Here is a 115,343-nt window from a genome sequence, read left to right as displayed (position 1 = left end):
ATGGACGCCGGATTCGGCGCCGACAGCGGTCCGCACAGCCACCGCGCGCGGGACGTAGGCGCGCAGATTGCGTTCCAGGCAGCGGAAAGTCGCCGGCACGGGCTCGATCGCGAGCACCCGGGCGCCGGGACATACATCGGCGAACAGCATCGCGCTGAGTCCGATGTTCGCGCCGATATCGAGGACGATATCCCCGGGCCGCAGCCGGGCGGCGGCCTGCCGGTAGAAACCGGCCGCCGAGGTGATCTCACTCCAGAGAAACCTCGCCTCCGCCGGACTCGGGCAGTCGACCACTCTGCCATCGTCGAGTTTCAGCTTCTGTTGCGTGTTCAGCATTGCGCTACGGCCCTTTCTATTACCGCACCGACCACGGTCAGTGCCGCGGGATGGCTCAGCTCGAGGTGCCGGACATCGACCACCCGGTTGTGGATCTCCCCGGTCACATAGCGTCGCCACGAACGGGCCAGCGCCTCGTGATCGGTGTGGTCCTTTCCGGCGGTGAAGAAGTACAGGTCACCGTCGAAGACCCCCGGCCGGTACCCGTCGGCGATCGCGGCGGCGGTCTCGAAACTCGTCATCACCCGGTCCACCTGCTCGGGGGTGAACATCGCGGTGCCGAGTACCTGTTCCCGGACGACTGCCCAGGCCTGCTCGTGTGTGTCGGCGCGGACATCGTCGCCGAGGTCGAACAGCTCCCGCCAGCCGCCGAGCAGATCCGCCATCAACCGGCCCGGCGGCCGATCGCCGGCGGCCTCCGGCGCGGCGGCGTCCCCGGACAGATCCACCGCACTGTCCAGCAGCACCAGCAGCGCCACTTCCGCGCCCGCGCGCCGGAGCCGGACCGCCACGGCGTGCGCGATCTGCCCGCCGAGCGACCAGCCGAGCAGGTGGTACGGCCCGTCCGGCTGGACCCGCCGGATCTCGTTCACATAGCGCTCGGCCAGCCCGTCCACCGATTCCGCCGGAGGTTCACCGGCCACCACATGTGGATCCTGCAGACCATAGATCGGACGCTGCGCGTGCACATGTTCGACGAGACCGCCGTAGAACCAGGCCAGCCCACCCGCCGGATGCACACAGAACAGCGGTGGCTTCGACCCGCTCGCCCGCAGCGGCAGCAACACCTGCAGGCCCGACTCACCCTCGGCCTCGTCGGCCCGGCGGGCGAGCGCCTCCGGCGTGGCGTCGTCGAACATCCACGGCAGCGCGATCGTCACTCCTCGCCCCTTCAGTTCGCGCACCACCGCGGTCGCCAGCAGCGAGTTGCCACCCAGATCGAAGAAACCGTCCGAGATCCCGACACGCCCCACACCCAGCACTTCGGCGTACACCTCGCTGATCGCCTTCTCCGTGCCCGTTCGAGGAGCGACGAATTCGTTGGTGGTGTTGCCGAGATCCGGTGCGGGCAGGGCTGCGCGGTCGAGTTTGCCGTTCACCGTCAACGGCAGGTCGGGCAGCACCGTGACCGCCGCGGGCACCATATAGCCGGTCAGCACCTCGGCGGCTGTTGCCCGGACCGCGGCGGAATCGAGCTGCCCGCCCTCGGCGGCCACCACATAACCGATCAGCTGATCGATTCCGTGTTCGGGCCGGTGGACCGCGGCGGCGGCGCGCACCACACCGGGATGCCGGAGCAGCGCCGATTCGACCTCGCCCAGCTCGATACGGTAGCCGCGCAGCTGGATCTGGGCATCGGCGCGACCGAGATAGCGCAGTTCCAGTCCCTCCTCGCCCTCCTGCCATCTGCCGACGTCGCCGGACCGGTAGAGCCTGGTTCCGGCCGCCCCGTACGGGTTGGCCACGAACCGGCCCGCCGTCATCGCGGGGGCGCCCAGGTAGCCCCGGGCGAGTTGCCCACCGGCGACATAGATCTCGCCGGCGACCCCGATGGGCACCGGGCGCATACGCTCATCGAGCACGTAGACCCGCATACCCGGCAACGGCGCACCGATCCCCGCGGTGTCGGGTCCGGTGACCTCACCGAATGTCACGTGCACGGTGGTCTCGGTGATCCCGTACATGTTGATCAGCCGGGGTGACCCGGGCTCGTATGCGGCGAACCATCCGGCCAACCGCGCCGCGTCCAGCGCCTCACCGCCGAACACGACATACCGCAGCGCGAGTTCGGGCTCGTTACGACCGGCGGCCCGGCGCTCCCGGACGGCCTCGGCGAATCCGTAGAACGCCGAGGGCGTCTGACTCAGGACCGTCACTCCCTCGCGAGCCACCAGATCGGCGAAGGCCTCCGGCGAACGGGACACCTCGTAGTCGACCACCACCAGGCGACCACCGGTCAGCAGGGCACCCCACATCTCCCACACCGCGAAGTCGAAAGCGTAGGAGTGGAACATCGTCCACACATCACCGGGCCCGAGATCGAAACGCCCACGCATCTCGGTGAACAGGGTGACCGCTTCGCGATGGCTCACTGTCACGCCCTTGGGGCGGCCCGTGGAGCCCGACGTGTAGATCACGTAAGCGGTATTGCCCGGCCGCGCGTGGGGCGGCGCCGGATCCGGACCCGCGGCCGCTGTTGTCACGCAGTCCTCTACGAGCAGCACCGGAGCCGGGAACTCGGGTACCGCCGCCACCGTCTGCGCCGCGGCGAGCACCGCGACCGGGCGGGCATCGTCGAGCACGAACCGCAACCGCTGCTCCGGATAGGCCACATCCAGCGGCAGATAGCCGGCGCCCGTTCGCACCACGGCCAGTAGTGCGGCGACCAGGTCGACCGAACGGGACAGGGCCACGGCCACCAGCGTTTCCGGACCCGCACCGGCCTCGGCCAGCCGGGCCGCGATCAGACCCGCGCGCCGATCCAGCTCCGCGTAGGTCAGCGTCGCGCGGCCGTCGGTCACGGCGACGGACGCGGGCCGATCCGCGACCCGCGCGGCGAAAAGCTGCGCGAGGGTCGTCTCGGCGACCGCGGTCCCGGTGTGTCCGGCAGCGTCGAGCAGCGCGCGCCGTTGGACGGCGTCGACGAGGTCGATATCGCCGACGACGACCTCCTGATCCGCCGTCACCTCCTCGAGGATCCGTATATAGGCACGCGCAAACCTGTGCATCGTCTCCTCGACGAACAGATCCGTCGCGAAGGTCAACCGGCCCAGGAGTCCGCCCGGGCGGCCGGCTTCGTCGAACCGCTCGGTGAGCTTCACGTTCAGATCCGCCTGGGCCTGTTCGAAGCCGTCCTCGACCGGCTCGACGGTGAGGCCGGGCAGGCGCACCGTGGCCCCGCTCAGGTTCTGCACGTCCAACGTCACCTGGTAGAGCGGCAGGTGCGCCGTCGAGCGCGGCGGGTTGAGCGCCTCCACGACCTGTTCGAACGGTACGTCGGCGTGCGCCAGCGCGGCCAGATCGGTTTCCCGGATATCGGCGAGCAATTCGGCGAATGTCTGCCGCGCGTTTACTCTCGCCCGCAGGACCAGCGTATTGACGAACATACCGATCAGATCGTCGAGTTCGCGCACCCCGCGACCGGCGACCGGGGTACCGATCGCGATATCGCCGACCCCGGACAGCCGCGCCAGCAGTACCGACAGTGCGGCGTGCAGCACCATGAATACCGTCGCGTTCCCGGCGCCGGCCGCCGCGCCGATCCGGGCGTGCAGCTCGGCGGAGACCTCGAACTCGACGACGTGCCCCCGCAGCGACGCCACTGGCGGCCGGGGCAGATCGGTCGGCAACTCGAGCAGTTCGGGAAGCCCGCCGAGCGTCTGCTTCCAGAATCGCAGTTGCCGCGACGCCAGGGAGTCCGGATCGTGCTCGTCACCCAGGATCTCGTGCTGCCACAGGGCGTAGTCGGCGTACTGGACCGGCAGCGCCGGCCAACCCGGAGCGGTGCCCTGTCTGCTCGCCTCGTACGCCACCGCCACATCGCGGGCGAGCGGCAGCATCGACTGGCCGTCTGCGCAGATGTGGTGCACGGTGATCATCAGTACGTGATCGGCCTCGCCCAGTTCGAACAGCTCCATGCGCAACGGCGGCGCCTGGGTCACGTCGAACCCGGTGGTGACCGCCGCGACGGCCCGCCGCATCAGCTGATCTTCGGCCATCGGAACCGGCCGCAGCTCCGGCACGACCGCGCCGGCGGGTACCACCAGTTGATAGGGGGCCCCCTCGGCCACGGGGAACGCGGTCCGCAGTGATTCGTGGCGTTCGACCACCAGGGCGCAGGCCCGGTGCAGCGCGTCGATATCGAGCTCGCCGGTCAGCCTGATCACCAGTGGAATGTTGTAGGCGCCCCCCGAGGTGTCGAACTGGTTGAGGAACCACATCCGCTGCTGGGCCGGGGACAGCGGCACCCGCGCCGGGCGGGTCCGCGCCTGCAGGGGTATCCGGTGCTCGCGGCCGAGACCGGCCAGCCGCGCGGCCAGCTCGGCAACCGTCGGCGCCTCGAACAGTTCCCGGACACCGACCCGGGCGCCGGTCGCGGCGCTCAACTGCGCCGCCACCCGGGTGGCCGACAGCGAGTTACCGCCCAGGTCGAAGAAACTGTCGGTGGCGCCGACCTGGTCGAGATCCAGGACGCGTGCGAAGACCTCCGCCACCGCCCGCTCGGCGCCGGTATCCGGAGCGACCCACGCACGGCGGGCGCCGAATTCGGGCGCCGGGAGAGCCAGCCGGTCGAGTTTGCCGCTCGTGGTGAGCGGCAGCGCGGGCAACACTGTCAGGGCCTCGGGCACCATATGCGCCGGCAACCGGTCGCGGACCGACGCCCGCACCGCCTCGAGGTCCAGCGACGCGGCGCCGGCGAGGTACCCGGCGAGCCGTTTGCGGCCCCGCGCGTCGGGCCGCAGGACGACAACCGCCCGATCGACACCGGGGCAGCCGGCGAGGACGGCTTCGATCTCACCGAGCTCGATGCGCTGTCCGCGGATCTTCACCTGGAAATCCCGGCGCCCGAGGTACTCCAGGGTGCGCTCGTGGGTCCAGCGCACGAGGTCACCGGTGCGGTACATGCGCGTTCCCGCCGCACCGAACGGATTGGCCACGAATGCTCCCGCCGTGGTCACCGGCCGGCCCAGGTAGCCGCGCGCCAGTTGTACGCCCGCGAGATACAGCTCTCCCGCCACACCGGGTGGCACCGGCCGCAGCCAGGCGTCCAGCACTACCGCTTCCACTCCGCGCAGCGGCTCGCCGATCGTCACCGCGACACCGGGACGCAGCGGTCCGCTCATACACGCCAGAATGGTGGTCTCCGTGGGTCCGTACCCGTTCAGCAGGCACCGGCCCGGCGACCAGGCGGCCACCGTCTCCGGCGTCACCGCCTCCCCGCCGGCCACCAGCACGCGCAGCGAATCCAGGCCCTCCGGGGACATCGTCGCCAGCACACTGGGGGTCAGGAAGGCGTGCGATATCCGCTGTGCGCGAATCAATTCGGCCAGCTCGGTGCCCGCATACACCTCCGACGGCGGCAGGACCAGCACCGCTCCGTTGCTGTGCGCCAGCAGTATCTCGAGGAGCAGCGCGTCGAACCCCGGCGCCGAACCCTGCAGCACCCGCGCACCGCTGTCGGCGGCGAAACGTCTCCGCTGCTCGGCGGCGAAATTCGCCAGACTCTCGTGCGTCACCGTCACACCTTTGGGCAACCCGGTCGATCCCGAGGTGTAGAGCACATAGGCCGTGTCCCGCAGATGCAGAGTGCGCACGCGGTCCGTGTCCGGTATCCGGCCCGACGCGTACGCCGCGATGGACGCCCGTGTCTCCGGGTCGTCGAGAACTATCGGCCGCACCGAATCCGGCAGCAACCCGCGCGCGGATCGGTTCGTCAGCGCGACCCGGATACCGGCGTGTTCGACCATGAGCGCAACCCTCTCCGCCGGGTTGCGGGAATCGACCGGTACCAGCGCGGCACCCGTTTTGGTGACCGCCCACAGGCCGACCACGAACTCCACCGACCGGGGCAGCGCCAGCGCCACCCGGTCGCCCGGGCCGACGCCCCAGTCGATCAACATGCGCGCCAAACGGTCGGAGCGGGCATCCAGTTCGGCGTAGGAAACCGTCTGTTCGCCGGAGACAAGGGCCGCGGCCGCTGGATCGCGGTCCGCTCCCGCCGCGAGCAGTTCCGCCAGCGAGCACGGTGCCTCCGCGCTGCCGCCCGAGGCCGGTACCAGTTCCGTCCGTTCGTCCGTCGACAGTAGATCGATCGCCCCGAGCGGTCTGTCCGCAGCGACGGTGATCGCACGCAGCACCCGGGTCAGCCGGGCAGCGAGATCGGCCGCCGTCCGATCGTCGACCCGGGCACGCTGGTAGCGGACCCGGACGTGCAGTTCATCGGTCTGGTGTGCCTGGACCAGCAGCGGGTAGTGCGCAGCGTCGCGCCCCTCGGCCGAGAGCACCCGCATCCCGTCGATATCGGTATCGCCCAGCCCGCTGCTGTCGACCGGATAGGACTCGAAGACCACCAGGGTGTCGAACAGGTGCGCGGTGTCCGCGGTGGCGGTGATCTCGGACAGTTCGAGATAGTGGTGGTCGAGCAGCCGGGTGCTGTCGGCCTGCAGACGAGCGAGTAGTTCGGCGACGGTGCGCGTGCGGCTCACGTCGGCCGCTACCGGGATGGTATTGATGAACAGCCCGATCATCGACTCCACACCGGGCAGGTCGGCGGGCCGGCCGGAGACGGTGCTACCGAAGATCACTCGTTCGGTACCCAGGAGGTTGCCCAGCACCACCGCCCAGGAGAACTGGACGATGGTGGCCATCGTGACCGCGCGCTCCCGGGCGAACTCGGCCAGCCGCCCGGTGGTGTCGCGGTCGAGGACCACCGGCAGGTCGACCGGGATCTCGGCGACGGTCGCCGTATGCGGGTCCGCGATCAGTGTGGGTTCGACCGACTCCCCCAGAGCCTCGCGCCACACCTGCACGCCGGCCGCGTGATCGCGTCCGTCCAGCCACACCAGATAGTCGTGGTAGGACGCCGCGGCCGGCAGCAGATCGATACGGTCGCCCACCGCGTAGAGTCCGATCAGCTCCCGGCACAGCAGCGGCAGCGACCAGCCGTCCAGCAGCAGATGGTGCGCCGTCAGCACCAGCCGGACCTCCCTCGGCCCCACCTGCACCGCGAGGAAACGCAGCAGCGGCGGATCGGCGGGGTCGAACACCACGGCCCGTTCGGCTTCGATCAACCGGTCGAGTTCGTCGGTGTCCCCACCGGTCTCGGCGCGGTACCAGCGCAGCGCCGCGGCGGCGGGAACGACCTGCGCGGCCACGCCGTCGGCGGTCCGGGTGAAGGCCGCGCGCAGGTTCGGATGCCGGTCGAGAAGCGCTCGCGCGGCCCGTTCGAGCCGGTCCTCGTCGACCGTGCCCGCCAGGGTCAGCACGGATTGGGCGGTGTAGACATCCAGTCCGCCCGCGGCAAGTTCGGCGTGGAAGAGCAGGCCGGCCTGCAACGGCGCCAGCGACCACACATCGGTGAGCGGACCGTAGCGGTCGGTGAAGACATCCAGATCGGACTGGCCGACCGCGACGAGCGGAACATCGGCGGGGCACAGGCCCCAGTCGTCGTCGCTGACTGCCGCGGCGGCGATCTCGCCGACGGCACCGATCCAGTCGCCGGCGAGTTCGGCGACTTCCGCGTGGTCCAGCAACCGCGCGGCGTAGCCGATCTGCGCCGACAGCACCGGGCCCGCCGCCGATTCGATGGTGTGCACATCGATCGTGATCACCGCCGCCGCGGGCATATCCGGGTCGAAAGCGCCGCGCTGGTCGAATTCCTCACCGGTCGGAACCCAGGCCAGTTCCGACAGCGCGGCGAGATCGACACCGGCCCGCCCGAGATTGTTGAAGGCGATCTGCGGCTCCGGTGCCTCCGCCAGCCGCTGTCCGGCGGCTGGATCGAGATAGCGCAGGAGACCGTAGCCGATCCCCTTGTCCGGAATCGCCCGCAACTGACCCTTGACCGCTTTCACCGCCGCCCGCATATCGCCGGAGTCGACCCCGGCCAGATCGAGCGCGACGGGGTAGGCACTGGTGAACCAGCCGACGGTGCGCGAGAGGTCCGCGCCCGGGACGAGCTGCTCTTCCCTGCCGTGGCCCTCGAGCAGGATCTTCGCGCCCCGATGGGTACTACCGCGCCGTGCGCGCCAGCGCCCCAGGGCGACCGTGAGTCCCGCGAGCAGCGCGTCGTCCACCGTGGCGCGGGCAGTGTCGGGCACCACTTCCAGCAGAGCCCTCGTGATCTCGGGCGGCAGGGAGACCTTCAGCTGCCGGACCGTCGCCTGGGTGTCCACGCGCGGATCGAGTGCCGCCCGCCCCAGCAGGGGGTCGGGTGCTGTGCTCATCCGCTGCCACAGGTCGAGTTCACCGGTTCGATCCGCCGCCGCGTCGGTCAGGGCGTGCGCCCAGCGGCGCATAGAGGTCCCCGGGGCGGGCAGGTCCACGACCCGGCCCGCGCCGATCTGCTGCCAGGCGGTCGCGAGATCGGGCAGCAGGATGCGCCACGAGACGCCGTCCACGGCCAGGTGGTGGATCACGACGAGGGCCCGGCCCTCTGCCGCGACCCCGGCCGCCGGCAACAGACAGACGATCTGCACCACCCGGCCCGCGGCCGGATCGAGCCGTGCGGTGGCCGTCGCCAGTGCGGCCTCGGCGACCGCGGTGAAACCATCGCTGCCCGGCGCCTCACCGGCCCGGAAAGTCTGCACGAGAACAGTTTCCGTCGCATCGATCGAACCGGCCGGCAGCACCCGCAGACAGCCGTCGCGCAGCTGGGAGCGGAGCATATCGTGCCGGTCCAGCAGAGCCTGCACCGTCGCGGTCACCTCGGCGACGGCGGCGTCCCCGGGCAGCCGCACCAGCATCGACTGGGCGAATCCGCGGGCCGCGCCGAGTCGTTCACCGAACCAGGTCACGATCGGGGTACTCGGAATATCCCCGACCCCGCCGCCGGGCAGTTCCGCCGCCGTCACCCGGCTCGCGGTCTCGGCGACCTGTGCCAGGGCCCGGACGGTACGGCGTTCGAAGATATCGCGGGCCCGGACGACCACCCCGGCGGCCTGCAGCCGCGCGGCGAGCTGGATCGACATGATGGAGTCGCCGCCCAGCGCGAAGAACGAGGTGGTCGCTCCCACCGAGGGCACCCCGAGGACCTCCGCGAACGCGGCCGCGACGGTACGTTCGGTATCGGTGGCCGGTGCGACCGCGTCCGTCTCCCGCACCTCGAAGACGGGTTCCGGCAGTGCCCTTCGGTCCACCTTGCCGGTCGAGGCGAGCGGCATCCGGTCCAGGACGGTGATCGTCGCGGGCAGCATATGGGCCGGCAGCACACCCGCGAGCCGGTCCAGCAGCACGGTTTCGTCGAGCTGCGTGCCCGGCTCACCCACGAGATACGCCGCGAGCAGTGGCCGGCCGTCCGGACCGGGACGTGCGACCGTGACCGCCGACGCGACACCGGACTGCGCCACCAGCGCGGCATCGATCTCACCGAGTTCGATGCGCTGGCCACGAATCTTGATCTGGAAATCACTGCGACCGACGTATTCCAGCGTGTGGCCGATGGTCCAGCGCACGATATCGCCGGTCCGGTACATCCGCGATCCCGCCCCACCGTAGGGATTCGCCACGAACGCGCCCGCGGTCGGCGCCGGTCGGTTCAGATATCCCCGCGCGAGCCCGGGGCCCGCCAGGTACAACTCACCCGGCACACCGACCGGTACCGGCCGCAACCGGGCGTCCAGGACGACGGCCTGCGCGCCATGGATCGGCCTACCGATATCGATCGGGTCACCGGCACGCACCGGTGCACTCATCGTGCTCACAATGGTCGTCTCGGTCGGACCGTAGATATTGTGCAGCCGGCGCCCCGGCGCCCAGGTGGCGACCAGCTCGGCCGGCAGCCTCTCACCGCCGACCGCCAGCACCCGCACCGATTCCAGGTCCGCGGGCGATACCGTCGCCAGCACACTCGGGGTCAGGAAGGCATGCGATACCCGGTGGTTGCGGATGAGCCGGGCCAGTTCCGCGCCACCGAAGACGTCCGGCGGCGAGATCACCAGCGCGGCACCCGCCGCACAGGCCATCAAGGCCTCGAGCAGTACCGCGTCGAAAGCCGGTGCCGCTACATGCAGCACCCGTGCGGTCCGGTCCACCCGATAGCGCACCCGCTGGGCGGTGGCGAAGTTCGCGAGCCCCTCGTGGGTGACCACCACACCTTTCGGATTGCCGGTGGAACCGGAGGTGTAGATAAGGTACGCCGTATCCTCGATCCGAGCACGCCGCGGCGCCGACGCACTCGCGGAAAGACCGGGCTGCCGGGCTATTTCGGTGGCAGTGGCCGGATCGTCGAGTACCGACCACCCGACCCCGTCCGGTAACGCGGCCACCGCGGCCGCGACCGTGAGGCCGAAGGCGACGCCGGCGTCGGTGATCATATGGGCCACCCGCGCCCGCGGATACCGCAGATCCACCGGGACGAAGGCGGCGCCGGTCCGGGAGATCGCCCACATGGCGATCTGGTAGTCCACCGAGCGAGGTATCGCCAGCGCGATATGGACGCCGGGGCCCGCGCCACGCGACCTCAGATAGCCGGCCAGCAGGTCGGTGCGCCGGTGGAGTTCGGCGTAGGTCAGTGTTTCGGTCTCCCCGATCAACGCGACCCGCGCGGGGTGCGCGGCGACCGCCGCGGCCAGCAGATCCGGCAGCAGGCCCGGGGTTTCGGCCTCGTCGCCGATCGCCGGCACCAGGTCTTCGGCTTCGGTCGCGGTGAGCAGATCGATACCACCGACCGCCCGGGCCGGGTCGGTGGTGACCGACTCGAGAATGCGCACGAACCGGTCGGCGAGCGCGTGCGCGGTCCGGTGGGCGAAAAGATCGGTGGCGTAGACGATCTCGCCGTCGATACCCGCGGACCGCTCGCCGCCGGCCCGCTCGTTCAACAGCACGGTGAGATCGGTTTTGGCCTGTGCGATCCCGGGGTCGAGCAGGGTGACGTCCACTCCGGGCAGGTCGAACCGCGCCGGCCCGGTGTTCTGCAGCCCGAACATGACCTGGTAAAGCGGTGTGTACGCGGTCGACCGGGGACGATCGAGCACATCGACGAGCCGTTCATAGGCGATATCGGCGTGCGCGAGGGCGGCCACGTCCACATCGCGTACCTCCGCGAGCAGTGCGCGGAACGACCGGTCCTCGTCGATGCGGGTACGCAACACCACGGTGTTGACGAACATTCCGACCAGATCGTCGAGCGCCTCGTGGCCCCGGCCCGCGACCGGGGTCCCGACCGAGACATCGTCGGTGTGCGCCGTCCGGGCGAGCAGGATCGCCAGGGCCGCGTGCAGCACCACGAAGGTCGTCACGCCCTCCTCCTGCGCCAGCCGCACGATCGCGTCGTGCAGTCGCGGCGGGATAGCGAAGCGCACACTGCCACCGGCCGAGGTGACGGTGGCCGGGCGCGGGTGGTCGGTCGGCAGATCCAATAGTTGCGGGCTGTCGCCGAGTACGTCTGTCCAGTAGGCGATCTGCCGGGAGATCAGCGATCGGGGATCGTCCTCGACGCCGAGGCGCTCCTGCTGCCACAGTGCGTAGTCGCCGTACTGGACCGCCATCGGTTCCCACCGCGGCGATTGCCGGCGCGTACGCGCCGTATAGGCGGTGAACACATCACGGGCCAGCACCGGCATCGAGGCGCCGTCGGCGGCGATATGGTGTACCACCACGACCAGTGCGTGTTCCCCGCCCCCGGTACGGTACAGCCCGGCCCGGACCGGCACCGAGACCGCGACGTCGAAGCCGGTTTCGGCGACCCGCCGGATCCGGTCGGCCAGTTCGGCCTCGTCGGCGACCGGTTCGGCCTCCGGCAGCAGATCGGACCCGGCGGCCGGGGCGTCCAGGACGACCTGGCAGGGCTCGCCGTCCACCGTGGGGTAGATCGTCCGCAACGGCTCGTGCCGGACGATCACGTCCCGGAAAGCGGCGCGCAGCGCCGCGAGATCCAGCGCGCCGCTGAGCCGGGCCGCGAAGCAGATGTTGTATGCGGCGGATCCGGTGTCGTACTGGTTGAGGAACCACATCCGGCGCTGCGCCGCCGCCAGCGGGACGGCCGCCGGACGCTCGCGCGCGGTGAGTGGGAGGGCGGCGCCGCCGGTGCGGGTGGCGAGCCGGTGCGCCAGGCCGGCGATCGTCGGCTCGTCGAAGATATCGCGGATGCCGACCTCGACACCCAGCGCCGCCTCGGCGCGGGCGGCGATCCGCGCGGCCGACAGCGAGTCGACACCGATCTCGAACAGATCGGCGGTCACGCTCACCTGCTCGTTTCCGATCAAGCCGGCGACGATGCGCGCCAGCACCGTTTCCCGCTCGGTGCGCGGAGCCACGTGTTCGGCCCGGTCCTCGAACACCGGCCGGGGCAGCGCCGCGCGGTCCACTTTGCCGTTGGCGGTGAGCGGGATCGCCGCCAGTACCTGAACGGCGGCCGGCACGAGATAGGCCGGGAGCGTACGCGCGATCCGGTCACGCAGCTCGCGGCCCGTGGCCTCGGCACCGGGGACGAGCGTCACGTAACCGGTGATCCGTTCCGTCGTCGCGACGACGACGGCACGGGCGACCTCCGGCAGCGCGCACAGCGCGGCTTCGATCTCACCGGGCTCCACCCGCTGCCCGCGCACCTTGACCTGGAAATCGCCGCGCCCCGTGAACTCCAGATCGCCGGACTTCGTCCAGCGGACCAGGTCGCCGGTGCGGTACAGCCGCTCCCCCGGTACGCCGAAGGGGTGCGCGACGAACGTGGCACAGGTGAGGTCGGGGCGGCCGTGGTAACCGCGGGCCGTCTGCACACCCGAGACGTAGAGTTCGCCGGTCACGCCGAACGGAACGGGTCGCAGCCGGGAGTCCAGGACATGGACGCGCATGCCGGCGACCGGCCGCCCGATCGGCACGGTCGCCCGTGAGCCCTCCCCCGGCAGGCACCGGTGGCTGGTGACGACCTCGGCCTCGGCCGGCCCGTACCAGTTCACGACCTCGGCGTTCGGGAAAATCCGCGCAGACGTGTCGACGGTGCGCTGGGCCAGCGCTTCACCGGCGACGAACACCCGGCGGACCGACGGCAACGGCGCAGCGGTGGTGTCGAGCAGTACATCGAGCATCGACGGGACGAAATGCACTGTGGTGATCCGGTGTTCGGCGACGGTTTTCGCCAGGTAGGCCGGGTCACGGTGGCCCCCCGGAGCGGCGACCACGAGCTGCGCGCCGGTCTGTAACGGCCAGAACAGTTCCCACACCGCGATATCGAAGGTGACGGGGGTCTTGTACAGCACCACATCGGACCCGTCGTGCGGCCACTGCCGCTGCGCCCAGGCCAGCTGCGCCGTGGTCGCGGCATGGGTCAGCGCGACCCCCTTCGGAAGGCCGGTGGAACCAGAGGTGAACAGCACATAGGCCGCGTTGTCCGGACGCAGCGGCGCCCGGCGGTCCGCATCGGTGATCGGGACATCGCTGTAGTCGCTCAGGTCGGCCTGATCGATCGCCTCGATGGGGTACGCCGCCGGCAGATCCCCTTCGTCCGCGGATGTGGTCAGCACCAGCACGGGCCGGGCCGCCCCGAGCACCCGGCCGATACGCGCGGCCGGATGGTCCGGGTCGATGGGAAGGAACGCAGCCCCGGTCTTGACCACGGCATACAGCGCGGTGACGAGGTCGACGGAACGCCGGATCGATACGGCCACAAGGTTTTCCGGTCCGGCACCGCGGTCGGTCAGCCAGCGGGCGAGACGGTTCACACGGCGGTCGAAATCCCGGTAGGTCAGCACATCCCCGGTCTCCCCGCGCAGCGCCGGCGCGGCCGGGGTGCGGGCGACCTGGTCGTCGAACAGGTCGACCAGGGTTCTGCCGGTTACGACGGGGCCGCCGGTGGCGTTCCACCGGTGCAGGAGCGTTGTCCGGTCGGCCGCGTCGAGCAGGTCGATATCGCCGGCCGCCGCATTCGAATCGGCCGCCGCGGCCTCGAGTACGCGGACGAACTGCGCGGCAAACCGCGCGGCGGTGTCCTCGTCGAACAGGTCGGTGGCGTAGGTGAGGCGCAGCGTCATACCGACCGGCTCGTTGTGGGCGCCGTGCCCTTCCGAGATCATCAGCAGCAGGTCGTAGATCGCGGCATCGTCGCCGGGGTCGATATCGTCCACGGTCAGTTCCGGCAGCTCGACGTGGGCCCGGTCCATGTTCTGGTAGGCGAGCATCACCTGGAACAGCGGCGTATACGCGGCCGAACGCACCGGATTCAACACTTCCACCAGCTGTTCGAACGGAACGGTGGCGTGGTCGTAGGCTTCGATATCGGCCCGCCGGACCTGTTCCAGGAGTTCCCGGAAGGTCTGATGCGGCGCGACCCGGGTCCGCATCACCAGTGTGTTGACGAACATGCCCACCAGACCGTCGAGCGAGCGGTGCCCGCGGCCCGCGTGCGGCACGCCGATGGTGATGTCGTCACCACCGCAGAGCCGGGCCAGCAACACCGCAAGCGCCGTATGCGCCACCATGAACGTGGTGGCGCCGCCGCGGCGCGCCAACGTCTGCACTCTCCGGTGCAGGTCACCGGAAATCGCTACCTGGACGAATGCGCCGCGCTGGGTGCGCCGCAAGGGTCGCGGCCGATCGGACGGCAGATCCAGGACATCGGGGATTCCCGCGAGCCGCGCACGCCAGTAGGCGATCTCGCGCGCACTGCGCGACCGTGGATCGTCCGGCGCCCCGAGCACCTCACGCTGCCAGAGCGCGAAATCGGCGAACTGGACCGGCAGCGGCGCCCACCCCGGCCGGCCGCCCAGGGAACGCGCCCGGTAAGCGGTCATCAGATCGGCGGCCAGCGGTGCCACCGAGAAACCGTCACAGCTGATGTGATGCGCGGCCAGCGCGAGCACCCACACCGATTCGGAGAGCTGGAAGAGCCCGACCCGCACGGGCACGCCCTGGGCCACATCGAAGGTGCCGCCGAAGAACGTCGCCAGCCGCCGGGGCAGTTCGCACTCGGCGATCGGTTCCCCGACGAGATCTCCGTGCGCGGCGACCTCCTCGACCGGGAGCACCACCTGGGCCGGAACACCGTCCACGGCCGGGTACACGGTACGCAGACTCTCGTGCCGCTCGACCACATCGCCGACAGCGGCCGTGAGCGCGCCGATATCGAGTACGCCGTCGAGCCGGATCGCCAGCGGAACGACATATCCGGCGGCCGCCGGATCGAACTGGTTGAGGAACCACATCCGGGTCTGCGCCGGCGAGAGCGGTACCCGCTGCGGGCGCGGGCGGGGCGCGGGTGCGGGAAGGCTCGGTACCTCCCGCAACCGGGTGATGCGCTCGGCGAGGTCGGCGACGGTGGGTGCCTCGAAGATCACCCGCACCGCGACGGTGACCTCGAGGATATCGCCGATACGGCTCAGCGCCCGCGTCGCGAGCAGCGAATTACCCCCCAGCTCGAAGAAATCGTCCCCGGCCCCGATGCGCGGCAGTGCGAGCAACTCGCCGAAGACACCCGCCACCGTCTGCTCGACCAGACCCCGCGGCTCCCGGAACTCGGCCGTGCGCAGGGCCGGGTCCGGCGCCGGCAGCGCCCGATGATCGACCTTGCCGTTCGCGGTGAGCGGAATCGAATCGATCCGGATCACCGTGGCCGGAATCATGTAGGCGGGCAGCAGTTCCCGCAGCGACGCGCGGATCTCCTGGGTGTCGCACGACGACGGCGCGACCACATGGGCGACCAGACGCTGTTCGCCGTGATCGGTGCGCACCTGTACCACCGCGGCGTCCACGGTGGCGTGGGCCACCAGCGCGGCCTCGATATCGCCGGGTTCGATCCGGAGACCGCGCAGCTTCACCTGGGTGTCGGCTCGGCCCACGTAGTGCAGGTTGCCGCTGGAGTCCCAGCGCACCAGGTCACCGGTGCGGTACATCCGGGCACCGGTGCCCGACGGGTCGGCGACGAAGAAGGCCGAGGTCGGCGCCGGGCGTTCGTGATATCCGCGGGCCAACTGCACCCCGCCCAGGTACAGCTCGCCCGTGACACCGTCCGGGACCGGATGCAGCCGGGCGTCCAGCACCCGGACCACCACATTCGCCTCGGGTACGCCGATCGGCACAGCGGTGCCGGAGACGTCCTCGACACGGTGGGAGGTGACGCTGACCGCGGCCTCGGTCGGCCCGTACAGATTGTCGATACGCGCGGTGCCGAACTCGGTGAAGCGCCGGACCGTCTCGGCCGGAAGCGCTTCGCCGATGCACAGGACACGCCGCAGGTCCGGGAGCCCGCGATCCTGGGCGGTCGCCAGGAACGCGGCGAGCAACGACGGTACGAAATCGACTGTTGTCACCCGAAATTCGGCCAGCAGCCGGGCCAGCACCCTGGGGTCACGGTGGGCATCGGCGTCCGCGACCACCAGTGCCGCACCACATACGGCAGCGGAGAACAGTTCCCATACCGACAGGTCGAAGGTCACCGGCGTACGCCAGATCATCACATCGGAATCGCCGAGCTCGTAGTGGTCGCGCATCCAGCACAGCTGGTTCGCCACCGCCCGGTGGGGGACGGAAACACCTTTGGGGACGCCGGTCGAACCGGAGGTGTAGATGACGTAGGCCAGATCGTCGGGATGCAGTGGCCTGATCCGCTCGGCATCGGTGACCGGCGACGGGTCGCCCCCGGCCGCCGACAACTCGGAGATCGGCCACCGCGGCACATCGGGCGGCAGATCCATGTCGTCACCCCGGGTGAGCACTGCGACCGGCCGGGCGGTCGCGCAGACCGAGCGGATCCGGTCGGCCGGATGTTCCGGATCCAGGGGCAGGTACGCGGCACCGGCGGCGTGGATCGCGTACAGGCCGGTGAGCAGGTCGACGCAGCGGTGCATGGCGACCGCCACCACGGTCCCCGGCCCCGCACCCCGGTCGATGAGCGCGCGCGCCAGCCGGTTCACTCGCTGCCCGAAGTTCCCGTAGTCCAGTCGTTCGCCGGTCGCGGCGTCTATGACAGCCGTATTCCGCGGGGTGGCAGTGACCTGTGCCGCGAACAGGTCCGCCACGGTCGCCGGACCGGCGACGGTGCGCGCGCCGGCCGACCGCTCGGCCAGTGCCCGCCGCTCGGCCCCGGTCAGCAGATCGATATCGCCGACGGGTGCGGCGGGATCGGCGAGGACCGCGCGCAACAGCACCTGGTAGCGGTCGAAGATCGAGCGAATCGACGATTCGTCGAACAGGTCGGTGGCATAACCGAATTCGACTGCCATCCCCCCGGCTCCGCCCTCGGCGGACAAGGTGTCGACCAGATTGAGGTGCAGATCGTATTTGGCCACGGCCGGATCGATCATCCGGGCCGTGACCGTCAGGCCGTCGATCCGTACGGCCGGGATCTCGATGTTCTGGAACGAGAACCCCACCTGGGTCAGCGGCGCGTGCGCCGTCGACCGGGGCGGATTGAGCACTTCGACCAGCCGCTCGAACGGGATATCGGCATTTTCGAAGGCGGCCAGATCCGCGGCGCGGACCTGGTCGAGGACCGCGGCGAACGACGCATCGGGCGTGACCCGGGTCCGCAGCACCAGCGTGTTGACGAACATACCGACCAGGCCGTCGAGGCCCGGTTCGCCGCGGCCGGCGATCGGGGTTCCGACGGCGATGTCACCGGTGCCGGACAAGCGCGCCAGCAGCGCGGCGTAGACGGCGTGCATCACCATGAACACGGTCGTGTCGTGGCGGCGGGCCAGGGCGATCACGTCGCGGTGGAGATCCGCCGGCAGCGTGGTGGAATACGTCGCGCCCCGGAAGCTCTGCCGGGCCGGGCGGGGTCGGTCGGTGGGCAGGTCGAGCACCTCGGGCAGCTCGGCGAGAGCCGTGCGCCAGTACTCGGTCTGCGCGACCGTGGGGCTGTGCGGATCGTCGTCGGTTCCGAGCAGTTCCCGTTGCCACAGCGTGTAATCGGCGTATTGCACCGGCAGCGGCGCCCACTGCGGCTCGTGGCCGCGGTGCCGGGCGCGGTAAGCGGCCATCAGATCCGCGGCGAGGGGGGCCAGCGACGAGCCGTCGAAGCTGATGTGGTGGACGACCAGGACCAGCGTGTGGTCTCCGGGGGCACTGCGCAGCAGGGTGACCCGGAACGGGACCTCGCGCGTGACGTCGAACCCGGCCGTGGTCGCCGCGACGATCCGGGACTCGACGGCGTCGGCCGCCACCGGTACCGGTTCCGGCGGCACCCAGGCGTCCGCCACCGGCACAATCACCTGGTGTGGTCCGCCGTCGCTGTCCGGGTAGCGAGTGCGCAGCGCTTCGTGCCGGCCGAGCACATCGGCGAGGGCGGCCTGTACGGCCGCCACATCGAGATCGCCCGACAGTCGCAACACCAGCGGGATGTTGTACAGCGGCGAGGCCGTATCGAATTGATTGAGGAACCACATCCGCGTCTGCGCCGGTGACAGCGGGATCCGCTCCGGCCGGTGCTGCGGCACGAGTGGTTGCCGGCCGGCCGGTGCGCTGGTGCGCAGCCGATCGGCCAGGGCCGCGACCGTCGGTGCGTCGAACACCGTGCGCAGTGCGATATCCACACCGAATTCGGCACTCAACCGACCGGCCACCCGGGTGGCCGACAGCGAGTTGCCGCCCAGGTCGAAGAAGCTGTCGAAGGCGCCGACTCGCTCGACACCGAGTACCTGCGCGCACACCCGCGCCACGGTCTGTTCCACGCTGTCGCGCGGCGCGACGAATTCCGCGGTGGCCGCACCGAACACCGGCTCGGGCAGCGCGGCGCGATCGATCTTGCCGACCGAGGAGAGGGGCAATCTGTCGAGCACCAGCACGGCCTCGGGGACCATATGCGCCGGCAGGCGCTGGGCGGTGTACGCCAGCAACTCCGCGGTATCCACCCCGGCGGCCGCGGGCACCACGTAGGCGGCCAAGCGCGCGCCGTGCTCGCCGGCGACACCCACCACATGCGCGACCGCCACCGCCGGATGCGCGGCGAGCGCGGTCTCGATCTCGCCCAGCTCGATGCGCTGGCCGCGGATCTTGACCTGGAAGTCGGTGCGACCGACGTATTCCAGCGTCCCGTCCGCGGTCCAGCGCGCCAGGTCGCCGGTGCGGTACATCCGGGTGCCGGGCGGACCGAAGGGCGCGGCCACGAACGCGGCCGCCGTGGCCGCGGGCCGCCGCAGATAGCCGCGGGCCAATTGCACACCGGAGACGAAGAGGTGCCCCGTCACCCCGACCGGCACCGGCCGCAACCCCGCGTCGAGGACCACGGCTTCAATACCGCGGATCGGGCCGCCGATCGTCACCCGGTCGCCCACCGACAAGGGATCGCTGATCGCGACCATGATGGTGGTCTCGGTCGGACCGTATCCGTTGAACAATTCCCGGCCGGGCGCCCATGTCGCCACCGTCTCGGCCGGGACCGCCTCGCCGCCGGCCACGAGCACCCGCAGGCAGTCCAGGCCCGCCGGGGACATGGTCGCCAGCACACTCGGCGTCACGAACGCGTGGGAGACCCGCCGGGCGCGGATGAGTTCCGCCAGTTCCGCGCCGGCGAAGACATCCGGCGGCGAGACGACGAGCGCGGCACCGTTCGCATGCGCCATCAGCAGTTCCAGGACGACCGCGTCGAATCCGGGTGCGGCCAGCTGCAATACCCGAGACGACGGCTCCACCCGATAGCGCTCACGCTGTTCGGCGGCGAAGTTCGCCAGACCCTCGTGTGTGACCGCGACGCCCTTGGGCGTGCCGGTCGAGCCCGAGGTGTACAGCAGGTACGCCGTATCGAGAACACGGCAGGGCCGGATCCGTTCCCGATCGGTCACCGGCGCCGCCGATCCGGCAGCGAGCGCGGCCACGGTGGCCGGATCGTCGAGTACCAGCTGCGTGATCGACTCGGGCAGCAGTGCCCGCGTGGATTCCACCGTCACCGCGATCCGGACCTCGGCGTCCTCGAGCATCAGCGCGATCCGTTCGGCCGGATTCCGCGGGTCCACCGGGACGAAGGCCGCGCCGGTCACCGCCACCGCCCGCATACCGGCCACCAATTCGACCGAACGGCCCATCACCAGCGCGACGTGGTCGCCCGGGCCCACCCCTCGCCCGATGAGCTCGCGGGCTATCCGGTTCGACCACCCGTCCAGTTCGCCGTAGGTGACCGACCGGTCGCCCGCCATCACAGCTACCGCGTCACTGTCCGGTACCGCCAGGACCTCGGCCAGGAGCCGCGGCGTCTCGGCCGGGGCTCCCACGGCCGGGACGAGTCCGGCCCGTTCGGCTTCGGAGAGAACATCCACCGCGTCGACCCGGATGTCCGGCTCGGTCACGACAGCGTCGAGCACCCGGTTCAACCGAGCCGCGAATTCCGCGACCGTGCGCCGGTCGAACAGGTCGGTCGCATACTCGACGTGCAGCGCGACATCGCCACCGTCGGAAGCGTTCTCCGCGACGGTGACGACCAGATCCACCTTCGCCGTTCCCGCCCCCGGGTCCAGCACCTCCACGGTGAGGCCGGGCAGTTCCAGGCGGGGCCGTTCCATGTTCTCGAAGGCCAGGTACACCTGGCACAGCGGGGCGTGCGCGGCCGACCACCGGGGGTCGACCTCCTCCACGACCCGTTCATAGGGCAGGTCGCTGTTGGCGAAGCCGTCCACATCGACAGCGCGCACCCGCGCCAGGAAGCCGGTGAAGGATTCGCCCGGGCGGACCTCGGTACGCAACGCCACCGTATTGACGAACATCCCCACGAGCGGCTCCAGCGCGTGCTCCCCACGGCCGGCCACAGCAGTGCCCACGGTGATGTCGTCGGAGCCCGACAGCCGGGCGAGCAGCACGGCGAGCGCGGCGTGCACGACCATGAAGGTGGTGACGTTCGCCGACCGGGCCAGCGCCTCGATCCCGCGGAAGACCTCGGCCGGGATCACGGTCTCGGTGCGGTCGCCGCGCAGCGACCGCTGGGCCGGCCGGGCCCGATCGGTGGGCAATTCCAGCACCGGCGGCTTACCGGCCAATCGACTCGCCCAGTACTTCAGCTGACGGGCTGCCGGCGAATCCGGGTCCGTTTCGTCACCGAGCAGATCGCGATGCCAGACGCTGTAATCGGCGTACTGCACCCGCAACGGCTGCCAGTCCGGCGTTTTGCCCTGCACCCTGGCCTCGTAGGCGGTCGCGAGATCGGCCGACAGCGGCCGCAGCGACGATCCGTCACAGCAGATGTGATGCAGGATGACGGCCAGGATGTGCCGGCGCCGGTCGGCCGACGCGAACAGGGCGCCGCGCAGTGGCGGCCGGACGCTCACATCGAAACCCTGCGCGGCGAGGTCGGTGATCCGATTCTCGACATCCGCGCCGTCCGCGATCTCGGGAATCAGATCCAGACCGGCGACCACCGCCTCGGCCGGCAATACGACCTGGGAACCCGCCCCCTCGACGGCAGGGAAAACAGTGCGCAGCGCTTCGTGCCGATCCAGGACGTCGACGAGCGCGGTCCGCAGGGCCGCCACATCGAGGTGGCCGGTCAGCTGCACCACCAGCGGGATGTTGTACGCCGCCGAGTCCGGGTCCAGCTGGTTGATCAGCCACATCCGGTTCTGGGCCGGGGCCGGCGGGATCGGGTCCACCCGCGGCAGGGCGCGCAGGGCGGGACGGGCGGAGCGGTGTCCGGCCGCGATATGCGCCGCGAGGCCGGCCACAGTCGGCGCCCCGAACAGATCGCGCACCGAGACATCGCAGCGGGTCAGCTCGCCGATCCGGACGGCGGCGCTGGTCGCGGTGAGCGAATTGCCACCCAGGTCGAAGAAATCGTCCAACACGCCGACCCGTTCGAGGCCGAGGAGCTCGGCGAACACGTCGGCGATCGTCTCCTCGACCACAGTGCTCGGCGCGACGTAGGCGGCGGCCGAATCGAACACCGGCTCGGGCAGGGCCCGGTGATCGATCTTGCCGTTGACGGTCAACGGCAGTTCGGGTATCACCACGACACTCGCCGGCACCATGTACTCCGGCAGGATCGCGGCCACCCGGTCGCGCAGGGTGTCGACGAGGCCGGTGGCCGGACCGCCGGCCGGCACCACATAGGCGACCAGCCGCGCCGCCTCCGTACCGGGGCGATGGACGACCACGACCGCAGTCGCCACCGCGCTGTCGGCCAGCAGCACATTACGGACCTCGTCGAGTTCGATCCGGAACCCGCGCAACTGGACCTGCTGATCGGCCCGGCCGCGATATTCCAGTTCGCCCCGGTGGTTCCAGCGGGCGATATCCCCACTGCGATAGAGGCGCGCCCCCGGTGCGCCGAAGGGGTCGGCGACGAAACGGGCCGCGCTCAGCGCGCGTCGCCCGAGATATCCCCGCGACAGCTGTGCCCCCGAAACGTAGATCTCACCCCAGGCCCCCAGCGGTGCCGGTCGTAACCGCCCGTCCAGCACATAGGTGCGCAGTCCCGGAAGAGCCGTGCCGATCGCGCTCGCGGCCCCCGGCACCGCCGACTTCGGGGTCAGCGGCAGATAGGTGACGAAAACAGTGGTCTCGGTGATCCCATAGCTGTTGGCCACGACCGGCACTCGCGGAGTGTGTTCGTACCAGGCGGCCAGTCCCGCCGGATCCAGGCGCTCTCCCGACAGGATCACCGACCGCAACGCCAACGGCCCCTCGGCCTCCCCGCCGGCCGCGTATCGTTCCCGGGCGGCGGCGAACTGCTGAAACGCCGAGGGCGTCTGGTTGAAAACAGTCACCTTTTCGCGTGCCACCAGAAGTACGACATCGTCGGGCGACCGGGTGGTCGCCGTGTCCATCACCACGACGCGGCCCCCGGAAACCAACGGCCCGAAGATCTCCCACACCGAGTAGTCGAACGCGAAGGAGTGGAACAGCGTCCACACGTCGCCGGCCCGGACCCCGATCTCGGCGCAGGCATTGATCAGGTACGACGCCACCGCGCGATGGCAGATCGGCACGCCTTTCGGGCGACCGGTCGAGCCGGATGTGTAGATGACGTAGGCGATATTGTCCGGTCGCAACGGGCGGGACCGTTCGACATCGGTGACCGGCGTACTGTCGCCGTCGGATCCGATGCGATCGTCCAATACGACGATGCGGTCGGGATCGCCCGGGACGCTCCGGCGTAGTGCGGGCTTCGTGACCACCAGCACCGGCCCGGCATCGGCGAGCACGTATTCGAGCCGGTCGGCGGGGTGGGCGATATCCAGGGGCAGATATCCCGCCCCCGATTTCAGCACGGCCAAGGTGGCGACGATCAGGTCCGCGTCCCGTGGCATCGCGACGGCCACCAGGGCTTCCGGCCCGGCGCCGCGCGCGAGGAGGGTGCGGGCGAACCGATTCGACCGCTCGTCCAGCTCCCGGTAGGTCAGGGAGGTCGAGCCGCAGGTCACGGCGACCGCGTCGGGGGTTGCCGCGGCCTGCTCGGTGAGCAGGCCGACCAACGTCGTTTCCGCGACCACACCGTCGCGGCCCGCGAGTTCGCCGACAACGCGCTGCTCTTCCGCTGGATCGACGAGGTGGAGATCGACGACGGGAGTGTCCAGGGGCGATTCCAGCAGACGCCGCAGGAATTCGACGAACCGCGTGGTGTGCAGTTCGAGTTCGTCCTGGCTGTACAGATTCGGGTTGCCGTGCAGTTCGAGGTACAGGGGGCCGTCCGCGCCGGGCCGGTAGAGGTTCAGCTGCAGATCGTCGAGCGCGCCGGAAGTAAGAGCGCGATAACGCCCGACGGCGGATCCCAGGCGGATCTCGCTGTCGAAGAACAGGATGTTCACGACCGGGCCGAACGAATTGGCCGCTGTATCGGCGAATTTCGTATCACGGCGCATATCCTCGAATCGGTAGAGCTGATGCCGGATCGCCGCGACGAGTTCGGATACCGCGGCGCCGACCAGTTCCTCGACCGTGGTCCGCGGCGTCACCTCGAATCGGATCGGCACCATATTCGCCAGCATGGCGGCGGCGTGCCGCAGCCGCCGGGTCACCCGGCCGCTCACCGGCATCGACAGCACCACGTCGTCGGAATCGGTCATCCTGGCCAGGAAGGCGGCGAACGCCGCGATGACCACCTGGGCGGACGAGGCCCGCTGCTTCTCCGCGAACTGCTCCAACAACTCCGACAGCCGGCCAGGCAGCTGTCGGACCGCCAGATGATCGTTGTCACTCCAGCGCGCGGCTCGCCCCGAAAGACTCACCGGTGCGGGGAGCCCGGATACCTTCTCGCGCCAGTACGCCCGGTCGGATTCGAAGCGCGGACTCGCGTGGTACGCGCGATCTGCTTCGGCGATGGTCCGGAGGTCCGCCGCCACCAGCGGCGGCGGCTGTCTATTCTCCAGGATCGCGTTGTAGTGCTCGCTGACCCGGCCGATGAAATTGAATGCGCCGTATCCGTCGATGATCAGATGATGTGCGCGTCCGTACCACAGGTACCGCTGCTCGCCGATCTTGATGAGTTTGGTGACGGAGAGCCGGTCACGACCGAGATCGACGGCCTTGGTGCTGTAGTCGCGGCGCATCCACTCCATTGCCGCGGCGTAGGGGTCGTCGGCATCGGACAGGTCCAGCAGGGCGTCGGAACAGATTATGCTGCGGTCCACGAATTGATAGGGTCGACCTTCGTATTCGACCACCCGCACGACGAGCGATTCGGTCTCCCGGACAGCGATATTGGTTGCCTCGGTGAACAGGTCGACATCGACCTCGCCCTCGATATCGACGTAGTGTGCGATATTGACGTTCGGCCGGCCTGGAAGATTATCGGCCAGCCACATGCTGTACTGCGCCCGCGACAACGGAATGAGATCACGATCGTGGACGACAGCTGTGGCCGATCTCGAATTCATCTTCCAACCTCTCGCTCGGACTCGGAGGCACTGGAGCGCAGCAGAAAACACCCCCTGCCGCGCTCGGAGCCTGGGTACGACTTCGTGGGACGAAGCGGTGTCCACGCCCCTGCACGTGAACACCTTTAAGAGCAAACAGCTATCAGACGTGCGCCGGACAATTTATGCACACTGCCCACGTGCCGTGCAACCGGGTCCGGCGTTTTGCCCATGGACGCGCCGACCACCCGTACACGCGATCCTTTGGGCCCCGGTTCGGCATCCGCGCGACATGGTCCGGCCCTGACCACAAGGGAACCGGGGGCGGCGAAGGACTTCAGCGATGTGGTCGCGGATCCGGCGCGCGGGCCGACCTCACCGAATCTGCCCCAGCCAGGAGGACGGCGAGCGAATCACCCAGCCAGATGAGTATCCAGTTGTGCCCAACCGGCTCTGTACGAAGGGGCCAGATATGGGAAAGCTCGTGCTGTGATCCTACGTCTCACCGCACTGTTCACAGGGCTCTGTCTGTACGGCTTATCGATGGCCGTGATGATCCGCGCAGCAATAGGTTTGGACCCATGGGATGTCTTTCACCAGGGGGTCACCCGGCAGGTGCCGATGAGCTTCGGAACGGTGACCGTGCTGACCGGCGCGGTGGTACTACTGGCCTGGATTCCGCTGCGCCAGTGGCCCGGCGTGGGAACGGTGAGCAATGTGGTGCTCGTCGGTGTTTCGGTCGACGCGGGTCTCTGGCTGCTCCCGTACTGGGAATTGATGCCGGTCCGGGTGGCGGTGATGGTGTTCGCGGTCGTGCTCAACGCACTGGCCAGTGTGCTGTACATCGGCGCGGGGCTGGGACCGGGCCCGCGCGACGGTCTGATGACGGGGCTCGCCCGCCGGACCGGATGGCCCATCCGCCGGGTCCGGACAATTCTCGAGTTGTCGGTGTTGAGCACCGGCTGGCTGCTCGGCGGCAGCGTCGGTCTCGGCACCGTGGTGTACGCGGTCGCCATCGGACCGCTGATCCAGCTCATGATCCCGCTGGTCGCCGGCCGGTTACCGGGATTCGACGCCCCACCGCCCCGGCGATCGACGGAGCCGGAGGCGGTCCGCGGACCCGCCGGCAGTGATGACGGGCCGGTCCCCTCCGGCGCGTGACCCCGGATGATCCGCCACCGGGTCCGCGGTGAGTGTGGCGAAGGAGGCGACCACGGTGCTCTGCACCGGGGCGCGCCGGATCCGCGGCTGCGAGCAGGTCCGGACACCGAACGGGCGACGCCGATGTCCCGGCGTCGCCCGTTCGCAGGTTCGATCAGTCGCGGAAGGCGTCCTTCACCTTCTCACCCGCATCCTTCAGGTTGGACTTGGTCTGGTCGGCCTTGCCCTCGTTCTTCGTCTCCTCGTCGCCGGTGGCCTTTCCGAGCTTTTCCTTGGCCTGACCGGCGAGATCCTCGGCTTTGTTGTCGAGCTTGTCCTTCGCACTCATCGCCTGTCCCCTCTCGTCGGATGCGATCGGCAGGCGGTCCGGCCGATCGTCGGGCGAATAACCACCGCGCGCCCTCTCAAACACCCCTCCGAGCCATTTCTCGGGACACCGCGGCGCCTGTGTATCCCGCCGGGACCTGCATACACCGAACGAATCGCCGGGTTCCCGGCTCCGGGCGGTGTCCTACTCGCCCGTAGCGCCGCGCCTGCCTATTCTGCTCCGACGACAACGGAGTCGGGACCCGTACTTCCCACCACCCGAGCAGATCGGCAGGCCCGTGAACGCCACAACCATCGACCCCCTCCCGACCCCCGCCGCGTCCGGTAGACGGTCCGAGGCGATCCACCGCTTCCTCGTCAAACCCGCCGACGCGGGTATCGCGGGCGCGGTGGACGGCGGCAAGCTCCTCGAATGGATCGACAAGGTCGCCTATGCGGCGGCGGCCCAGTGGAGCGGCCGCTACTGTGTCACCGCCTACGTGGGCAATATCCACCTCGATCGGCCGATCGCGGTCGGGGAACTGGTCGAGCTGCATGCGAACCTCGTGTACACCGGCCGGACGAGCATGCACATTCTGGTCAGCGTCTACTCGACCGACCCCACCCGGCAGAGACCGGTCCAGATGGCGCAGTGCCTCACGATCTTCGTCGCCGTCGACGAGGCGCGGCGCACGGTCGCGGTGCCCCAGTGGGAACCGGCCACGATTCTCGAACTGCGGCGCCATCGGCAGGCCCGGGCGCGGATATCGGTCCGCAAGCGTATCGAGGAGGCCATGGCCGCGCAGCGCTACACCGCCGCCGGCACCGCGCCGAGCGCGACGCTGCGGTTCCTGGCGGCGCCCTCGGATATCAACTGGGGCGGCAAGGTGCACGGCGGGCGCACGATGGGGTGGATCGACGAAGCCGCCTATGTCTGCGGGGCCGACTGGGCCGGCCAGCATGTGATCACCTCCTATTTCGGCGGTATCCGCTTCTACCGGCCGATCGTCATCGGCCATATCGTGGAGGTCACCGCGCGGCTGATCCATACCGGCCCGCGCAGTATGCACATCAGCGCGCACGTGACCGCGACCGATCCGCATTCCGACGAGCCGGCCCTCGCCGCGCACGGCCTGGCCGTGGTCGTGGCGGTGGACGCCGCGGGCAAAGCGCGGCCCATCCAGCAGTGGACGCCGGTCTCCGACGAGGACCGGTCCCTGGCGGCCCATGCCCGTCACCTCGTGGACCTGCGCGCCGAGGTCGAACCGTTCGCCACCGCCGCCGATCTGCCGGCCGACGCCGAACCCAGCCATTTCCGCGCGCCGCTTCCGGGCTGAGTCCGGCCGGGCCCGCGTTACGGAGCCGGATGGGAGGATGTGCCCTTACCGGCGACGCGCCGGGAGACGGCGATCCGCCGGCAGCGCGGGTCCGCGGCCACCCGTCAGGTGGCCGGGCCGGCTCCCATGGCTCGCCGCCACGCGGCGCCGCGCAGCAGGCGCAGGCCGTTGAGACCCACGATGATCGTGGAGCCCTCGTGTCCCGCCACGCCGAGCGGTAGCGGCAGGGTGCCCACCAGATCCCACACCACCAGCACCGCGATGAAGGATGCGGCGATCGCCAGATTGGCGATCACGATGCGCCGGGCCCGCCGGGCCAGCGCGAGCACCGCGGGGATGGCGGTGAGATCGTCGCGGACCACCACGGCATCGGCAGTTCTCAGCGTCAGATCCGAACCCGCGCCGCCCATGGCGATACCGGCGTGCGCGGCCGCGAGGGCGGGCGCGTCGTTGACCCCGTCGCCCACCACGGTCACCGCTGCGCCGCCGGCCCGCAGCTGCCGGACGGCGGCGACCTTGTCCGCGGGCAGCAACTCGGCCCAGATATCGGTGATGCCGACCCGGGTGGCCAGCCGCTCGGCGGCCACCCGGTTGTCACCGGTCAGCAGCACCGGGTTCGTCCCGGTCAGCTGCCGCGATGCCATGACCGCGGCGGCGGCCTCCGGGCGCATCTCGTCGGCGAGGGCGAGGACGCCGATCGGCCGGTGGTCGCAGGTCACCACGACCGCGGTGCAACCACGCGCCTGTAAGGCCGCCGCGGCGGCCGCGGCCGTCTCGGTATCCGCGCCGGGCGCGGGCGCCGCCACCAGCACCGCCGGTGATCCGACCTCGACGCGGTGGTCACCGACACGTGCGCTGACTCCGCGACCGGGTTCGGCGGCGAAATCACCGACCACGGGCACGTCGAGCCCGCGCTCGCGAGCGGCCCGGACGATGGACGCGGCGAGCGGGTGTTCGCTGGGCCGTTCCACTGCCGCCGCGAGCCGCAGGACCGCGTCGGCGTCGAACGAGTCGGTCGTGCACCGTATCTCGACTAGTTCGGGAACACCGCGGGTCAGGGTTCCGGTCTTGTCGAACGCGAGCAGGTCGGTGGTCCCGAGGCGCTCCATCACGACGGCGGACTTGACGAGTACTCCGTGCCGCCCGGCGGTCGCGACGGCGGCCAGCAGCGGGGGCATGGTCGCCAGCACCACCGCGCACGGGGAGGCCACGATCATGAAGGTCATCGCGCGCAGCAGCGCCCGCTGCAGCGACTCACCGAACAGCAGCGGCACCACGAATATCGCCAGGGTGGCGACCACCATCGCCACCGAGTAGCGCTGCTCGATCTTCTCGATGAACAGCTGGGTGCGGGCCTTGGTGCGGCTCGCCTGCTCGACCAGAGCCGCGATCCGGGCGACGACCGAATCCTGCGCCAGGCGGTCGACGCGGATCCACAGGGCGCCGGTGCCGTTGAGGGTGCCGGCGAAGACCTCGTCGCCGGCGGATCTGTCCACCGGCAGCGGCTCCCCGGTAATGGTGGCCTGATCGACCTCGCTTCCACCGGCTATCACGGTGGCGTCGGCGGCGATCCGTTCACCGGGGCGTACCACGACCGTATCGCCGATCTCGAGGTCGGTGACCGGGACCGTCTCCTCCTCGTCGTTCGCGGTGATCCGCGTCGCGGTATCCGGCGCCAGATCCAGCAGACCGCGCACCGAATCCTCGGTCCGCGCGCTCGCGAAGGCCTCCAGCGCGCCCGAGGTCGCGAAGATGACGATCAGTAGCGCACCGTCTGCCACCTGCCCGATCGCCGCCGCGCCCAGCGCGGCGGCCACCATCAGCAGATCCACGTCCAGCGTTCGCTCCCACAGCGCGCGCAGTCCGGCCACGGCGGGTTCCCACCCGCCCGCGGCGTAGCAGGCCAGGTACAGCGCCCACCACGACCAGGACGGGCCACCGGCCAGCTGCGTCGCGACTCCGGCCGCGAAGAGCATCACCGCTGTTGCGGCCCAACGGGTTTCGGGCAGCTCGAACAGTTTCGTCCGGCGCCCGGCCACGGCGGCGGGCACGCGCGTCGAATCGGTGGGCGTACGCGTCGGAACGGCCACAGGTCACCTCCACAGCGGGAACGAACGATCCACCGACCATAACAGAACACATGAAGACGTCTTCATTTATGCTGGTTGATATGCTGTCTGCTTATGGGACACGGGGTCGAAGGCCGGGACCGCCCGATCGCGCGGTTGGACGGGGACGCGGCGGCCCGCGTCGCGACCACTCTGCAGGCACTGGCCACGCCGAGCCGGCTGCTCATCCTGAGCGAATTGCGCCAGGGCCCCCTCCCGGTGACCGAACTGGCGACGGCGGTGGGGATGGAACAGTCGGCCGTCTCCCACCAGCTACGACTTCTACGCAACCTCGGCCTGGTCACCGGCGCCCGCAGCGGACGCAGCATCGTCTACAGCCTCTACGACAGCCATGTCGCCCAGCTGCTCGACGAGGCGATCTATCACAGCGAACACCTCCGCCTGGGGCTCGCCGACCGCCCCGAAGCGGCCGGCTGAACCGCCCGGCCGATGCACCGCCGCCGGTGCGCGTCGGACCTCAGTCGTGGTCCGGTATGCCGCGCACCCGGTGTTCGGCGGCGTTCAAGGTTTCGACCAGGAGACGGCGCACGTGGCCACCGCGGGTGCGGTAGAGCATGCGCCGGCCGGCCCGCCGCCGGACCACCAGTCCGGCCAGTTCGAGCTTGGCCAGATGCTGCGAGACCGCCGGCCGGGCCAGCGATACCCGGGCCGCCAGCGAACCCACATCCAGTTCGTCGTCGCCGCTCAGTAGCCACAGCAGCCGCAGCCGAGTGGGATCGGACAGCATGCGCAGTGCCGTCGAGGCCGCGTCCACGAGATCCGGGGGCGGGAGCTCGGACCAATGACTACTAGAATCGTGTGCGTACACGAGCACGTATTCTTCCCGCTCGGCACGGATCGAGGAGTCCAGGGTTGTCACTGTTCGCCCATCGCGCCTACCGGCGCCTGTTCGCGGCGCAGGTATCGGCCCTGTGCGGCACCGGTCTGGCCACCGTGGCGCTGGGACTGCTCGCCTATCAATTGGCCGGGAAGGACGCGGGCCTCGTCCTCGGCACCGCGCTGACGATCAAGATGGCCGTGTACGTCACCGTCGCACCCGTGGCGGCGGCCTACGCCGATCGGTTGCCGCGACGCGGGTTGCTGGTGGCACTGGATCTCGTGCGCGTCGCCGCGACACTGACCCTGCCATTCGTGCAGGAGGTATGGCAGGTCTATTTGTCGATCGCGGTGCTGCAGACGGCGTCGGCCGTGTTCACCCCGGCCTTCCAGGCCACGCTGCCCGATATCCTGCCCGACGAACGCGAATACACTCGGGCGCTGTCCGCGTCACAACTCGCCGCGACGATGGAGAGCCTGCTCAGCCCGGTGCTGGCGGCGTTGTTGCTCACCGTGCTGGATTTCCACCGGCTGTTCGCCGGTACGGCCCTGGGCTTTCTCGTCTCCGCGATACTGGTCGCCGGCACGGCGATTCCGAACCCGGTCCGCCGCGCGGCGACCGGGATATGGCACCGGACCGCCGCCGGTCTGCGGATCTTCGCCGCGACCCCGCGGCTACGCGGGCTGCTCGGGGTGAACCTCGTGGTGGCCGCGGTGGGGTCGGTGGTGATGGTCAATACCGTCAACTACGTGCGCGATGTGCTGGGCGGCTCGCCCGCCGATGTCGCGGTGCTGCTGGCGGCGAACGGATTCGGCACGATGCTCGCGGCCCTGGCGCTGCCCCGGGTGCTGGACCGGGTCGGTGAGCGCCCGATCGTGCTCGCCGGGGCGGCGACTCTCGTTCTCGCCATCGCGATCGCGATCGCGATGGCGCGGTATGTGCCCGACAGCCGGACCGCCGCCCTCGCGGTCTGGGCACTCATCGGCGCCGGTACCGGGCTGGCGATCACTCCCGCCGGGCGGGTGCTGCGGCGCTCCGCACACCCGAAGGACCGGCCCGCCCTCTTCGCCGCCCAGTTCTCGCTGTCGCATCTGTGCTGGCTGATCACCTACCCGCTCGCGGGCCGGCTGGCCACCTCGACGGGGTTCGCCACCACCTGGATCGTACTGGCCCTTGTCGCCGGCGCCGGTCTGGCCGCGGCGGTGCGGTACTGGCCCCGGTACGATCCCGCCGCACTCGGCCACGTCCACGACGGACGGACCGATCCCGGGCATGTCCACGACGCGATACCGGTGGGCGCGAACAGCTACCGGCACACCCACACCTTCGTCATCGACGACGATCATCGGCGGTGGCCCACGCCGGTCGGCTGATCCGCCAGTCTCCGGTTGGTGACCCGCAGCTGCCGAGCGGTCGTCACGGCGAGCGTGCGTGCCTGTACCGGAGTCAGGAGGCCACACAGCCGGTCCCAGTGCAGGGCGACCAGCTGCCCCGGCGCCGCCTCGGGCACGGCGGAGTACCCGTCCTCCCACACGGGCACCGACAGCGCCGCCGGCGCGCTCAGCAGCAACCGGCCCGCGTCGAAGCGCAGCCGGCGGCGCCGCACCGTCAGTTCGTCGCCGTGCCTGGCCGTCACTGTGGCCCAGCTGATCCGGCAGCAGTCGAGTACGCGAATAGGCTGTTCCCCGCCGCGACCGAGCAACCGGGTCCAGGGGTAGATGCCGAAGACGTGGAAGCAGTGATTGGCCGCCGCCTCACCGGCCAGCGATTCGTCGGCGAGGTACTGCCAATAGTGCCCGGCGGCCGGGCCGATCACGGCGAGTAGCTCGGTGACGAAGGCCTCCGGATCCAGTCCCGCGCCGACGCCGCCGCCGATCCAGTACGACTCGACGAGCCGATGATCCAGCGGATCGGCGATACCGGTCATACGCGACATCACGCGCAGGTAGGGCCAGGCCCCGGTGAAATGGCGCGCCGCGGCCCGCACCCGGTCCGCGGTGCCGCCGCGCAGGGCCGACGTCTCGGCCGGGCCGCAATAGCCGAGCCGGTTGGGCGCGTAGGCGTACCGGGCGAACATCTCGGTTCCCCGGGCGGCGGCGGGCGTGCTCACGGGTCCACCGGCACTTCGCGCCGCCACCGCTGTTCGACATCACCGAACCGCCAGACGGCCGCGGCGGCAGCCCAGGTCAGCACGAAGAGCCCGACGATGATGAATCCCATCGCGCCGAGATCGAGCGCACCGATCCAGGCGAGCGGACCGGTGGTGAGGTCGAGCTTCTCGGTCAGGATCGAAATGATCTCCTGCGCCCCGATCAACAGGGCCACCGCGACCGACAGGCCCGTAACCACGAAGTTGTAGTAGATCTTGCGGACCGGGCCCGCGAACGCCCAGCCGTAGGCGAAGTTCATGAATGTCCCGTCCAGGGCGTCGAACAGCGACATACCCGCCGAGAACAGCACGGGCAGTACGAGAATCGCGTACCAGGGCAGGTCGGTGGCCGCCGCGCCACCGGCGATCACGAGCAGACCCACCTCGGTGACGGTGTCGAAACCGAGTCCGAACAGCAACCCGACCGGATACATCTGCCAGGGCCGGCGCACCGCGCGCATGAGTGGACCGAAGACGCGGTTCAGTGCGCCGCGGTCATCGAGCCGGCGTTCGAGTTCGGCTTCGTCGTAGGCACCGCCGCGCATCCCGCGGAACACCCGCCAGATCCCGATCAGCGACACCAGGTTCAGCAGCCCGATCAGGATGAGGAAGGTACCCGACACACCCGTACCGAAGACGCCCGTCCACTGCTGCAACCGCGAATTGTCGTCCTGCAGATTGACCGCGAGCGCCTTCACGCCGGCCGCCAACAGGGCGACCAGCACGAACACGATGGTGGAATGCCCGAGGGAGAACCAGAAACCGACCGACAGCGGTAGCTGGTTCTCGGCCACCAGTTTGCGGGTCGTATTGTCGATCGCGGCGATATGGTCGGCGTCGAACGCGTGCCGCATACCCAAGGTGTAGGCAGTGATTCCGAGACCGGCGCCGAAGACGGCGCCGTCCACGAGATAGCCACCCGGGACCACCAGGAACAGCAGTGTCGCGAAGCCGATGAGGTGCAAGGCGACGATCGTGAGGATCATCCCGGCCACGCCGCGGCGCTGCGCGGAGTCCAGATCCGCCCATCCCGCTCGCAGGGCCGCCACCGATTTCCGCACCGTCGGTGTACCTCGTTCCTTCCGGGCGGCGGTCCCCGCGGACCCGCCGTGTCAACAGATCCGTGGCAACTGCTCACCGGCGGGCAGGTCGACCACCCGCGTACCGCCGAGCGCGGTGCGCGCCACCACCATTCCCGGATGCTCTTCGACACAGCGGCCGATCACCGCCGCATGCGCACCGAGCGGATGGGCGCGCATCACCGCCAGTACCCGCTCCGCGTCCGCGGGCGGTACGAAAGCGACCAATTTGCCCTCGTTGGCGACATACATCGGGTCCAGGCCGAGCAGCCCGCAGGCATCTCGTACCGCGGCCGGTACCGGTAGTGCCGTCTCGTCCAGCGAGATCCCCGTCCCGGCGGCACGGGCGATCTCGTTCAGCGTCGCGGCCACTCCGCCGCGGGTCGGGTCGCGCAGTACGTGCAGATCGGCTCCCGTTTCCAGCATCGCGGCCACCAGGCCGCCCAGCGGGGCGGTATCGCTGAGCACCGTCGTCCCGAACTCCAGGCCTTCGCGGCAACTCATCACCGCGATACCGTGCACCCCGATCTCACCGCTGACCATGACGATATCGCCGGGGGCCGCGCGCTCGGGCCGGATATCGACGCTGTCGGCGAGGACACCGATACCGGCGGTGTTGACGAAGATGCCGTCGCCGTGCCCGGCGTCCACGACCTTGGTGTCGCCGGTCACCAGCGAGACACCGGCCGCCGACGCCGCGGTGCCGAGCGCCTCGGCCACCTGGGCGATCTCGGACAGCGCGGTGCCCTCTTCGAGAATGAACGCGGTGGACAGCACCAGCGGCCGCGCACCGGCCATGGCCAGATCGTTGACGGTGCCGTTCACCGCGAGCTCGCCGATCGAACCACCCGGGAACACCAGCGGTTTCACGACGAAGGAATCGGTGGAGAAGGCCAGTCGGGTGCCGCCGACCGTGACGACCGCGGAATCCCCCAGGCCGGCGTCGGCGGCGGCACCGAAGGCGGGAAGGAAGAGGTGCTCGATCAGCTCACCCGACATGGCCCCGCCACCGCCGTGACCCATCACGATGTTCGGTGCGTCGCGCAGCGGCATCGGGCAGACCCACGCATCGGCATCGATCGTCACCGCCGGGGTCCTCGGATCCTCACGCATGGGCCACCTCCGCGGGCTGGTCCAGCCGGCGGTACAGGTAGTAGGCGGCACACGCGCCCTCCGAGGAGACCATGGTGGCGCCCAGCGGGTTGCGCGGTGTGCACTGCGTGCCGAACGCGGCGCATTCGGTGGGTTTGATCAGACCCTGCAGCACCTCCCCGGACCGGCAGATCGCCGATTCGGCCGCGTGCAGATCGTCTACCGCGAACCGGTGTTCGGCGTCGTAGTCGCGGTAGCGCGGCGACAGCCGCCACCCACTGTCCGGGATCACGCCGATGCCCCGCCAGGCCCGGTCGGTGACCTCGAAGACATCGTCGAGCATGGCCTTGGCCGCCGGATTCCCGGCCTCCGATACCGCGCGCGGATAGGCGTTCTCCACCTCGTGCCGGCCCGCCTCGAGCTGCGCCACCGTGCGACGGATGCCCTCGAGGATATCCAGCGGTTCGAAACCGGTGACCACCATGGGGGCCCGATAGCGCTGGGCCAGCGGGGGATACTCCCGGGTACCCATCACCGTGCACACATGCCCGGCCAACAGGAACGCCTGCACCCGGCACTGCGGCGATTCCATGATGGCGGCGATCGCCGGCGGCACCAGCACATGCGACACCAGCAGGGAGAAGTTCTCGATACCGAGGCGCTGGGCCTGGTAGACGGTCATCGCGTTGGCCGGGGCGGTGGTCTCGAAGCCGATCCCGAAGAAGACCACCTGACGGTCCGGGTTCGCCTTGGCCAGCTCGAGCGCGTCCAGCGGCGAGTAGACCACGCGGACGTCGCCGCCTTCGCTCTTGACGTGGAAGAGGTCCTTCTCGCTGCCCGGAACCCGCAACATATCGCCGAAGGAGCAGAAGATCACCCCGGGCCGGGCGGCGATCTCGAGGGCTTTGTCGATGACCTCCAGCGGGGTGACACACACCGGGCAGCCGGGGCCGTGGATCATCTCGATCCGGTCCGGCAGCAACTGGTCGATTCCGTGCCGGATGATCGAATGTGTCTGCCCGCCACATACTTCCATGATCGCCCACCGGCGGTCGGTGGTGGCTCGGATCCGGTCGAGAAGTTTCTTCGCCAAGTGCGGGTCACTGAATTCGTCGAGATATTTCACGGCTCCTCCTCGGGGTCTCGCTGCCGCGGCGCTTCCGGGTTCTCCACTCCCGCCTGCGCGGCCGCGACGGCGAATCCGTCGGCGAACTCCTCGTTCAGCACACCGAGGTGTTCGAATTCGGCCAGGGTCGCCAGTGCCGATTCCTCGTCCAGCCGGTTGATGGCGAATCCCACATGTACGACGACGTAATCGCCGATCGCGGCATCCGGGATGTACTGCAGGCATACGTCCTTGTGCACGCCGCCGAAATCGACGACCGACATCAGCGTGCCGTCGCGCTCCTCGAGGCTGAGTACCTTTCCGGGAACTGCCAGGCACATGATCGTCCTCCTTCTCCACTCAGCCCGCGGCCACCGCGAGCACCTGACCGAACGCGAGACCGCCGTCGTTGGGGGGCAGCCGGTGGTGGGTGAGCACGGTGAAACCGTGTGCCCGCAGCAGCCGCCGGGTGGCCGACAACAGCAGCGCGTTCTGGAACACACCGCCCGAGAGGGCGACGGTCGTGGCCGGTCCCGGGTGGGCCAGCGCCGTCTCCAGCACCAGCCGCGCGAGCGCGGCGTGGAACCGGGCACCGATCACCGCGGCCGGTACCGCGTTCGCGGTATCGGCGATCACCGCCGCGAGCACCGGGGCGGGATCGATCGACACCGGGTCGCGGCCGGTCTCGATCGCGAACCGGTACTCGACACCGCCGGTATCGCCGCGCCGGGACACACCTTCGAGCTCGATGGCCGCCTGCGCCTCGTAGTCCACGGTGTGGCGGACTCCGGCCAGCGAGGCCACCGCGTCGAACAACCGGCCCATACTCGAGGTCGGCACACATCCCAGGCCGGTCTCGAATTGGTGGGCGAGCACCGCACGTTCGGCCGCCGGGCAGGCGCGGACCGAGGCGATCGCGGGCCGCCATTCGATACCCGCCGCCCACAGATGCGCCAGCGCCATCCGGTACGGCCGGTGCACGCTGGTATCGCCACCGGCCAGCGGCACGTATTTCAGATGCGCCAGCCGGCGGTAGCCCTTGTACCCGGCGGCCAGGAACTCACCGCCCCAGACCGCTCCATCGGGGCCGAACCCGGTGCCGTCGAACGCGACTCCCAGCACGGTGTCGGACGGCCCGAGGCCGTGCTCCCCCATCACCGCGGCGATATGCGCGTGGTGGTGCTGCACCGTGCGCACCGGCCGGTCGCCGGCGGCGCGACGCGCCCACTCCGTGGATCGGTAGGCCGGGTGGGTATCGGCCGCGAGCTGGGTGGGGCACACACCGGTCAGTTCCCGCAGGTGCCGTTCGGTGGCGTCGAAGGCCCGCAGCGTCGCCAGATCGTCCATATCGCCGACGTGCTGGCTCAACCAGGCGTATCGGCCGTCGGCCACCGCGCAGACGTTCTTCAGATCGGCCCCCACCGCGAGCGTCGGTGCCACCGGCACGGGCAACGCCAGCGGCAGCGGCGCGTATCCACGCGACCGGCGCACCGGTGTTTCGGCACCGTCGACGACGCGCACCACCGAATCGTCGCAGGGCACCAGGATCCGGCGGTCGTGCCACAGCCATCCGTCGGCCAGCCCGGCGAGGCGATCCCGGGCGTCCGCGTCGTGATAGCAGATCGGTTCGCTGCTGCGGTTGCCGGAGGTCATCACCAGCACATCGGGACCGGCCGGATCGCCGGGGAGCCCGAAGAGCAGGATGTGCAGCGGGGTGTAGGCCAGCAGCACACCGAGATCCGGGTTACCCGGCGCGACGGATCCGGCGACCTGCCGGGCCCCGCGCGGAAGCAGCACAATAGGGCGCTGCGGCCCGGTCAGCAGTCCCGCGGAGACGTCGTCGAGCCCGGCTATCCCACGGGCGACCGCGAGATCCGGCGCCATCACCGCGAAAGGTTTGGCGCCGCGGCGTTTCCGGCGGCGCAACTCGGCCACGGCGGTCTCGTTCGTCGCATCGCAGGCCAGGTGATATCCGCCGACGCCCTTCACCGCGAGAATACCGCCCGCGCGCAGCAGCGCCCGGGCGGCGGTGAGCGGTTCGCCACCGATCGGCCCGGCGTAGTGCAGGCGAGGGCCGCAATCCGGGCAGGCGATGGGCTGGGCGTGGAAACGACGATCGGCGGGATCGTCGTATTCCCGGGCACAACGCTCACACATCGGGAAATCGGCCATCGAGGTCCGCGCCCGGTCGTAGGGCAGGGACGCGATGATGGTGAATCGCGGACCGCAATTCGTGCAGTTGACGAAGGGGTGCCGATAGCGGCGGTCGCCGGGATCACGCAGTTCCGCGGCACAGGCCGCGCAGATCGCGATATCGGGTGAAGCGAGCGTACGCCCGCCGCCGGCGGTGGTGCCGGCGATGCGGAATCCGGTACCGCCGCGGACCGGCAGCTCCCGGCACTCGATCGATTCCACCACGGCCAGCGGCGGCGGAGCGGTTCGTAGCCGACGTTCGAACTCCGCGAGGTCGGCGGGGTTCCCCTCGGTCTCGATGAACACTCCGCTGCTGTCGTTGGACACCCGGCCGCTCAGCGACAGCTCCGCCGCGGTGGTGTAGACGAACGGCCGGAACCCGACGCCCTGCACCACGCCGCGCACCACGAATCGGCGCCGCGCCCGGTCGGCCGTCACGGCTGCTCACCCCGGCCGAGCAGGCGCAACCCCGCCATCGCCTCGGCCGCGCCGGCCGCATCGGTCTTCTCGACCGCGAAGCCCATATGGATGACCACCCAGTCACCCGGGCGCGCCGGATCGTCGGTAAGCAAACCGATGTTCACCCGCCGCTGTTCACCGGATACATCCACCACGGCGATCTGGCGGTGATAGCCGTCGGGTACCGCCACGACCCGGCCGGGAATACCGAGGCACATGGTCACACCTCCTGATGTGGGCGGAGCAGGTCGGCGACAACGCGACCCACGGTCGCGACGGCCGCCTCCACCGCGTGACCGACCGGGGCGGACAGCCCGAGGCCCTCGTCCACCGATTCGACCTGGCACCCGACGACCACGGTCGGGGGCATGGTGCCACCCAGCGCCCGGACACCGGCGAACACCGCCGCCGGATCCATCGCGTGGGCATCCAGTGCGGCGGTCCCGGCGTGACCGGGCTCGGCCCGTACGACTTCGATCCGTCCGGGCGCTCCGCGATCGGGCACGGCGTCGACCAGCACCAGCGCCTCCCACGGGTCGAGCAGGTCATAGGCCAGGTGCATACCGCGGATGCCGTAGTCCACCACCCGCACACCGGCTGCCGGGTGCTCCGGCAGCCGCCGCACCACCTCGGGTCCGAAACCGTCGTCGCCGAGGAAGATATTGCCGATCCCGGCGACCAGCACGGTATCCGTCGGCTCAGCCCTTTCCGTCGGTCGGCGTCGTCGCCCCGCCGACATCCTGGTCGTCGACCGTCCCGGTCGCCGTCTCCTCCGGTTCGTTGGCCGTCGGTTTGCGCTCCTCGTAGGGCGGAACGGCCGGTTCGCCACCGGCGGGCGGCTCCGTGGTGAACTCGGCCTCCCGCTCGGCATCCTGGCCGTGCGCGGAGGTCATCTCCTCGTGACCGATATCGCCCGGTTCGCGTTCGGTGGGTCCGCCGGCCACGGTGTCCGCACCGGTATCGCGCGAGCCCGGCTCGCCGCGTACCTGCTGTGGTTCTTCTCTCGGGTCCTGCATCGTGTCTCCTTCCGATCCGCCGCTACATATGCCGGATCTTCAGATATCTCCGGAGGTCCGGTACCGACCGCAGGCCGAGGTAGACACCTGCTGCCGCCAATACCGCCACCACCGCTGTCGAGACAACTCCCACCGTCTGCATCACGCACTTCCTTTCACTTCTCGGGGCCGTCGAGCGGCTCCAGTTCGTCGGGCGCGAAATAGAGGTACCGGCCGAACCATTCGTGCAGTTCGGCCGCGGGGTCGTCGTCCAGTACGACCCCGACATGCGACTCCCCGTCCACGTCCTGGTGCACCGAGACGACACGCGCGGGCGCCCCGTCGACGAACAGGTCCTGGGCGTCGGCTCGCCGGGAGGGGTGCAGCCGGACCCGGCTGCCCCGGCGCACCAGCACACCCGCCACCGGTACCGCGTCGCGGTCCGGACGGACGGCCCGGTCGGCCATCGGATCCCACCAATTCATCCCGTCCGGGACCTCGGGGACCGGACGGGGCCGTTCGGTCCGTGCCGCCCGCCCCGACGCCTGCTCGCGGCCGCCGTCGTGACCTCGGCCGGCGGCTCGGTGATCCGGTGCCGGACCCGGTTGCCGTAAGACGCCGTGCAGCTGCCGCATCTCTTCCGGCGACAGGGCATCGCAACGGTCGATGATCTCGGCTGCGCGCGGGTCGGTCGCCCGTGCCTGCGCCTTCTCCTCGTCGGTCATCGTCATCACCCGCAGGGTGAGGATCTCGTCGATCTCGGTGGAATCGAACAGCTCCCCCGCGCTCTGCGCGGCGATCTCGGGATGGTCGTAGAGGATGATCGGCGAGATCAGCAGCAGGCTGTGATCGCCGGGCGGGCCGGCGAGCACCGGGAAGCACCGGTGCGACGCGCAGCGTCGGACCGCCGGCGCGGCCGCCGCCGGTGGATCCAGTGCGGAGATGAACTGCCCTCCGCGCAGCTGCCCGATGACGTGCGCGCCGATCAGCGAACGCGCGAGGGCGTCCTGGCTGCCGGTCGCGGGGGCGCCCACATTGCGGACCTCCGCCGTGAGCCGCAGGAACCCGCCGGCGCGCTCGACGGCGACCGCGAATTCACCGGCGAGCGATTGCCGGGTCCGCACCAGGGTCCCGGCCACCCGCCCCGCATCGTCGGCGATCTCCTCGGTATCGAAGCCCGCGGGGACGGCCAGCGGGCGAACGAGGGATTCCGCGTCCGCCGGGCCGACCACGATTTCCTGGGTGACGGCTTCATCCCAAGAAAGCCACAAGCGCGCACCGGCGGACAGTTCCGCGCACGGCCGGCCGTCACCGCCGAGCACCTGCCGCCGCTGCAGCTGGAGGAACCGGACAGTCCACGTCAGCACCGGGTCCGTAGCGGGGTCCAGCAGGAACTCGGCCGACAGTGACGACTCCTCGCCGAATCCCGCCGCGGCCGCCCCCGGCGGTCCCAGCACGCCGAACTGCCAGCGCGCCATGTTCTTGCGCGTGGTCGCCCGGTAGGGATAGAGCAGATAGCCCTCGTAGAGCACCGCGTCGGCGACGGCGCGGGCCCGGGCCAGCGGTTCGGCGGTCACGGCCGCTCCTCGGCGAGCGCCAGCAGCCGGGTCACCGCATCGTCGAATCCGAGCAGACCGTGGCCGGATTTGTAGGCGGCCAGCTCGTCGAGGGTGTCCCGGTGCAGGCGGACCCAGCCGGCGTTGGGGTAGTGCGCGGCCATGAGCTCCTGCCACACCGACACCGGCATGTCGAAGGTGTCCTCGCGGTCCCACGGGATCTGCTGGATCGCGAACCCACCGCTGCCCTTGATGAACACCGTGCCGCTGAACAGGAAGAGCAACGGCACCGAGCCCTCACGCAGGGCGTGCAGGTATTTCGATCCGGTCACTTCGAAGTCGTAGGTGCACGGCATCGGCATATCCACTTCGGCGCCGCCGGAGAACCCGGGCACCATGGTGGCGCAGTGCATCCACAGGAAGGACCGCTGGGTATCCCGCCAGCGGTCGCGGGTACCGAACAGGTCGGTCAGCCCGGCGCCTTCTTCGTCGGAGTACCGCCGGCGCGACGGCTGGATGCGGACCTGCGCACGCAGGGCGATCGCGTGGACGGGATCGTCGGCCAGCGACGCGATGCCGACCCGGGCGGACAGAATCGGCGCGGCGGAGTAGGGCTGCGGCGCGATCTCCAGCACCGCGAACGTCGTCGAGTGCACGGGGCTCATAGCGCGGCCCGGGCCCGGGCCGAGGCGGCCGCGAAGAATTCGTCCAGGTATTCACGCACATCCTGCCCGCCGTCGAAACCGCGCCACAGCAGGCGCATCCGGCCGACGAATTCGTAGCACGCGTCGATCGGCAGGAGCAGGCAGGCAGCCCGGTCGATATCGTTGTCGGGAACGCGGATCAGCAGGGCCTCGACATCGGCGGCGAGCACATCCAGCTCCGGGTGCCGCCGCAGGATCGCGTTCCACCGGTCCAACGGCAGTTCCGATTCCGTCGCGCCCGCCGGGCCGGGATAGAACGCCACGGTCCGGTCTTCCGCGGAGTTGTGGAAGAAGAAGGCCAGCCCCACCGGTATCTCCAATGCGTCCCACTCCGCCGGACCGATCGTGAACCCGGGAAAGGCGAGATAGCGTTCGGGCACGGCCCGGTACCGCAGGGCCGCCTGCTGGTCCACGAACAGCAGATAGCACCCGCGGCAGACACACATCAGCTGCCGGCCCTCGATATCCACGACGTGCTGGTGTTCGGCGGCGATGGGCTCCGCGCACATCTCGCAGCGCTCGCCCACCCGCGGGGCGGGCGGGCGTTCGGCGGTGATCCGCCGGAGTACCCGCGACGGCGTGTTCACCCGCCCACCCCCACCGGCACGGCCACCGACAGTTCACCGGACCGTACGAGGACCGGGAGCGGTTCGAGGTGACCGTCGCCGTCGAGACGCGCACCGGCCCGTACGACATCGAAATGCGCGCGACAGGTCGGACACCGCAGGACCGCGTCACCGACCGGGTACCCGGCTCGCCGGTGCAGCGCGGCCCCCGCGAGCGAATGCCCGCAGGCCGGGCAGTGATCCCGGTAGGCGAACAGCTGCTCACCCACCCGGCAGGCCAGCACCGGATGGCCGGCGACGGCGAATCCACCCACTTCGCCGGCTACGAGTTCGGCCAGTTCGGGAACCGCCACCCAGCTGCCCACCGCACGGTCGTCGGCGCGCACCCGGGAGAACAGCGAGTCGGTGGAGATCAAGCCCGCCGGTTCCGGTTGCGCGGCCACGACTTCGATGGCCTCGATCTCCGGCGCGGCGGTGCGGATCGCGTCCTCCACGGCCAGTTCCAAGGTCACCGACGAAGACGGGCAGCTGCGGCAACTGCCGGTCAGCTCCAGCCGGACCACCCCGTCGACGAGGCCGACCAGGGTGACATCACCGCCGTGCGAACCGAGATACGGCCGCACACTGTCGAGTGCGGTCCGCACCCTGGCTTCGACATCGTGCGGGTGCAGGCCGTGCACGAGCAGCAGGCTCGCGACCAGATCATCGCGCGCCAGGAGTTCGACCGATGCCGGGTCCAGCAGTTCGACCACACGGGCCAACCCCGCGCCGTACAACCCGGCCACCTCGCGGACCAGTTCCTCGGCCCGTTCCCGGGCGACAGCGCCGCCCGCCGAACTGGCCTCCAGCAGCGTGTCGATCCGGTCGCCCGCCGCGCGCCAGCGCTGCCCGTCAGGTGCTGTGTCGCCCGGTTCGTGCGGGGCCGCGTTCACCTCACTCTCCCGTCGCCGGTACCGGATTCACTCCGGTGTGGCCGTCTGCGTCGGCGAATGCAGTTTCCGCAGGCTCTGCCCCTTGCCGAGGTACATGTGCACACCGCACGGCAGGCAGGGATCGAAACTGCGGACGGTGCGCATGATGTCGATGCCCTTGAAGTGCTCGCGGTCGTTCTCCTCGAAGATCGGCTGGCCCTGCACCGCGTCCTCGTACGGACCCGGGGTGCCGTAGCTGTCGCGCGGACTGGCGTTCCACGGGGTGGGCGGATACGGGTGGTAATTCGCGATCTTCCCGTCCCGGATCACCATGTGGTGGGAGAGCACACCGCGCACCGCCTCGGTGAAGCCGCAACCGATGCCCTCGTCGGGCACCTGGAACTCCTCCCAGGTCTTGGTGTGCCCGGCCCGTATCTCCGCGAGCGCCTTCTCCGCGAAGTGCAGCGCGCAGGCCGCGGCGTAGGCCTGGAAGTAGGTCCGGGCGCGGTCACGTTCGATGGTGTTGCTGCCGTGCGCGGGGATCTTCCATTCCAGGGTGACCGGGCCCGCGAGCGCGGTCTTGGGCAGGTTGATCTGCACGCTGTGGCCGGTGGACTTCACGTATCCGATATCGACCAGCTCGGCCAGCGCTGTCGACCACAGCCGTGCCAGCGGCCCGCCGCCGGTGTCCAGGGCCAGGTGGTCGCTGCCGTCGAACCAGCGCGGCGACATGACCCAGCTGTACTTGTCCTCCAGGTCGCGTTTCTGCGGCCGGGGATTGGTGTGCTGGTTCCAGGGGTGCCGCCGGTCCACCGGGTTTCCCAGCGGGTCGGTGGCCACGAACGTCTCCTGGTCGGTCCAGTCCTCGTAGTACGAACTGCCCAGCAGGATCCGCAGGCCCAGATTGATATCCACCAGGGAGGTCGTGAGCAGCTTGCCGTCGACCACCACGCCCGGGGTGACGAACATCTTGCGACCCCAGTCCTCCATATCCGCGTAGGAGAAGTTGCAGAACTCGGGATCCTGGAACGAGCCCCAGCAGCCCAGCAGTGTGCGCCGCAGACCCACCTTGTCGTAGCCGGGTATCGCGTCGTAGAAGAAGTCGAACAGATCGTCGTGCATCGGCACGACCTTCTTCATGAACTCGACGTAGCGCATCAGCCTGGTCATGTAGTCGGTCATCAGCTGGACCGTCGCCGTGGTGCCCGGCCCGCCCGGGTACAGCGTCGACGGGTGCACATGCCTGCCCTCCATCAGGCAGAACATCTCGCGGGTGTACCGGCTCACCTGCAGGGCTTCCCGGTAGAACTCCCCGGTGAAGGGGTTCAGCGCCCGCATGATGTCGGCGATCGTGCGGTAGCCGTGTGCCTGAGCGTGCGGGGCGTCGGTCCGCTCGGCCACCGCGAGCACGCCGGGATTGGTCTCGGCGACCATCTTCTCGCAGAAGTCCACACCGACCAGGTTCTCCTGGAAGATGTTGTGGTCGAACATGTATTCGGCCGCCTCACCGAGGTTCACGATCCACTCGCCCAGATGTGGCGGCTGCACGCCGTAGGCCATGTTCTGGCAGTAGCAGGAGCAGGTCGCGTGGTTGTCGCCGCAGATACCGCAGATACGGCTGGTGATGAAATGGGCGTCGCGTGGGTCCTTACCGCGCATGAACACCGAGTAGCCGCGGAATATCGACGAGGTGCTGTGGCACTCCACGACTTCGCTGTTGTCGAAATCGATTTTGGTGTAGATCCCGAGACTGCCGACGATGCGGGTGATCGGATCCCACGCCATCTCGACGAGGCTGTCCGGTTCGATCGTCCGATGTGACGGCTCGGGGATGATCTGTGTCATCGCCGGATCCCTCCTACCAGGTTCGGGTCGCGCCGGTCTCGAGCTTTTCGCCCCGGTGCCGCCAGCGTGGCTCTTTGTCGACGGTACGACCGGTGATGCCGCGGAGGCTGCGGACCACCGATCCGTAAAGGCCCGAGGCGGCGGAGGAGAATTTCCCGCCGGGCGGCTCGTCCATGAAAGGCATGAATTTGTCGGGGAAGCCGGGCATGGTGCAGCCGATGCAGATACCGCCCACGTTCGGGCAGCCGCCCACACCGTTGATCCACCCGCGCTTGGGCACATTGCACTTGACCACCGGGCCCCAGCACCCGAGTTTCACGATGCATTTCGGGGAACCGTACTCGGTGGCGAAATCACCCTCTTCGTAGTAGCCCGCACGATCGCAACCCTCGTGCACGGTCGCGCCGAACAGCCACTTGGGGCGCAGCGCGTCGTCGAGCGGGATCATCGGAGCTTGACCGGTGGCCATGTAGAGCAGATAGGTGAGCGTCTCCGACATATTGTCCGGCTGGATGGGGCAGCCGGGCACGCAGACGATCGGGATTCCCGCCTTGCTCTTCCAGTCCCAGCCGAGATAGTCGGGCACACCCATGGCACCGGTCGGATTACCGGCCATGGCGTGGATGCCGCCGTAGGTCGCGCAGGTGCCGGCCGCCACGATGGCCGTGGCCTTCGGGGCGAGACGGTCCAGCCATTCGCTGGTCGTCAGGGGCTGGCCGGTGGCGGGATCGTTGCCGAATCCGCACCAGTACCCCTCCTCGTGCAATTGTTCGTTCGGTATCGACCCCTCCACGACCAGCACGAACGGGTCGATTTCGCCACGGTCTGCCCGGAAGAACCATTCGAGGAAATCGTCGGCGCCACCATTGGGACCGCACTCGAAATCGATGAGCGGCCAGTGCACCGCGACTTTCGGAAGACCGGGGAGGGCGCCGAGGGCGATTTCCTCGACACTGGGCTGGGTGGCGGCGGTCAACGCCACCGAATCGCCGTCGCAACTGAGACCGGCATTGATCCAGAGCACGTGGATCAAAGTCTCTTCGGCTCGGACCGCTTCCTGAGTTGGCATACGCTGCCACCTTCCGGAGTCGAAGCGGGGACTGGCCGTTCCGGCTCATAGACCACGGATTGTGACTCTGATCACAACAGTCTAGACGGGGTGACCTGCGCCCTCAAGGCTCGTCGCGGCCGCCCGGCGCTGCTCCGCCAGCCATTCGTACCAGCGCTCGATCCCCTCGCCGGTGGCGGCCGAGACCGGGAGGAGTTCGAGGCCCGGATTGACCGCACGCGCGTAGTCGGTGCAGGCGGCGAGATCGAAATCGACATAGGGCAACAGGTCGATCTTGTTCACGAGCACCAGGCCGGCCGCCGCGAACATATGCGGATACTTCAGCGGTTTGTCCGTCCCCTCGGTCACCGAGATCAGCACGACCTTGCGGGCCTCACCGAGGTCGAACAACGCGGGGCATACGAGGTTGCCGACGTTCTCGATGAACAGCAGCGTGCCGGGCCCGGGGTCCAGCGCGTGCAGCGCTCGGCGCGTCATCTCCGCATCCAGATGACAGCCGGCCCCCGTATTGACCTGCACCGCCCGGGCGCCGGTCGCCGCGATCCGCTCGGCATCGCGGACCGTCTCCTGATCCCCCTCGATCACCGCGATCGGGGTAGCGGGCAGCGCGCGGATCGTCCGCTCGAGCAGCGTGGTCTTGCCCGCGCCCGGGGAACTGGTCATATTGAAGGCCACGATGCCGCGCCCGCGCAGCCACTCCCGGTTGTGCTGGGCCAGATGGTCGTTGCGCGCGAGCACTTTCTGCTCGAGCGATACCGTCTCGGTCGCCGGCGGGTGGGTGTGCGGGGCCCCACCGTCGTGTACGTGCTCCTGGCCGCCGCGTACGTGCTCGTCGCCGGGACCGTGCGTATGCGGCGGCCCGTCCCGGCCGTGTTCGTGTCCGGGATCGGCCGGCCCGTCGCGCCCGACCGTGATCACGCCTACCGTGTCGTTTCCACATCCGCAGGTTGCGCACATTCTCGGCTCACTTCCATCGAGCGGATCCGCAGCTCCCGGCCCGCCCCTATCGCCACATCCGCGCTTCCGCACGGGCACAGCGGGAGCAGCTCGGTGACGGTGAAGTCCGCACCGCAGTCACGGCAGTGCGCCGCACCCGGTACGCACCGGATATCCAGACTCGCGCCGTCCGCGACGGTGCCCTCGGCGGCGATATCGAAAGCGAATCGCAGCGCATCGGGTACCACGGCGGTCAGCACACCCACATCGACGGTCACGCGATACACCGCACGCCCCGCCGCGTGGTCGCACACGGCGTCGACAACACTCTGCGCAATCGCGAGTTCGTGCATCATGCTCTCGACTCGTCGAGGGATAACTGGATGCTACTCCCGCCGCACACTCCGAAGTCACCCCGCGGCGGGCCCGATCGTCGCACTCACGCAGGTAGATCACCGCCATCCGAGCCGAGCCGGAGTGATCGAGTATGCGATTCGACCGGCAGCGCCGGTTCCGCGCCGCGCATGGCCGACGAAATCCCACACAACGCCACCGCTCCTCGCCGCGCTACCGCGTCGACGGGTCGAGCGGACGGAGGCCCATCGAGTGCACGATCGGGCAGCACCGCCGATGTCCACGCCCGGTGAACCGAACCGAAGACCGTTACCGCGCGTCACCCGTGCCGGCGCCGAGGAGACCCACCGCCAGCTCGGTGCCGGTCGCCGCCCGCACCTGCTCCACCTCCACCTCCGGGGCGAGTTCGCGCAGTACCGGCCCGCCGTCCTCGATATCGATGACGGCGAGATCGGTGATGATCCGCTGCACCACGCCCTGCCCCGTCAACGGCAGCGTGCACTTCTCGACGATCTTGGCGCCGCCGGCGCGATCGGTGTGCTCCATGACGACGATGACGCGGCGGGCGCCGTGCACCAGGTCCATCGCCCCGCCCATCCCCTTGACCATCTTGCCCGGCACCATCCAGTTCGCGAGGTCACCGGTGCGCGAGACCTGCATACCGCCGAGGACGGCGGTATCGATGTGCCCGCCGCGGATCATGCCGAACGACAGCGCCGAATCGAAGAACGCCGCCCCGGCGTTCACCGTCACGGTTTCCTTACCCGCGTTGATCAGGTCGGGATCGACCGCGTCCGCGGTGGGATAGGGGCCGGTGCCGAGAATGCCGTTCTCCGAGTGCAGGACGACCTTCACTTCTGGCGGGAGGTAGTTCGGGATCAGGGTCGGCAGGCCGATGCCCAGGTTGACGTATTCACCGGGACGCATTTCGGCGGCGGCCCGTCGCGCCATCTGCTGCCGGGTCCAACTCATACCGATGCCTCCTGGACTGTGCGCTTCTCGATCCGTTTGTCCTGCGGCCCGGTACAGACGACGCGCTGGACGAATACGCCGGGCAAATGGATCTGCGAAGGATCCAGCTCGCCGGGTTCGACGAGTCGTTCCACCTGGGCGATGGTCACTTTCCCGGCCATCGCGGCGAGCGGATTGAAATTCATCGCGGTCTTGTCGAACACCAGATTGCCCTCGGTATCGCCGACGACGGCGTGCACCAGCGCGAAATCGGCGAGGATCCCTTCTTCCAGGACATAACGCCTACCGTGGAATTCCCGCACCTCTTTGGGCGGGGATGCCACCGCCACCGAGCCGTCGGCCCGGTACCGCCAGGGCAGACCGCCCTCGCTGATCGGCGTCCCCACCCCGGCCGGGGTGTAGAACGCGGGGATGCCCGCGCCGCCGGCCCGCAGGCGTTCGGCCAGCGTGCCCTGGGGTGTCAGTTCCACCTCGAGTTCGCCCGCGAGATACTGCCGGGCGAATTCCTTGTTCTCTCCCACATAGGACGCCGTGACCCGCGCGATCCGCTTGGCGGAGAGCAGGATCCCCAGACCGTAGTCGTCGACCCCGCAGTTGTTCGAGTAGACCTCGAAACCGGTCGCCGGTCCCGCGGCGATCGCGGCGATCAACGCGTCCGGGATACCGCAGAGCCCGAAACCGCCGACCGCCAGCGTCGCACCGTCGGCGATATCGGCGACCGCCGCGGCGGCCGACGCCGCCACCTTCGCGCTCATCGGTGGGCCTGCGTGGCGGGCAGGATCCGGGCACGCACCTCACCGAAACCGATCCGGGCGCCCCCGGGCCCGGGGGCGGTGGCCGCGATGGCGATCTCGTCGCCGTCCTCGAGGAAGGTCCGGGTCTGTCCGTTGACCTCGACCGGTTCGGCGCCGCCCCAGGTGAGTTCGATGAAGGCGCCGCGCTGATCTCTGTTGTCACCGGAGATCGTGCCGGAGGCGAACAGGTCGCCGGTGCGCGCCGCGGCCCCGTTGATCGTGGTGTGGGCGAGCATCTGCGCGGGCGACCAGTACATCTGGGCATAGGGCGGCCGGGAGACCAGCTGCCCGTTCCATTCGACGGTGAGGTCGATGTCCAGGCCCCATTTCTGCTCACCGCGCAGGTACGGCAGCGGTTCGGGGTCCTGGACCGGCGTGTCGATCCGGGCCGCTTCCAGGGCGGCCAGCGGCACCACCCACGGTGAGATCGAGGTCGCGAAACTCTTCCCGAGGAACGGACCGAGCGGCACGTACTCCCAGGCCTGGATATCGCGGGCGGACCAGTCGTTGACCACCACCGCGCCGAAGACGTGCTCGGCGAATTCGTCCGGCGTGATCACGGTGCCCGGCTCGGAGGGCACCCCGACGACGAAACCCAGCTCGGCCTCGATGTCCAGTCGCCGGGACGGGCCGAAGCTCGGGACCTCCTCGGCGGGTGATCTGCGCTGCCCGCAGGGGCGGACGATATCGGTGCCGGATACGAATACGGTGCTCGACCGGCCGTGGTAGCCGACCGGGAGGTGTTTCCAGTTCGGCATCAGCGGCGCCGAATCGGGCCGGAACAGCCTGCCCAGATTGGTGGCGTGCTGTTCGGAGGCGTAGAAATCCACGTAGTCGGCGACCTCGATGGGCAGATGCATGGTGACATCGGCGAGGTCGAACACGGCGTCCGCGGGCACTTCGCCCCGGACCAGTTCGGTGATCCGGGTCCGGGCGGCGGCCCACTGCCGGGGGCCGCGAGCCATGAAATCGTTGAGCGACGGGCGCGCGAACACCTCGTCCCCCAGCGCGACGGCCAGATCGACCACCGTGTCCGCGACCCGGACACCGACGCGCGGCGCGGTACCGGAAGTGGAGAAAACGCCGTAGGGCAGATTGTCGATACCGAACGGGGAATCGGCGGGGATATCGATGACGGTCATGACGCTGATCTTTCGGAGACGGGCCGCAGTACGGCCGGGAGCAGGTCCAGATCCACCAGTTCGGTGAGGGGGTCGCGGATACTGCAGGTCCCGAACGAGCGGAACGCGCCCCGCGCGGCTTTCGCCTCGGCGTCCGACAGCGCGGCCAGCCCGGCGGCGATCGCGGCGCCGTTCCGGTTCGCCAGCACTGCCTCGAGCGCGCCGGTATCGGCGCCGGCGAGAGCCAGGTGGGCCGCGAGCAGCAGATTGAGGAAGCCGTGCTGTTCGAATCCGGTGGTGGGATCGGTATTGCGAACGGCGTGGTGCAGTCCGGCGGTCGCCTTGAACGGGATCCCGGCGGCGACGGCCGACCGCAGCGCCGCCGCGAGCTCCCGCTCGTCCGGATACGCCGCGGCCACGATGCCGCCGGTACGGAACTTCGCCGCGTAGGGCGAGCCGGCGAGCCGCTCCAGGAAGGCCGGGCGCCGGTCGTCCCGCGGTACCTCGACATACAGCTCGAGGCCTGCGGCCGGGCCGGCGATCGAATCGAGCGCCGCGAAGAATTCCGTCGCGGACAGCTGCGCCGGGGCCGCGATCTCCAGGCCCGTCACGGTCGGCCCGTCGAGCGCGGCGGCCTGTTCCAGCGCCGGAATCACGGTCCCGGGTCCCTCCGGGGCGGTGAACACCACGGCCAACGGGCCGGGTGCCCGTTCCGCCAGTTCGGCGAGCCGCGGGATGGGGAAGATCAGCGGTCCGACGAGCGCGGCGAAATCACTGTCCCGATAGCGCGCGTGCGCGGTCAGCGCGTCGGGCAGCGGCGCGTTACCCGGTGGGAAGAGCGCCGCGTCGTCGCACAGCCCACGCAGGAGAGTGGGGATCACGCGCTCGCCTCCCCCAGCCACGACCACGCGTACTCGGGGTCCTCGCACGCCAGCGCGCCCTCGCCCAGTTCCAACGGGGCGAAGGTGTCGACCATGACCGCGGTCTCCTCGACGGATTCCAGTCCCAGCGAACGTTCCATACCCCCGGGCTGCGGCCCGTGCGCATGGCCGCCCGGATGTACCGACACCGAGCCGAGGCCGATACCGGAACCCTTGCGCGCCTCGTAGTTCCCGCCGCAGTAGAACATGACCTCGTCGGAGTCGACATTGGAGTGGTAGTAGGGCACCGGGACGGCCAGCGGATGGTAATCGACCTTGCGCGGGACGAAATTGCACACCACGAACCCGGTGCCCTCGAACGCCTGGTGCACCGGCGGCGGCTGATGGATCCGGCCGGTGATCGGCTCGAAATCGTCGATATTGAAGGTGTACGGGTACAGGCAGCCGTCCCAGCCGACCACATCGAAGGGATGCCGCGGGTACACCATGCGGGTGCCGACGATGCCGCGGGAGGTGCGGTGTTTGACGAGTACCTCCACCTCGCTGCCCTCCGCGAGCAGCACCTCCTGGGGGCCGTGCAGGTCGCGTTCGCAGTAGGGCGCGTTCTCCAGCAGCTGCCCGAACCGCGAGAGGTACCGCTTGGGCGGCACGATATGGCTGCTCGACTCGATCGCGTACGCGCGCAGCGGTTCGTCACCCTGCGGGATCCAGCGGTGGGTGGTGGAGGTCGGGATCACGACGTAGTCGCCCGGCCGGGCCTCCAGGGCGCCGAACACCGTCTCCACCCGCGCCGCACCGGATTCGACATAGACGATCTCGTCGCCGAGGGCGTTGCGGTACAGCGGCGACTCCTTCGCCGCGACCACATACGAGATCCGTACATCGGAATTGCCGAGCAGCAACCGGCGACCGGTGACCACATCGGTATCCGACCAGGTCCCGGCCGGGAACAGCGTGTGCAATTTCAAGTGCCGTGGCTTCAGCGGATGGTTGGGTGTGGTGGTCTGGTCGGGGACCTCCCACACATCGGCTCCGGAGATCGCCGACGGAATCCCGCGGTGATAGAGCAGCGACGAATCCGAGGAGAAACCCTCCTCTCCCATCAGCTCCTCGTAGTAGAGCCGCCCGCTGTCGTCGCGGTGCTGAGTGTGGCGTTTCGGCGGAACCTTGCCGAGTTGGCGGTAGTACGCCATGACCTGCCTCCTCGTGGAAACGGATGTGGATCTGGGAAAGGTGGGCGCACGGTGCCGCCGCGGGTGACCTCGGTCGCCCCGCGGCGGCGACGCGCTCAGTCCACCCGCAGTTCGATGCCCTTGGTCTCCTCGACGAAGAAGACCGTGCCCAGCGTGAGCAGCGCGCAGAACACGAAGTAGCCCGCGGGCGCCAGCGAATTGCCGGTCACGTCGATGAGCCAGGTCGCGATGAACGGCGCGGTGCCGCCGAGCAGCATGTTGGTGATGTTGTTGCCCAGCGCCAGACCGCTGTAGCGGACCGAGGCCTTCAGCATTTCCACGTAGGTCACATACGAGGCACCGTTGACGACCGAGACACAGATGAACAGGACCGACTGGCCGACCACCGCTTGCCAGGCACCCGCCCCGGACATCAGCACGAACATCGGGACACCGAGCACGGCCGCGGCGACACTGCCCCACAGCAGGACCGGTTTGCGGCCGTAGGTGTCGGCGAGGTAGCCGGCGATCGGCAGAGTGATCACGCCCAGAACCAGTGCCAGCGAGGTGGACAGGAACGCCAGCGTCGAGGAATGGCCGCCCGCGGTCTGCAGGTAGGTCGCCGCGTACACCGAGGCGATGTAGTAACCACCGGTGATGAGCGCGCCCAGGAAGACGATCTTGACCACGGAACCGCCGGAGGTGCGCAGCAGTTCCATCACCGGCAGTTTCTTGGTCTCACCCTTTTCTGCGAGTTCCTCGAACTGCGGGGTGTCCTCCATATGGTTGCGGATCCAGATACCGATGACACCGATGACCACGCTGAGCAGGAACGGAATACGCCAGGCCCACGACAGGATGGTCTCCTCGGAGAACAGCGAGGTCAGGGCGAGCGCGACCAGCGAGGCGATGAGGGACCCGAGATAGGTGCCCGAGTTGACCATCGATGTCTGCGTCGCACGCCAGCGCCGCGGCGCCGATTCGGAGACGAAGGCGTTGGCACCGCCGAGTTCACCGCCGGCGGCGAAACCCTGCAGGCACCTGGCCAGTACCAGGGCCGCGGTGGCCCAGACGCCCAGCGTGACGTAGGTCGGCATCAGCCCCATGAGCACCGTGGCGACGACCATCAGCAGGATGGTCCACGACAGCGCGCTCTTGCGGCCGTACCGGTCACCGATATGACCGAAGAAGATTCCGCCGGGCACCCGCAGGAAGAACGCCACCGCGAACGCCGCGAAGGTACCCAGCAGCGCGGCCGTTTCGTTCTCCGAGACGAAGAACAGGGTGGCGACCACGGTCGCCATGTACCCGTAGATACCGAAGTCGTAGTACTCGACGACGGTGCCGACGACGGCCGCGCGCACAACCTTCAGCGACGACTGGCCCTCGGATGCGCCGGCGGCCGAATCGGAGCGGTGCGCTTCTTTGGGCATCAGCTCGTTTCCCAACATGTCAGTTACCTTGTGCTTTCGTGCGAGAGTGCGACTCGGCCGCGGCCGCGCGACCGGCGATGCGCCCCATAGTCAATGCGTTGGCGACGGCGTTGCCGCCGCCCACATAGCGGAGTCCGAGGACCCCACCTCCGGCCTCGCCCGCCGCGAAGAGTCCCGGAACGGGACGCCCGGTGGCGTCGAGGACGGCAGTATCGGAAGTGATCTCGAGACCCGTATGGGTGCAGACGAGTTCGGCGGGCAGGATCTCGGCCGCGTAGAACGGTCCCTCGGTGATCGGTTCGAGCCGGGTATCGCTGTGCTTGGCGGCCAGCGAGATGTGACGGCGGAAATCGTCGTCGGCACCTGCCGGCAACTGGGCGTTCCACCGGTCGACACTGGCCTGCAGCGCCGCGGCCGGCACCTCGATGGCCGCCGCGAGTTCGTCCCAGGTGTCGGCTCGGGCGGTGCGCCCGGCGGCGGCCTCCTCGGCGACCCGCTCGGGGGTCCAATCGGTGTAACCGGCCGGAAGTCCCACCCGTGCCTTCTCGTCGAAGATCATCCAGGCGGAGCCGCCCTGCCGGTCGAGGATCCCGGTGGATACCGCGTACGGCGCGTCCTCGTCCATGAATCGGCGGCCGTCCCGGTTGACGTACAGCCGCGACGGCGGCGGGAAACCGGACTGCCAGTGGTGGTGCCGCTGGAAGTACACGGTCGGCATGAGCAGACCCCACTCGTGTCCGGCCAGCGCGGCGTCGACCCGGGCGCCGAAACGCAGGTGATCGCCCCGGCTGCCCGGCGCCGCGACGACGAACAGCGCATCGCCAGCCGCGCGCGCGGCCGGGAAGTACCGGTCCACGAACTCCCAGTCCTGGGCGAATCCGCCGGTGGCCACGACCACCGCAGCGCCGCGCACCTCGATACCGTCGGCCACCACCCCGGTGACCCGGCCGTCGGTGACCAGGAGTTCTTCCACTCGGGTGTTGAGCACCACCTCGACCCCGTGCGCCCGGCGTGCCCGGTCCAGTACCTGGACCAGGCCGTAGCCCTGGTCCTTCGGTACGTGCGCCCGCCAGACATCCTCGACGCCCGCCCGGGCCAGACCGGGCTGATGGGCGTTCCCGGATTCCACCGCGGGAATCTCGACCCCGAGGCCGATGAGCCATTCGAGTGTCGGCGCGGCCTGCTCGCAGAAGGTGTGGATCAGGCCCGGGCGCAGTACCCACTGGTTGAGATCCATGTAGTGCTGGAAGAACTTCTCCGCCGAATCCTCGATACCGAGCGCACGCTGCACACTGGTGCCGGCCGCGGTGAACAGGCCCGCGGACAGCTGGGTGGAACCACCCAGCTCCCGTTCCGATTCGAACAGCAGCACCGAGGCGCCGCCCTCGGCGGCCGAGACCGCCGCGGCCAGCCCGGCCCCGCCGCCACCGATCACGATGACATCGAATGCGTCGTCCACTACAGGCTCCCCTCGGTCTCCGCGACGATGCGGTGGTACAGGCCGTTGGAAACCAGGCCGCCGTCGACGGTGACCTCGCTGCCGGTCATATAGCTCGACCGGTCCGACAGCAGGTACAGGACCGCGTCGGTGATCTCCTGCGGCGCGCCCATCCGGCCCATCGGGATGGACCGCAGGGACGACTCCACGAACCCGCCCGAGCCGCTCACCAGCGCCGTGCCCACGAGACCGGGATGCACGGAATTGACCCGGATATTCCATTTCGCCAGGCCACCGGCCGCCGATTTCGACAACCCGGTCAGCCCCCATTTACTGGCGGAATAGGCCGGCGAGAAGTAGCCGATCTGCCCGGAGATGGAGGAGATGTTGACGATGGAACCGCCGCCGGAATCACGCATGAGCGGTGCCACGGCCTGCATCCCGTAGAAAGGCCCGAACAGGTTGATCCGTAGGGTCCGATCCCAGATCTCGTCCGGGGTATCCATGAACTCGAGCCGCCGCGAGATACCCGCGTTGTTCACCAGCCCACCGAGTTCACCGCGACGGGAGCCGATCTCGTCCACGACCCGGGTCCAGTCCTGCTGGTCGGCCACATCGAGCAGGTGGGCGCTGGCGGACCCGCCGGCGGCGACGATCTCCGCGGCCAGCTCGTCGGTGCCGGCGACGTCGGCCAGGCACACATGGGTGCCGAGCGCGCCCAGTGCCCGGGCGTGGGCCGCGCCCATGCCCGCGGCGGCGCCGGTGACCAGGACGACGCCGGGATAGGTCGGCCGGTCAGACATGGCGGGACCCACCGTCGACGGCGATGCTGTGCCCGGTGACGTAGCGGGCGCTGTCGGACAGCAGGAACAGCAGCGGCCCGAACACTTCCTCGGGCGAGCCGAGCCGGTGCAGCGGCACGACCTCGAGCGCGTGCGCGAGGGCCGCGGGGTCGTCCTGCACCCAGCGGGTCATCGCGGTGTCGATATAGCCGGGTGCGATGGAGTTGACGCGGATTCCCTTGTCTCCGAGTTCGACGGCGAGCGATTCGGTCATATGCGCCACCGCGGCCTTCGACGTGCAGTAGGCGCCGCGCCCCTTGCGCACCCGCAGCGCCGAGACCGAGGACATGTTCACGATGGCGCCGCCGGGCGCCATGTGCCGGGCCGCGGCCTGGGCGCCGTAGAGCACGCCTTCGACGTTCACCTTCAGGGTGGCGCCGATCTGCTCGGGCGAGATGTCCTCGGCGAGGGCGAACGGGAAGATACCGGCGTTGTTGATCCAGAAATCGATTCGCCCGAATTCCGCGACGGCGCGTTCGGCGAGTTTCTCGTGATCGGCGGGGACGGTCACATCCGCGCGCATCCCGACCACGCGGCCCGGTTCCGCCACGAGCGACTGCGCGGCGAGCTCGGACCCGATCCCCTGCGCGGTCGCGACGACCTGATCTTCGTTGATATCGGCGGCGACCACCGACACCCCGCGGGTGGCCAGGCCCGCCGCGAACACCGCGCCCATCCCCTGGGCCGCCCCGGTGACCACGGCGACCTTGCCGGCCATCTCCGGGTAGTGCGCGGTCATCGGTGCCGCGTCCGTGCGCCCGGGATTGAGCTGCTCGGTGGTGGTGCTCATCTGTTGTCCTCCGAAATCGTGTGGAAATCCGTGCGGCCGCGCCGCGGCCTACCGCTGTGGCGCGTCGTCGCGGGAGACGCGCCGGTGGGCGACCGACCAGCGGTCGCCGGTGAGTTCGAGGCGGTCCTCGATCGTGGTCATCCGCACCAGGCGCGGGGACCCGCCGCGCGGGGTGGCCACTATCTGCAGGTAGGCGCCGACCTCGAGGGTCGAGGAATTCAGTCGCCGGACCGCGATATTCGTGACGACGTGCCGATGTACCTCGTCCGCCGCCCGGGCCGCTGCGTGGAACGCGCGCGCGAATTCGGTGAGCGCCGCGGTCCCGGTGACCGGCTCGGGGTAGCTCGGTGAGTGGAACTCACCGGCCGGTGTGAAGGTGGCCGCCCAGTCGGCGGCCCGGCCGTTGTCGATGTGGTGGCTCTGAAAGCCGTACAGCTGGTGGACCGCGGCGACCGTCGCCGGATCGGGCAGGTCGCCGATCGAAACCGTGGTCATCGAATTCTCCTCGACGTGATCGCAGAGCCGTCGCTTGCCCCCACCGACTCTGTGTGCGATAATCGCACGCACTGTGCGATATGAGTGAAGGCTAGGTGTCGCCACTCACAAAAGTCAAGAAGGACGTGATGAACCACAGCACCGCCCCCGGCAGCGAACGCGCCCCCGGGGCCCCACTGGACTCGGGAATGTCGAAAACGCTCCACCACGGACTCGAGATCCTCGAGACCCTGGCCCGGCATCCCCACGGGCTGTCGATCACCGATCTCGCCGACACCGTCGGTGTGCACCGGACCGTCGCACACCGCCTGGTCCGCACCCTGGAAGCCCACCGCCTGTGCCGCCGCGACGACACCCGCCGCGTCACCCTGGGCGCGGGCCTGGTCACCCTCGCCGAGCCGGTCGAACAGGATCTGCGCACGGTCGCGCGGCCGGTGATGGAAGAACTCGCCGAACGCACCCGCGCCACCGTTCACCTGGTACTACGCGAGAACGAGACCGAAGTCCGCGCGCTGCTGGTGGTCGAACCGCGCAACGCACAGGTCCACGTGGCCTTCCGGCCGGGCCAGGTCCACCCCATAGATCGTGGCTCGGCGGGGCTGGCAATGCTGGCCGCGCTGCCGCCGGTCCCCGGTGAACGCCCCGAGGTGGAGACCGCGCGCGAGCGTGGCTATGCTCTCACCCGCGGTGAAGTGGTGGCGACGATGTTCGGTATCTCGGCGCTCGTACCCCGCCGCCGCGGCGAACCGGAGACCACCATCGGTATCTCCGTCTTCGAGGTCGACGACGAGCCGGCACTGGCGATCGCGGTCCGCGAAGCGGCCCGGCAACTGGGCACCCTGCTGCACTGAAGCCGGTTCGGCCCGGAATCTCCCGGTCGGGCGTTTCCGGTCCCGAACGGCCCCAAAGCCTCGGGATGCAGCACACCCCGTCACCTGCGCGAAGTCGCCACCGCGATCGCGCGCGGCCACCCCCTGCCCAATTCAACGATCGGTGACTGTAGCGCCGTGTCGGTGGATTGCGACATGTCTTTCGGGTAAGTGTTCTCCGGATCACTCGGTCGCGCGCGACCCGGCCGATCGACCCGCCTGCCGAAAATACGGGCGAGTAGCACCCGCACGCTGTGCACATAGTGGTCCCGCGGGTGCACACTACGCAGAGCCGAGCCGAAAACGGCACATCCGTGACCGTGCCCAACAGACGAAGGAGCCAGGGATAGTGTTCAGTCGTATCGCCATCGTGAACCGGGGAGAGGCGGCGATGCGCCTTGTCCACGCCGTCCGGGATCTGGCGGCCGAAACCGGGCAGCCGATCCAGACCATCGCGCTGCACACCGATGTCGACCGGAACGCGACCTTCGTCCGGGAAGCCGATATCGCCTACGATCTCGGCCCCGCCTCGGCCCGCCCCTACCTCGACCTCAAGGCCCTCGAGCGCGCGCTGGTGGCGACCGCCGCAGACGCCGCCTGGGTGGGGTGGGGATTCGTCGCCGAAGACCCGGCGTTCGCCGAACTGTGCGAGCAGATCGGCGTCACCTTCATCGGCCCGAGCCCCGACGCCATGCGCAAACTCGGCGACAAGATCGGCGCGAAACTGATCGCCGAAGAGGTGGGCGTGCCGGTGGCTCCCTGGAGCCGTGGCGCGGTCGAGACGGTGGAAGCCGCCGCGGCGGCCGCGGCCGAGATCGGCTACCCGCTGATGCTGAAGGCGACCGCGGGCGGCGGCGGCCGCGGTATCCGCGTGATCAACAACGAGTCCGAACTCGTCGACGCCTACGAGCGCACCAGCCAGGAGGCGGCGCGCGCCTTCGGCAGCGGCATCGTATTCCTGGAGCGGCTGGTCACCGGCGCCCGGCACGTCGAGGTGCAGGTGATCGCCGACGGCCAGGGCACCGCCTGGGCGCTCGGGGTGCGCGACTGCTCGGTGCAGCGGCGCAACCAGAAGGTCATCGAGGAATCGGCCTCGCCGGTGCTGCGGCCCGAGCAGGCGGCCGAACTCAAGGCGTCGGCCGAGCGGCTGGCGGTCGCGGTCGGTTACCGCGGCGCGGCGACCGTCGAATTCCTCTACCACCCGGGCGACGAGCTGTTCGCCTTCCTCGAGGTCAACACCCGCCTGCAGGTCGAGCACCCGATCACCGAGATCACCACCGGCTTCGACCTGGTCCGCGCGCAGCTGCACGTGGCCTCCGGCGGCCGGCTCGAAGGCGAACCGCCCGCCGAACGCGGGCACGCCATCGAGGCCCGGCTCAATGCCGAAGACCCCGACCGCGACTTCGCCCCGTCCCCCGGCCGGATCGCGCATCTGGACCTGCCGGCGGGCCCGGGTATCCGTGTCGATACCGGTGTCAGCGAGGGCGACACGATCCCCGCCGATTTCGATTCGATGATCGCCAAGATCATCGCCTACGGCCGCAACCGCGACGAGGCCCTGGGCCGGTTGCGCCGGGCGGTCATCGAGACCCGCGTGATCATCGAGGGTGGCGCGACCAACAAGAGTTTCGTGCTCGACCTGCTGGATCAGCCGGAGGTCATCGACGGCAGCGCCGACACCGGCTGGATCGACCGGGTGCGCGGTGAGGGCCGGCTCGTCTCCCACCGGCACTCCGCCATCGCCCTGGCCGCCGCCGCCATCGACGCCTACGAGGAGGAGGAGCAGGTCGAGCAGCACCGGCTGCTGTCCACCGCCTCCGGGGGCCGTCCCCAGGTGCAGCACGACAGCGGACGTCCGCTCGACCTGAAGTTGCGCGGTGCGAGCTACCGGGTCCGGGTCGCCCGCATCGGCGCGCACCGGTTCCGGGTCGGCATCGAGGCGGGCACCGATATCCGCACCGCCGACGTCGATCTCGAACGTTTCGATCAGCACACCGGCCAGCTCGTGGTCAACGGCGTCCGCTACCGCCTGATCACCGGCACCCACGGACCGGTGCACCTCGTCGACGTCGACGGTGTGACCCACCGGGTCAGCCGGGACGAGGGCGGCGTCGTCCGCTCCCCCGCGCCCGCGCTGGTCGTGGCCACCCCATTGGAGGTCGGCGCCGAGGTGGAGACCGGGGCACCGGTACTGGTGCTGGAGAGCATGAAGATGGAAACGGTGCTGCGGGCGCCGTTCCGGGCCCGGCTCAAGGAATGCAATGTCTCGGTCGGTACCCAGGTGGAAACGGGCGCACCGCTGCTGCGGCTGGAACCGCTCGCCGACGAGGGTGCCGAGGCCGAGGCCGATGCCGCGACCGCCACGGTCGAACTGGATCTGCCCGCCGAAGCGGACCCGCAGCCGCACCAGCGGATGATCCGCGGCCAGCAGGATCTGCGCAGCCTGCTGCTGGGCTTCGACGTCGACCCGCACGACGACCGCCGCGTACTCGAGGAGTACCTCGCGGCCCGCCGCGCGGCCGTGGCGGACAATCGCCGGCCGCTGGCCGAGGAACTCGAACTCGTGCAGGTCTTCGCCGACCTGGCCGAACTGAGCCACAATCGGTCCTGGGAGGACGATCCCACCCCGGGCCACGTCCACAGTGCCCGCGAGTACTTCCACACCTACCTGCAGAGCCTGGACGTCGAGCGGGCCGGCCTCCCGGAGTCCTACCGCGCGAAGCTCGCCAAGGCACTCGGGCACTACGGCGTCACCGAACTGGACCGTACGCCCGATCTCGAGGCCGCGGTGTTCCGGATCTTCCTGGCCCAGCAGCGGCCCGCCGATACGGTCGAGGTCGTTTCGGCGCTGCTGCGTGAATGGCTGAATGAGCCGATGCCGGACCGGGTGCTGCGCGAGCCCGTCGGCCTGGCGCTGGAGCGACTCGTCGCCGCGACCCAGGTGCGGTTCCCGGTGATCGCGGATCTCACCCGCGGCCTGGTCTTCGCCTGGTACGGGCAGCCGGTGCTGCGCCGCAACCGGGCCCGCGTCTACACCGACGCGCGCAAGCATCTCAGCTACCTCGACGCGAATCCGAACGCGGCCGACCGGTCCAGGCGAATCGCCGAGATGGTGAGCGCCACCGAGCCGCTGGTGCGGCTGCTGGGCCAGCGGCTCTCGCGCGGCTCCGCGGACAACACGGTCATGCTGGAGGTGCTGACCCGCCGCTACTACGGAAACAAGGACCTCACCGACGTCCGCACCCGCGACGCCGGGGACTACACCTTCGTCGTGGCCGAACGTAAGGGTGTGAGCCTGGTATCGGCCGCGGTCAGCTTCGACTCCCTCCCCCGCGTGGTGGCCGGACTGGCCGAACTGTCGACCGGTTCCGCCTCCATCGAGGCCGATATCTACCTGTCCTGGGAGAACCAGCCCGAGGACTTCGATGCCATGGCGGCGGCGCTGCAGGAGGTGCTCAACGCGCAGCCGGTGTCCAACCAGGTGCACCGGATCACCGCCACCGTCGCGGGTAGCGACAACGCGGTCATGCACTACCACTTCACATTCCGCCCGTCGGCGACCGGACTCGACGAGGAACGTCTCATCCGCGGCCTGCATCCCTATATCGCGCAGCGAATGCAGATGAAGCGGCTGCACAAGTTCGACCTGACCCAGCTGCCGTCCTCGGACAACGAGGAGGTGTACCTGTTCCGGTGTGTCGCCAAGGAGAACCCGGCCGATGAGCGTCTCGTCGCGTTCGCCCAGGTCCGGGACCTGACCGCGCTGCGTGACCACGACGGCCGGCTGGTCACCCTGCCGACGGCGGAGAGCACCATCGCCACCTGCCTCGACTCGATCCGCCGCGCGCAGGCCGGGCGGCCGTCGTCCAAACGGCTGCAGACCAACCGCATCGTGATGTACGTCTGGCCGCCGATCGATATCACCCGCGGCGAACTGGAGTCGATCGTCGAGCGAGTGCGGCCCACGACCACGGGCGCGGGCCTCGAGGAGATCCTGCTCATCGCGCGTCAGCGCGACGCCCGCACCGGTGACCTGGTGAAGCTGGCCCTGCGGATCTCCTTCGACGCCACCGGCGGGACCGAACTGACCGTCGGCGAGCGGTCCGACGATCCGGTCGAGCCGCTGGACGCCTACCGGCAGAAGGTGCTGCGCGCCAGCAGCCGCAACACGGTGTACCCGTACGAGCTCACCGGCCTGCTCGGTGAATTCACCGAGTACGACCTCGACGCCGATCACACGCTGGTGCCGGTCGACCGGCCCAAGGGCCGCAACACCGCGGCGATGGTGGCGGGTGTGGTGAGCACCGTGACCGAGCGGCACCCCGAAGGTGTCACCCGGGTGGTGCTGCTCGGCGATCCCACCAAATCGCTGGGCGCGCTGTCGGAGCCGGAATGCCGTCGGGTGATCGCCGCGCTGGATCTGGCCGAGAAGTTGCAGGTCCCACTGGAGTGGTACGCGCTGTCCTCGGGCGCCCGGATCTCGATGACCTCGGGCACCGAGAACATGGACTGGGTGGCGGCCGCGCTCAAGCGCATCGTCGAGTTCACCCAGGACGGCGGCGAGATCAATATCGTGGTCGCGGGGATCAATGTCGGCGCCCAGCCGTACTGGAACGCCGAGGCCACCATGCTCATGCACACCAAGGGCATTCTGGTGATGACCCCGGATTCGGCCATGGTCCTCACCGGTAAGCAGGCCCTGGACTTCTCCGGCGGTGTCTCGGCCGAGGACAACTTCGGGATCGGCGGCTACGACCGGGTCATGGGCCCCAACGGGCAGGCCCAGTACTGGGCGCCGAACCTGCACGCCGCCCGGGCCGTGCTGATGTCGCACTACGATCACACCTATGTCGTCCCCGGGGAGAAGGGGCCGCGCCGGGTGCCGACCACCGACCCGGTGGATCGCGACATCTCCACTTTCCCGCATGTCATGGCGGACAGCAGTTTCACCACGGTCGGTGAGATCTTCTCGGCCACGGCCAACCCGGACCGCAAGAAGCCGTTCGATATCCGCACAGTGATGCGGGCGGTGGCCGACCAGGACCACGAGGTGCTGGAACGGTGGGCGGGGATGGCCGATGCCGAGACCTCGGTGGTCCAGGACGCGCATCTGGGCGGAATCCCGGTGTGCCTGCTGGGTATCGAGTCGCGCGGCGTACCGCGGCGCGGGTTCCCGGCCACCGACGGCCCGGACACCTACACCGCGGGCACCCTGTTCCCGCGGTCGTCGAAGAAGGCCGCGCGGGCGATCAACGCGGCCAGCGGTAACCGGCCGCTGGTGGTGCTGGCGAACCTGTCCGGCTTCGACGGTTCCCCGGAGTCGATGCGCAAGCTGCAGCTCGAGTACGGCGCCGAGATCGGCCGCGCGATCGTCAACTTCGAGGGCCCCATCGTGTTCACCGTGATCTCGCGGTACCACGGCGGCGCGTTCGTCGTGTTCTCCAAGACGCTGAACCCGAATATGACCGTGCTCGCGCTGGAGGGTTCGTTCGCCTCGGTCCTCGGCGGCGCCCCGGCCGCCGCGGTGGTGTTCGCCGGCGAGGTGGACAAGCGCACCGCGTCGGACCCGCGGGTCCGCGATCTGGAAGCCCGCGCCGCGAACGCCTCCGGAACCGACCGCGCCACCCTCACCGCCGAACTCGACGAGCTCCGGTCCTCGGTCCGCACCGAGAAACTCGGTGAGGTCGCCGCGGAGTTCGACCGCGTGCACGATATCCATCGGGCCGTCGAGGTCGGTTCGGTCGACGCCGTCATCCGGGCCGCCGAGCTGCGTCCGCGCATCATCGAGGCCATCGAGGCACGTCTGGCCGGCTGACCCCGGTCCGGTCGTCCGAACGGCATCCCACCGGGCAACGGGTGCCCCGCTTTCGCGGCGGGGCACCCGTTCTGCTTCCGAACCCTCGCGGCCGTGGCCGTATGGCAGCGGCCGCGCGGCCCGGCGCTCGACGCGGCCCGAGCACGGGTTGGCTTCAGCGCGAGCGCAATCCTGGCCGAACGCCCGGGCCGGGCCTACCGTCGGCGACCATGACCACCGGCACCACAGCGCTCAACGACATCACCGATGCCACCGCGAAGGCCGTGCGGGAGAACCCCGCGGCCGCCACGGTGCTCTTCCGGGCCGCGGGCACTCCGCAGGGCGCGGTGGGCAGCACGATCACCGCGGGGGCACACCGCTTCGCCGTGGACGAGCCACCGGCGCTCGGCGGCGACGACACCGCCGCCAATCCGGTGGAAGTCTATCTCGGCGCGTTGATCTCCTGCCACATCGTCACCTACCGATTCTGGGCCCAGCGACTGGGCCTTGTGGTCGACGAACTGTCCGTCGAGGCCGAAGGCGACCTGGACGTGCGCGGCTTCTTCGGTCTCGCTGACCGGGTGCGCGCCGGGTTCCAGGCCGTCCGGGTGCGGGTGCGGATCACCGGACCGGAGACCGCCGAGCGGTACGCCGAACTGCAGGCCGCGGTCGAGGCGCACTGCCCCGTCCTGGACCTGACCACCGGCGTGACACCGGTGCACACAACTCTCGAAACCGCCTGAACATGACCGATCAGCGGTAGACCGCCAAACCGTCCGCCAATTCCTCCTCGTCACCGTCCCGGTAGGCGGCGAGAGCCTGCTGCAGGGCGAAGGTTGCGGCGATCGCGGCGATGCGGGTGGTCGTTTCCTGATCCGCCCGGCCTCCCAGTGTGAGCACGCGCCGCAACAGGGAATCGCCGTAGCCGGCACCGATGGCGGCAAGATCCTCGGCGGGGTCACCGAGACCGGCTTCGTCCCAGTCGACAACCCCGCTCAGCCGCGGGAGCCCGTCGACGCTTTCCCACAACACGTTCTCGGGTCCGAGGTCACCATGCACCACCGCCGCCGTGAGGTGAGCAAGACTTTCCACTGCGCCGAGTTCTCGTTCGGCACGCCGACGCCCACCGGCGGACATCAGCCCGAACAGCTCGGCGCGGACATCCGCCGCGAACCGCTGCCACCGGTCTTCCGGAGCCGGCAGATCCGCGCGCACCCTCTCGTCGGCGCCGGCCGCGGCCAGACCGGCCAGCAGTCCGGCGTACTGACCTGCGACCACATCGGCCACCTGCGGATCATCGAGTACCTCAGCGGTCAACGGCGCTCCGGGAACACGGCTCAACACCAGGAACGGCTGCTCACCGATACCGTCCGGGCTGCCTTCCTCCAGCGGAACCGGCAGGCGGAAGCCCAGGTCGAACCCGGCGAGGACACGCAGAACATTCGCTCGCCGCGGCAGCCGGGCCGCCGCCGCCTCGGTGCGAGGCAGGCACACGACACGATCCGGGCCGACCACCACAAGATGGAACTGCCCCTGGCGGACAGCGAAATCCCCTGGTTCGGTATCCGGCAGCAACCGGCTCAACAGAACCCGATGCTGTCCGATCGCCATCTCCGAGACACAACCCGCTCTCGCCACCGCTTTGTTCATCTCCACACGCCGATAACGCGAATCGCGGTCACTTTGCTTCCACAGATCGGCGGAGGCACTGTCCGAGAGTGCCCGGTCCCGCCACCGAGCACACTGATCAGGAATCGAGAAGCGCAGGTGAGCGGCCCGGAATTAGCCTGGGCAGCATGACCACTTCGACACACGCCACCACCGCCCTCACCGTCCACCTCGAGGTGCCCGACCCCGACGCCGCCCGAGCCACCTACGCCGCGGCCTTCGGCCTCGGCGACCAGCTGGACTTCCGCGCCGCGCAGGCCCCCACGAACGGCTTCCGCGGTTACATCCTCTCGCTGGTGGTGTCGCAACCCGGGAACGTCGACAGTCTCGTCGACAGCGCGCTCGGCGCCGGCTTCACCACCTTGAAGCCCGCCGAGAAGAGCTTCTGGGGCTACGGAGGTGTGGTCCAGGCACCCGACGGCGCGATCTGGAAGGTCACGACCTCGAAGAAGAAGGACGCCGGACCGGCCACCCGCGAGATCGACGAGGTCGTGCTGCTGCTCGGCGTCGAAGACGTCAAGGCCGCCAAGCGGTTCTACGTCGAACGCGGCCTGGCGGTGGCCAAGAGCTTCGGCGGCAAGTATGTCGAATTCGCGACCCCGGACTCGCCGGTGAAACTGGCACTGTACGGACGCCGCGCCGCGGCCAAGGATGCCGGTGTCTCCCCGGACGGGGGCGGTTCGCACCGTATCGTCATCGCCGGCACCGCTGGTTCGTTCACCGATCCCGACGGGTTCGTCTGGGAGTCCACGGCCGGGTGAGGCCGAAGAGGTGGCCGGCGACGGCCGGGCCTCAGCGGGCGAAGGTCGCGGTGTGGGCAGCGGCGACCAGGCGGGTGAGGTCGGTTCCCGCGTCGTCGTCGAGGACCGCGAACGCGGGGGCGATGATGTCGTCGGTGATCGATTCCGCACGCTGCCAGGCAGCCCGGACCTCGGCGGTGATCTCCTCGAACGGCTCGGGCCATCCGTACCAGCGGGCCTGGCCGGGCCCGTCGTTGAGCGGCGACCCAGAGATCAGCACGGCCTGCAGCGGGGTGATACCGACGGCCCGCACGGCGAGAAGGTGCAGTCCACCGCGCAGTTCGCGCAGGAGGTGGGCGAGTTGCATGACGCGGCCCGGCGCGTCACCGGGCAGGGGTACGGCGCGCCACCCCGCGAACAAGGGGAGTCCGGCCGGATCGGCTGCCGCGACAACGGCTTCCAGCAGTTCGGCCAGACGCGGCGCCTCGTCGAAGGAAGCGAGTTTCCGGCGGCCGAAATCCTGACAGGCCAGCGCGTACCGGTGGGCGGCCTTCGCGGCGGGCATCGGGACCGACTCCCATGCCGCGCGGATGGAGTGGGCCGGAAAGAACCCGAACGCCGCGGTCACCACATCGGCGTCCACCTCACCGAGCACGCCTCCGCGACCGCGGGTGTAGGGACCGAAGAATTCGTCCACACCGGTTTCGGCGGCGTATTCCCGGGCCTCCCGGGAGAACATGAACCCGCCGCCGAGTTGCTGGATATGTGCGTGCACCGTGGCGCCGACCGACATCTTCGTTCCTTCCACTGCCCGGATATCCGCCTTACCGTATCGGTCTCTTACGCCGTACGGAAGCCGTGCTCGCGACCGACCGGCACCCGGTGCGCGGCGCCGGGTGTGGCCGGCCGGGTTCGGGGTATCCGCGCGCCGTGAACTCACCCACCGGAACAGCCGAGTCGTATTGGATGGATTCCACCGGATCGACGTCGTATCCGCCGGTAACCGGCGATGTCGAGGCCGACGTCGCGGTGGTCGGCGCGGGCATCGCGGGCATCTGCAGCGCCTGGGAGATCGCGGCCACCGGACGCTCGGTCGTCGTACTCGAGGCCGACCGGATAGTCAGCGGAACCACCGGCTACACCACAGCCAAGGTGAGCGCCCAGCACACGCTGGTCTACGACATGCTGCGTTCGTCGTTCGACGAGGAGACCGCGCGCCTGTACGCCCGCTCGCAGCAGGATGCGATCGAGCATCTCGAGCGCACCGCCACCGAACTCGGTATCGACTGCGAGCTCGAACGGGCGCCCGCCTACACCTACGTCACCGAGGGGGAACGGATCGATCAGATCCGCGCCGAGGTCGATGCCGCGCGGCACGCGGGGCTGCCGGCCACCCTGGTCACCGAGACCGGTCTGCCCTTTCCGGTGGCGGCGGCCGTCCGCGTGGCGGACCAGGTCCAGTTCCATCCGCGGCGCTATCTACTCGGCCTGGCCGAGGCTCTCGTCGCGCGCGGCGGCCGGATCTTCGAACGGACGCGGGTCGTCGGGCTGGACGAGGGCAGCCCATGCCGGTTGACCACCGAAGCAGGCGCGGTTGTCCGGGCACGTGATGTCGTGGTCGCCACCCACTACCCGGTGTTCGACCGGGCGCTGCTGTTCACCCGGCTGCAACCGCGGCGCGAGCTGGCCGTCGCAGGCGTGATCGCCGCCGAGCACGACCCGCACGGTATGTACATCACTACGGAGAACAACACCCGCTCGGTGCGCACCGCCCCGTACCGCGCGAACCAGCGGCTGCTCATCATCACCGGAGAGCACCTTCGGCCGGGCACGACCTCGACCGCGGACCGGTTCGACCTGCTGGCGCAATGGGCTCGCGACCATTTCCCGGTGGATTCCCTCGCCTACCACTGGGGCGCCCAGGACCACACCACCACCGACGGGCTTCCCTATATCGGCCGCTTCCATCCCGGCGCCCGGCATGTGTACGTATCCACCGGTTTCGGGGGCTGGGGGATGACCCACGGGATCATGGGCGGTCGGCTACTGGCCGCCGAACTCGCCGGCGAACCGACGCCCTGGGCAAAGATTTACGATCCGCGGCGGCTGCACCCGATGGTCGAGGCCGGCAGCCTGCTGAAGTCCGGGCTGGACGTGGGCCGCCATCTCGTGGGCGACCGGCTCCGCCCGCATACCTTCGTCGACTCCGCCGCGGACCTCGCCCCGGGCAGCGGAGCGGTGATGCGCAGGTCCGGTCGCCGCAGTGCCGTCTACCGCGATCACGAGGGGCGGCTGCACTCCGTATCGGCGGTGTGCACCCATCTCGGGTGTCTCGTGGCGTTCAACGATGCCGAAACGAGCTGGGACTGCCCGTGCCACGGATCGCGTTTCGATATCGACGGCAAGGTCCTCGAAGGTCCGGCGACCACGCCGCTGGAACCGCACGACCCGGGTGGAGTCTGAGTACCTCCGGTAGTGCACAGGCGTAACCGCATCGCATTCGTCCGGCCGCGGGGATGCGGGCGGTCAGCCGGCCGCCGCACGCACTTCGTCCGCCGCGTCGTCATCGATGCCGATCCGCACCAGCGCCGCGGCGAATTCGGCGGCCCGATCGCGCGGTGCCAGGCGAGCGAGTTCTTTTCGATCGGTGGGCAGCCCTACCTTCGCGGCTCCGCGCACAGCGCGTTCGTCGAAATAGGGGCGCGCCCAGGTCCACACATCCTGCACCTCGCGCAGGAAGATATCGCCACCAGTGGGGCCGATGCCCTTGAACTGCTGGATCAATTCCGCCGCCCGGCCGGTGTCGTGATCGGCTTCGTCCGCGAGTTTGCGCAGGTCACCGTCGTACTTCTCGATGGCGGTCGTGGCGGCGGCGCCCAGCTGAGAGGCGGTGCTCTCGTCATAGCGGCGATAGTGCCCGCGCCCGAGCGCGTCGACCAGATCCCGCCAGTCCGCGTCCGCCACCTTCCGGGCGGTGCGGTAACCGCTGTTCATCAGCTCCGCCGTCGCGGAGATCGCGATATCGGCCGAGATGCGGGCGCTGAGCAGATCGGTCAGTAAGAGCAGCTGGAACAGCGGGGCCGGTTTGTCGTCCAGCCTGATCCCGGCTTCGGCGGCATAGGTGGTGCCCGCTCGGTCGAGCAGGGCGCGCACAACGTTTTGGTGGCTCATCACTCCTCCTCGTCTCGGTCGCGCGGGTACCCGGGGCCGACGTGCTCACACTCCCCCGCCCGGAGCCCGGCGCGGCATTACCCCGTCGCGCTGGCTCCCGCGGTGTGTCGACCGGTTGGCGACAGCACGCGAGCCGTCAGCCCGGCACACCCGCCAGGTCGCTGCCGCCGGGTGAGGCGGTAACCGCATCCGCTTCGCTCACCAGCCACTGCCCGCATACGCAGCGCCAGTAACGGACCGCGCCGTGCTCGGAGATCAGGACGGGTTCGGGCCAGGAGCACGCAGAGCAGGTGATGGTCATGACCCGAGTCTGCTGTAATGGTTCTGTGCATTTCAACCCTTACGGAGGTGCCGCGGCCGATCTGGCCGCCCGGCTCGTGAACGCGCCACCGGATCAGGATCTGGCCGCGCTATTGGCCGAGGCCGGCTACAAACCGATCGGGACGGTGAGTCCCCGGCAGGCGGCCGAACTGCGCCGCTGGACCAGCCGGCTCGATGCGGTGTTCCGCGCGCCCGGGGTCGAGCCGATCAACGCGCTGCTGGCCGAGACCACGAGCCGCCCCTATATCTCGACCCACGACGGACGCTCCCCGCATCTGCACTATGCCGCCGAGGACGCGCCGATCGAGGAACGTGTGAAGGCCTATACTGCCGCGGGGCTGGCCGAGCTGTACTGCGCGGCGCCCGGCCGGATCGGGCAGTGCCGGCGGGAGGACTGCCCGCGGGTGTTCGTCGATGTCTCCCGCAACGGGCGGCGCCGCTTCTGCTCCGAACGGTGCGCCAACCGGGTGAATGTGGCCAGGCACCGGGCCAGGTCCGCCCGCCGGGCGGGGTGACCCGCTCCCGGCAGGCATCCGTGCGGTGCCGCGGGTGTCACGGCACCGGGACGGCCTCGAGCACATTCTCCGGCGACGGCGTGGGTCTGCACGAGATCAACGCGAACCCGGCACCGGCCAGCAGGGCACGATACTCGGACTCGGTGCGTTCCCGCCCGCCGGTATGGACCAGCATCTCGAGATCGATGTAGTGGCCCGGATGCGGGTGATTCCGCTGCGGCAGCAGGAGTTCGATCACCAGCAGCCGGGCCGTGGGGGCCATCGCCGCGCGTACTGTCCGCAGGATCTGCCCCGCCTGTTCGGCGGGCCAGTCGTGCAGGATGTGCTTGAGCACATAGAGGTCGCCGCCCTCGGGGACGGCGTCGAAGAACGAGCCGCCGACCGTGGTACACCGGTCGGCGATCCCGGCCCGGACCAGCAGTTCGGTCGTTTCGGTCACCACCTCGGGCAGATCGAACAGCACGCCTGTGCAACCCGGCGCGCGGCGCAGTATTTCCGTGAGCAGGGCGCCGCGACCACCACCGATATCGACGACCGTGCGGTAGCGGGTGAAGTCGTGCGCTGCCAGCACCGCGCGATGCCCGAGGCCATCCATATCGGACATCGCGCGATCGAACATATCGCCGAGCGCGCGGTCGGTGCGGACGAGATCGAAGAAGGCGCGGGCGGCGACCGACGGCCGACCGGTGCGCACCACGTCCACGAGACGATTCCAGTGGTCGCGGTGCGTCGGGCTACCGAAGAACAGCACCGCGTCCCGTAGCGAGACGGGCACGTCGGTGCGCAAGGCCTGGGCCATCGGGGTGAGCGTGTAACGACCGTCGCGGCGCCGGGCGAAGATACCGTGCGCGGTCAGCAGGCGCAGCAACCGCCGCAACGCATCGGGGTCCGCGCCGACCGCCCGCGCGAGGTCGGTGCCCGAGCGCGGGCCGGCGACGAGCGCACCGGCTATATCCAGGGCGGCGGCCGCGTAGATCGCCTGGGACAGCCAGCCCGCGGTGACCATCTCCAGGAGGGCGAAATGTGGAGGAATCAGCCGCCGGTGGATCCCGGCCAATCCGCCGCGGACCCGTTCCATCGCGCGAACGACCGACCGCGGCGGTGTCTTCGTTCGATCGGAGAGCATGGCGACTCCCTCTCGTGGTGGGTGTATCCGCTGAGACTACGACCTCTCGTGGGCACCCCCGGGACAACGCGGCGGTCGTGTCGGACCTCTGCCGCCGACCGTCAGCCGGCGTCCGCGGACCGCGGCAGGTGCACCAGAATCAGCCCGACCCCGGCAATCAGGAAATTCTGCAGCGCGGCCGACGAGGCGTTCACATCCTCGTTGGCCCACATCCGGAACCATTCACCACCGATGGTCAGGAAGCCGCCCGCGAACAGCAGGACGGCCAGCGTCCAGCCCAGGCTGGAAAGTTTCGCGGCGGTAGCTGTCGCTCCCACCCGTCCGCGCAGGGCGCGCACCCACACGACGGCCGCCGCGAGCAGGACGAACGCGATGAGGAATTCCCAGCCGACGATGAGGATGTAGGCGACGAGCGCGACGGTCTCGTTACCGATCGCCCGCCAGTCGGTGCCGGCGCTGTGGATGGTCTGTTCCATCGACAGCACCGCGGCGACACCCCGCCGGTTGGTCTCGGTATCGGTGCAGTTCGTTATCGCGACGAGCAGGTAGTAGAAGCCGGTGATGGCGGCGAGGACCGCGACCGCCAGCTGCCGGCTACCGGCCAGATTCAGAAATCCCTTCCCGCGCTTGGATTCCGAGCTGAATGATGTATCCGTTGTGGTTGACACACGGGGATCATTTCCGATCCCCCGCACCGTCACAACGCAGTCGATTCCCCCGGCCGGGAGGCTGCGCGCCCCTCATCGGCGCGCAGCCCGCCACTCAGACCGATTCCGGCACCGAACGCGATTCCCGCACCCGCTCGACCCGCCCGACGAGCAGAACGTAGGAGGCGATACCGAGCAGCGTCACCACGGTCATGTAGACGAACGCGGGCGCGAAACTGGCGTCGGTGACCAGGAAACCGATCACGATCGGGGTGGCGATACCGGAGAGGTTACCGATGAAATTGAACATCCCACCGGTCATTCCGATGAGTCGTTCCGGCGCCAGCGCCGAGACCAGCGACCAGGTGATGGAGGCCAATCCGTTGCCGAAGAAGGCGACCGACAGGAACACGATCACCAGTGCGGTGGAATCGGTGAAGTTCGCACCGATCAGGGTGGTGCTCAGCAGCAGGCCGGCGATGATCGGCCCCTTGCGGGCGATACCGAGCGAGACGCCGCGCCGCAGCAGGAAATCGGAGAAGACCCCGGAGAACAGCACCCCGATCACCGCGGCGATGAATGGCAGCGAGGCCAGGAACCCGGACTTGATGTAGTCCATATCGCGGTATTTCACCAGATAGGTCGGGAACCAGGTGAGGAAGAACCACAGGGTGGAGGTGAGGCAGAACTGCCCCAGGTACACGCCCCAGAGTTTCCGCCGCCCCAGTACCGTGGCGATATCGGTCCAGGTGACCCGGGTCCGTTCCGCCCGCGAGGAGGTCAGATCGACCAGGCCGCCGCCCTCGCGGATATGCGCGATCTCGGCGGAGTTGGCCCGTGAATCACGTGGCTCGCGGTAGACGAGGTACCAAACCAGCGCCCACACCACACCGACCCCACCGGTGAAGATGAAAACCCAGTGCCAGCTCAGCACCGACTGCAGCCACGACAGCACGGGGGTCAGCAACGCGAGGCCGATGAACTGACCCGAGGTGTAGAACCCGATGACAGAGGCGCGTTCGCGCTCCGGGAACCAGGCCGTGGCCACACGGTTGTTGATCGGATAGGCCGGAGCCTCGAAAACTCCCACCAGCAGCCGCAGTGCGATGAGTGCGACGAAACCGCCGATGATTCCCATGAACACAGTCGCCAGCGACCACAGCAGCAGGCAGACGGGATACAGCACGCGGGGCGGCACACGGTCGACGAACCACCCACCCGGGATCTGCAGTGCCGCATAGGTCCAGCCGAATGCCGACAGCAGCAGGCCCTGTTGCGCCGAGGACAGGTCCATCTCGTCGGCGATGGCGGGTACCGCGATCGACAGGTTCGCACGATCCATGTAGTTGATGACCACTGTCACGAACAGCATGACCGCGATCAGGATGCGCGCTTTACTGGCCTTGGCGGCCAGGCCGGATACCGCAGGCCGCTTATCGAGCATTGTCTTCATGGTCACCACTCCGCGAACGAACCGTCACTGTGACGCCAGATCGGGTTACGCCACCGGTGTCCGACCGCCGCCCGCTCCGCCACATATTCCTCATTGATCTCGATGCCGAGGCCGGGCCCGGACGGAATCCGGACCTGACCTTCGGCGTAGGTGAACACCGCCGGATCGACCAGGTAGTCGAGCAGTTCGTTGGTGGTGTTGTAGTGAATGCCCAGGCTCTGTTCCTGGATGGTCGCGTTGTAGCACCCCGCGTCGATCTGCAGGCAGGACGCGAGCGCGATCGGGCCGAGCGGGCAGTGCAGCGCCAGCGCCACATCGTAGGCCTCGGCCATCTGCGCGATCTTGCGGGCTTCGGTGATTCCGCCGCAGTGGGAGGGGTCGGGCTGGATGATATCCACCGCCCCCGAGGCAATGACCGATTTGAAATCCCAGCGGGAAAACAACCGCTCCCCCAGCGCGATCGGAATCGGCGACTGCCGCAGCACATCCACCACGCTGTCGACGTGTTCGGACAGCACCGGCTCCTCCACGAACATCAACCGATACGATTCCAGCTCGCGCAGCAGCACTTTCATCATCGGCTTGTGCACCCGGCCGTGGAAATCGACACCGATTCCGATATTCGGCCCGACCGCGTCCCGGACCGCGGCCACATTCGCGACGCAGCGGTCGATCTTGTCCCAGGTATCGAGATACTGCAGTTCCTCGGTGCCGTTCATCTTCACCGCGGCGAAACCGCGGTCAACGGCTTCCCGGGCCGCCTTCGCGGTCTCGTCCGGCCGGTCACCGCCGATCCAGGAATAGACCTTGATGCGGTCGCGAACCCGTCCGCCGAGCAGTTCGTGCACGGGGACACCCAGCGCCTTGCCCTTGATATCCCACAGCGCCTGGTCGATACCGGCCAGTGCACTCATATGGATACCGCCGCCGCGATAGAACCCGCCCCGGTACAGCACCGTCCACAGATCCTCGATCCGGCCCGCGTCCTGGCCGATCAGATAATCCGACAGTTCGTCGACCGTCGCGGCGACCGAGGCCGCGCGCCCCTCCAGCACGGGCTCACCCCAGCCGACGGTGCCGTCATCGGTTTCGATACGCACGAACAGCCAGCGTGGTGGCAGCGTGAACGTCTCGATCGACGCGATCTTCATTGATTTCCTCCTGTGCAGCGGACAGCGTTGTCCGGTGACGAGCGGGTACTACGGGGTGGACGCCCAGATCCTCGACAGCCGGCGAGCTCGGGCGCGAACGTCGCGGGCACTGTCGCCGGGCCGGTAGACCGCGGTGCCGATACCGGCCCCGCCGGCCCCGGCGGCGCGCCAGTCCGCGAGATTGGTTTCGTCCACACCGCCGACCGGGATGAGCTCCACGTCGCTCGGCAGGACTGCGCTCACGGCCCGCATCCCGGAGATTCCCATTGCCTCGGACGGGAACAGTTTGAGACTGCGCGCCCCGGCACGAACGGCACCGAACGCTTCGGTGGGCGTGGCGACCCCCGGGTACGAGCGCATACCGAGGGCGCGGGTGGCCGCGATCACCTCGACATTGGTGTCGGGCGACACGATGATGTGGGCGCCCGCCGAGCGGGCCCGCTCCACTTCCTCCGGACGCAGGACGGTTCCGGCACCGACCGGGCAGACCATGCCGAAACTCGTCGCCAGCGACTCGATGGACCGATACGGGTCCGGTGAGTTCAGCGGCACTTCGATGGCGTGGAAGCCCTCCTCGACCAGAGCCGAGCCCACTTCGACGACTTCGCCCGGGGTGATTCCCCGCAGAATGGCGATCAACCCGGATCGCGTGGCCTCCGATGCGCCCACCATGAATAACTCCTCGATAGTGTTCATTTCCTGTCGGCCGTTCGTCACGCGTCGGTACCCGCCCCGACCAGCCCGGCACCGACCGCGATCGACCACAGTCCCGTCGCGGCGGCATCCTCGTCCACCACCTGCGTGCGCACCTTCCGAGCCCGCAGCGCGGTGGCGTACCGGCGGCACAGATCTTCGGTGCCGCACAGAATGATCTGTTCCGCGCCGCCGTACTGCGGTAGCAGATGCCGCACTTCGTCGGCGATGACGATGCCGGAGAGGTAGTCCGCCAGCGCGGCCGGTTCGAGCAGGCCGTCGAGAACCAGCGCCCGCGCACCGAACAGCGTGGCGGCCAATCCACGTTCGCGGGACGAGAACCCGGCCGTCAGGCCGCGCGCGAAAGCCGGGTCGTCGCGGCGCGGGGTGGCTCCGGTATGGCTCAGCAGTCCGTGCCGGGTGACCAGGCCGTACAACTCGCCGGTCATAGCCGTGGTGAAGGACAGTACCTTGCGGTCGGCGATACGGATCCATTTGGTGTGGGTTCCCGGCAGCACCAGGACATGTTCGGTATCCGGTCGTTCGATCGATTCGAGCACGCCGATGACCTGCGTTTCCTCACCGCGCAGGACATCGCCGGCACTATCGCGGCGTGGGTCGGAGGGGACGCGCAGACCGGGCACCAGATGCAGAGCACCCCCGGCCACGGGCACCCGGGCCAGCGCCGGGCCGGTGATATCGAGCCGGGCCGGAACATCGAGATAACCGGCCTCGTACCAGCCCTGCGCACTGCCCACCATGCCGCAGGCCAACGCCGGGAGGCCCGGGTCGGCACGGAGCCACTCGCCGCACACGTCCAGAAAGGTCGCTTCATAGGCGCGTGCCCGCGCCGCCTGATCAGCGGTATCGATACCGGCGGCCATATCGAGCAGCCCCCCGGCGAGGCGCCGGGTGTCCAGAATCCTGCCGTCGGCACCGAGCAGCCAGCACCGCATCGACGTCGTGCCCCAGTCGAGTCCGATGAGACGCGGCGTCGAGAGCCCTGGTCGGTCCGGTGTCATGACGGTCACTATGGACAGGACGTCCCGTTATTTCCAACCAAGTCCCTGATTATGGGACTCTGGAGCGGTGATCGCTTCTCCCGACACCATCCCGCCCGGCACCCAGACCCTCGCCCGCGGCCTCGCGGTGATCCGCGCGGTCGGCGACGGGGCGCACGGGTTGCGCGAAATCGTCGAACGCACCGGCCTCGGCCGCAGCAGCACCCACCGGCTCGCACAACTACTGGTCGCCCAGGGCTTCCTCCGCCACGACAAACGGGGCTACACCCTGGGGCCGGCCCTGATCGAACTCGGCTTCAAGGCGCTGCACGGCAACCCGCTACCGCTGGTGGCGCGACCGGTGCTCGAGGAGTTGTCGGCCACGGTGCTCGATACGGTCCATCTGGCCGTCGAGGACGGCGGTTCGGTGCTCTATCTCGACAAATTGCCCGGCTCACGGGGCGCGGAGATGCGCTCGCGGATCGGGTATCGCATGCCGCTGACCCGCGCGGGCGTCGGTAAGGCGCTGTTGCTCGACGCCGCCGATCGCTGGGCCGAGCAGTACGCCGCCGACGAAGCGAGGCAACCGGTCGGGGCGAAGCCCGGCAACCTCGAGGATTTCCGCACCCGCATGCAGACCTACGCCCGGACCGGTGCGGCCATGGACCTCGAGGACAACGAACCCGGTATCCGCTGTGTCGCGGCACCGATACGCGATGCGTCCCGCGCGATCGTCGGCGCGGTCAGCGTATCGGCGACCACCCCGTACATGCCCGATGAGCGGATGCGCGGCCTGGTGCCGGTGGTACGCCGCGCCGCCGGCCGCATCTCGGCGTCGCTGGGCTACCTGGCGACCTGAGCAGCCGAGGCACGACCTACCGGAGAGCGACGGTCGCGCGGTGGGTGTTCGCATCGCCCTCGCCGGACGTCGGCAGACGGCATCGGAGCGACGGAAACGCAAGGGCGCCAGAAGAACACATAATTACCTGTGCGAAATGCATCGTTCGACCTCGGCGGCGTAATATATGAGAAATTCACGCATTTACTACGCGTCACGATCTTGTTATCTGCGAGCGGTCGGTTTACCGACACCGATGTAATTCAATGGACATTCGGATCGAATGTGTCGGATGGATCACAATTCAGTTTGATTTAACCTGCGATACCTATAACGTTCGGATAACACCAGTACCAAGGTGTGCGGCGGCGCAGACGGCTTCGCCGAAGCAACGGATACGACAGGAGCATTATCATGGGTTCAGTGGACTTCAGCGCCCTCGGCGATTTCTTCGGCGCCTTCGGTGACATCTTCGGTGGCATCGGAACCCTGTCGAGCTTCTCTGCCGAGTAAGTATGCGCTGCGCATGAGCAGGGAATCCTGTGACAACAGCCCGCCGGACCGGATCCGGTGGGCTGTTGCCGTACTCCGGCAAATGTTTCGTGTGAGTTTCACACATTTCTGTAGAGGAAATGTAACGAAAGCCTTCATCGACGATTACCGATGCAGCGGCGCGGGAGTCTTTTCACCCACCCGGCAACAGACCCGATCATGCACCGTTCCACGCCGATATGTGCTTGAAGAGCGTTTCATCGGTGGGTGCACAGATCACCTACGGAATCACCGTCCAGGTACCGCGTTTACGGCGCATATGAGCCTTCCGGGCGTCGGCTTCCACGAATCCGGCGTCGTCGGCACAAAATCCCGGGGCAGTACTCTCGGGGCTCGCACCAGTGAGTGTCCTCGATACGACGAAGCCGAGAACCGTTCCGTGGTGACAGCGCTACCCGGCGAGGTACGGGTATGACCGCCATCACCCCCACTGAACGGCCCCTATCAGCGACCCTTCATCGCTCTGACCGGGCATTATTCGAAAACAGGTATACCCGGGGCCGTTCGACCGGCGCGCTTGCGCGCCCAATGGCAGACCCTGGAAGCCGAACGAATCGGCCACCATCACATCGAGGGCAGTAATGCACCAGTGGAATCCCGACAACCTCTCGAGCTGCGGTGATATGTACGCGGAATGCACCGAGGCCGCACTGATGATCCGTCGGTGCGGAAGTTGTAGCAGACTGTTCGCCCCGCCGGTCACGCGGTGCTCGGCATGCCGGTGCGACGACTTCGAACGCGTCCCCTCGGCCGGAAGCGGTTCCATCGTGTGCTGGCGGAAGGTCGCCTGTTCGCCGAACGCACGGACCGAAGCGGTGGAGTCGGCAATAGCGATCGTGGAACTCGACGAGGGGCCGTGGGTCTACACGACGATCCACGGCGAACTTCCGCGGGCCGAGCGGCCGGTCCGGGTGCGCTTCCAGGCGCCGCCACGCGGGGACCGCTTCCCGGTGTTCGTGATCAGCACCGGGCAGCCGGCCCTCGCCACGGAGTGACTGCCCCATGATAGCCCGCGCCCCCAGGATGATCGCCTCGTAACCGCCACCTACCACCGCGTTACCGGGGACGATGCCTCGCCGCCGGAGGGCCCCCGGCGATAGAGTTGAGGTGGCGAGAGGGACGCGCATGGTATCCGGTGCCCACAACCAGACTCGGTGGATCACGTCCACCCCATGAACGGCGACGACTCCGCACGCACACGCCGCGAATCGACGATGACCGTCGCGACGGAACTCGACGCGGCCGGATTCGAGGACGCGGCGGAAGTCGGGCGTGGCGGATTCGGCGTGGTCTACCGGTGCACGCAGGAGCCGCTGGACCGGACCGTCGCGGTGAAGCTGCTGACCGCGGAACCCGACGAGGACAATCGGGCCCGGTTCGCCCGGGAGCAACGCGCGATGGGCCGGTTGACCGGGCATCCGAATATCGTCACCGTGCTGGAGGAGGGCATCACCGCCCGCGGCCGGCCCTACCTCGTCACCCCGTTCTATCCGCTGGGTTCCCTCGACACATGGATTCGCGACCACGGGCCGTTGCCCGCCGAGGACGTGCTGCAGATCGGCGTGAAGATCGCCGGAGCGCTGGAGAGCGCACACCGGCTCGGGGTCGTTCACCGGGACGTGAAACCGGGCAATATCCTGCTCACCGACTACGGGGAACCCGCGCTGACCGATTTCGGCATCGCGCACATCGCGGGAGGTTTCCGCACCGCCGCAGGAACTGTTACCGGGTCGCCGGCATTCACCGCGCCCGAGGTCCTCGAGGGCGAACCGCCCACCCCCGGCGCCGATGTGTACGGGCTCGGGGCCACCATGTTCTGCGCACTCACCGGGCACGCCGCGTTCGAGCGGCGCAGCGGCGAGAAGATGGTGACCCAGTTCCTGCGGATCACCACCCAGCCGCTGCCCGACCTGAGAGAACGCGGTGTGGCCACCGATATCAGCGACCTGGTGGAATCGGCGATGAATAGGGACAGCCGGAAACGTCCGTCGGCCGCGGCCCTGGGAGAAAGCATCCGGCGGTTACAGAAACGGCACGGATATCCGGTGGACGATATGGCGGTGCAGAGCCGACCCGCACGGGAAGAGCACCCGAACAAGCCCCGCGTACCGGACCAGCGTAAGTCGATTCGCTCCGACCACACAGGTAACCTCCCCCTGGAGCTGACCAGTCTTGTGAACCGGCGCACCGAAGTGGCGGAGGTGAAGAATCTCCTGGCCAACGCCCGGCTGGTGACTCTGTCCGGAACCGGGGGCGTGGGAAAGACGAGGCTGGCGCTTCGAGTCGCCTCGCAGGTGCGGCGGGATTTTCCCGGCGGAGTGTGGCTGGTCGATCTCACCGATGTCTGCGATCGCGAGATCCTGGTCGATGTGGTGGCCGCCGCGGTCGGGATACGCGACGAATCGGGCCGGCCGTTGATCGATGTGCTGGTGGAGTACCTGTGCCCGCGCGAAACACTGCTGGTGCTGGACAACTGTGAGCAGCTGGTGCAGGCGGTCGCGGAACTGGACGAGGTCCTGCTGCAGGGCTGTCCGGGATTGAGGATCCTCACCACCAGCCGCGAACCGTTGAACATCGCCGGCGAGGCGGTGCTGCGGGTGGCACCGCTCACGGTTCCCGAACCGGATCGCGAGCCCACACTGCTCGGACTGCCCCGTTTCGACGCGGTCACCCTGTTCGCCGAACGCGCCGCCGTAGCGGTGCCGGGCTTCGAACTCGACGAAAGCAACAAAAGTGCCGTGGCGCGGATCTGTGCCCGATTGGACGGACTGCCACTGGCCATCGAATTGGCGGCCGCTCGCCTGCGGACCATGACACCGCAGCAGATCCTGGAGCGGATCGATATCCGCAACCCGGTGCTCACTCGGGCCACCCGCACCGCACCGTCCCGTCAGCAGACACTGCGCCTGTGCATGGACTCGAGTCACGACCTGTGCACTCCGGCCGAACAGCAACTGTGGGGTCAGCTCTCGGTGTTCGCCGGAAGCTGCGAATTGGACGCCGCGGAGGGTGTCTGCGATATCGACTCCGGTCCGCGCAGTGTGCTGGACGTGCTGTCTTCCCTGGTGGATAAGTCCGTTCTCATCCGCGAGGAAACCAGCGGCGTGGTGCGTTTCCGGATGCTGCAGACCCTGCGCGTCTACGGCCGGGAGAAGCTACGGGAAGCCGGTCGGGACGCCGAATTGTGCCGACGGCACCGCGAGTGGTACGAGCGGTTGTGCGAAGAGGCCGCAGGCGGCTGGATCAGCGCGAAGCAGCCCCGCTGGATCGACCGGCTGGCGCGCGAACAACCCAATCTGCGGGAGGCACTCGAGTACTGCCTGGCCGAGGACACCGAGGCGGCGGCGGATGCCGGTCTGCGTATCGCTGCCGGACTCTTCGAGTTCTGGAACTTCCGTGGGCTCTACGGGGAGGGACGATCATGGCTGCGGCGCGCGCTCGCTCGCTCCCGATGGCATTCGGTGCCCGGCCGGATCGGAGCTCTGTGCGCGGCGAGCAAATTGGCGGCGTTGCACGGTGAGTTCCCGGCGGCGGCGGACGCGCTGGCGCAAGCGCGAGATCTCGCCGAGCGCGAGACCGAGCCGATGTGCCGCGCGCAGCTCGCTTATTGCGAAGGGGTTTTCGCCATGTCCCGTGGCGAACCCGGCGCCGCACCTGCCTATTTCGAACGCGCCGTGGAACTCGCCGGCACCGACCCGGCGAGTCAGCTGCGGATGAGCGCGCTGGACCTGCTCGGCTGGGCCCATGAACTGACCGGGGAGACGACCCGGGCCAGCGAGTGCTACCGGGAAGTGGTCGCGATCACCGAGCCGCGCGGTGAGCTACTCCATCGCGCAGCGGCCCTACGCGGTCTCGGTGTGGCAGTCTGGCGGGAGGGCGACCCGGAACGGGCCCGGCAGCTGGTGCGGGAGGCGTTGCGGGTCAACAGCGGTCTCAACGGCAGCACAGTGATCAATATGTTCTGTCTCGAGGCGATGGCCTGGGTTGTCGATATTTCCGCAGAAGCCGAACGCGCCGCAGTGCTCATGGGCGCCGCACAGGGATTGCGGCCGGCGGGTGCCCGGGTGACGACCGTCTACCAGAATATGGCCGGCTTCCACGAGCAGTGCGAACACGACGCCCGGGCGGCCTTGGGTGACCGGCGATTCGACGCGGCCCATCAGCAGGGACAGACTATGGGTATGGACGCTGCCGTGGCCTACGCGCTCGGCGAACCGGCTACCGGCGCCGGCTCCTCGGCAGACCACGCGAGCGACCTCACCCGGCGCGAACGGCAGGTCGCCGAACTGGTCGCCCAGGGACTCAGCAACAGGCAGATCGCGACCAAGCTGGTGATCTCGCAGCGCACCGCCCAAGGCCATGTCGAGAACATCCTGACCAAGCTGGGGTTCACCTCACGCGCTCAAATCGCGGCCTGGGTGGTGGAGAACGCACAGCAAGTGAGCAGGCAGCCGCGCCGGTAGCGCTGCGCGCTCTCTCGCCGGACGAGTCCGGGCCGCCCCGTATGAGACGGCCCGGAACCCGTGGACCGGATCAGCGCAGATCGTATCGATCGTTCTCGGCGACCTTGACCCACGCGGCGACGAAATCGTCGACGAACTTGCGGCCGGCGTCGCGCTGTGCGTACACCTCGGCCACAGCGCGCAGAACCGAATGCGACCCGAAGATCAGGTCGTTGGCGGTGGCCGTCCACTTGGCTTCGCCGCTGCGGCGGTCGCTGCCCTCGTAGACGTTCTCCGCCGACTCCGACGCCTTCCACTCCGTGTTCTGATCCAAGAGGTTGACGAAGAAGTCGTTGGTCAGCACACCGGGCCGGTCGGTGAACACACCGTGCTTCGTACCACCGTGGTTCGCGCCGAGTGCGCGCATACCGCCGACCAGCACCGTCAGCTCCGGCGCCGTGAGATCGAGCAGGTAGGCCCGGTCCACCAGCAGACGTTCCAGCGGCGCCTTCTCGCCGTTGCGCACATAGTTGCGGAACCCGTCCGCCCGCGGTTCGAGCACCGCGAACGACTCCACATCGGTGTTCTCCTGGGTGGCGTCGGTGCGGCCGGGCCGGAACGGCACGGTCACGTCGTAACCCGCGTCCCGCGCCGCCTTCTCGACCGCCGCCGAGCCGGCGAGCACGATCAGATCGGCCAGCGACACCTTCTTCCCATTCGATGCCGATCCGTTGAAGTCCTGCTGGATCCGCTCGAGGACGGGCAGCACCTTCCGAAGTTCGGACGGTTCGTTGACTTCCCAGCTCTTCTGCGGTTCCAGCCGGAGCCGGGCGCCGTTCGCGCCGCCGCGCTTATCGGTGCTGCGGAAGCTCGCCGCCGAAGCCCACGCGGTCTTGACCAATTGCGGAATCGAGAGGCCGGAGTCGAGGACCTTGCCCTTCAGGTCGGCGATGTCCTCGTCGTCGATCAGTTCGTGGTCGACCGCCGGGACCGGGTCCTGCCACAACTGCGGTTCGGGGACCCACGGGCCGAGATAGCGACTGATCGGCCCCATATCGCGATGCAGCAGCTTGTACCATGCCTTGGCGAACGCCTCGGAAAGCTCCTCGGGATGTTCCAGCCAGCGGCTGGTGATCTCCCGGTAGACGGGGTCCTCCCGCAAGGCCAGGTCCGTGGTCAGCATCGTGGGTGTGCGGGCGGGGCCGTCGAAAGGATCCGGGATGGTGCCCTCGCCCGCGCCGTCCTTCGGTTTCCACTGATAGGCGCCCGCGGGACTCTTGGTGAGCTCCCATTCGTAGCCGTACAGGTTCTGCAGGAATCCGTTGCCCCACTGGGTCGGGGTGGAGGTCCAGACGACTTCGAGACCGCTGGTGATGGCGTCCTTGCCCTTGCCGGTGCCGTAGCTGCTCTTCCAGCCCAGGCCCTGCTGCTCGATCGGGGCGGCCTCGGGTTCGGCGCCGACCAGGGAGGCATCGCCCGCACCGTGGGTCTTGCCGAAACTGTGACCGCCGACGATGAGCGCGGCGGTTTCCTCGTCGTTCATGGCCATTCGCCGGAACGTCTCGCGAATGTCGCGCGCGGCGGCCACCGGGTCGGGCCGCCCGTTGGGGCCTTCGGGGTTGACGTAGATCAGCCCCATCTGCACGTTGGCCAGCGGGTTCGCCAGTTCCCGGTCACCGCTGTAGCGTTCGTCGCCGAGCCAGGTGTCCTCCGGACCCCAGAAGACCTCTTCCGGTTCCCAGATATCGGGGCGCCCGAAGCCGAATCCGAAGGTCTCGAAGCCCATCGAATCGAGCGCCACATTGCCGGCGAACACGATCAGGTCGGCCCAGGAGATGCTGTTCCCGTACTTCTGCTTCACCGGCCACAGCAGGCGGCGCGCCTTGTCCAGGCTGGCGTTGTCGGGCCAGCTGTTGAGCGGCGCGAACCGCTGCGCGCCCTGACCGCCGCCGCCACGGCCGTCGGCGATCCGGTAGGTACCCGCCGCATGCCAGCTCATCCGGATGAACAAGCCACCGTAGTTTCCGTAATCGGCCGGCCACCAGTCCTGCGAATCGGTCAGCACCGCCGCGACATCGGCCTTGAGGGCTTCCACATCGAGCTTCGCGAACTCCGCGGCGTAGTCGAAGTCCTCGCCGAGCGGATTGGCCTTGGAGGAATGAGCATGCAGGACCGAGACATCGATCTGCTCCGGCCACCAGTCCGCATTGCTGCGGGGGCGCTGGTCGGGACGGGGCGTCGGGGACGGGATCGCCGGGTTCTCGCTCTCGCTCGTGCTGCGAGTTCCGGTGTCAGGAGCGGGTGGACGACTATCGGAGGTCACGACTTTCCTTCCTGAATAAGTGGCAGGAGCTGCGATCAGGCCCGGTGCGACACCGCACAGTCGGGACACAGGCCCCAGTAGATGACCTCGGCTTCGTCGATCGAGTAGCCGTGATCATCGGAGGCTGTCAAACAGGGGGCCGCGCCGACTGCGCAGTCGACATCGGCGATCGAACCGCAGGTCCGGCATACGACGTGGTGGTGGTTGTCACCGACGCGGGACTCGTAACGGGCCACCGAGCCGGACGGCTGGATACAACGGAGAAGCCCGGCCGCGGTGAGTGTGCGCAACGAGTCGTACACCGCCTGGTGCGAGACCGCCGACAGGCGCGCCCGCACGGCGCGAATGATCGAATCGGTGTCGGCATGCGGGTGGTCGTACACCGCGCTCAGCACCGCCACGCGCGGAGCCGTCACGCGCAGCGAAACTCCCCGCAGCATCTGCTGGAAATCCACGGCCGCATGCACAGCCGAAAGTCTGGTCTCTTTTCTGGAATGAGTCAAGCATTCACGGTCCGCGCCACCATATGAGCTGGTCACGGCGATTTCTTCGTCATGTCGGGAACGGCCCTTTCTCCCGGCTGCTCAGTCGCAGATCCGCACGCCCACGGCCTCCGCCCCGCCGGCACGTGCGACCGTGGAGAATTCCACGCGCTGGTCGGCGAAGAGCACCCGGTAGCCGTCGGCATCGATACTCCGGTACTCCACGAATACCGGGGCGATATCGTCGTCGGGATCGATATAGCCGAAGCCCTTCTGGGCGTCGTACCAGATCACCCGGCCGGACCGGGCCGGGGGCCGCTCGGCCGCCGGACGGGGTAGCGCGGCGCCGGGTTCGTCCGCCAGGCGCGGCGACGCGGGCGCCGTCACCGGACCCTCGCCTTCGAAGTGCCCATGACCCGGTCCCACCACTCACTGAGCGGACTCGGTTCGGGCCATACCACCTGGGCCTGCGCGCGGGACTCCGCGCGTTCTCGTGTCGAAGCTGTTGTCGGATCGGTAGCAGCCATGACCGGATACATCTCCAAACTTGCGAATCGGTGGACGGAAAAACGCTCGTCGCGCACGCGGGACATCCGAGGAGGCGGAGACGGGGCGCGGCGGACCGAAGTGATCCGCTCGGCTTCTCGTCACGAAGCCCTCTGCTCATATCTGTCGGACAGATAATCTTTGTCTCGCGGCACAGATTTCTTATAGCATCGACAATTACCTAGTGCAAATTGATAAGGTAGGAAACCTCGTGTACGACGAGGAGAAGAGGAGTGCATGGATCACGAGCGCGACCCGGGGCAACACCTGCCCGATCCCGATCAGGCGGTATACGGGATCTCGGTCGCCGCAGGTCTCGCGGGCATCGGCGTACAGACGCTGCGACTCTACGAACGCCACGGTCTGCTCACCCCGGCGCGCAGCGACGGCGGTACCCGTCGCTACAGCGGCAACGATCTCGCTCGCCTGCGCCGGATCACCGAACTCGTCGCCGCCGGCGTGAACCTCACGGGTATCGGCCGCATCCTCGCCCTCGAGGATGCCAATGCCGATCTGCACGCCGACAACGACCGCTTGCGCCTGGACAACGACAATCTGCGCGGTACGCCGTAGTCACGCAGGTCGCACCGGACAATGCCCGCGGCGTCGACCGCCGCACGCTCCGGGTCCACGGGACGGTGCCGGCGGAAACACCGGCCGCCCAAACGAAGGGTGTCGCATGCATATGCAGCGTCTACCCCAGATCTTTCCGATCATGCACCTCGAGGTGAAACCGCACCGGCCACTCGGTCCACGGCACACCGTTACTGCCCGGCCCGGGCCGGAGCTATCGCGGGGCCGCCGACTCCGCACTGGGGCAGGCAGTCCACGCGGGCCGGTTCGGGGGCCCGCCGCGGCGGCCGCAACAGGACCCCGGCCAGCGCGGCGCCGATAAGCAGCAGACCCGTACAGATCCACATCGCGACACCGAATCCGGAGTCGAACACCGCGGGATCGTCGAGAGCACCGGAGATCCCCGCCAGCCCCGGCAGGGCCGCCACCGCGAGCAACTGCGCCGTCCGCGCGACCGCGTTGTTCACTCCGGAGGCGATCCCGGCCTCGCGCGCGCTCACCGCGCCGAGGACCGCCCCGGTGAGCGGCGCGACCAGCAGCGACAGCCCGAGACCGAAGACCAGCACCCCCGGCAGCACATCGAGCGGATAGGAGGCTGCGGGACCCACCCGCTGGAGCAGGACCAGTCCGCCCGCGGCGAGCAACGGCCCGCAGGTCATCGGCAGACGAGGCCCGTGCCGCTGGGCCCAGCGGCCGGAGGGGGCCGAGAGCGCCAGCATCAGCAACGTCACCGGTAGCGTGGCCAGTCCCGCGAGCAACGGCGTGTACCCCACCACGATCTGCAGTTCCAGCACCAGCAGGAAGAACACACCGCCGAGCGCGGCGTACACCGCGAGGGTGACCAGATTCGCCACCGTGAAAACCCGGGAGGCGAACAGTGCCGGTGGTACCAGCGGGTGATCACTGCGCATCTCGATGAGGACGAAGACCGCCAGTAGTACCCCACCGGCGCCCACCAGGACCGGTAGCCCGTCGATCGACCCCAGGGTCAGCGCAGCCAGCGCCGCGGCCACCACCAGCGCGCCGGGGAGATCGAGCCGGTCGGCCGCGTGGGGATCGCTGCTCTCCGGCACGTGCCGCAGCGAGACCAGGACGACGACCGCCACGAGCGGCACATTGAGGAAAAAGATGGACCGCCAGCCCGCCACCTCGATCAGCCAGCCACCGAGGAACGGCCCGACCGCCCCCGCCACCCCGCCGAACCCGGACCACAGCCCGATGGCCGCACCCTGATCGCGGTTGTCGATGGAGGCGGAGATCAGCGCGAGACTGCCCGGTGTGAGCATGGCCCCGGCCACACCCTGCAGCACCCGGGCGGCCACCAGCATCTCGATGTTCACGGCCGCTCCGCACAGCAGCGACGCGACAGCGAACCCGCCGGCCCCGGCGACGAAGACCTTGCGCCTGCCGAAGCGGTCCCCGAAGGAGCCACCGAGCAGAATGAACGAGGCCAGTGTCAGCGTGTAGCCGTTCAGCGTCCACTGCAGGCCGGCGACATCGGTATCGAGCGCGGCACCGATGCGGGGCAGCGCGATATTGACGACAGTGGCGTCCAGCGAAGCCACCGCGGAGCCGAGCACGGTGGCCAGTACGATCCAGCGGCCGGCGGCCGAGCCGAGACGGGGCAGCTCGGTGGGGTTCACGTCACCGAAGATACGGATCCGCCGCAGTTCATCGCTGCGCGACACACGCCGGGACGCGAGACACCGACGCCGCAACCCCGCGCTGCCACTCGGCAGGGCGGGGCTGCGGCGACCGACCGTGGCCGGGGATCGCGCCGGTCACATCCGGGCGTAGCGGGCACAGGCGAAATCGTAGAGACCGTAGGCGGCTATACCGAGTCCGGCGGCGACCAGGAGAACGGGACCGAACGGCTGCGCACCCAGCGTTTTCAGCGCCGCGTCCAGACCACTGGCCTTACCGGGGTCGGACTGGAACACCGCCACGATCACCAGCACACCCGCCCCGGCGATCGCCGACCCCTTACTGAGATACCCGACGGTTCCCAGCCTGCGCAGCAGCGCGCGGTCGGTGCGCAGTTCCTTCAGGAACCTGCGGGTGGCGCCCTTGTAGAGGTGGTACGCGGCCACCGCGATGATCACCACGCCTACGATGACGAGGGCGATCTTGCCGCCGGTGCTCTGCATCATCCGCGCGGACAACCCGGCGTTCTTACCGCCGCTGGAAGTCCCGCTGCCCTGAACGAAGCTGAACGCGGTGATCGCGTAGCCGAGATAGACCAGAGCCACGGCGAACGCTTTGCCGCGGTGGAACAGATCGGTTTTGCGGTCCTCGCCACCACTGGTGCGCGAGCCCACCGCCGCCTCCGTGAACCGCCACAGCGCCATGAACACGAAGGCGGCGATGGCGATGACCAGCGCGGGCACACCGCCGGGTTTGGCGGCGAGTTCGGCCATGGCACCGGACTGATCGGTGGTGCCGCCGCCACCGAACGCGAGGCGCACCGCGAGATAGCCGATCAGCAGGTGCACGAGCCCTGCCATCACGTAACCGACCCGGGCAAGGCGCTCGAACAACCGGCTGTCGGTGATACGGTGCGCCGTGGAAACCGGCCTGGATGTGGAAACCTGGATCATCTGGCCTCTCTTCGTACCGGAGGCGCGCGACCGGGCAATACCGGAACGGCGACCGCGTGAACCCGGACTCCCGATCGGCGCCGACCCGAAACCGCTTCTCGCACTCGCCTGTTCGCTGCCACGCCTCCTCGAGCGAACGGAACGTTCAGCAGATACCCGGGAAGAGAGCGGCGAAACGGTGCGCCTCCGGGTGGTGACGCGAACACGCCACCACCCGAGCCGACTCAGGCCGAGGTCACCGCGGCCGCCGATCCGCTGTTGCCCGCGAGGATTCGCACGACGCCGCTTCGTCCGGGAAGCGGGGGTTCACAGCCCACCCCGGGCCACCAGTTGCGCCGCGATCACATTGCGCTGGATCTCGTTGGTACCCTCCCCGACAATCATCAGCGGGGCGTCGCGGAAGTAACGCTCGACATCGTATTCGGTGGAGTATCCGTAGCCGCCGTGGATACGGATCGCGTTCAGGGCGATCTCCATCGCCACTTCGGAGGCGTACAGCTTGGCCATTCCGGCCTCCATATCGCAGCGCTCCCCACGGTCGTACCTTTCGGCGGCGTGGCGCGTGAGCTGGCGGGCGGCGGTCAATTTCGTCGCCATATCCGCCAGGTAGTTGCCCACCGCCTGGTGCTTCCAGATCGGTTCGCCGAAGCTCTCCCGCTGCTGCGCGTAGGCCAGCGAATCCTCCAGCGCGGCCGCGGCGACCCCGAGTGCCCGCGCGGCCACCTGGATGCGGCCGGTTTCCAGGCCTTTCATCATTTGCGGGAATCCTCTACCGGGCACTCCGCCCAGGACCGCCGATACGGGGGCGCGGTAACCGTCGAAGGACAGTTCACAGCTCTCCACGCCTTTGTATCCGAGTTTCGGCAGGTCACGGGATACCGTGAGACCGGGTCCGTGTTCGACGAGCACGATCGACATACCCCGGTGCCGCGGGGTCGCCGCGGGGTCCGTTTTACACAGCAGCGCAATCACGCCCGCACGGCGCGCGTTGGTGATCCAGGTCTTGGCACCGTTGATGACGAGCTCGTCGCCCTCGCGTCGGGCGGTGGTGGCCATGGCCTGCAGATCGGAACCGCCGCCGGGTTCGGTCAGTGCCATGGTCGCGCGGATCTCCCCCGTTGCCATGGACGGCAGATAGCGCTGCCGTTGTTCCTCGGTGCCGAACAGGCCGATCAATCTCGCGACGACAGTGTGGCCGCCCATCGCTCCCGACAGCGACATCCAACCGCGGGCCAGCTCCTCGGTCACCTGGACGTAGCAAGGCATGGACACCGGCGTGCCACCGTATTCCTCCGGGATCGCGAGACCGTAGATACCGATCCGCTTCATCTGCTCGATCCAGTCCTCGGGGTACCGGTCGGCGTGCTCGACCTCCCGCACCGCGGGTTTCACATCCCGATCGATGAACTCACGCACCGTCCGCACCAGGAGCGCTTCTTCGTCGTTCAGGTAATAGCTCACGCGCGATGTCCTCACCGTGTCGCGGGCCCATCCTGCCCGTCGATGTCTACGGCCGTAGTCGGCCCACAGTAGTCGATACCCGCTCGGCCGGGCGGGCCTGTCGCCTCTTGCCCACCGCCGACCGTGACACCAGCGCGGTACTCGCCCGGCCGGGGATTGTCGCGCGGCGAATCCGCCCGCTCGCCGTTACGGCGATACGAGCGCACCCGCGCCCCGCAGGGCGAACGGCGGATACTGTTCGCTCCGGATCTCATCGGCACCGCCGAGCAGATCCTCGATCGCCTGCGCACCGATCCGGTCCTCGCCGAAACCACGGAGTTACGGCTGGAACTACCGTACGAATTCCACCGCGGCGATTACGAGCAGATCCTGCACGACACAGTCGAGTACATCGCACCGGAGCTGGGCTGGCGGCCGTCGACCGAACTGGTCTGACCACTTGACCTCTTACCAATAGCAGGTCTACCGTCCGAGGTATGGCACTGAAACGGATCGCCCGCCGGTCGGTTCCGGACGAAATCTACGAGCAGCTCGTCGACGACGTCCTCACCGGCGAGCTTGCGCCCGGCGCGGCCCTGCCCGCCGAACGTCAGCTGGCCGAAGCGCTGGGCGTCTCCCGGCCCACCGTGCGTGAAGCTGTGCAGCGGCTCGCGCGGGCCGGGCTGGTGGAGATCCGCCAGGGCGGCAGCACCACGGTCCGCGATCCGCGCCGCTCCGGCGGACTCGAACTGCTGCCGCGGCTGGTCCTGCGCGGCGGCCGACTCGACCACTCCGTGGTACGCAGCATCCTGGAGACCCGGGCGACGCTCGGCCGCGAGGTCGCCGGCCTGGCCGCCCGCCGCCACGGCCCGGCCTCCGGCCCGGCGCTCGTGGCCGCGGTGGACACACTCGCCGGTCGAGACGATCCGCTGGCACGCCAGCTCGCGGCGCTCACCTTCTGGGACCATCTGGTCGACGCCGCCGATTCGATCGTCTATCGCCTGCTGTTCAACCAGCTGCGGGCCGTCTACGAACCTGCCATGGCCGCCCTCACCGGCGTCATGGACACCGAGGTGGGACAGCCCGAGCGCTACCGCGCGATCGCCGAGGCCGTCGCCGCCGGCGACAGCGATTCGGCACGTACCCGCGCCGAAGCGCTGTTGTCCTCGGCCACCGTGGAATTCGACAACCTCCTGCACCGATTGGAACAGACCCTGTGAACCTCTCGCATGCGCTACGCGCCCGGCGCAGCCGTAACACCGGGATCGACCGTCTCGCCGAGGGGCGTCTGGCCGCCGACGAGGCGAAGGCCGCTCGCCGCACACCGGAGTCGCTCGCGGACGTGTTCGCCTCGTTCCGTCACGCGCCCTCGCCCTGGGTGATCGCCACGCTGCTGGTCACCGCCGCCACGGCCCGGGTCCTGGTGGGCGACTGGCAGCTCACCGACGCCCTGGTGCCGGTGCTCATGGTGGCCGCGTTCCCGTTCGTGGAATGGGTCATCCACGTCTGCGTGCTGCACTGGCGGCCACGCACCCTGGGCCGGTGGCGGATCGACTCGTTGCTGGCGCGTAAGCACCGCGAGCATCATGCCGATCCACGAATCCGCGAACTGGTCTTCATCCCGTGGCAGACTTTCTTGTGGCTGCTACCCGCCTTGGTGGTCATCGCACTACTGGCCTTCGGACGCCCGGCTCTGGGCCTGACCTTCCTCACCACCGTGGGTGTCCTCGGACTGGTGTACGAATGGACCCACCTCCTGGTACACACCGACTACCGGCCGCACAGCGCGATCCTGCGCGCGGTACGCCGCAATCACCGCCTGCATCATTTCAAGAACGAGCACTATTGGTTCGCCGTCACCACTGCCGGAACCGCGGACCGGGTCCTGGGCACCTATCCCGATCCCGCCTCGATCCCCAATTCCCCGACCGCCAAGGCCCTGCACAAGCCGCAAGGCGCCTGACACCCGGCGTGGCATCCGGGACCGCTCGGCCACCGGTGCCGACAAGATCGAACCGACCGGAGCCGCCTCTACCCGACCCGCCTACCCGGCTCACCGCCGGTAGGGCGCTTGCTCGGGTCGTCCGGCCCGAGTCGCCGACGCGAGACTCCCGGGTGTGCTACCGCGCCGGGCTCGAACCTGGTACCGCCACAACGTATTCGCGCGGAATTCGCCACCCGCATCGCCCTCCGGTGCCGGGCCACCCGGTACCGGGTGCGCAGCTCCAACCACCACAGGGTAGTACTGGACCCACAGCTTCACGGCGTTCGGGCGGTTCGGGATTCGACGTGCACCGCCGGGCAGCCGGTTCCCTCTGCAGGTTGCACCCCACAGTTCCGAGGATGGCGTATGCATCGATTTCCCGGTCAGGACACGAGCACGACACCAGACGAGATCGCCTGCCGTATCGAGGATCTGCTCGACGAGCAGGCTCGTGTGGTCGATGAGCTGCTGTCTGCCGAGGCGGCGTATATCGAAGCGGTGGCCGCGGCCCGGGAAGCCGGCCTGATGCGCCGGTCCGATCTGGCCGAGGCCCATGGCCGGTTGCAGGGCTGGGGTATCTCCAATTTCTCGAATCGCTGGCGACGGCTGGTCGAAGAGGGCTCGGCGGACACGCCCGTGGCACAACCCACACCAATGCGCGGCGGTCAGCGAATCACCACGGTCCGGGTAACGCCCGAGGGGTGAAGCAGGGGGCGACCGAGGCGAAGACCCGTAGGTTCGAATCTCCGGCCCCGGATACCGGGCGGGCCGCCGCGGGCGCGGTCGATCGTAGGCGCCCGAACCGGCCGGCCCGAAGGTGTCGCGCCGGGCGGCGTTTCACGGGGCCTCCAAATAGGCGACTATGCCGCCGATCAAGGCTTTCAACGCATCGTCGAGATCGCCGTAGGTACCCAGGGTGCGTTCGGAGGTGATCCCGCGCATCGCCGCCGGGATGAGGGCGGCCACCTGCCGCACCTTGTCCGGGTCGAGTTCCATATCGGCGAAAGCGCGCTGACAGGCCTTGTCCCAGTTCGGTTTCCACGATGCCAGTTCCGCGGCGGTGCGCGGATAGTCGCGCTCGAGTTCGGCGTGCTCGCGCGGCAGGGCGGCGCGCAGCGTTTCGATGGCCAGCGATTCCGGCCTGCGCAGCCCGCCCGCCATGGCGTCGATCATGGCGGCCACCCGCTCGTGCAGGGTGCCGTCCGGTTTGATCCCGGCGGGCAGGTCCCCCCGCTTGTCCGCGGTGTATCGCAGGACCGCCGCCCACAGGCCGTCGATATCACCGAACTGGTATTTGATCACCCCCCAGGTGGCGCCGATATCGCGGGCGATCCGGTTACCCGAGACCGCCGCGGGATCACCGGTGGCCAGCGAGGCGATCGCCGCCTCGAGCATGCTCTCCCGGGATTGGATCCCACGCCTGTTCGCTCGTCTCCCGCCCACCGCCGTTTCCGCCGTCACGACGGACGACTTTACCTGCCCTGAGCTGCAGGATCCAGTTTCACAAAGGCCTCTTGAATTCTTTCAAAGAGGGTTCTATGCTCGGGAGCGCCACGTGACCGGCGTCATACCCGGCGCACGCACGGTGCCGTGGCCGCGCCCGCTACAGCCCCGATGCCTGGAGGATCGCGATGGCAAAACCACCACTGCCGATGGAGCCGACGGGCTGGTTCCAGGTGGCCTGGTGCAGCGAGATCGGCGTCGGGTCGGTACACCGGATGAAATACTTCGGCCGCGAAATGGTGGCCTGGCGATCGGCATCGGGTCAGGTGACCGTCTTCGACGCCTACTGCGAACATCTGGGCGCGCATCTCGGCTACGGCGGCCGGGTGGAGGGCGAGAACCTGGTCTGCCCGTTCCACGGGTGGGAGTGGAATCGCGAGGGACGCAATGTCTGTATCCCCTACGAGAGCCACCCGAACAAGGGCCGCCGCATCCGCAGCTACCCGGTGGTGGAGCGTAACGAGGGCGTCTGGATCTGGTACGACCTCGAGGGAAGGCCACCGCATTTCGAGGTACCCGATATCTTCGCGGCATTCGAGGACGGCAAAACCGCCGCGGACTACTATCCGCCGGTGCCCGCGGCCACGCTGTACCGGCCCGGACTCGAACTGCACCCGCAGTACGTCATGGAGAACGGTGTCGATTTCGCGCATTTCAAGTATGTGCACAAGACCCCGTTCGTGCCGGAGTTCACCCGCCACGATTTCTCCGGGCCCGTCTCCTACGTCGATTTCACCATCGCCTTCGACGAGGGCGTGGCCGAAGACCAGGTCAACAGCGGTGTCGAATCGATCAACGCCGGACTCGGATGTTCGATCACCAAGAGCTGGGGCATGATCGACAACCGCACCATGCCCGCGGTCACCCCGGTCGACGAGCGCACCTCCGACGTCCGGTTCACCGTGTGGATCGGCCGTGAACCCGGCGACGAGAGCACGGAGATCACCGCCTACGGCACGACGATGGCCGGTTTCGTGATCGAGCAGTTCGAAGCCGATATCCACATCTGGGCACATCAGCGCTACTCGGACCCACCCGCGCTGTCGCGCAAGGAATACGCGGGCTTCCGGGCACTGCGAGAATGGGCCCGGCAGTTCTACCCGGACTCCGGCGCCTCCGAACCCGCACCGCACGTGAACGCGGCCGGCGCATGACCGCGGACCCGAACCAGCAGCCTCGACCCGCAGACAGAAAGGCCCGACCATGAGCACCTCCGGCAAGATCCGGGTATTCCAGGTCGCGACCGGCAACCTCGGCACCGAGATGATCGGCCGCATCCGCGATCATCCGGATCTCGAACTCGCCGGGCTGCACTGCTACACCTCGGACAAGATCGGCCGGGACGCCGGCGAGATCGTCGGCATCGGACCCATCGGGGTGACGGCGACCGGTACGGTCGAGGAGATCCTCGAAGCGCGGCCCGATGTCCTCACCTTCCACGGCGTCTTCCCCGACGAAGATCTCTACGAGAAGGTGCTGGAGGCGGGCATCGACGTGGTGACCACCGCAGACTGGATCACCGGATTCCACCGCGACACCAATCACTCGCACCCGTCGGGCCGAAAGGTCAGTGAGGTCATCCAAGCCGCGTGCGAGCGCGGCAATTCCACCTTCTACGGCACCGGTATGAATCCGGGCCTGGCGCAGATCCTCGGGATCGTGCACACCGCCGACGTCGCCGCGATCGAGAACATCACCGTCACCGAATCGGTGGACGTCTCCTGTCACCATTCCGTCGACACCTGGAAAGCAGTCGGTTATGGCCGCCCGGTCGACGATCCGACCATCCCGGACTCCTTGCACAAATACACCGCGGTCTTCGCCGATTCGGTCTACCTGATGGCCGATGCCTTCGACCTCGAACTGGACGAGGTCACCTTCGGCTACGAGCTCGGCGCCTGCACAAAGGACGTCGACCTGGGTTGGTATTTCCTGCCCAAGGGCTCACTGGGCGCCAACTACATCAAATATCAGGGTCTGGTCGACGGGGTGCCGCGGGTGGAGACCCACCTCGAATGGCAGATGACCCCGCACACCGACCCCGCGTGGAATATCAAGGGCTGCTACATCACCCAGATCACCGGCGATCCCAGCATCTACAGCAAACATATGATCTTCCCCCGGAAGGGATTCGACCTGTCGAATCCGGAGAACTTCGCCTCGATCGGGATGACCGTCACCGGATTACCGGCCCTCAACTCCCTGCGATCCGTTGTCGCGGCGCGTCCGGGCATCATCACCAGCGCCGATCTGCCGCTGCGCGCGTTCGCCGGGCGTTTCGACCTCCACCGGGAGCAGTAGCGAGGGCACCGCGGTCGCTCGGAAAACACCGCGACACGACGGAACCGCGAACCGTGGATCGGTGCGCCGACCGGCTCAGCCGCACAGTCCCTGGGCGCCGGCGTAGCCCAGCGTCGCCGCGAGCAGCCCGGCGGCCACACTGCCGGCGGCGTAGCCGATCGCGTACCGATAGGCGCGCTGTTCGGTCAGGCGCACGGTCTCGTAGGAAAAGGTGCTGTAGGTGGTGAAGGCGCCGCAGAATCCAGTGCCCGCGAGCACCGTCCACGCGGCCGGCAGGCCCGCGCCGGTGAGACAGCCCAGGACGAGACATCCGGATACGTTGACCACGAAGGTGCCCCACGGGAATCGGCCGTCGTGCCGAACCTGTACGAATCGGTCCAGCAGGTAACGCAGCGGCGCGCCGACCGCGGCACCGGCGATCACCAGCAGCACGTTCATCGCGCCCCTCCCTGCCCGGCGCGCCGGGTGAGGCCGACGCCCAGCGCGCAGGCCGCTACCGCCGCGAACAGGGTCGACGCCAGATAGGCGGCACCGATCACGGCGGAACCCGGCGCGAGCAGAGCCCGGATATCGTTGGCGTAGGTGGAGAACGTGGTGAACCCGCCCAGTACGCCGACCCCGAGAAACGGGCGCGCCAGCGGATGCGCCGGTCGCAGTTCGGTGATCACCACCATCAGCGCACCGAGCAGGAAACTGCCGCCGACATTGATGACGAACACCGCCCATGGAAACCCTCCGAGCGGTGTGGGCCAGCAGAGGGTCAGGCCATAGCGGCCCAGCGCGCCCAGCGCCCCGCCGGCGGCGATGACCGCGAGAATCGCGCCGTGCGATGCGGCGAGTTCGGCGCGCTGGGGTGGGTCCCGCAGATCGATATCGGGGTCCAAGGGCAGAAACGGCCCGTGGAGCGGTTGCCTATCATCGGGCACAGCGGTCTCCTACCCCAGAGCCGTCCGGACCGGACTGGCGGAGCCGGACGTCATGAGGTCGCGTACCAGCCGATCCGGCACGTGTCATCGACGGGCCGGGTGATGGACCAGAGGCGGCGGAACCGGGAGGCCGCGATCTTCCAGCGGCCGTCCTCGAGGATGTAGGAGTCCTCGTATTCACCGGTCGACAGTGTATCGGTGTGGTCGAGCAGGTTCACCTGACGGAACTGCATGGTCCACTGCCCGGAGGCGGTGCCGTCGGCGTGCACGGTGATATCGGGGTGCATCCCGTGGTGCATATCGAGCACCACATGTTTCCCGTCGACCTGCCGAAGAGCGATGGATTCGAAGACCGCGGCCATTCCGTCCGCGTCCGAAACCCCCAGCTCGCCGTAGTCGAGGACGGCGCCGTCGGTGACGAAACACGCCCGGAAACGGGCGGGATCCTTGGCATCGCAGGCGCGGAAGTAGCGGTGTTTGAGCGCCTTGATCGCCTCGATCGCTTCCAGCACGGTGAGGCGATGGGCCGGGTCGGCCTCAGGTGACGGTGATCCGGACATACGGCCTCCTCGTTCGGCGGCCGGTATCCGTTGCGCTACGCCGGCCCCGGCCGAACCGGCTCGTATCGCATCACATCACATCACGGCCACGCGGTGCCGACCCGGCCTCGCCCGATGCCGCCGCCCGGGAACTACCGGCGAATGCCGGTCCTCGTCGCGTGGGTGCGAAGGGTTCCGGCACGACCGCACCCACGCGCGCGGAACCCGGCTCAGGCCGCGAGCACGACCCCCGCTGCGGGGATCACCGCGGTGGATTGCGGCGGGGCCTGGTATTGCTCGCGGTTGTGCGTCGCCGTGACCAGCACGGGGCCCGGACCCGTCACCACCGGCGCGCTGGTGGGCAGCGCCGCGGCATACTTCGGGTCGCCGGGGGCGCCGATCCCGTTCCAGTGCCGCAGGTCGACGCTGCCCGCGGCGCCGGTGCTCAGGTTCTGCCAGTGCACGGTGATCCAGCGGTAGTTGTATTGGTAGTGGTAGGGCGCCGGAACCGGCACCGAGAAGGTGACCGTCCCCGGTTGTTCGCCTGTCGTCCCCACCACCGAGATCGTCTGCAGCATCGCGCCGGGAACGGCGCCGGGGCCGATTTCCGGCCCGGTCACCAACGGGATCGGCAAGGGGGTCACGACCGGGGCCGCGGCGGCCGCGCCCACTGCGGAACCCAGTGCCAACGGCGCGATCAGCGCGGCGATCATCACGGTTCTACGCATACGAGACATACGATCCTTTCCTCGATGAACAGTTCCCCTCGTGCAGCGGATCCGCGCGGCAGGACGACGTGGAGATCCGGCGCGCGGGAGAGCGACACCCACCGCCCCCGCATGCGCGGTCGACAGTATCCGACCCGGCTGTCTCCGAGGCGGAAAACGCCTGAGCGGACAACATTTCACGTCGGAGTCCGCGGTACACATCAGAAGCGCTCTGTCCACCCGTTCGTCGCATGCTCCACCCGGCATCTCATCGACGTGGTCCGCCGGCCCGGCACAGCAGACGTGCCTGCCGACCAGTGCGTCGGCGCCGGTGCGCGACACTGGATCGGTGAGTACCGACAACGGCCCGACACCCCCGCCGGCCAGCGCCTCGATCATCGTGCTGACACTGGCGCGCCGAGTGGAGTCCGAGCTCAACGCCGCCCTGGCAACGCTGGATCTGACCGTCGGCCGCCTGGGTCTGCTCGGCCATATCTCCGGAGTCCCGGGGGCGTCGTTCTCGGAGCTGGCGCGGATGTCGGGGATCAGCGTGCAGAGCGTGCACACGGCGGTGAAGGCCCTGGTCGGCGCCGGACTGGTGCACGACCGTACAGCTCGCGCCGGGTCGGCGTCGGCGATCGAACTCACGCCCGAGGGGATTCGTCTGCTCCGGGCCGCCCAGCAGGTGGTCACCGACGTCGACGAACGCCTGTTCGGCTCCGCGGCCGACCCGGTACAACGCCGGATCGGGGCGGCCGTCGTGGACGCGTTCACCGGCGGAACCACCCCCTGAACCACACCGCCACCAGAAGACGGCCGCGCAGCGCGGCCGGCCCGGGCGTGGGCTCCCGTAAGGTCGCCTGCACGAGGGGCGTCTGGGCGCCTGGACGAGAAGGAGGCTGTGGGTGCCGGGAACACCGTGGTCACACCGGATGGGTTTGTCGGTCCCGATTGTGAACGCCCCGATGGGTGGAGTGGCCGGGGGGCGGCTCGCGGCCGCCGTTTCCGCGGCCGGCGGTCTCGGGATGATCGGTATGGGCAGCACCGGATCGACCGAGGCCCTGGAACACGAACTCGGACAACTCGTCCCGGCGCCCACGGTCTTCGGGATCGGCATGGTGGGCTGGGTGCTCGAGCGTGAACCCGCCCTGCTGGAGGCGGCCCTGGCCGCGCGGCCGGCGCTCGTCTCGGTCGGTTTCACCGAGGAGTGGGCCTGGGTCGACCGGGTCCACGCGGCGGGCGCGGCGGCGGTCACCCAGGTCTACGACGCCGACCATGCCCGCCGGGCCGCAGCGGCCGGGGTGGATGTCCTGGTCGCACGTGGCAGCGAGGGCGGCGGCCACGGCGAAACCCGGCTGGGCACCCTCGCGGTACTCGACGCGGTACTCGACGCGGTCACGGTGCCCGTCCTCGCCGCCGGTGGTATCGCCACCGCCCGTGGCCTGGCGGCCGTGCTCGCGGCGGGGGCGGCCGGCGCCTGGCTCGGCACCTGCCTGTCGGCCTGCCCGGAAGCGCTCACCCCGGAACCCGCGCGCGCCGCGCTGCTACACGCCCGGGCCACCGATACGGTGGTCACCCGGGTCTTCGATCTGGGGCAGCGGCTCCCCTGGCCGGACCGCTATCCCGCCCGCGTACTGGCAAATGAGACCACCCGGCACTGGGCGGAGCGGGAGGCCGCGCTGTCCGGGGACGGTGCGGCCCGCGACGAGGTGGCGGCTGCTGCCGCCACCGGGGACCCCCGGCGCGCCCCTGTCGACGCCGGTGAGGGCGTCGGCGCCCTCACCCGCAGTCTCCCGGCCGGTGAGGTGATCGCCGCATTGTGCGACGGAGCCGATCGACTGTTGGGCCGGTGGACGGCCGGAACCGGCAGTGGCACGGCGCCGGCGCCCGGGAGCGACTGACGATCGTCAGATCCAGCCCTTCTCCCGCGCCCTGAGGGCCGCCTCGTACCGGTTGGAGACCCCGAGCTTGGCCATTGCCGAGGAGAGGTAGTTACGCGTGGTACCGGGCGACAGGTGCACTCGCCGGGCGATGTCCTCGACCGACGAGCCGTCGAGGGCATATTCGAGAACATCGGCCTCCCGTGCGGTGAGCACCGTGTCACCGGCGCTGATGGCTTCCGCCGCCAGTTCCGGATCCACATATCGGCCGCCGCTGTGCACCGTGCGGATCACATCGGCCAGCGTCGCCGCCGAGGTCGTCTTGGGCAGGAAACCCCGGACACCCGCGGCCAGCGCCCGTTTGAGGTAGCCGGGCCGGCCGTGACTGGTGACGATCAACGTGGCCGCACCCGGTGTGAGCCGCTGTAACTGCGTGGCGGTCTCGATCCCATCGATACCGGGCATCTGCAGATCGATGACGGCCACCGCGGCCGGCTCGCCCGCCGCGCGGCGCCGCCACACGGCCAGGAGTTCCTCCCCGGAGCCGACATGGTCGACGACCTCGATATCGGCTTCGAGATCGAGCATCGTCGCCAGCGCCGCGCGGATGAGCGTTTCGTCGTCGGCGAGGAAGACAGGAATCATTGTTTCGCCCAGCGGATTTCCAGGACGAACTCGTCGGCGGTCGCGGTGACGGCCAGGCTCGCGCCGACGGCCGCGAGCCGCTCGGCGAGACCACGCAGTCCCGAATGCTGTCCCGGCGTGCCGCGCGGACGGTCGTTGCGCACCGACATACCGGCACCGCCGAACGCGAGAGTCGCCGACGTGGCCGCGGAATGTTCGACGATATTGGTCGTACCCTCGCGCACCACCCAGGCCGCGACCTCGTGGAATCGTGGTGGGACCGTCGCGGGATCGCCTTCGACGCCGAGCTCACAACCCACCGCCGCGAGCAGCGAGCGCGCACCGGCCACCTCACCGAGCAGATCGATCCCGCGATAGCCCCGGACCAGTTCGCGCATCTGACCCATCGATTCGACGGCGAGTGTTTTGACCTCGTCCATCTCCTCGGCCGCCCGGTCGGTCTCGCCGGAACGCGAAAGCACACCGGCGAGTTCGCTTTTCACGGCGATTGCCGAGAATCCGCGGCCGACCACATCGTGCAGGTCCCGCGCGAATCGCAAGCGCTGCTGCGCCAGTTGCAGTTCGGCTTCGACGACCTTGGCGTGTTCCACTTCGTCGACAACCCGCAACCCCCACATCGTGAGCCGGACCGTGACGACGACGAACCCGCCGGCGACGTAGGTCACCACGATCCCACTCACCACCGTCGCCGGCGACGACCCGAAGACCAGCCCGGTCACCACGCTCAGCGCCGACAGAATCCACCACCTGTGCCGGAGAAACGATACGAGGGCGAACACGGCCAGCACCGCCACATAGACCCCGGCCATCCGGGCGGGAACAACGGCGGCCTCGTCGTCCGCCGTCCGGGCGACCACGGCGGCGGCGGCCCATACCCCGGTCAGTGCCGCGACGGCGACCGGCAGGACCCACCCACGCGATAACCATTGAGACGATAGGGCGAATTCGGCGCGGGCCTCCACCGCGACGACCGCCGCGACACCGGCGAGCACGACTCCGGCGGCCGCCCACGGCGAGCGTGCGGTGACCGCCATGGTGACGATCACCGCGACCAGCGCGCTGTGGAAGGTGATCCCGGTGTAGAGCCGGAACTTCGTGCCCGCCGGCAGTGCGCGCCACCGGCCGGTCCAGCGGCTCACCCGCGGTCGTCCCAGCGGAAACTCCGGCGGATCAGCGCGAACGCCAGGACGGTCCATACCGCCAGTGTCGCAAACGGACGCCCCATCTCGGCAAAGGTCCCTGCGAAATCGCGCGCGGCACCGGAATCGGCGAGAGCCGTTTTCCCGGCGACGCCCAGGGACACCAGATCGGAGACAGCCGCGAAAGGGGTCCAGGCGGCCAGATCCGCGAGCCGATCCGGCAGCATCGTGCGGATCGATGTCATCCCCAGCATGGCGATCGTCATCACCGGCAACGAGGTGATCTGCGCGGCCTCGGCGTTCTTGGTGAACGTACTGGTCGCCAGCGCCAAGAGGGAGAAAAGGACTATCCCGCCCACCAGAGCGATCCCAATCGCCACGAGGTTGACCGGCGCGGGCGCGCCCATCCCGTAGACGACCGCGGCGACCACGGCGGTGCCACCGAGGGTGACCAGCGCCCCGGGTATCGCGGGCGCGGTCTGGATCTGCCAGTCGGCGGCCTCACCCGTCCGCAGCCGTTTCAGTACGCCCTCGCCGCGGCGGGTGGTGACCATCGACAGCACCGAGTAGTACTGCACGAAAAGCAGGGTCACCAGCGCCAGCATTTCGAAGGTGAGCACCGCGAGATCCGCAGCGGAGGCATCGCCACGGCGGGCGATGAAGAACAGGGCCACCGGTATGCCGATCGGGAAGACGGTCGCTAGATAGACCAGCGTTTTGTTCCGCCGGAATTGCAGGTACTCGGCCTTCGCGAGCGCTGCGAGCGGACGGCGCCGAAAACCGGTGGCGGGTAGTGCGGTCATGGTCATCAGCGAGCTCCGATCGGTTCGGGATCGACCCCCGCCGCGGCGGCCGAATCGTCTGCGATATCGAGGAAAACCGTCTCCAGGGACGCGGCGCGGGCCTCCAGCCCACCCAGCCGCACGCCCTGGTCGTCCGCCCAGCCGAGCAGCACCGACAGATCACCCTGCAGGTCGTGGGTGCTCACGGTGACCCGGGCTCCGGCCTCGATGCGGGTGGTGGACAGGTCCGGCAGCGGCAGACCCGGATGGTCGAAGGCGATCAGGGCCGGATGGCCGTCGACGATCTCGCGGAGAGTCCCGGTGCGCGCCATCTCACCCTTGTGCATGATCGCGATCCGATCGGCCAGCGCTTCCGCCTCGTCCAGATAGTGCGTGGTCAGCACCATGCCCACCCCCGAGCTCTTGAGCTCGGACAACAGTCGCCACGTCCCGCGCCGGCTCTCCGGGTCGAGTCCGGTGGTCGGTTCGTCGAGGAACAGCAACCGCGGCTGTCCGAGCAGGGCACAGGCCAGATCGACCCGACGCTGTTCACCGCCGGAGAGGGACCCGACCCGGACGTCGGCGCGATGGACCAGACCGACCTGTGCGAGCACCGTTGCGCTACTCGCCGGATTACTGCAGGTCCCCCGCCACATCTCGAGCGTTTCGCGGACTGTGAGCTCGGCGGGCAGACCCCCGGACTGCAGCATGATGCCGACCTGCGCGCGTACGTGGTCACGATGACGGTATGGATCGAGGCCGAAGATCTCGACCGAACCGGCCGAAGGTTCGGCCAGCCCCTCCAGGATGTCCAGCGTCGAGGTCTTGCCCGCGCCGTTGGTGCCCAGCAGGGCGAACACCTCGCCCTCGGCGACCTGTAGGTCGATACCGCGGACCGCTTCGAACGCGGTCTTTCCGGTGCCGTAGGTCCGGCGCAGACCGCGCGCGACGACGATCTCGGGTACCGCCGGTTGCGGCGGATCGGGATATGCGCTGTTCATGGCTTCTACGATCATCGAGCCGGACCCGGATCTGTAGTAAGCGCAGTCACGGAATACTCGTGCATTTCTCACGGGCCGGAGATGACAAATGTCATCACCCGACCGCACCGGTTTCCGCCCGGGCGCCGGCGGTGAAGCTCGGAGAAGCCGGGCATCGACGGTGTTCACCCGCTCGACCGCGCAGCAGCGAATAAGTAATCGATATCTGTGCTCGCACAATGCAATTGACGCATGCAGCAGCTGGACGGGTCCCGCCGCGCGCACGTAGAATCGACTACGGCGCCGACCCGATCCGCTTACTCCCCGCTCGCGAACAGGAGATACCGCGAGACCGGTCGAGAGATCTTCTGCTGTACCAGCGATCCCACCTCACCGTCCCTCGCAGCTCCGGTGAGCATGCACCCGTCCGGAGCGGTTCACCCACGGTAGGCAAGGACGCCACCGGTCCCGCAGCCGGCCCCGAGGTCACCGGCCCCGGGAACAATCCTGTACCCGACCGATGGCATTCATGCCGGGTACCCACCGGTACCGCGGCCGGCCGTCCACCGAGCCCGTCGATCGACCGGCCGTACCGGCCCGAAGCCTTTCGCCGGGCGACATCGGCGCAACAACACATTTCGGAGGTCTGTGATGGCATCGGATATCGGCGCACGCCAGGGCGCATCGGCGGATGCGGTCGAACATCACTACGATATCGGGACCGACTTCTACCGGCTGTGGCTCGACTCGAGCCTGACCTACTCGTGTGCCCTGTGGGCCGACGGCGACGACCTCGACCGCGCGCAGCAGCGCAAGCTCGACTACCTGATCGAACAGGCCCGGCTCACCGGCACCGAACGGATTCTCGATATCGGCTGCGGCTGGGGCAGCCTGATGCGGGCGATCACCGACCGGCACACACAGACCCGGGTCACCGGACTGACGCTCAGCCGCGACCAGTACCGCCACGTCCGCGCCCATGCAGCGGAACGCACCGACGTGCGCCTGGAACATTGGCAGGATCATCGGCCCGGCACCCCCTACGACAGCATCTTCTGTATCGGGGCGCTCGAACATTTCGTGCGGTTCGGGCTGTCGCGACGCGAACGCACCGCCACCTATCGGGCCTTCTTCACCTATTGCCACAGCATGCTGCGCCCCGGCGGCGGCCTGGTGGTCCAGACGATCGGCAAGGGCAACCGACCGCTCGACCAGAACTCGATCACCGATGTGCAGTTCCTGGCCGACGAGATCTTCCCGGAGTCGGATCCACCGCGGCTCGCCGAACTCGCCCACGCGTCGGAGAAGTTGTTCGAAATACGTTCGGTGGTCAACGACCGCCATGACTACGCGGCCACCTGCGCCGAATGGCTACAGCGGCTCCGGGCCCGGCGCGCCGAGGCGGAGAAGCTGGCCGGGGCACGGATCACCGAGGCCTACGAGCGATACCTGGAGGCGTCCATCCGGCAGTTCGAGGAGCAGCACCTGGTGTTGTATCGAATCGCGCTGCGCAAAGTGGGGTGATGCCGAGGCGGCGTGAGAACAGGCCGGTCACATCGATCGGTCGAGCAGCCGTTTCGGGTGCATCCCGTCGACAGCACCCATGAACGGCGGATGGATGCTGTACCCCAGCATCCGCCGGATGTTCTCCGACACCGTGCGTACGGTATCCCGGCCGGTGGCCAGGGTGTAGGCCTCCTGCGGCCGCAGCCAGGGCTCGCAGTACTGCACCGTCACACCCAGGCGCGCACCGGTACTGCGATTCGCACCGCCGCCGTGCCAGAGCGTGCCGAGATAGAACGCGCACGATCCGGTCGGCATCCGTACCGCTGTCCGGGCATCGGTTTCGGCAGGGCTGCGCTCAGAACCCCAGCGATGACTGCCCGGCAGCACCACCGTGCCACCGTTGGTATCGGTGAACGCGTCGATCGCCCACATCGTCGCGGCGCTCAACGGGGGCCGGGGCCGCGGGATCGGGTAGAACCCGTCGTCGTGGTGCAGCATCTGCGCTTGCTCGCCGGGGAGTATATCGATCGCCTGTAACTGCGAGAGTAGATAATTCGGCAGGAACAGCCGATCGAGCAGGGCAAGAACCCGGGGATGTTCGACCAGCGCGTCGCAGACGCGAGTCTTCTCGAGCAGGTTGTAGGCCCGGCGGGTCCGCTGTCCCTCGAAGGTGTTGCGGCCGGTCGGCCCGAGTAACGGGGTGAGCGCGTCACGGAGTTGTTCGCATTCGTCGAGGGTGAGCAGGTTCTCCCACACGACATAGCCCTCGCGTTCGAGAGCGGACAGATCGGCGGCGACCGTGGCCGGATCGACCGCGGCCGAGGTAGGGGTGGTCGCCGGATGACGGCGCGCGAGATCGCCCCGCAGATCGTCCAGAGAGGTGATGACATCGACCGGAGGCGGAGATTGTGCAGGGTTCACGAGTGCTCCTCGAGCGATTCGGGCCCGTGTACGGACCCAATTGCGTTACCGCTCTTATAGTTCCGCAATATCTCCGGTGCGGCCACCATCGTTGCCGCACGGAGGTCCGCGGCCGGCAACTACCGGCCCACCGTGCGCAACAGGCCGCTCCCGGCCCGCGGTGCGCAACCGGCCGCTCCCGGCCCGGGTGCGCACCGGCGATCCGCGCGACCGTTCATCCGGTGGCGGTGATCGGCGAGCCCTCGACGGTACCGCCGTGGACGAAGCCACCAAGGATGTGATCGCCGCGACGGAGTGTCCGGACGGACCGACCTCCGCCCTGCCGCCGATGTCCGCGCAGATCACCGCGCCGGTACTCGTGGTCAACGGCAGCGACGATGTGCTCTGCTCCCGGGTCTGTGCCGATACGGCGACCCTGCAGGCCGCCGAGGCACCGCATTTCTCTCCGGCCGCGCGGTTGCGCACTTTCGTGCTGCCCGGGAGCGGGCATTCGGTGAATCTCGCCCGCAACACCGCCGACTATCAGGCGGCGGTGCGGGACTGGATGAAGTCGATCGCCGGGTGAGCGCCGCGGCGAACAACGCGGTCAGTTGAGGCCGGCCACTTCCTTGGCGACGACCGCCAGCCGGGTCTGCGCCGCCGAGACCACACCGTGCCGTTTCTTGTGCGCCTCCTCGTAGGCGACGATTGCCCGGATATCGGCCGGGTCGGTCAGCTCTTTGACCGCCGCGACCGCTCGGCTCACATTGAGCTGGTCGTAGTCGGCGACGGGCAACTCTTCCGGTTCGAGCACACCGGTGGCCGCGCGGACCGAATGCAGCGAACCGGCGGCGGTACCCGCACCTTCCCGGCGGGTCACCTGCTCGGCGCTCTCGAGCGCGGCGTCGCGGGAGGCGGTCAACGTCCGGGCGGCGATATCGCCCGCGTGCGCACCCCGGGCCAGGAGTTCGCCGAGCGCGGGCGGGGCGGCCCGGACGGTATCCAGCGCGCGGTCCACACCACGCGCGGACCAGGTGACGGGCAGATTGACCAACTTCACGGCAGCACCGGCCGCCGCCTGTAATGGCGTGCGGCGCAGCGCCGCCGGACCGCCGAGTGCCTCCTCGGCGAGGACCGTGGTCAGCCAGTCCACGGTCGCGGCGTGTGCGGTGATCAATCGCTGCGCCAGCGCCGCGATATCGCTGCGGCCCGCACTGGTCGCGAGGGCCTTCACGTACCGCGCGCGGTCGAGGAGCTGGTGTTCCAGGGTGAGATCGCCCAGCAGGGCCTCGTCGAACGGTTGCGCCTGTTCGATGAGCGCCTTCACCACGGCGGTCGCCCGCCCGAGGAGGGGGCCGATCACCTCGGGTACCCCGCCGAGTTCGCGAATGGCGGCGCCGACGGCTTCGGCGCGGGCCCGGGCGTTTTCGGCGTTCTCGGACAATTCGCGGCGCACTGCCTCGGTCCGAGCCTGTCCGATACGGGTTTCCGCGATCTGGATCTCGGTATCGGTCAGCTCACGGATCGCACGCAGCTGCGCCAGCAGAGTGGTGGTTTCACGCGAAGTCATACGAATATCGTTCCTCCGGTGTCGATTTTCTGGCGGGTGCCACGTTGCACCTGCCCAGGGCCTACCCGCTTCGCCCCGCGATAATCAGCACTTGGAGAAGATACGGAATTTCCCGACGGCCTTTCTATTCCCTCGCCATGGCGTGGGTGGTGAACGGCAGCACCAGCCGGGACCGGTGTGCCGCATCGCGATAGATCTTGTGGGTGACCGGACGACCCACCCGCAGGTGGAAGGCATCCGGCGGCAGCAGGGCCTTGTGCGAGTCCTGCAAACGCTCGTTGTTGGACAGTTCCACCGTCAGCCGATGCCCCGGCCGGAAAATCGCGGCGAACGGGTAGAGACGCGGCACATATTCCTCGATCGTGCCCGGCTGCACCGGTACCGCCCGAATATTCGGATGGCGCGGATTGCCCTCGGTGCTGCGCGCAGATCAGCCGGCAACGACCGCCTGCCTAGGGTCCGAACGCGAGACCGAAATGCGCTCCCAATTTGTCGAGTGCTTCGGGATCGCCGAAAACCGCTTCACCGCTGAGGTCTTCGTCGAAGGGTTCCACGGAACGAAATCGCTCGACGAGGCCGGTGTGGATCCCGGTGACATAGGTGGCGAAAACGAGCGCGGCTTCGAACTCTTCGTCGTCACCGGGGTACACCGGCCACGACTCGGTCACTCCGTTGCTGTCGAACAGGAGCTCCCATTTCTCGTCGTTCTCCACCAGTCGCACGTCGGTGATGGTCACCATCCCGCGGCTGCATTCCGCGATCGACTGCAGTTCGGATTCGTACCACTCCCGACGTTCGTCATGGCTGCTCTCGCCGATGTGACGAAAGGTCTTGTAGTAGAAGGTGTACCGGATTCCCAGCTCGCTGAGGAGGGCGAGCACCGCGCTCTGCTCGGTGTGCCCGTAGTAGCTCAGCGGCTCGTCGAAGGATTCCACCAGTAGCTGCCTGCCCAGGAAGGTCCGCTGCGCGGGGGTATCCGGGTCGACGAGCCCCAGCTCGATGATCAACTCCACAACCTCGCGCACAGTGCGTTCGGAGCCCATCGGGTCCTCCTTCGATCCGTCGCGCCCGGGCGACAGCGACGGCCGACGGTATCCCGGCCCTCCGACACTTCTTCCGGCCACGGGGTCCGGTTTTCGAATCGTCCGGTTCCACCGATGCCGGTGCGACCCCCGTCGCGATCACCTGCCGGGCACGCAGAGTGTCACGAGGGTTGACACAGTGCCACGCTGTCGATCGGGATGTACTCGGAACAACCGGGCGGGATGGAACGCGATCGTCGTGCTCTACGCTGACGTGCATGGCGACGCTTCGCGAGGCGCAGAAGGAGATGACGCGCAAGCTCCTGCTCGATGCCGGCGTGGAGCTGTTCGTGTCCGAAGGTTACGCGGGCTCGACGCGGCGCTGAACGTCGCTCGGGTGCGGGTTCCAGACCATATCGATTCCGAGCGCAGGGAGCGGGCACTCCTCGATGCGCAGATCGACGAGCGTGCGCATCTCGGCGGCGACCCGGAGGCGCAGCAGCGCCACCCCGCCCACGCGGGCGACCAGGTAGGGCACGAGGAGAAAACGGGCACAATCTCCAGTACGGGGATTCCTCGATGCTGCGGGGATATTGCCGGAAATCCGCACCTGTGGGCCGACGACCAGGCGGCGGACCCGGCGGGCCGGTGCCGCGATGGCGGCGTGTGCTTCGAGCCGGGCTGCGCACGAATTCGTAGCGCGAAGGCGGCTACGGTGGCTGCACGAGTGTGGACAGGAGTCGTTCATGGTGCGGTTGGACCATCTCGTGAATGTGTTGGGCGGATACGGAGTGCGTTTGCGCTGCTGCCCGGTGTCGCGGGCGACCGTGATCCGCAGCGTCGCGATGTTCGACGCGACCGGTGCCGAAGAAGCGACCGGCGATATCCTGCTCGCCGTGGGCGCCGGTTCCGTCGAAGAGGCGGTGGCCGGGGCGCGGGCGGCGAAAGCGGTCGCGGTACTGGTGCGCGGGAGCGCCGAGGCCGACCGTGCGGCGGCTGCGATCGGGCCCGAGGACGGGATCGCGGTGCTGATGGTCGATCCCGCGGTGTCGTGGAGCCAGCTCGCCGGGGTGGTCTACGGGTTGGTGCTGGAGGGGCGCGAGACCGCGTCCGGGCGCGGTCCCACGGACCTCTTCGCGCTGGCCGACAGCCTGGCGACCGCGGTGGACGGTGCGGTGACGATCGAGGATCCGCTGTCGCGCGTAATGGCTCACTCCTCGCCGGGACAGGTCGCCGACCGAGCCTTTCAGGAGACGGTGCTGCAGCGCCGGCAACCCGCTCCCCTGCGCGAACTGTTCGAATCACGCGGTGTGCATGCGCATCTGACGGGTTCCGACGAACCCGTGTTCGTGGCACCGGACCCCGGGCACGGACTCGGCGGACGGATGGTGGTCGCGGTGCGGGTGGGCCGGGAACTGCTGGGTTCGGTGTGGGTGACCTGCACCGAACCGATACCGGGCGCCCGGCGGGCCGCATTGGCCGACGGGGCCAGGACGGTGGCGCTACATCTCCTGCGGTCGCGGGCCAGCGCGGACCTGGAACGGCAGGTCGAATCCGAGCTGGTGATCCGGCTACTGGAGGGAAGTCCGGACGCCACCACCGTGGCCGGCCGACTCGGGTTGGCGCCGGCGCCCTTACGCGTCGTCGCGGTACGCGCCCAGATCGCGACGGAACGGCATGCCGGACTACTGCTGGCCTTCGAGCAGGCCACCTTCGGTTTCGGCTGGTCGCGGCCGGGCCGCAGCACACTGTCGGACAACACCGTCTACACGATCCTGCCCAGTGACCGGGTGCGGACGGCACGGGACTGGGTGACCGCCCTGCGAACGGCACTCCCGGCCCGCGTGCAGCTGTCGGCCGGAATCGGCGGGCCGGCCACTGCCGCGGACCTGCCGGCCTCTCGCCAGGAGGCGGACGAGTGCCTGGCTTTGCACGAACACGGGCCGGCGGATCGCGCGTACCCGGCCTACGACGAATCGTGGGGCGAGATCCTGCTCCAGCGATTGCGGGCCGCGGCGCGGACCGGCCGGATACCCGCGCGCGGGCCGGTCGCGGAGTTGCGCCGATACGACAGCGCGCACGCCACCGACTATGTCGCGACCTTGCGGGCGTGGCTCGACGCCCAGGGCGATCCGGTGATCGCCGCCGCCGGCCTCGGCGTTCACCCGAACACCGTCCGCAACCGGATGCGGAAAATGCGCGAGGTGGCCGTTCTGGAACTGGAAGACGCACGCACCCGGCTGGCCATGACGATCGATCTGGCTGCTTTCGAGGACGACTGACCGCCGGTTGTAGAAACAGAACAACTCATGGGGGCGTAACTGTGCCGTACGGACATGCGCCCCCTCCCCACCCGGGCCATCATGGCTGTTACAGCGCATCGTTCGACGTGGAGGTGAGCATGGCGCGCGCAACGAGTCGGCTCGACCGCGAACGAGCAGCACGGTATCGGGTGCAGAACCCGATACCCGGCTGAATCCTCGGCTATCTCCCCATCCGTGGAGCCGGTGTCGTCGGTACCCGGCTCCACGGAGTTCTGCCGTCGGGGCGGCCTCTCCTCCCCCGGCCCCGACGGCAGAACTCCTTTCCGATCGAAACCCTGTAGGACGGATATGACCAATAGCTCGCCTGTATGGCTCACACCGCACGCACACGAACAACTCCGGACCGAACTGGCCGAACTGCTCGCCGCCGAAGCCGCCGGGGAGACCGAGAACGCCGACCCGGAAGACCGGCTCACCGCTCGGCGCCAGCGTCTGGCTCGTATCGCGCATATCCGGGATCTGCTGAACAACGCCGTATTCGGGCAGGACCCACCGGACGACGGTATCGCCGAACCCGGGATGGTGCTCACCGTCCGCTACGACGACACCGCCGATACCGAAACATTCCTGCTCGGCAGCCGCGCCGGCGATCACGACGACCTGGAGGTCTACTCCCCCGACTCGCCTCTCGGCGCCGCGCTCACCGGGGCCCGGCGCGGCGAACAGCGCACCTACCGTGTACCCAACGGCACCGAGTTCCGGGTTACCCTGCTCGAGGCCGTCCCTTACGGGCATGCTGTGGCGAGCGCTTCCCACACGGCATGAAAGCCGACCGAGCCGGCTCGGAAATGCACGTGCGCACGAGTGGAATCACCCTTGTCCATATCGATTCCCCAGCGATCGCCCGGAACGACCGGACGATCGCGTTGCCGATCCGTTCCTGGCTGTCCGCGGGATTCTGGGACCTCTTCGGCCTGCCCCACGCCGACCGGACACTGTCGGTGCTCTCGTGCGGCACCGAGGAGGCTCCGCGCACCTACCTCGCCCGGCGCGGCGCCGATCCCCTGACGTGGAGGCCGGCGCCGCTGCGGGTGGATCTTCCGGTCACGATAGGTCCCGGCCCGGGGGTCCTGGAGGTCTCCGGTGCGATGACCCGGGCACGACGGCGCCTGGTCGAACGGACCACCCTGGTGATCGCCCTGGCCACACCCGTCGAACACCGGCCGGTTTCGGCTCTCCCCGAGCAGATGTGGGAGGACGAGCGGTGGCACACGACGATTTTGGTGCCCGATGCCCACCCCAGGTCGGATTCGCCTCGGCGGGACGGCGAAGGCCGATAGCGAAGACCTCCGGCAGCGGACGGCTCCCGACCCGCCGTTCCGGGTGTCCGTTACGCCCGGGAGGCGTCTCGGCGGCCGCCCAGGTGCTCGGCGAAGTGCCGTTCGATGGCGTGGTAGAGACGGATCCGGTTCTCGGGGTTGGCGAATCCGTGTCCATCGTCATCGGCGACCAGGCAGTCGACCGGGACACGGGTGCACGCAGTGAGACGACGATATTGTCGTGCCGCTACGTCGGTGATCCCGACATTCCCGAGCAGGAGGGCGATATCCGGACGCGGTCGCCGATCACCATGGCCGACCGGATCACCACCCCGCTGCTGGATGCGCAGGGGGCCGACGACGTTCGCGTCGTGCAGGCCGAATCCCAGTTGTTCACGTTGTATGCCCGGGTGAACGGCGGCAGGGTGCGTGGAAAGTTCGCGAGGTCGGGGATACCGACATAGTCGACGGCGGCGGGAAGCGGTCCGGTGTGACGGTGATCCCGACGAGTGCGGCGTACCCGCCGTAGATACCGATCCGGTCCGGGTCGGCAAAGCCCTGGCCGACGGCCCAGTCGACGGCGTCGAGCAGGTCGTCGCGCATCGCCCGGGTGAACTCGCCGATCGCGGCCGTGACATGCCGGCGCCCGTAGCCGAGCGAACCCCAGAAGTTGACCTGCAGCACGGCGTAGCCACGGTTGGCCAGGAACTACGCGTCGCTGCTGTATCCCAGGAATCGTGGTACCACGGCCCGCCGCCGTGCGCCAACAGCACCAGCGGCGACGGATTTCCCCGGCGTCCTACCCAGCGGGCGCACGCCTGCACCGGCGAGACCCGTCCCGTCGCCTACCGCCTGCCGCGGCGCCGGACTCAGGCGTGCAGAACTTCCGACGGCGGGCGTCCGTAATGCTCGCGATAGGCGATCGCGAAGCGGCCCGGGTGGGCGAACCCCCATCGGTGGGCGATGGTCGCCACAGTGCGCCCGTCTCCGGCCACCGCGGCGCGCAGCTCCTCGTGCGCGCCGGCCAGGCGCAACCTGCGCAGATAACGCAAAGGCGTCGTGCCGAGATGGCGCCGGAACGCCAGCTGCAGCGCGCGCGGCGTCACGAACGCCGCGGCCGCCACCTGCGTGATCGTCACATCTTCGTGCAGATGCGATTCGAGATAGGCCACGGCCCGGCGCACCGTCTCGGGGTGGGCGTCGCGGCGGTCGGCGGCCGCGGCATCGGTTACCGCTGTGGTCGGCATGGTGGCGAGTACGGTCGCGGCCAGATAATCGGCACCGGTCGCGGCGAGCAGCGGACTGTCCGCGGTCGCGGGATCGGTGGCGACCCGTTGCAGGTGGGTGATCACCGCCGTCAGCTGCCGGTTCGCCGCCTGGCTCACCGGCCGGTGACCACTGAGCCGTACGGCGGCCGCCGGACCACTGCCGATCGCGAGACGGTCCAGCAGCTGCGGCTCGAACATCGTGATATCGAAGCGCGCGCAGCGGACCACACCCGAGTAGGGCACATCGTCTGGGGTGAGCAGGCCGGAGTCCCCGGGGGTGAAGGTGTCGCGCCCCACACCGTGGTAATCCTCCTCGATCGTTCCGGAATGCACCGTCACCAGGCAGACCTTGTTCAGCGGGTCGGCGTCGTAGGCCATATCGAACCCCAGGTCCAGCCGGTCGAGGCTCACCGCGCCGAGCATGTTGCGTCGGATGCGGGTGCGCACCCCACGGGGGCTGTCGTTGCCGATCTGCATCTGGGTGTAGGCGTCGTTGAGGAATGCCTCGGTCGCACCGAGGTCCTCGCTGTCGAACGCCAGACTTCGCATGAACAGCCTCTCGTCGGGTCGAACGCGCCACCGGCCGTCGCACAAGCGGAACGATGGTTGTTCTCTTCTGCGACACCCTGTGTACTCGCCCGGATCGAACCGGTCGACGAATGCCGGGCCCCGATGCCCCGCCGATTCCGACGGGCGACTCCCTGGAGAAGCCCGCACCGCGCTCCGGACCGCCACGCATCGAGCCGAACGGGACTGCTGACACGGTGCCGGTCGTGTTGTCGCCTCCGGACAGTACGCCCGGAGACCTCCAGTATCCGTGACCGGTGGCGCCCGCAGGAGCGGAGCGACCGGTCGACAGACGCCACTATCCGGAAAACGAAGCTCATAGGCCGCGAATATCCAGAAAACGAAGAAGGCGTGTCGATCTTGATTGCGAACGCCGCGAGGCGGTAGCCGGGGATCGTGTCGCCCTCCGATGGCGCCGATCGAGGCGGAGGCAACCGAAAGCGAGGTTCTCGATGACGACTGTGGCCGCATACGACTCCCCCACCACCGCGCGGCGGGCCAGCCGCGGTACCGACAGCTACGACGGGATCGAGCCGCTCTTGGAGCAGCTCGCGGCGATGGATATCGACGACCCCGGGCGACCGGAGTTGCGCGAGGAGGTCATGCGCCGCTGCCTGCCGCTCGCCGATCACATCGCGCGCCGGTTCACCGGCCGCGGGGAGACCTACGAGGATCTGCACCAGATCGCCTCCCTGGGCCTGGTACTGGCCGTCGACCGTTACGACGCCACCCGGGGCTCGAGTTTTCTGGCCTTCGCGGTCCCCACCATCATGGGCGAGGTCCGCCGCCATTTCCGCGACCACACCTGGGCGGTGCGCGTCCCGCGGCGGCTGAAGGAAACCCAGCTCGCCCTCGGCCCGACCATCGAACGCCTCAGCCAGGAGCTCGGCCGCACACCGACCGCGCTCGATATCGCCGTGGCGATGAATCTCGACCTCAACGAGGTCACCCAGGCGCTGCTGGCCGGCAATGCCTATCGCACCGATTCGCTCGACGCCTCGATGGAGCAGAACGACAGCAGTGGGACGGCGGCCAAGAGCGCCGACAATCTCGGCGACGAGGATCCGTCCTACGAACTCACCGAGAACGCCCTGACCATCGCGCCCCTCCTGCGGGAGCTGCCGGCGCGGGACCAGC

92 protein-coding genes and 2 pseudogenes (2 of these 94 cut by a window edge) are annotated in these 115,343 nt (G+C 68.9%); 29 read left to right on the top strand and 65 right to left on the bottom strand.

Annotation, left to right across the window (positions count from 1 at the left end):
- Positions 1-336, bottom strand: partial view of an FkbM family methyltransferase gene (locus tag NS4_RS02130; protein WP_063057736.1) — the 5' portion only. Its footprint begins 447 nt before the window's first position; only the first 336 of its 783 coding nucleotides appear in the window; the start codon lies at positions 334-336; the stop codon falls past the left edge of the window.
- Entirely contained in the window at positions 330-24,782 is a 24,453-nt protein-coding gene (locus NS4_RS02125; RefSeq protein WP_084486539.1) for a non-ribosomal peptide synthetase, read from the bottom strand. Before NS4_RS02125 ends, NS4_RS02130 begins: the two co-directional genes overlap by 7 nt.
- Positions 24,783-25,304: 522 nt before the next feature.
- On the opposite strand from NS4_RS02125, the gene yczE reads away from it, so the two are divergent.
- Positions 25,305-25,922 carry a membrane protein YczE gene (gene yczE / locus NS4_RS31965; protein ID WP_063057734.1) on the top strand — a complete coding sequence of 206 codons (618 nt, stop codon included), beginning with the start codon at positions 25,305-25,307 and terminating at the stop codon, positions 25,920-25,922.
- 154 nt (positions 25,923-26,076) lie between these two features.
- Here yczE and NS4_RS02115 read toward each other — a convergent pair whose 3' ends face one another.
- Entirely contained in the window at positions 26,077-26,250 is a 174-nt protein-coding gene (locus tag NS4_RS02115; RefSeq protein ID WP_030520075.1) for a CsbD family protein, read from the bottom strand.
- 277 nt (positions 26,251-26,527) lie between these two features.
- Here NS4_RS02115 and NS4_RS02110 point away from each other — a divergent pair, with 277 nt between their 5' ends.
- Entirely contained in the window at positions 26,528-27,565 is a 1,038-nt protein-coding gene (locus NS4_RS02110; protein ID WP_369690193.1) for an acyl-CoA thioesterase, read from the top strand.
- 104 nt (positions 27,566-27,669) lie between these two features.
- Here the strand turns inward: NS4_RS02110 and NS4_RS02105 are convergent, their stop codons facing one another.
- Positions 27,670-29,655, bottom strand: a complete 1,986-nt coding sequence (locus tag NS4_RS02105; RefSeq protein WP_063057733.1) for a heavy metal translocating P-type ATPase — start codon at positions 29,653-29,655, stop codon at positions 27,670-27,672.
- A 93-nt stretch (positions 29,656-29,748) separates the two neighbouring features.
- On the opposite strand from NS4_RS02105, the gene NS4_RS02100 reads away from it, so the two are divergent.
- Positions 29,749-30,111 (top strand): ArsR/SmtB family transcription factor, encoded by a 363-nt coding sequence (locus NS4_RS02100; protein ID WP_030520078.1) that lies wholly within the window; start codon positions 29,749-29,751, stop codon positions 30,109-30,111.
- 40 nt (positions 30,112-30,151) lie between these two features.
- On the opposite strand, the gene NS4_RS02095 is transcribed toward NS4_RS02100, so the two are convergent.
- The gene (locus NS4_RS02095) at positions 30,152-30,553 is read right to left on the bottom strand and encodes an ArsR/SmtB family transcription factor (protein ID WP_245664987.1); all 402 of its coding nucleotides are present in this window, start codon (positions 30,551-30,553) and stop codon (positions 30,152-30,154) included.
- Between NS4_RS02095 and NS4_RS02090 the strand changes: the two genes are divergently transcribed.
- The gene (locus tag NS4_RS02090; RefSeq protein ID WP_063057732.1) at positions 30,547-31,884 is read left to right on the top strand and encodes an MFS transporter; all 1,338 of its coding nucleotides are present in this window, start codon (positions 30,547-30,549) and stop codon (positions 31,882-31,884) included. The genes NS4_RS02095 and NS4_RS02090 overlap by 7 nt on opposite strands.
- Here NS4_RS02090 and NS4_RS02085 read toward each other — a convergent pair.
- The 28 genes from NS4_RS02085 to NS4_RS01955 all read right to left on the bottom strand — a co-directional run bounded on the left by NS4_RS02085 (position 31,854) and on the right by NS4_RS01955 (position 57,462).
- Positions 31,854-32,621 (bottom strand): DUF6390 family protein, encoded by a 768-nt coding sequence (locus NS4_RS02085; protein WP_281218514.1) that lies wholly within the window; start codon positions 32,619-32,621, stop codon positions 31,854-31,856. The genes NS4_RS02090 and NS4_RS02085 overlap by 31 nt on opposite strands.
- Positions 32,618-33,679 carry a Nickel transporter NicT gene (gene nicT / locus NS4_RS02080; RefSeq protein WP_218020292.1) on the bottom strand — a complete coding sequence of 354 codons (1,062 nt, stop codon included), beginning with the start codon at positions 33,677-33,679 and terminating at the stop codon, positions 32,618-32,620. Before nicT ends, NS4_RS02085 begins: the two co-directional genes overlap by 4 nt.
- A 93-nt stretch (positions 33,680-33,772) precedes the next feature.
- A complete protein-coding gene (gene hypE / locus NS4_RS02075) occupies positions 33,773-34,852 on the bottom strand; it encodes a hydrogenase expression/formation protein HypE (RefSeq protein WP_063057731.1) in 1,080 nt (359 codons plus the stop codon).
- Positions 34,845-35,957, bottom strand: a complete 1,113-nt coding sequence (gene hypD, locus NS4_RS02070) for a hydrogenase formation protein HypD (RefSeq protein WP_063057730.1) — start codon at positions 35,955-35,957, stop codon at positions 34,845-34,847. Before hypD ends, hypE begins: the two co-directional genes overlap by 8 nt.
- On the bottom strand, positions 35,954-36,277 hold the full coding sequence (locus tag NS4_RS02065) for a HypC/HybG/HupF family hydrogenase formation chaperone (RefSeq protein WP_063057729.1): 324 nt from the start codon (positions 36,275-36,277) through the stop codon (positions 35,954-35,956). Before NS4_RS02065 ends, hypD begins: the two co-directional genes overlap by 4 nt.
- A 19-nt stretch (positions 36,278-36,296) precedes the next feature.
- Positions 36,297-38,567 (bottom strand): carbamoyltransferase HypF, encoded by a 2,271-nt coding sequence (gene hypF, locus NS4_RS02060; protein ID WP_084486533.1) that lies wholly within the window; start codon positions 38,565-38,567, stop codon positions 36,297-36,299.
- Positions 38,564-38,806: a HypC/HybG/HupF family hydrogenase formation chaperone gene (locus NS4_RS02055; RefSeq protein ID WP_063057728.1), complete on the bottom strand. Its 243-nt coding sequence runs from the start codon at positions 38,804-38,806 to the stop codon at positions 38,564-38,566. The genes hypF and NS4_RS02055 overlap by 4 nt, the downstream gene beginning before the upstream one ends.
- Before the next feature lie 2 nt (positions 38,807-38,808).
- Positions 38,809-39,327 (bottom strand): hydrogenase maturation protease, encoded by a 519-nt coding sequence (locus tag NS4_RS02050; protein WP_063057727.1) that lies wholly within the window; start codon positions 39,325-39,327, stop codon positions 38,809-38,811.
- Entirely contained in the window at positions 39,287-39,604 is a 318-nt protein-coding gene (locus NS4_RS02045) for a hypothetical protein (RefSeq protein WP_063057726.1), read from the bottom strand. Before NS4_RS02045 ends, NS4_RS02050 begins: the two co-directional genes overlap by 41 nt.
- A gap of 22 nt (positions 39,605-39,626) precedes the next feature.
- On the bottom strand, positions 39,627-39,746 hold the full coding sequence (locus NS4_RS33950) for a DUF6893 family small protein (RefSeq protein ID WP_439955752.1): 120 nt from the start codon (positions 39,744-39,746) through the stop codon (positions 39,627-39,629).
- Between the two features lie 13 nt (positions 39,747-39,759).
- Positions 39,760-41,160 (bottom strand): hypothetical protein, encoded by a 1,401-nt coding sequence (locus NS4_RS02040; RefSeq protein ID WP_063057725.1) that lies wholly within the window; start codon positions 41,158-41,160, stop codon positions 39,760-39,762.
- Positions 41,157-41,804 (bottom strand): DUF6084 family protein, encoded by a 648-nt coding sequence (locus NS4_RS02035; RefSeq protein WP_063057724.1) that lies wholly within the window; start codon positions 41,802-41,804, stop codon positions 41,157-41,159. Before NS4_RS02035 ends, NS4_RS02040 begins: the two co-directional genes overlap by 4 nt.
- Complete coding sequence (locus tag NS4_RS02030; protein ID WP_063057723.1) at positions 41,801-42,430, bottom strand: DUF5947 family protein; 630 nt, start codon at positions 42,428-42,430, stop codon at positions 41,801-41,803. Before NS4_RS02030 ends, NS4_RS02035 begins: the two co-directional genes overlap by 4 nt.
- The gene (locus NS4_RS02025) at positions 42,427-43,341 is read right to left on the bottom strand and encodes a NifU family protein (protein WP_063057722.1); all 915 of its coding nucleotides are present in this window, start codon (positions 43,339-43,341) and stop codon (positions 42,427-42,429) included. Before NS4_RS02025 ends, NS4_RS02030 begins: the two co-directional genes overlap by 4 nt.
- Before the next feature lie 27 nt (positions 43,342-43,368).
- Positions 43,369-45,165, bottom strand: coding sequence for a nickel-dependent hydrogenase large subunit (locus NS4_RS02020; protein ID WP_063057721.1), 1,797 nt, complete (start codon positions 45,163-45,165; stop codon positions 43,369-43,371).
- A gap of 13 nt (positions 45,166-45,178) precedes the next feature.
- Positions 45,179-46,234: an NADH-quinone oxidoreductase subunit B family protein gene (locus NS4_RS02015; protein WP_063057720.1), complete on the bottom strand. Its 1,056-nt coding sequence runs from the start codon at positions 46,232-46,234 to the stop codon at positions 45,179-45,181.
- A gap of 81 nt (positions 46,235-46,315) precedes the next feature.
- A complete protein-coding gene (gene hypB, locus NS4_RS02010; RefSeq protein ID WP_063057719.1) occupies positions 46,316-47,191 on the bottom strand; it encodes a hydrogenase nickel incorporation protein HypB in 876 nt (291 codons plus the stop codon).
- Positions 47,155-47,523, bottom strand: coding sequence for a hydrogenase maturation nickel metallochaperone HypA/HybF (locus NS4_RS02005; protein ID WP_063057912.1), 369 nt, complete (start codon positions 47,521-47,523; stop codon positions 47,155-47,157). The genes hypB and NS4_RS02005 overlap by 37 nt, the downstream gene beginning before the upstream one ends.
- Before the next feature lie 310 nt (positions 47,524-47,833).
- Positions 47,834-48,496: a 3-oxoacid CoA-transferase subunit B gene (locus NS4_RS02000; protein ID WP_063057718.1), complete on the bottom strand. Its 663-nt coding sequence runs from the start codon at positions 48,494-48,496 to the stop codon at positions 47,834-47,836.
- Positions 48,493-49,251 carry a CoA transferase subunit A gene (locus NS4_RS01995; RefSeq protein WP_063057717.1) on the bottom strand — a complete coding sequence of 253 codons (759 nt, stop codon included), beginning with the start codon at positions 49,249-49,251 and terminating at the stop codon, positions 48,493-48,495. Before NS4_RS01995 ends, NS4_RS02000 begins: the two co-directional genes overlap by 4 nt.
- Positions 49,248-50,432 carry a fumarylacetoacetase gene (gene fahA, locus NS4_RS01990; RefSeq protein ID WP_063057716.1) on the bottom strand — a complete coding sequence of 395 codons (1,185 nt, stop codon included), beginning with the start codon at positions 50,430-50,432 and terminating at the stop codon, positions 49,248-49,250. Before fahA ends, NS4_RS01995 begins: the two co-directional genes overlap by 4 nt.
- Positions 50,429-51,292: a hypothetical protein gene (locus NS4_RS01985; protein ID WP_063057715.1), complete on the bottom strand. Its 864-nt coding sequence runs from the start codon at positions 51,290-51,292 to the stop codon at positions 50,429-50,431. Before NS4_RS01985 ends, fahA begins: the two co-directional genes overlap by 4 nt.
- A complete protein-coding gene (locus NS4_RS01980) occupies positions 51,289-52,485 on the bottom strand; it encodes a homogentisate 1,2-dioxygenase (protein WP_063057714.1) in 1,197 nt (398 codons plus the stop codon). The genes NS4_RS01985 and NS4_RS01980 overlap by 4 nt, the downstream gene beginning before the upstream one ends.
- Positions 52,486-52,580: 95 nt before the next feature.
- Entirely contained in the window at positions 52,581-53,897 is a 1,317-nt protein-coding gene (locus NS4_RS01975) for an MFS transporter (protein WP_063057911.1), read from the bottom strand.
- A gap of 19 nt (positions 53,898-53,916) precedes the next feature.
- Positions 53,917-55,356: an FAD-dependent oxidoreductase gene (locus tag NS4_RS01970; protein ID WP_063057713.1), complete on the bottom strand. Its 1,440-nt coding sequence runs from the start codon at positions 55,354-55,356 to the stop codon at positions 53,917-53,919.
- Positions 55,356-56,138 (bottom strand): SDR family NAD(P)-dependent oxidoreductase, encoded by a 783-nt coding sequence (locus NS4_RS33140; protein WP_063057910.1) that lies wholly within the window; start codon positions 56,136-56,138, stop codon positions 55,356-55,358. Before NS4_RS33140 ends, NS4_RS01970 begins: the two co-directional genes overlap by 1 nt.
- Positions 56,131-56,967 carry an SDR family NAD(P)-dependent oxidoreductase gene (locus NS4_RS01960; protein ID WP_063057712.1) on the bottom strand — a complete coding sequence of 279 codons (837 nt, stop codon included), beginning with the start codon at positions 56,965-56,967 and terminating at the stop codon, positions 56,131-56,133. Before NS4_RS01960 ends, NS4_RS33140 begins: the two co-directional genes overlap by 8 nt.
- Before the next feature lie 48 nt (positions 56,968-57,015).
- Complete coding sequence (locus NS4_RS01955) at positions 57,016-57,462, bottom strand: nuclear transport factor 2 family protein (protein WP_063057711.1); 447 nt, start codon at positions 57,460-57,462, stop codon at positions 57,016-57,018.
- Between the two features lie 128 nt (positions 57,463-57,590).
- On the opposite strand from NS4_RS01955, the gene NS4_RS01950 reads away from it, so the two are divergent.
- The 3 genes from NS4_RS01950 (at position 57,591) to NS4_RS01940 (ending at position 64,868) form a co-directional block, all read left to right on the top strand.
- Positions 57,591-58,313, top strand: coding sequence for an IclR family transcriptional regulator (locus tag NS4_RS01950; RefSeq protein WP_063057909.1), 723 nt, complete (start codon positions 57,591-57,593; stop codon positions 58,311-58,313).
- 367 nt (positions 58,314-58,680) lie between these two features.
- Complete coding sequence (locus NS4_RS01945) at positions 58,681-64,146, top strand: ATP-binding protein (protein ID WP_063057710.1); 5,466 nt, start codon at positions 58,681-58,683, stop codon at positions 64,144-64,146.
- 209 nt (positions 64,147-64,355) lie between these two features.
- Positions 64,356-64,868 (top strand): OsmC family protein, encoded by a 513-nt coding sequence (locus NS4_RS01940; protein WP_063057709.1) that lies wholly within the window; start codon positions 64,356-64,358, stop codon positions 64,866-64,868.
- A 10-nt stretch (positions 64,869-64,878) separates the two neighbouring features.
- Here NS4_RS01940 and vph read toward each other — a convergent pair whose 3' ends face one another.
- Positions 64,879-65,736, bottom strand: coding sequence for a viomycin phosphotransferase (gene vph, locus NS4_RS01935; protein WP_063057908.1), 858 nt, complete (start codon positions 65,734-65,736; stop codon positions 64,879-64,881).
- A 185-nt stretch (positions 65,737-65,921) separates the two neighbouring features.
- Here vph and NS4_RS01930 point away from each other — a divergent pair, with 185 nt between their 5' ends.
- Positions 65,922-66,554: a VOC family protein gene (locus NS4_RS01930; RefSeq protein ID WP_063057708.1), complete on the top strand. Its 633-nt coding sequence runs from the start codon at positions 65,922-65,924 to the stop codon at positions 66,552-66,554.
- Between the two features lie 31 nt (positions 66,555-66,585).
- Here the strand turns inward: NS4_RS01930 and NS4_RS01925 are convergent, their stop codons facing one another.
- Positions 66,586-67,326: an SCO6745 family protein gene (locus NS4_RS01925; protein ID WP_063057907.1), complete on the bottom strand. Its 741-nt coding sequence runs from the start codon at positions 67,324-67,326 to the stop codon at positions 66,586-66,588.
- Positions 67,327-67,463: 137 nt separating this feature from the next.
- Here NS4_RS01925 and NS4_RS01920 point away from each other — a divergent pair, with 137 nt between their 5' ends.
- The gene (locus NS4_RS01920; RefSeq protein ID WP_245664985.1) at positions 67,464-68,996 is read left to right on the top strand and encodes an FAD-dependent oxidoreductase; all 1,533 of its coding nucleotides are present in this window, start codon (positions 67,464-67,466) and stop codon (positions 68,994-68,996) included.
- 63 nt (positions 68,997-69,059) lie between these two features.
- Here the strand turns inward: NS4_RS01920 and NS4_RS01915 are convergent, their stop codons facing one another.
- Together NS4_RS01915 and NS4_RS32565 are read right to left on the bottom strand one after the other, a co-directional pair.
- Complete coding sequence (locus NS4_RS01915; protein WP_063057707.1) at positions 69,060-69,704, bottom strand: HhH-GDP family DNA glycosylase; 645 nt, start codon at positions 69,702-69,704, stop codon at positions 69,060-69,062.
- Positions 69,705-69,840: 136 nt separating this feature from the next.
- Positions 69,841-70,005 (bottom strand): hypothetical protein, encoded by a 165-nt coding sequence (locus tag NS4_RS32565; protein WP_169811713.1) that lies wholly within the window; start codon positions 70,003-70,005, stop codon positions 69,841-69,843.
- Between the two features lie 25 nt (positions 70,006-70,030).
- On the opposite strand from NS4_RS32565, the gene NS4_RS01905 reads away from it, so the two are divergent.
- Complete coding sequence (locus NS4_RS01905) at positions 70,031-70,540, top strand: CGNR zinc finger domain-containing protein (RefSeq protein WP_063057705.1); 510 nt, start codon at positions 70,031-70,033, stop codon at positions 70,538-70,540.
- A 37-nt stretch (positions 70,541-70,577) separates the two neighbouring features.
- On the opposite strand, the gene NS4_RS01900 is transcribed toward NS4_RS01905, so the two are convergent.
- From NS4_RS01900 to NS4_RS01875, 6 genes are all read right to left on the bottom strand, one after another.
- Positions 70,578-71,666 carry a methyltransferase gene (locus NS4_RS01900; RefSeq protein WP_063057704.1) on the bottom strand — a complete coding sequence of 363 codons (1,089 nt, stop codon included), beginning with the start codon at positions 71,664-71,666 and terminating at the stop codon, positions 70,578-70,580.
- A gap of 101 nt (positions 71,667-71,767) precedes the next feature.
- The gene (locus tag NS4_RS01895) at positions 71,768-72,334 is read right to left on the bottom strand and encodes a DUF2165 domain-containing protein (RefSeq protein WP_218020280.1); all 567 of its coding nucleotides are present in this window, start codon (positions 72,332-72,334) and stop codon (positions 71,768-71,770) included.
- A 94-nt stretch (positions 72,335-72,428) separates the two neighbouring features.
- A complete protein-coding gene (locus tag NS4_RS01890; protein WP_063057904.1) occupies positions 72,429-73,757 on the bottom strand; it encodes an MFS transporter in 1,329 nt (442 codons plus the stop codon).
- An 11-nt stretch (positions 73,758-73,768) separates the two neighbouring features.
- Positions 73,769-74,917 carry a galactonate dehydratase gene (dgoD, locus tag NS4_RS01885; RefSeq protein WP_063057703.1) on the bottom strand — a complete coding sequence of 383 codons (1,149 nt, stop codon included), beginning with the start codon at positions 74,915-74,917 and terminating at the stop codon, positions 73,769-73,771.
- A gap of 48 nt (positions 74,918-74,965) precedes the next feature.
- A complete protein-coding gene (locus NS4_RS01880; RefSeq protein WP_063057903.1) occupies positions 74,966-75,589 on the bottom strand; it encodes a 2-dehydro-3-deoxy-6-phosphogalactonate aldolase in 624 nt (207 codons plus the stop codon).
- A 41-nt stretch (positions 75,590-75,630) separates the two neighbouring features.
- Positions 75,631-76,632, bottom strand: coding sequence for a 2-dehydro-3-deoxygalactonokinase (locus NS4_RS01875; protein ID WP_063057702.1), 1,002 nt, complete (start codon positions 76,630-76,632; stop codon positions 75,631-75,633).
- A gap of 67 nt (positions 76,633-76,699) precedes the next feature.
- Between NS4_RS01875 and NS4_RS01870 the strand changes: the two genes are divergently transcribed.
- The 3 genes from NS4_RS01870 to NS4_RS01860 all read left to right on the top strand — a co-directional run bounded on the left by NS4_RS01870 (position 76,700) and on the right by NS4_RS01860 (position 82,464).
- Positions 76,700-77,470 carry an IclR family transcriptional regulator gene (locus tag NS4_RS01870; protein WP_063057701.1) on the top strand — a complete coding sequence of 257 codons (771 nt, stop codon included), beginning with the start codon at positions 76,700-76,702 and terminating at the stop codon, positions 77,468-77,470.
- 1,346 nt (positions 77,471-78,816) lie between these two features.
- Complete coding sequence (locus tag NS4_RS33135) at positions 78,817-78,996, top strand: PhlB family protein (RefSeq protein ID WP_245664983.1); 180 nt, start codon at positions 78,817-78,819, stop codon at positions 78,994-78,996.
- 177 nt (positions 78,997-79,173) lie between these two features.
- Complete coding sequence (locus NS4_RS01860) at positions 79,174-82,464, top strand: protein kinase domain-containing protein (RefSeq protein ID WP_063057700.1); 3,291 nt, start codon at positions 79,174-79,176, stop codon at positions 82,462-82,464.
- Positions 82,465-82,534: 70 nt separating this feature from the next.
- On the opposite strand, the gene katG is transcribed toward NS4_RS01860, so the two are convergent.
- The 3 genes from katG to NS4_RS01845 all read right to left on the bottom strand — a co-directional run bounded on the left by katG (position 82,535) and on the right by NS4_RS01845 (position 85,635).
- On the bottom strand, positions 82,535-84,766 hold the full coding sequence (gene katG, locus NS4_RS01855) for a catalase/peroxidase HPI (protein WP_063057699.1): 2,232 nt from the start codon (positions 84,764-84,766) through the stop codon (positions 82,535-82,537).
- Between the two features lie 35 nt (positions 84,767-84,801).
- Positions 84,802-85,206 (bottom strand): Fur family transcriptional regulator, encoded by a 405-nt coding sequence (locus NS4_RS01850; RefSeq protein ID WP_063057901.1) that lies wholly within the window; start codon positions 85,204-85,206, stop codon positions 84,802-84,804.
- Between the two features lie 144 nt (positions 85,207-85,350).
- Entirely contained in the window at positions 85,351-85,635 is a 285-nt protein-coding gene (locus NS4_RS01845) for a cold shock domain-containing protein (RefSeq protein ID WP_439955751.1), read from the bottom strand.
- Between the two features lie 396 nt (positions 85,636-86,031).
- Here NS4_RS01845 and NS4_RS01840 point away from each other — a divergent pair, with 396 nt between their 5' ends.
- Entirely contained in the window at positions 86,032-86,367 is a 336-nt protein-coding gene (locus NS4_RS01840) for a MerR family transcriptional regulator (RefSeq protein WP_063057698.1), read from the top strand.
- Between the two features lie 191 nt (positions 86,368-86,558).
- Here the strand turns inward: NS4_RS01840 and NS4_RS01835 are convergent, their stop codons facing one another.
- The 3 genes from NS4_RS01835 to NS4_RS01825 all read right to left on the bottom strand — a co-directional run bounded on the left by NS4_RS01835 (position 86,559) and on the right by NS4_RS01825 (position 90,425).
- Complete coding sequence (locus tag NS4_RS01835; protein ID WP_063057899.1) at positions 86,559-88,010, bottom strand: MFS transporter; 1,452 nt, start codon at positions 88,008-88,010, stop codon at positions 86,559-86,561.
- A gap of 138 nt (positions 88,011-88,148) precedes the next feature.
- Positions 88,149-88,964: a DUF1206 domain-containing protein gene (locus tag NS4_RS01830; protein ID WP_063057697.1), complete on the bottom strand. Its 816-nt coding sequence runs from the start codon at positions 88,962-88,964 to the stop codon at positions 88,149-88,151.
- 306 nt (positions 88,965-89,270) lie between these two features.
- On the bottom strand, positions 89,271-90,425 hold the full coding sequence (locus tag NS4_RS01825) for an acyl-CoA dehydrogenase family protein (protein ID WP_063057696.1): 1,155 nt from the start codon (positions 90,423-90,425) through the stop codon (positions 89,271-89,273).
- A 123-nt stretch (positions 90,426-90,548) separates the two neighbouring features.
- Between NS4_RS01825 and NS4_RS01820 the strand changes: the two genes are divergently transcribed.
- The 4 genes from NS4_RS01820 (at position 90,549) to NS4_RS01805 (ending at position 93,093) form a co-directional block, all read left to right on the top strand.
- Complete coding sequence (locus NS4_RS01820) at positions 90,549-90,860, top strand: hypothetical protein (protein ID WP_245664981.1); 312 nt, start codon at positions 90,549-90,551, stop codon at positions 90,858-90,860.
- Positions 90,861-90,901: 41 nt separating this feature from the next.
- Positions 90,902-91,624 carry a FadR/GntR family transcriptional regulator gene (locus NS4_RS01815; protein ID WP_063057694.1) on the top strand — a complete coding sequence of 241 codons (723 nt, stop codon included), beginning with the start codon at positions 90,902-90,904 and terminating at the stop codon, positions 91,622-91,624.
- A gap of 68 nt (positions 91,625-91,692) precedes the next feature.
- Positions 91,693-92,367 (top strand): sterol desaturase family protein, encoded by a 675-nt coding sequence (locus tag NS4_RS01810; RefSeq protein WP_063057898.1) that lies wholly within the window; start codon positions 91,693-91,695, stop codon positions 92,365-92,367.
- 387 nt (positions 92,368-92,754) lie between these two features.
- The gene (locus tag NS4_RS01805) at positions 92,755-93,093 is read left to right on the top strand and encodes a hypothetical protein (protein ID WP_063057693.1); all 339 of its coding nucleotides are present in this window, start codon (positions 92,755-92,757) and stop codon (positions 93,091-93,093) included.
- Positions 93,094-93,225: 132 nt separating this feature from the next.
- Here the strand turns inward: NS4_RS01805 and NS4_RS01800 are convergent, their stop codons facing one another.
- Entirely contained in the window at positions 93,226-93,783 is a 558-nt protein-coding gene (locus NS4_RS01800; protein WP_245665024.1) for a TetR/AcrR family transcriptional regulator, read from the bottom strand.
- A 236-nt stretch (positions 93,784-94,019) separates the two neighbouring features.
- On the opposite strand from NS4_RS01800, the gene NS4_RS01795 reads away from it, so the two are divergent.
- On the top strand, positions 94,020-95,045 hold the full coding sequence (locus NS4_RS01795; protein ID WP_063057692.1) for a Rieske 2Fe-2S domain-containing protein: 1,026 nt from the start codon (positions 94,020-94,022) through the stop codon (positions 95,043-95,045).
- Between the two features lie 49 nt (positions 95,046-95,094).
- Positions 95,095-96,192, top strand: a complete 1,098-nt coding sequence (locus NS4_RS01790) for an NAD(P)H-dependent amine dehydrogenase family protein (RefSeq protein ID WP_063057691.1) — start codon at positions 95,095-95,097, stop codon at positions 96,190-96,192.
- Between the two features lie 75 nt (positions 96,193-96,267).
- On the opposite strand, the gene crcB is transcribed toward NS4_RS01790, so the two are convergent.
- The 4 genes from crcB to NS4_RS01770 form a co-directional block, all read right to left on the bottom strand.
- Entirely contained in the window at positions 96,268-96,630 is a 363-nt protein-coding gene (crcB, locus tag NS4_RS01785) for a fluoride efflux transporter CrcB (protein ID WP_063057690.1), read from the bottom strand.
- Positions 96,627-97,118: a fluoride efflux transporter FluC gene (locus NS4_RS01780; RefSeq protein ID WP_245664979.1), complete on the bottom strand. Its 492-nt coding sequence runs from the start codon at positions 97,116-97,118 to the stop codon at positions 96,627-96,629. The genes crcB and NS4_RS01780 overlap by 4 nt, the downstream gene beginning before the upstream one ends.
- A gap of 50 nt (positions 97,119-97,168) precedes the next feature.
- Positions 97,169-97,678, bottom strand: a complete 510-nt coding sequence (locus NS4_RS01775; protein WP_063057689.1) for a nuclear transport factor 2 family protein — start codon at positions 97,676-97,678, stop codon at positions 97,169-97,171.
- Positions 97,679-97,887: 209 nt separating this feature from the next.
- Complete coding sequence (locus NS4_RS01770) at positions 97,888-98,385, bottom strand: hypothetical protein (protein ID WP_157105844.1); 498 nt, start codon at positions 98,383-98,385, stop codon at positions 97,888-97,890.
- 328 nt (positions 98,386-98,713) lie between these two features.
- Between NS4_RS01770 and NS4_RS01765 the strand changes: the two genes are divergently transcribed.
- A complete protein-coding gene (locus NS4_RS01765) occupies positions 98,714-99,157 on the top strand; it encodes a MarR family winged helix-turn-helix transcriptional regulator (protein WP_063057895.1) in 444 nt (147 codons plus the stop codon).
- Between the two features lie 112 nt (positions 99,158-99,269).
- Entirely contained in the window at positions 99,270-100,265 is a 996-nt protein-coding gene (locus NS4_RS01760) for an NAD(P)H-dependent flavin oxidoreductase (protein ID WP_174552053.1), read from the top strand.
- Positions 100,266-100,271: 6 nt separating this feature from the next.
- On the opposite strand, the gene NS4_RS01755 is transcribed toward NS4_RS01760, so the two are convergent.
- Genes NS4_RS01755 through NS4_RS01740 form a run of 4 tightly spaced genes read right to left on the bottom strand, consistent with a single transcriptional unit; the run spans position 100,272 to position 103,811 of the window.
- Positions 100,272-100,889 (bottom strand): response regulator transcription factor, encoded by a 618-nt coding sequence (locus NS4_RS01755; RefSeq protein WP_063057686.1) that lies wholly within the window; start codon positions 100,887-100,889, stop codon positions 100,272-100,274.
- Positions 100,886-102,085, bottom strand: coding sequence for a sensor histidine kinase (locus tag NS4_RS01750; RefSeq protein ID WP_084486525.1), 1,200 nt, complete (start codon positions 102,083-102,085; stop codon positions 100,886-100,888). The genes NS4_RS01755 and NS4_RS01750 overlap by 4 nt, the downstream gene beginning before the upstream one ends.
- Complete coding sequence (locus tag NS4_RS01745) at positions 102,025-102,837, bottom strand: ABC transporter permease (protein WP_063057893.1); 813 nt, start codon at positions 102,835-102,837, stop codon at positions 102,025-102,027. Before NS4_RS01745 ends, NS4_RS01750 begins: the two co-directional genes overlap by 61 nt.
- Positions 102,837-103,811, bottom strand: a complete 975-nt coding sequence (locus NS4_RS01740; protein WP_063057685.1) for an ABC transporter ATP-binding protein — start codon at positions 103,809-103,811, stop codon at positions 102,837-102,839. Before NS4_RS01740 ends, NS4_RS01745 begins: the two co-directional genes overlap by 1 nt.
- Positions 103,812-104,441: 630 nt before the next feature.
- Between NS4_RS01740 and NS4_RS01735 the strand changes: the two genes are divergently transcribed.
- Positions 104,442-105,314, top strand: a complete 873-nt coding sequence (locus NS4_RS01735; protein ID WP_063057684.1) for a class I SAM-dependent methyltransferase — start codon at positions 104,442-104,444, stop codon at positions 105,312-105,314.
- Between the two features lie 27 nt (positions 105,315-105,341).
- Here the strand turns inward: NS4_RS01735 and NS4_RS01730 are convergent, their stop codons facing one another.
- Positions 105,342-106,217, bottom strand: a complete 876-nt coding sequence (locus NS4_RS01730; RefSeq protein WP_063057683.1) for a phytanoyl-CoA dioxygenase family protein — start codon at positions 106,215-106,217, stop codon at positions 105,342-105,344.
- Positions 106,218-106,473: 256 nt separating this feature from the next.
- Here NS4_RS01730 and NS4_RS01725 point away from each other — a divergent pair, with 256 nt between their 5' ends.
- Complete coding sequence (locus tag NS4_RS01725; protein WP_157105843.1) at positions 106,474-106,782, top strand: alpha/beta fold hydrolase; 309 nt, start codon at positions 106,474-106,476, stop codon at positions 106,780-106,782.
- A 21-nt stretch (positions 106,783-106,803) separates the two neighbouring features.
- Here NS4_RS01725 and NS4_RS01720 read toward each other — a convergent pair whose 3' ends face one another.
- From NS4_RS01720 to NS4_RS31195, 4 genes and pseudogenes are all read right to left on the bottom strand, one after another.
- Positions 106,804-107,766 carry a hypothetical protein gene (locus NS4_RS01720; protein WP_063057681.1) on the bottom strand — a complete coding sequence of 321 codons (963 nt, stop codon included), beginning with the start codon at positions 107,764-107,766 and terminating at the stop codon, positions 106,804-106,806.
- A gap of 124 nt (positions 107,767-107,890) precedes the next feature.
- Positions 107,891-108,190 (bottom strand): annotated as a pseudogene (locus NS4_RS01715) (CocE/NonD family hydrolase); the annotation flags it as partial.
- Between the two features lie 28 nt (positions 108,191-108,218).
- Entirely contained in the window at positions 108,219-108,809 is a 591-nt protein-coding gene (locus NS4_RS01710; protein WP_063057680.1) for a hypothetical protein, read from the bottom strand.
- 340 nt (positions 108,810-109,149) lie between these two features.
- Positions 109,150-109,326, bottom strand: coding sequence for a hypothetical protein (locus tag NS4_RS31195; RefSeq protein WP_218020278.1), 177 nt, complete (start codon positions 109,324-109,326; stop codon positions 109,150-109,152).
- 208 nt (positions 109,327-109,534) lie between these two features.
- Here NS4_RS31195 and NS4_RS01705 point away from each other — a divergent pair, with 208 nt between their 5' ends.
- The 4 genes and pseudogenes from NS4_RS01705 to NS4_RS33945 all read left to right on the top strand — a co-directional run.
- On the top strand, positions 109,535-111,070 hold the full coding sequence (locus tag NS4_RS01705) for a PucR family transcriptional regulator (protein ID WP_063057679.1): 1,536 nt from the start codon (positions 109,535-109,537) through the stop codon (positions 111,068-111,070).
- 330 nt (positions 111,071-111,400) lie between these two features.
- Entirely contained in the window at positions 111,401-111,877 is a 477-nt protein-coding gene (locus tag NS4_RS01700) for a GreA/GreB family elongation factor (protein WP_063057678.1), read from the top strand.
- Between the two features lie 29 nt (positions 111,878-111,906).
- Positions 111,907-112,392 carry a hypothetical protein gene (locus tag NS4_RS01695; protein ID WP_157105842.1) on the top strand — a complete coding sequence of 162 codons (486 nt, stop codon included), beginning with the start codon at positions 111,907-111,909 and terminating at the stop codon, positions 112,390-112,392.
- A gap of 224 nt (positions 112,393-112,616) precedes the next feature.
- Positions 112,617-112,799: pseudogene (locus NS4_RS33945) on the top strand (alpha/beta hydrolase family protein); the annotation flags it as partial.
- Here NS4_RS33945 and NS4_RS33125 read toward each other — a convergent pair.
- On the bottom strand, positions 112,765-113,055 hold the full coding sequence (locus NS4_RS33125) for an alpha/beta hydrolase family protein (protein WP_439955750.1): 291 nt from the start codon (positions 113,053-113,055) through the stop codon (positions 112,765-112,767). The pseudogene NS4_RS33945 and the gene NS4_RS33125 overlap by 35 nt on opposite strands.
- 185 nt (positions 113,056-113,240) lie before the next feature.
- Positions 113,241-114,188, bottom strand: coding sequence for a helix-turn-helix transcriptional regulator (locus tag NS4_RS01685; RefSeq protein ID WP_063057675.1), 948 nt, complete (start codon positions 114,186-114,188; stop codon positions 113,241-113,243).
- A gap of 470 nt (positions 114,189-114,658) precedes the next feature.
- On the opposite strand from NS4_RS01685, the gene NS4_RS01680 reads away from it, so the two are divergent.
- Positions 114,659-115,343, top strand: partial view of a SigB/SigF/SigG family RNA polymerase sigma factor gene (locus tag NS4_RS01680; protein ID WP_063057674.1) — the 5' portion only. Its footprint extends 137 nt past the window's final position; only the first 685 of its 822 coding nucleotides appear in the window; the start codon lies at positions 114,659-114,661; its stop codon lies beyond the right edge, outside the window.

Origin of the sequence: Nocardia sienata NBRC 100364, from assembly GCF_001613205.1 — a bacterium.
GTDB lineage: Bacteria > Actinomycetota > Actinomycetes > Mycobacteriales > Mycobacteriaceae > Nocardia > Nocardia sienata.
Note: the sequence above shows the minus strand (reverse complement) of the source record. Positions and strands in the feature narration are given on the sequence as shown.

Excerpts from the sequence above, each read along its gene's own strand:
- NS4_RS02125 (WP_084486539.1), bottom strand. The coding sequence starts at position 24,782 with ATGAATTCGAGATCGGCCACAGCTGTCGTCCACGATCGTGATCTCATT.
- yczE (WP_063057734.1), top strand. The coding sequence starts at position 25,305 with ATGGCCGTGATGATCCGCGCAGCAATAGGTTTGGACCCATGGGATGTC.
- NS4_RS02115 (WP_030520075.1), bottom strand. The coding sequence starts at position 26,250 with ATGAGTGCGAAGGACAAGCTCGACAACAAAGCCGAGGATCTCGCCGGT.
- NS4_RS02100 (WP_030520078.1), top strand. The coding sequence starts at position 29,749 with ATGGGACACGGGGTCGAAGGCCGGGACCGCCCGATCGCGCGGTTGGAC.
- hypE (WP_063057731.1), bottom strand. The coding sequence starts at position 34,852 with ATGCGTGAGGATCCGAGGACCCCGGCGGTGACGATCGATGCCGATGCG.
- NS4_RS02065 (WP_063057729.1), bottom strand. The coding sequence starts at position 36,277 with ATGTGCCTGGCAGTTCCCGGAAAGGTACTCAGCCTCGAGGAGCGCGAC.
- NS4_RS02055 (WP_063057728.1), bottom strand. The coding sequence starts at position 38,806 with ATGTGCCTCGGTATTCCCGGCCGGGTCGTGGCGGTACCCGACGGCTAT.
- NS4_RS02050 (WP_063057727.1), bottom strand. The coding sequence starts at position 39,327 with ATGTCGGCGGGGCGACGACGCCGACCGACGGAAAGGGCTGAGCCGACG.
- NS4_RS02045 (WP_063057726.1), bottom strand. The coding sequence starts at position 39,604 with ATGCAGGACCCGAGAGAAGAACCACAGCAGGTACGCGGCGAGCCGGGC.
- NS4_RS33950 (WP_439955752.1), bottom strand. The coding sequence starts at position 39,746 with ATGCAGACGGTGGGAGTTGTCTCGACAGCGGTGGTGGCGGTATTGGCG.
- NS4_RS02035 (WP_063057724.1), bottom strand. The coding sequence starts at position 41,804 with ATGAGCCCCGTGCACTCGACGACGTTCGCGGTGCTGGAGATCGCGCCG.
- NS4_RS02020 (WP_063057721.1), bottom strand. The coding sequence starts at position 45,165 with ATGACACAGATCATCCCCGAGCCGTCACATCGGACGATCGAACCGGAC.
- NS4_RS02015 (WP_063057720.1), bottom strand. The coding sequence starts at position 46,234 with ATGCCAACTCAGGAAGCGGTCCGAGCCGAAGAGACTTTGATCCACGTG.
- hypB (WP_063057719.1), bottom strand. The coding sequence starts at position 47,191 with ATGTGCGCAACCTGCGGATGTGGAAACGACACGGTAGGCGTGATCACG.
- NS4_RS02005 (WP_063057912.1), bottom strand. The coding sequence starts at position 47,523 with ATGCACGAACTCGCGATTGCGCAGAGTGTTGTCGACGCCGTGTGCGAC.
- NS4_RS02000 (WP_063057718.1), bottom strand. The coding sequence starts at position 48,496 with ATGAGTTGGACCCGGCAGCAGATGGCGCGACGGGCCGCCGCCGAAATG.
- NS4_RS01995 (WP_063057717.1), bottom strand. The coding sequence starts at position 49,251 with ATGAGCGCGAAGGTGGCGGCGTCGGCCGCCGCGGCGGTCGCCGATATC.
- fahA (WP_063057716.1), bottom strand. The coding sequence starts at position 50,432 with ATGACCGTCATCGATATCCCCGCCGATTCCCCGTTCGGTATCGACAAT.
- NS4_RS01980 (WP_063057714.1), bottom strand. The coding sequence starts at position 52,485 with ATGGCGTACTACCGCCAACTCGGCAAGGTTCCGCCGAAACGCCACACT.
- NS4_RS01975 (WP_063057911.1), bottom strand. The coding sequence starts at position 53,897 with ATGCCCAAAGAAGCGCACCGCTCCGATTCGGCCGCCGGCGCATCCGAG.
- NS4_RS33140 (WP_063057910.1), bottom strand. The coding sequence starts at position 56,138 with ATGTCTGACCGGCCGACCTATCCCGGCGTCGTCCTGGTCACCGGCGCC.
- NS4_RS01960 (WP_063057712.1), bottom strand. The coding sequence starts at position 56,967 with ATGAGCACCACCACCGAGCAGCTCAATCCCGGGCGCACGGACGCGGCA.
- NS4_RS01955 (WP_063057711.1), bottom strand. The coding sequence starts at position 57,462 with ATGACCACGGTTTCGATCGGCGACCTGCCCGATCCGGCGACGGTCGCC.
- NS4_RS01950 (WP_063057909.1), top strand. The coding sequence starts at position 57,591 with ATGAACCACAGCACCGCCCCCGGCAGCGAACGCGCCCCCGGGGCCCCA.
- NS4_RS01940 (WP_063057709.1), top strand. The coding sequence starts at position 64,356 with ATGACCACCGGCACCACAGCGCTCAACGACATCACCGATGCCACCGCG.
- vph (WP_063057908.1), bottom strand. The coding sequence starts at position 65,736 with ATGGCGATCGGACAGCATCGGGTTCTGTTGAGCCGGTTGCTGCCGGAT.
- NS4_RS01930 (WP_063057708.1), top strand. The coding sequence starts at position 65,922 with ATGACCACTTCGACACACGCCACCACCGCCCTCACCGTCCACCTCGAG.
- NS4_RS01925 (WP_063057907.1), bottom strand. The coding sequence starts at position 67,326 with ATGTCGGTCGGCGCCACGGTGCACGCACATATCCAGCAACTCGGCGGC.
- NS4_RS01915 (WP_063057707.1), bottom strand. The coding sequence starts at position 69,704 with ATGAGCCACCAAAACGTTGTGCGCGCCCTGCTCGACCGAGCGGGCACC.
- NS4_RS32565 (WP_169811713.1), bottom strand. The coding sequence starts at position 70,005 with ATGACCATCACCTGCTCTGCGTGCTCCTGGCCCGAACCCGTCCTGATC.
- NS4_RS01900 (WP_063057704.1), bottom strand. The coding sequence starts at position 71,666 with ATGCTCTCCGATCGAACGAAGACACCGCCGCGGTCGGTCGTTCGCGCG.
- NS4_RS01890 (WP_063057904.1), bottom strand. The coding sequence starts at position 73,757 with ATGCTCGATAAGCGGCCTGCGGTATCCGGCCTGGCCGCCAAGGCCAGT.
- dgoD (WP_063057703.1), bottom strand. The coding sequence starts at position 74,917 with ATGAAGATCGCGTCGATCGAGACGTTCACGCTGCCACCACGCTGGCTG.
- NS4_RS01880 (WP_063057903.1), bottom strand. The coding sequence starts at position 75,589 with ATGGTGGGCGCATCGGAGGCCACGCGATCCGGGTTGATCGCCATTCTG.
- NS4_RS01875 (WP_063057702.1), bottom strand. The coding sequence starts at position 76,632 with ATGACACCGGACCGACCAGGGCTCTCGACGCCGCGTCTCATCGGACTC.
- NS4_RS01860 (WP_063057700.1), top strand. The coding sequence starts at position 79,174 with ATGAACGGCGACGACTCCGCACGCACACGCCGCGAATCGACGATGACC.
- NS4_RS01850 (WP_063057901.1), bottom strand. The coding sequence starts at position 85,206 with ATGCTGCGGGGAGTTTCGCTGCGCGTGACGGCTCCGCGCGTGGCGGTG.
- NS4_RS01840 (WP_063057698.1), top strand. The coding sequence starts at position 86,032 with ATGGATCACGAGCGCGACCCGGGGCAACACCTGCCCGATCCCGATCAG.
- NS4_RS01830 (WP_063057697.1), bottom strand. The coding sequence starts at position 88,964 with ATGATCCAGGTTTCCACATCCAGGCCGGTTTCCACGGCGCACCGTATC.
- NS4_RS01815 (WP_063057694.1), top strand. The coding sequence starts at position 90,902 with ATGGCACTGAAACGGATCGCCCGCCGGTCGGTTCCGGACGAAATCTAC.
- NS4_RS01805 (WP_063057693.1), top strand. The coding sequence starts at position 92,755 with ATGCATCGATTTCCCGGTCAGGACACGAGCACGACACCAGACGAGATC.
- NS4_RS01800 (WP_245665024.1), bottom strand. The coding sequence starts at position 93,783 with ATGCTCGAGGCGGCGATCGCCTCGCTGGCCACCGGTGATCCCGCGGCG.
- NS4_RS01795 (WP_063057692.1), top strand. The coding sequence starts at position 94,020 with ATGGCAAAACCACCACTGCCGATGGAGCCGACGGGCTGGTTCCAGGTG.
- NS4_RS01790 (WP_063057691.1), top strand. The coding sequence starts at position 95,095 with ATGAGCACCTCCGGCAAGATCCGGGTATTCCAGGTCGCGACCGGCAAC.
- crcB (WP_063057690.1), bottom strand. The coding sequence starts at position 96,630 with ATGAACGTGCTGCTGGTGATCGCCGGTGCCGCGGTCGGCGCGCCGCTG.
- NS4_RS01775 (WP_063057689.1), bottom strand. The coding sequence starts at position 97,678 with ATGTCCGGATCACCGTCACCTGAGGCCGACCCGGCCCATCGCCTCACC.
- NS4_RS01770 (WP_157105844.1), bottom strand. The coding sequence starts at position 98,385 with ATGCGTAGAACCGTGATGATCGCCGCGCTGATCGCGCCGTTGGCACTG.
- NS4_RS01755 (WP_063057686.1), bottom strand. The coding sequence starts at position 100,889 with ATGATTCCTGTCTTCCTCGCCGACGACGAAACGCTCATCCGCGCGGCG.
- NS4_RS01750 (WP_084486525.1), bottom strand. The coding sequence starts at position 102,085 with ATGGACCGTCCTGGCGTTCGCGCTGATCCGCCGGAGTTTCCGCTGGGA.
- NS4_RS01745 (WP_063057893.1), bottom strand. The coding sequence starts at position 102,837 with ATGACCATGACCGCACTACCCGCCACCGGTTTTCGGCGCCGTCCGCTC.
- NS4_RS01740 (WP_063057685.1), bottom strand. The coding sequence starts at position 103,811 with ATGAACAGCGCATATCCCGATCCGCCGCAACCGGCGGTACCCGAGATC.
- NS4_RS01735 (WP_063057684.1), top strand. The coding sequence starts at position 104,442 with ATGGCATCGGATATCGGCGCACGCCAGGGCGCATCGGCGGATGCGGTC.
- NS4_RS01720 (WP_063057681.1), bottom strand. The coding sequence starts at position 107,766 with ATGACTTCGCGTGAAACCACCACTCTGCTGGCGCAGCTGCGTGCGATC.
- NS4_RS01710 (WP_063057680.1), bottom strand. The coding sequence starts at position 108,809 with ATGGGCTCCGAACGCACTGTGCGCGAGGTTGTGGAGTTGATCATCGAG.
- NS4_RS01705 (WP_063057679.1), top strand. The coding sequence starts at position 109,535 with ATGGTGCGGTTGGACCATCTCGTGAATGTGTTGGGCGGATACGGAGTG.
- NS4_RS01700 (WP_063057678.1), top strand. The coding sequence starts at position 111,401 with ATGACCAATAGCTCGCCTGTATGGCTCACACCGCACGCACACGAACAA.
- NS4_RS01685 (WP_063057675.1), bottom strand. The coding sequence starts at position 114,188 with ATGCGAAGTCTGGCGTTCGACAGCGAGGACCTCGGTGCGACCGAGGCA.